We start from the raw sequence: 112452 nt of genomic DNA, 5'->3' as shown, positions 1-112452 counted from the left end.
CGATGCCGCCATAGACCGATCCGACGCCGTCCACCTCGCCGGTGAAGCCGGACCGGACCAGATCGTGGGCCATGATGCCGAGCATGTTGGAGAAGCCCGCATAGGTGTTGCGCACGGTCGCGCCCTCGAGCATCGTCCGGCGGCTGGTGGTCAGGCCGAGCGACGAGGCGACGTTGATCGTCTCGGCGATCTCGGTCGCGCTCGCGCCGCGCAGGCGCGCCACCGCCAGCGCCGCCCCGACCGTGCCCCAGGTCCCGTGCGGATGCATGGTGACCCGCAGCTTCGAGGCGATGCCGATCCGTGCGCCGATCTCGTAGCCGAGTGCCGTCGCCAGGATCGCGGTCGCACCCGTCACCTTGCGGTCGGCGGCCAGCGCCAGGACGGCAGGCACGACATGGATGCCGGGGTGGCCGCGGGCATATTGATTGCCCTCGTCGATCTCCAGCATGGTCCCGGCCGTGCCGCCGAGAAACGCACGCAACAGCTTCGAGCCCGACCGGCCGGTTCGGCCCAGCCGACGCTCCGCCTCGGCGACCTCCGGCTCCCGGCGTCCGGCCAGCATCGCGCCGATGCAGTCGAGAATGACCAGCCGGGTCCGCGCGACGACCTCCTCGGGCAGGTCCTCGTAGCGCGTGCGGCGGGCAAAGCGGGCGAAGGTGGTCAGCCAGCCGGGCGTCAGCCCGGTGACCAGGACGGAAGCCGGGACAACCCCCGGCGTGGTGATGGCCATCGGCGTCAGAGCCCCAGATAGGTGGTCATGAGGGTCGGGTCGCGCTTCAGCGTGTCGGCGGCGCCCGCCATGGCGATGGCGCCGTTCTCCAGCACATAGGCGCGCGCGGCGAGATCGAGCGACTGGACGACGTTCTGCTCGACCAGCATCACCGCCAGGCCGTCGGCGGCGATGCGGGCGACGAGCGCGAACATCTCCTCGACCAGCAGCGGCGACAGGCCGAGCGAGGGTTCGTCCATGATCAGGAGCTTCGGTTCGGCCATCAGGCCGCGGCCGATGGCGAGCATCTGCTGCTCGCCGCCCGACAACGTCCCGGCCGACTGGCCGGTGCGTTCCTTCAGCCGCGGAAAGATCGCAAAGACGCGCTCCAGATTGGCCGCACGATTCGGCTTGGCCCGGCGATAGCTGCCGAGTTCGAGATTTTCCCGCACGCTCATATTGGGGAATATCTTTCGGCCCTCGGGCACATGGATGAGGCCGAGCGCGACGATGTCGGGCGCCGAAAGCCCTGTCAGTTCGCGGCCCTCGAAGCCGATCGAGCCGCCGTCGGGCCGGATCAGGCCCGAGATGGCCCGGTTAAGCGTGGTCTTGCCGGCCCCGTTCGCGCCGAGCACGGCGACGATCTCGCCGGCACGGACATCGAGCGAGACGCCGCGCAGCACGGGCACGCCGCCATAGCCGGCGACCAGATCGCGGATCTCAAGCATGGTCGGGCGCCCCCGTATTGCGGGCGGACGCGGCGATGCGCGCGGCCGCGCCATGACCGAGATAGGCCTCCATCACGGCCGGGTCGCGGGCGACGGAGAGCGGCGGACCCGATGCGATCATGCGGCCCTGCGCCAGGACATGGACCTCGTCGCACAGGCTCATCACCGCCTGCATGACGTGCTCGACGATCAGGATGGTCACGCCGGCCTCGCGAATGCGGCGGATGACCGGGATCATGTCGCGGATCTCCGACGGATTGAGCCCGGCCAGGACCTCGTCGAGCAGCAGGAGCTTCGGGTCGGTGGCGAGCGCGCGGGCGAGTTCGAGCCGCTTGCGGCCGGCGACGGTCATCTCGCCGGCCGGCCGGTCGAGCTGCGGGCCGAGCCCGACGGCGCGGCCGACCGCATCGGCATGGGCCAGCGCGGCGTCGCGGCCGGCACGACGCAGATAGGCGCCGACGGCGATGTTCTCGCGCACCGATAGCCCCGCGAAGGGCTGCACGATCTGGAAGGTCCGGGCGATCCCGGCGGCGGTGCGCTGATGCGCCGGCAGCGCGGTCACGTCGCGGCCTTCGAAGCGGATCGCGCCCGAGGTCGGCGTCTCGAAGCCGGAGATCATCGCGAAAAGCGTGGTCTTGCCGGCGCCGTTGGGACCGATCAGGCCGGCGATCGTGCCCTCCCGAACGGTCAGCGCGGCCCGATCGACGGCAGTCAGCCCGCCGAAACGCTTGGTCAGGTCCTCGACGACAAGGAGCGGCGCGGTCATGGCGTCGCCTCCCCGCCCTGCGCGGGTTTCGCGCGCCGCACAAGACCGTCGAACAGGCCGAGCAGGCCGCGCGGCGCGAAGGCGACGGCCAGGATCAGGAGGATGCCGAAGACGATCAGGTCGATGCCCGGCAACGCGCCACCGAACAGGTTGCCGAGCGCCATCTTGCTGATCTCGCCGAGCCCGAGCAGGGCGAGCGCACCGATCAGCGGCCCGAAGACGGTGCCGAGCCCGCCGACGATCGGCGCCAGCAGGGCGTCGACAGAGATCCAGGGACCGTAGGCGATGGCGGCGTCGAGATAGAGCGACTTTTGCGCATAGAGACCGCCGGCCGCTGCCGTGACCCCGGCGGACAGCGTGATGGCGGCGAGCTTGACGCGCAGCGTGTCGACGCCGAGCGCACGGGCGGCATCCTCGTTCTCGCGCAGGGCGACGAGGCGCGCGCCGAAGCGCGATCGGGCAAGTTCGGCGGTCAGCACCAGGGCGCTGGCGACGAAGGCGAGCACCAGCCAGTAGAACAGGCGCTTGTCCTCGAACTGCATGTTGGCGGCTTGCAGTCTGAGCGGCACCAGCAGGCCGGCGGCCGCGCCCGTGAAGGCCCAGGCATTGGCCAGGATGCGGAACACCTCGGCGAAGGCGAGCGTCACCAGCGCGAAATAGGCCCCGCGCAGCCGGGCCCGGAAGGCGAGGAAGCCGATCGCCCAGCCGACCGCCGCGCCGAGCAGCATCGCGACCGGCATGGCGGCCCAGGGATTGAGGCCGAAGCGCACCTGCAGCAGCCCCATCGCATAGGCGCCGGTACCGAAGAAGGCGGCATGGCCGAAGCTGAACTGGCCGCCATAGCCGCCGAGCAGGTTCCAGCCCTGCGCGGCGAGCGCGACGATCAGCGCGAAGGTCATGAAATTCAGCAGCGTATTCGAGGTCGCGCCGAGCGGCAGCAGCGCCAGGACGATCACGGCGAGAAGGATCGGAAGCCGCACCGAACCGGTCATGCGCGCGCCCCGAACAGGCCGGCCGGCCGGACCAGCAACACCAGGATGAAGATCAGGAAGATGCCGATCTGGCCCAGACTCTCGCCGAAATAGAGGCCCGACAGGCTCTCGACGACGCCGATGATCAGCCCGCCGATCAGCGCGCCGGGAACCGACCCCATGCCGCCGAGCACCACAATGGTGAAGGCGACCAGCACGAAGGCGTTGCCGACCCGTGGATTGACCAGGAAGGTCGGCATCAGGAGACAGGCCGCGACCGCCAGGCAGGCGGCGCCGAGACCGAAGGTGACCGCATAGACATGCTCGACCGGAATGCCCGACAGCGCCGCGCCGGTCTTCTCGCGCGACACGGCGCGGATCGCCTTGCCGATGTCGGTATGGGCCATCAGCCCCCACAGGAGCGCGGCAACCAGGAAGGATGCGAAGAAGGCGATCACCTTGGGCAGCGGCAGGAACAGGTTTCCGAGCTCGATCACCGAGAAGCCGTAGGGCACGTCGATCGAGCGCGTGTCCGACCGGAAGGCGGCCAGCAGAGCATTCTCGATCACGATCGAAAGGCCGAGCGTGACCAAGAGGATGTTGCTGTCCGAACCGTGGCTGGCCGGGCCGATGACGAAGCGCTGCAGCGCGTAGCCGAGCGCGAAGAAGAGCGGCGTCAGGAACAGGATCGCCACATAGGGGTCGATGCCGAGCCCGTCATGGGCCGCCCAGACGGCGAACATGGCGGCCGTCAGCGTCGCGCCATGGGCGAAGTTGATGACGTGCAGCACGCCGTAGACCAGCGTCAGCCCGAGCGCGATCAGCGCATAGACGGCCCCGGTCATCAGGCCGTTGGCGAGGGCCGACAGGAGGATGTCGATCTGGAGCATCAGGCGGCGGCAGTCCGGTTGGAACGGCATGCGGGGGGGCCGCCCGCCGCGCAAGGCCTGGCGGCCAGGGCGCGGCGGGCGGACGGGTTCGTCCGGCGGGGTCGATCAGACCGCCGGGAAGACCGGCTTGGCGTCCGAGAAGGCGTCCGGGAAGATCACCTTGATGTCGCCGTTCTGGACCTGGGTGTTGACCGGGGCGGCGCCCTGGTTCTGGCCGTTGACGAACTTGGTCGGGCCGTAGGGCATGATGTGATCGGCGAAGGTCGAGTTCGCCAGCGCCTCGGTGATCTTGGCCCGGTCGCTCGATCCGGCACGCTCGATCGCGTCGGCGAGGAGCTTCACGCAGGAATAGTTGAGCGGCGTGTTGTAGAGCCAGAAGCGGCCGCCGGCCTCGGCGAGCCGGCGCACCTCGGCGGTCTTCGCCTTGCGCGGATCGGCCCAGTGGTTGCAGTCCATGACCAGATTGGCCGCGTCCGGGAATTCCTTGACGAAGCGGAAGTTCGAGGCCGCGCCGTTGAGGATCGCGTAGATGCCCTTCGGGCGGATGCGCTGCTGCTGCATGGTGCGGGCGAGCAGCACGAATTCGGCGTAGTAGCTCGACGGGATGACCAGATCCGGGTTCAGCGCCCGGATGCGCAGCGCCACGTTGGACATGTCGCGCGACGGGGTCGGATGCGCGATGGTCTCCAGGATCTCGAAGCCGCGGCCGGGCAGCTGCGCCTGCAGAAGCTTGGCCATGCCGGAACCGAACAGGCCGTCCTCATGCACCACCACAACGGTCTTGGCCGGCTTGCCGGCCGCCTCGTTGAGCTTGACGAGGTTTTCGAGCGCCGTCGACGTGACGATGCCGAAGCCGGGACCGAAGCGGAAGGTGTTGGTCAGGCCGCGGTTGACGATCTGATCGGAGACGCCGACATCGCAGATATAGGGGATGTTGTAGCGGCTGGCGGCCTGCGAGGCGGCGAGCACGATCGGCGACGCAAAGCCGCCGACGATGGCCGAGACCTTCTCGGCCTCCATCCGCTCGACCTCCTGGGTGCCGCCTTCCGGGTTCGAGCGGGCGTCGCCGAACACGACCTCGAGCTTGGCCCCACCCAGCGCCTTGATGCCGCCGGCGGCATTGATCTCGTCGAGGGCGATCTGGGCGCCGAGGCGACCATATTCGCCGTCCTGGGCGAGCGCCCCGGTGACCGGCTGCAGGATGCCGATGCGGACCGGAGCGGCCTGCGCCCTCAGGATCGCCGGCATGGAGACCAGGGCACCAACGGCGGCACCGGTCTGGAGCAGGGTACGGCGCGTAAGCTCGGTCATGGCTTTCTCCTCTGTCGTGTCTTCGGGCGTTCGTTTGCTTCGGAACCGGTGGCGTTCGGATGGGCCGCGGGTCCCTTCACGCGCGTAGTCGGCCGCCAGTGGCGGTCCTCGCCGTCGCCGGCGCGCACGAGTTCCATCCGGAAGGCGTGCTGATCCGGGCGATAGAGCGCGGAAAGATGTTCGATGCCCCGGCCCTCGCCGTCGCGCACCACGCGGGTCAGCGCGATCAGCGCCGAGCCGATCTCGACGCCCAGCGCGGCGGCCGCATCCGGGCCGGCCAGCGTCGCCGAGATGGTCTGCTCAGCACGGTCGGCGACGACGCCGGAGCGTTCGAGAAGTTCGAGCAGCGGGCGGTTGGCGAGATCGCCTTCCGAATAGGTCACGCCGATTCGTTCGGGCACATGGGTGGCCAGATAGGAGAAGGGCACGTCGTCGAAGGAGCGCACGCGCAGCGATGCCTGCGTCCGCTCGCCCGGCCCCAGTCCAAGCGCCGCCGCGATGGCCGGCGGCGGCACCACATAGGCGAAGGACAGGAGACGCACCTTGGTCGCTCGCCCCATGGCGACCAGATGGGCGAACATGTTGGCGAGATCGGCAACGACGGGCGGACGCCCGTTCGGCTCAGAGACGAAGGTCCCGGCACCGGGCAGCCGCGTGACCAGGCCGTCGCGCGACAGGCCGTCGAGCGCGCGCCGTACGGTGACGCGCGACAGGCCGTGCGTCGCCGCCAGGCTCGGCTCGCCGGGCAGACGGTCGCCGGGTGCCAGCACACCGGTCTGGATCCGCTCCTTCAGGAGCAGATAGAGCCGATGGGTCTTCGAAGATTCGACGGCGTCCAAGAGCCGCGCCTCCGCCGCTGGCCGTCGGGATGTCAGGGTTCGGATTCACGGAAGGTAGGCGGACCGCCTGCCCCGACCGAACCGCCGGACTTGCCCGACCGCTCAAGATGTCGGTATTAAAAATGGGACATCTGCCTGTCGTCAAGATCAGACAGGCTAAGATTCCAGGAGGCGGCGGTGGCGGGGATCGAGGCGGTGGACGGGTCGGGCTTCGAGGCCGGCTGCGACGTGCTGGTGATCGGCGCCGGCGCGGCTGGCCTGATCGCGGCCCTGAAGGCGCAGGAGGCCGGGGCGGCGGTGCTGGTCGTCGAACGCGATCCGGTCGCGCGCGGCTCGACGGCGCTGTCGGCCGGTCTCGTTCCCGCGGCGGAGACGCGTTTCCAGCGCGAGGCCGGCATTGCCGACAGCAAGGCCGCCTTTGCGGCCGATATCCTGGCCAAGGCCCATGACGAGCCGGACCCGCAGGCCGTGGCGCGGGTGGTCGACGAGGTCGGCGGCGTCCTCGAATGGCTCGCGGACCGGCACGGACTGCCCTTCTCGGTGATCGACAACTTCACCTATCCGGGCCATTCCGCGCGGCGGATGCACGGGTTGCCGAGCCGGTCGGGTGCGGAACTGATGGACCGGCTGCGCGCCGCGGCCGAGGCGGCCGGCATCGACATCGTCACCGAGGCGACCGCCACCACGCTCTACCGGGACGGCGACCGGATCGTCGGCGCCGGCCTCGTGCGGCCGGACGGCAGCACGGACCGGATCGGCTGCAGGGCGCTGGTGCTCGCCTGCAACGGCTATGGCGGCAACCCGGACCTGGTCGCGGCCCATATCCCGGAACTGAAGGATGCGCTCTATTTCGGCCATCCCGGCAATCGCGGCGACGCACTGCTTTGGGGCGAGGCGCTCGGTGCGGCGACCCGCCATCTCTCAGGCCACCAGGGCCACGGATCGGTCGCCCATCCGCACGGCATCCTGATCACCTGGGCGACGATCACCGAGGGCGGCGTCCAGGTGAACCGGGATGGCGTCCGCTTCGCCAACGAGGCGCGCGGCTACTCGGAATCGGCAGCCGCCGTCATCGCCGAGCCGGACGGGATCGCCTTCACAATCTTCGACGGCCGCATCGCCGCGATCGCCCGGCAGTTCGAGGATTTCCGCGCCGCGGAGATCGCCGGCGCCGTGCTGACGGCCGATTGCATCGCCGGGCTGGCGGGCCGGCTCCATGTCCCCGAGGCCGCCCTCGCCGCGACGCTCGGCGAGATCGACGCACTGAAGACCGCCGGTGCGACGGATCGATTCGGTCGCGACTTCGCCGGCGTGCCGCAACTCGCCCCGCCCTATGCGGCCGTGAAGGTCACCGGCGCGCTGTTCCACACCCAGGGCGGACTGGTGGTCGACGATCAAGCCCGGGTGGTCAGCCGGGACGGAAGACCGTTCGAGACGCTTTTCGCCGCCGGCGGCGCGGCTTGCGGCGTGTCCGGAGCCGATGCCGGCGGCTATCTGTCCGGCAACGGCCTGCTGACCGCCTTTGCCTACGGAGCCCTTGCCGGTCTCGGTGCCGCACGCGCTTCCGGCGCGTCGGCGCCGGCCTGAGCGGACAGGACGGCGGATCGGTCAAGGCAGGCCGACGATCCGGACTCCGGACGCGTCGGGCCGTCGAAGCAGCGCGGACGTGGCATGTCCGACCGCCGGGCTGGAATTCCGCGTCGGATGTCGACGAGCCTTTGCCGCGGTCGTCACGATCACTCGGCACGATAGTTCACCGCCGTCGTCACGGAGACCGTAGCGAAACCGGGCGCGAAATAGTCGTTGGCATTGGTGATCGCGACGCGGCTCTGGGCCTGAAATCCGGCACCGACCGAGAGACCGGCGAACTGGCCGTCCGTCACCCGGTAGGTGCCCCACAGCCGGCCGGACTCCCGCGGAACGCCCTCCACGACATTGCCCTCCGCGATGACGGTGTTGCGGGTGTAGCGCGCGTCGACGCGGGCATAGCTGCCGAGGTCGGACCAGTTCGCGTTCGGCTGCCAGACCATGTCGGCCTCGAAGCCGCGCGAGCACTGCTCGCCGGATTGGATCTGCTGGCCCGGCACGGCCGGATTGGCGGTCGGCACGTTGGTCAGACGCAGGTCGAACAGCGCGAAGCCGGCGCTGAAACCGTAGGGCAGATCGAGCTTGACGCCGGCCTGGCTCTGACGGCTCTGCTCGGGACGCGGAGCGGTCGGACCGTTGAAGAACGGCACGGCCCGCAGACCCTCGGTGTAGTCGGCGAAGACAGAGACGCCCTTGACGAGTTCGACCGACGCGCCGATCCGCGGCAGCACCTTGCTTTCCTGGGTGTGGAAGCTCGATGCGGTGGTCAGCTCGCGTGAGCGGATATCGACGTCGGCGAGGCGCAGCGCGGTCAGGAGATGCACCCGCTCCCAAAGGCTGGCCTGCCATTGCGCGGTCAGACCGCTCTGGACATAGACGTTGTCGATGTCCGTGAAGGTCGTGAACGGTCCCGGGACCGGCTTCACATAGGGCGGGAAGCTCGGATTGGTGAAGTCGACGAAGGCCGCCGGCGTTCCGTCGAGCCGACCGACATCGGTGACGCGGTTGATGTCGGCCGAGAACAGGACCCGGTTCCGGATCGGCCCGAAATCGAACTTGCCGGCCAGATTGGCATTGGCCGGCACTTCCGTGTTGCGTTCGCCGAGGAAGCCGTTCCAGACCACGAAGGTCGACGGCGGCAGGCTCGGCGCCAGTTCGGGAAGCGCAACGGATGGCGAGACCGGCCGGAGAGCCGGTTGATCGACCGTGAAACGCGAATGCGCACTCAAACAGCAGGGATGATCGCAACCGCGCCGTTCGGGGTCGGCCGGCCTGCCGGACGACGCCAGGTCGGCGATGCCGCCGTCATGGGACAGATGACGCCGAGCAGAGCGATCGCTTCGGCGGCGGCGGAACCCGGGGTCCCGAAACTCGGCCCCGACCCGGCGGCGCGGCTGCCGAGACCCGAAACGGCCAGCATCAGGCAACAGACGACCACGGCGACAAAGCGCGACAGCCGCAGACCTGACCTCCCCCCGAATATGAGGGGTAGGTTAACGGGACATATTTGCTTACGATACGTCAATCGCGGCCGTTTTCGGGTCTGCCGACCGGGAAGCGGGCAGTGTTGCAATTCGGCAAGGCCTGCGTCCTCGATGCGCCGCCGCGCCGGATCCCGGCGCTTGCGGCATGCGGCCCCAGCATCGCGCAGGCCGGCCGGAGCACCGAAACAAGGCCGCATCCCGGAGGGAAGCGGCCTTGGATCGAGACTAGGGATACTGAAAAGCCGGGTATCTCAAAGGGTCTTGCTGCTGAAACTCAGACCGCGCCGAGAAGCGCGAAATTGTCCTGGCCGGTCCGCTGCGCGACCCGATCCTCAAGGCTCTGCAGGAGCGACGGCGTCAGCGGCAGCACGAAGGCGACGACGGGTGCGCCGTCGACGGATTCGGGAATGCCGAGCGGACGCGGCATGTAGCCGACCTGCAGGAAGCGGGTGATCCAGGTCGGATGGCCCTGCAGCGACAGTTCGCGAATGCCGGACTGCATCGCATACTGGGCGACCGTGTGCAGCATCGCCCCGCCCTCGAAGGACCAAAGCCCCTGGCGGCGATACGGCCAGGCGGTCGTCCAGCGGGTCCATTCCCAGACATGGTCGCCCTTCGGATAGCCGCGCGGCGCCAAGTGCGGATAGATGTCCGAGAGCAGATGCGGACGCGTCGTCGGCAGCAGGCGGCTGTAGGACGCCAGCTTGCCGCCATCGAGCATCATGAAATGCACGGCGTCTTCGTGATCGAACTGGTCTCTTTCTCTGCCATCCGGCTTGCGGACGGCTTCCCAGCCCATTTCGTCGACGAAAGTCTTGTGCCGGAGACGAAAGGCCTCATCGAACAGTTCAGGATACTTCCATTCATCCTTGCCCTTGAGCGTGAGCACCTTCATCTGCACCCTCCTACCTTGCGGTAGGAGGATGACCAGGAGCTCTATCCAGGCATATCCCGCAGCCCTCAGGGGTTGCCTAGTTGATCAAACCTTCTCTCATGCAGCGGGCGATCAGTTGCGGCCGTGTCCGCGTGTTCAGTCGACGCGCCGCCGCATAGAGATATTCGTTCACGGTCGCCTCGGAGACACCGATGATCTGGCCGATCTCCCAGGAGGTCTTGCCGGCCGCAGTCCATTGAATGCACTCGCGTTCCCGGCGCGAGAGATGGATCGGCTTCTGCCCGCCGGAGCGGTCCGGCGCCTGCCGCCGCAGGCACTCGTAGGCGTAGATGCTGATCAGATGCAACGCCGCCTGGGCGCGCGAATCGATCAGGAGGCGGTCGGTCCCGAAGGACACACCGGCTTCCAACCCGTTCAGATCGTGAATTGGTACCGCAATACCGTCATTCAGGCCAAACTCGGTCGCCTCGTCGAGAATCTTCTTCTCGACGGCGCTCAATGTCTGCTCGCGCACGTCGCTCCAGCGAAAAGGTTGCAGAGACATTCGCACCCGTTTTACGGTCGGATCGACCTGATCGTACTTCTTGGCCAAATATCGCTCGCCCCACGCCTCCGGCCAATTCGCCGACAGGAGCAGCGTGTCGAGCATTTCACCGGGTCGAGGCAACCCGGTTACGACGACGGAATTGAATCCGAAGTCGGACATGACCTTGGAAAGCTCCCCGATCACCGAGGAATAGTCCTTGCTTATCCGTAATCGCTCAACTACGTCGAGCGCATATTGTTCCGCACTCATGCTGCACCCGGATCGCCGATCTCGCGGCTTCGATTCAAACTCTTTGCATGAAATATGCAAGACCCAGAAGGCTGGGAAAGACCGACCAAAGTCGTTTTACGAACCCGAAACAAAGCCCCGCGGTTTCGGCCAGGGTTCCGGCGTCCGGCGATCGACACCGCCGGCAGCGCGTCCCTTGCCGATCTCACCGTGAGATCGACGGTCTTGGGTGGATTGCTCCCGAACGCGCCGACCGGAGCGCGGCAAGACTCCCGCGAATCTAAAATATCAGACAGGGGCACCGGACATCATCCATGGACGGCAAACTTGACAGGGCTAGGTCAATTGTCCTAATCCACGTCTAGGACGATTGACCTAAGCCGTCGCGTCGTGCTGCTCCCGTCGGCCGACAGCAGGCGGGACGAGGACTGGGGATCAGGCACCTTGACGGCTGGAACCACGCGCGACCAGATCACCGCCGCGGCGGACAGGCTCTTCTACGAGCGTGGTTTCGAGGCGACTTCGTTCGCCGACATCGCCGCGGCCGTGAAGCTGTCGCGCGGCAATTTCTACTATCATTTCAAAAGCAAGGACGAGATCCTCGCGGCCGTGATCGCGCGCCGGGTCGACACCACGCGGGCCGCGCTCGACACCTGGGCGGCGGCCGCAGCGAGCCCGGCGGATGGCATTCGCAGCTTCATCGGCATGCTGATCGCGAACCGGGCGAAGATCATGCGGCACGGCTGTCCGGTCGGGACCCTGTGCGCCGAACTGGCCAAGCTCGATCATCCCGCGCAAGGCGGCGCCGCGGCACTCTTCACCCTGTTCCGGACCTGGCTGGCCGACCGCTTTGCAGCCCTCGGCCACGGCGCCGACGCGGACGCCCTGGCGCTCCATGCCCTGATGCGCAGCCAGGGCATCGCCGCTCTGGCGACGGCGCTGCACGACGAGGCCTTCATCGACCGCGAAGTCGAGGCCCTGGAGGCTTGGCTCGACGCCCTGCCGCACCCCCTGCCCGCGCGTGAACCGACACCCCATCTCGATGAGGAGACCGCTCGATGTTCGTCGTCACACTGAGCTTCGCCGCCAACAAGGCCGCGGCGCCGCGGCATATGGACGGTCACAATGCCTGGATCCGGCGCGGCTTCGATGACGGCATCTTCCTGATGACCGGCAGCCTTCAGCCGGCCGCCGGCGGGGTGGTGATCGCCCACAACATCACCCGCCCGGCCTTGGAAGCCCGGCTCGGCGAGGACCCGTTCGTCGCCGAGAACGTCGTCAGCCCCGCCATCCTCGAAATCGCGCCCGGGCGCACGGACGCCCGGCTCGACTTCCTGAAAGCCTGACGCCGGCCCGCTTGCGCCTCCGCCGGACCGGCGCCGATCGAAGCGATGGAGCGCGCCCGCCTGCGCGCCCCTCCGCCGGCCGGGTCATGCGGCAGCGGAAGACCCGTGCCTTGCTGCGCGGAGCTGGCGCATCCATTCGCCCATGACCGGCCCGTGGTCGTGCCAGGTGCGGCCGCTGACCAGGTTGCCGTCGACGACCAGCGGCGCGTCGACGAAGATGCCGCCGCAAATCTCGAGGTCGAAGCGGCATTTGCGCACGCAGGACATCCGGCGCCCGGTCACACAGCCCGCCCGCGCGGGGATTTCCACGCCGTGGCAGACGCTGGCGATCGGCTTGCCGGTCTCGAAAAAATGCCGGGTGATGCGGATCAGATCCTCGTCGTCGCGGATATATTCGGGTGCCCGCCCCCCGGAGAAGAAGATGCCGGCATAGTCGGCCGGGTCGACATCGCGGAAGGCGGTATCGGCCTCGATGATGTAGCCCTCCCACTCGCGCGTGATCGTCCAGCCCGGCCGGACCTCGTGCAGCACCATCTGGAAGGGCCGCTTTTCGGGACCGGCCACGACCGGCCGGAAGCCGTCCTCCTGCAGACGGAGATAGGGGTAGAGCGTGTCGAGCGTCTCGGACGCATCGCCGACGATGATGAGCGCCTTGTCGGACTGCACGGAAATCTCCTTCGAACTTCAAGCGCGGGGCGCTGGCGGACTCAAAGCGCCAGACGCTGCTCGTCGAGCACGCCGCGCGAGAGAAAGATGCGGGTGATGGCGTCGGTCAGCGCGGCGAAGCGCGGATCGTTGCGGGCGGCCAGGCCGCGTGGACGCGGCAGATCGACGTCGAAGACGTGATCGACCGTCCCCGGCCGCTGGCTCATGACGATGACCCGGTCGGCGAGCAGCACGGCCTCGTCGATCGAGTGGGTGATGAAGAAGACGGTCATCCGCTCGCGCAGCCACAGCGCCTCCAGGTCGAGCCGCATCTGCTCGCGCGTCAGCGCATCGAGCGCGCCGAACGGTTCGTCCATCAGCAGCATGCCGGGCTGGTGGACGAGGCCGCGGGCGATCGCCGCCCGCTGCTGCATGCCGCCGGACAGTTCGTGCGGATAGCGGTTCTCGAAGCCGCCGAGCCCGACGGCCGCAAGGAGCGTGCGCGCACGCTCGCGGGCTTCGGGACTGTCGATGCCGCGCATCTCCAGTTGCAGCAGCACGTTGCCGAGAATGTCGCGCCAGTCGACCAAGGTCGCCTTTTGGAACACGATGCCGGTGTCGGCGCGCGGGCCGACGACTGGCTCGCCGGCGACCCGCACGCTGCCCTCGCTCGGCATGACCAGCCCGGAGACCAGCCGCAGAAGCGTGCTCTTGCCGCAGCCGGACGGCCCGACCACCGCCACGAAGGCCCCGCGCGCGATCTCGATGTCGACGCCGGCGAGGGCCGTCGTGCGCTGCAGCCCGCGCACGAAGGTCTTGCCGACGCCCTTCAGGACGATCTGAGCCTCAGCCATCGCCGCCTACTTGGCGAAGTCGTTGGTGAAGAAGGCCGAGCCCGGCTTGTCGGTGGCGAGCGACTGGTAGGTCTTGAGGAGCGTGACCGTATTGTCCCAGTCCGACGCGGCGCCGATGCCGAGCGGCAGGCCGGCGGTGGCGGCCGAGGTCAGCTTGGCCAGCGACACGTCCATCTGCTGGCGCAGCACCTTGCCGTCCAGTTCGGGCTTGGCGGCGACCGTCGCGGCGATCGCGCCGTCCGGATCCTTCTGCGCCTCGACGAAGGCCTTGCGCGTCGCACGCACGAAGCGGCGGATCAGATCGGGGTTCCCCGCGATCGTCTTCTCGTTGGCGACGACGGTCAGGCCGACCAGCTTGACGCCGAGATCGTCGTAGCTGAGGACCGAGGCCGCGACGCCGCGTGCCTCCATGACGAAGGACTGCGCATCGACGCTGCCGAGCGTGGCGTCGGCACGCTTTTCGAGGACGGCCACCACCTTGCTGGCGGCATCGACATTGACGAAGCGGATCTTCTTCTCGTCGAGCTTGTTGGCGGAGACCACGGCCGGAAAGAGCTGCGTCAGCGCGTCGCCGGCGGTGACCGCGATGGTCTTGCCTTCGAGATCGGCGGCGCGGACGATATTGGCGTCCTTGCGCGCGACGACGGCGAAGATGCCGCTGTTCATCACCGACATGACCGTGCGGATCGGGATGCCGCGGGTGACGCTGACGATCACCGTGCCGGCATCGACGACGCCGAAGGTATCGCTGCTGGCACCGATCGCCTGCGCGGTCGCAGCGCCGCCGCGGCCCTCGTTGACGGTCAGGTCGATGCCCTCCTCCTTGTAGAAGCCTTTCTTGACGCCGTAGTAGAACGGCGCGTGAAAGCCGAGGATCTGCCAGTTCAGCCGCAGGCTGACGGTATCGTCGGCGCGCGCCGCCGCGGCCGAGACCAGCATCGCGGCCAGACCGGCGATCAGGCCGAACTTTCCAAACCTTGCCATTGTCATTCCTCCCTAAGCGTTTTTGTTTTGATCCGTAGCTATGCGCCCGCCTGATCGCCGCGCATGGAGACGTGCCAGGGCACGACCAGCCGTTCGACGAATTCGATCAGGAAGTAGAAGACCAGCCCGATGACGCCGAGCACGATGATGGTGGCGAAGACCATCGGGGTGGCCAGCTGGCCGTTATAGGTGATGATCAGGTAACCGAGCCCGCTGTCGGAGGCGACGAACTCGGCCACCACCGCCGCCGTCGAGGCGAGCGCGGCGGCGATCTTCAGGCCGACGAAGATCGACGGCAGCGCGCTCGGAAAGCGGATCTTGTAGAAGGTGCGCAGCGCGCCCGCGCCGGTCGAGCGGGCCAGTTCCATCACGCCCGGATCGACCGATTTGAAGCCGACCACGGTGTTGACCACGATCGGGAAGAAGGTCAGCAGGAAGACCAGCAGAACCTTCGGCATGGTGCCGAAGCCGAACCAGACGATGAACAGCGGCGCGATGGCGATCTTGGGCAGGATCTGCAGGAAGACCACGATCGGATAGATCGAACGCTCGACCTGCGGCGAGTAGGCAAGCGCCATCGCCAGCGGGATGCCGACCAGGACGCTGAGCACGAAGCCGGCGACCATGTTCAGCGTGGTGATCCACGAACTGTCGGCGATCCGCGGCCAGTTCCGGGCGAAATCGGATGCGATCACCGAGGGCGCCGGCAGCAGATAGGTCGGGATGCCAAGAAGGCGCGTCGCGCCTTCCCAGACGACCAGCAGGGCGATCGCCGTCGCGAGTGACGACAGGGCACCGCCATTCTTCTCGAACATCTCACAATCCCTTGCTGTTGGCGGGCCGGCGCAGCACCTGCGCGCCCTTCCGGCAATAGGGCGCGACGACCGCCTTGCCGGCGATGTCCCTGGCCGCTTCGCGCAGATCCGGCACCAGCCCGGCAAGCGCCTCGCGGGTCCAGCGCGCGGTCGGGACCACCACCGCAATGGCACCCAGGAAGGCGCCGCCATCGGCGGCCGTGATCGGTACCGCCACGGCGCCGGTGCCCGGATCGGCCTCGTTATAGGCGAGCGCGAAGCCGCAGCGACGGACCCGGTCCAGTTCGGCGAGCAGGTCCGCCTCGGTCCGGATCGGCGTCGAGCCGCCTCCGGCCGCGCCGAGCAGCCCCTGGGCGCGAACCCGGGCCAGCGCATCGGCATCGGTCAGGCTGGCCAGATACGCCTTGCCGACCGCCATGCTGTGCAGGACCACCGGCCGGCCCAGATTGGCATCGAAGCGCAGGCCCGGCTTGGCGCCCTGGGATTCGGCGACGATCGCGAGCCGCTCGCCGTCGAGCCAGGACAGCCGGATCAACTCGCCCGCCTTGCCGGCGAGCCGGTCGAGTTCCGGCTGGCAGATGTCGAGAAAGCCCGTGCCGGCGAGATGCCGGAAGCCGAGCAGCGCGATCTCCAGGGTCAGCGAGTAGTCGCCGTTGGGCCCGTCCTGGCGCACCAGGCCGCGCGCGATCAGATCGGCGAGGAGGCGATGGGCGGTCGGCTTGGCCAACTGCGCGGCAACCGCCAGTTCGTTCAGCGCCGCGCCCGCCGGTCGGGTCGCGATCGCTTCCAGGAGATCGAAGATGCGGTCGACGGCAGAGCGCATGAAATTTTCCGGAACGCCATTTCGTTTTTATACTCGATGGCGCCCTGCCCGCTGTCAAGCCTCGATGGCGGTCGCACTTCCAGGCCCTCCGCACGGCCTCGCAGGCTCGCAGGCTCGAGGGCTCGCGGCCTCGCAGGCTCGCGGGGCCGTCTGGGACCCGCGTGCCGGCGCGGGCGCCATGCCGGATGGACGGCTTTACCGGCCGACGGGTTTGCATGAGGATCGGGTGATGCGGGCCGGCGGAGATCCGGCGCGCATTTCGCGCCGCCGCCTTGCGACGATCGGGCTTTCAGCCGATCCCACCGGCAGGCGGTGTCGCATCGACACCGGTACAGGGAGCCCGAACGCCTGATGACCCCCGCAACCGTCCCCGACGTCGTCTTTCACACCCGCGTGCGCAATCCGGCGCTCGGCGGCGACAATCCGTTCGAATGGAAGGACGTGACCACGGCGGAGCTGTTCGGCGGGCGCAATGTGGTCGTGTTCGGGGTGCCGGGCGCTTTCACGCCGGCCTGCTCGGACAGCCACCTGCCCGGCTTCGAGCGCAATCACGATGCCTTCGTGGCGCTCGGCATCGATCTGGTCGCCTGCGTCTCGGTCAATGACGCCTTCGTCATGTTCCAATGGGCGAAGAGCCGGGCGATCGAAAAGGTCGTCATGCTGCCCGACGGCAACGGCGACTTCGCGCGGCTGATGGGCATGCTGGTGCGCCGCACCGCCCAGGGCATGGGCTATCGCAGCTGGCGATATGCCATGCATGTGGAGGATCGCGTCATCCGCAGGATGTTCGTCGAGCCGGGCTTCGGCGACGACCCGGCGGGCGTCGGCGTCACGGTCTCGAATGCGGAGACCATGCTGGACTATCTGCGCGCACGCTGAAGGGCGCTGCCGTACCGACCGGTCGGATCGCGCGATGCGGCGCGAACCGCGGGGTGGATCGGAACGGATTTCAGTGCGTGCGGATCCATTCGCGCGCCTGGCGCTGCGCCTCGGCGACTTCTGCGCCGCTCATCTCGCCGGCGATCTCGTGCCGGTGCCGGGCGGCTTCGCGGTTGCCGCGGGCGGCGGCGAGATTGAACCACTTGTGCGCCGCGACCATGTCGGGCTTCACGCCGCGGCCGACCGAATAGGTGATGCCGAGCTGGAAGAAGACATCGCCCGAGACGTTCTGCTGTCCCATCGCGGCGATTTCACTGTCGCGGACTTCAAATCGGGCCATGTTGCTCTCCTATACTTTCTGAGCCTTGGAATGTCCTGGCGGGATTGCACCGCCCTTGAGGAGAAATTTGACGGAGCCGGCTGAACCGAAGGTGAATCAGCAGGCTTAAGAAGCTCACAACACGGTGAAAACCACTCGTTAACTTCATGAAGGATTCACCCTCCTGTGGCGAAAACCACAGTCGAATCAAGGCCTCCCGCAAAATCCTGCCGGTATCGCCGTAACCATCCGTTCACCGTGAAACGAGGAGGCGCGGAAAGGTTCGTCCGCCACGGCCGCCCGCCCGCGAAGCCTGACCCGCCGCCATCCGATCCGGCGCGCGCAGGCAATGGCAGCCGACTGGCGGATCGGCCGCGCCCGCGATCGGGCGGACGGGCGGACGGGCGGGTACCGGAGTGCCGTTTATGCTGCGCGGACGCATAATATCAGCGGCCCGGGCAGATCGATTCGTCACGAGTTCGACACCTTCTGCTCGCGGTAATGACGGACCGTAGGCTGGACGGGAGGCGTTCCGGTCCGGACCGGATAGAACGGGGTAGGACACATGACCGATCGCATCCTTGCCGCATTGATCGCCGCCGCCCTCGCCTTCACTCCGGCCGCGGCCATCGCCCAGGCCACGACCACGAAGCCGGCCGCGACCACCGAGACGAAGCCCGCAGCCAAGCCGGCCGCCTCCAAGGCCGCCGCGAAGGCGGACGACGAGGACGAGCCGTCGTCGGCCGAGCAGAAGAAGGCCTGCGACGCCAAGTGGAAGACCGAGAAGGAAAAGACCGGCGCCAAGGGCTGGAAGGCCTATTTCACCTATATGGCCAAGTGCATGTAACGGCCTTGGCTGTTGGCGCTTGCGTCCCGTGCGGCGCAGGCGCCGCAGTCAGACCGGTTGTGGCTCGGAAACGGCGCTGCCCGATCGTCGGCCATGCCCGATGGTCGGCCCGTGCCGTTCGGCGGAGCCCCGACGAACCAAGCCTTTCCGGCCCGGACGTCGGACCGGGAGCCAGACAAGAATTGAGGGGCACCTGTTGCCCAAGGGAGTGTCGAGAATGATCCGTCGTTTCGCTCCGGCCCTGGCGGTCGCGTTTCTGCTTGCTCCGGTTGCAGCCGAAGCCCAGACCGTGAAGTTCAAGGCGACGCCGGCCATGTACATCATCGGCGGCGAATGTCGCGCCGAGACCATTTCCCGTGGCGTCACCGCCGACCAGATCCCGGTTCAGACCCGGATCTGCATCAAGGCGCGCACCAAGCCGTTCCGCAAGGCTTGCAACAAGGACGCCAAGTCTCGCGGCTATGTGAAGCGGACCGCCGAATTCAAGGATTTCGTCCATGCCTGCGTCGGCGCCCAGCTCGCCGCGCTCTATCCCGCCGCCCCGGCCTCGCCGCCGCGCCCGCCGGCGAATTACAGCCAGACGTCACCCTCGCCGATCTACCAGCCGTCGGACGAAGACGAGGACATGTTCTTCGGCGAGGAGGAATGAATCCGGCCCGGAGCCTTCCCGGCGAAGGCTCCGCCGCCACAGTGCGGGCATCGACCCGGAGCGAGCGTGACGGCCGAACGGCTTGCTCCCGGCCCGGACCCGGCCCGATCAGGTGAGCGAGACGCCCCCCCGGGAGGGCCGCTCGCGGTTCCCGCAGGATTGAGCGATGCGTTCGCAACGCGAGCGCATCGCGGCGCCGGGTCACGGCGTGTCGGCGTCGAGGTCCATCTTGAAGCCTTCATGGCTCTTGGCGAAGCCGAGCCGCTCGTAGAAACGGTGGGCGTCGAGGCGTTTCTTGTTCGATGTCAGTTGCAGGATGCCGGCCCCGCCGGCCCGCGCGGCCGCCTCGGCGTGGCGCATCATGGCCGCCCCGATGCCGTGGCTGCGCAGGCGGGAATCGACATGGACCGATTCCACCATCGCCCGCAGCCGGCCGCGATGGACGATGGTCGGCACGAAGGTCAGCTGGTAGGTGCCGACAATGCGCGCGCCCAGCAGCGCCACGAAGACGGTGTCGTTCGGGCTCGCCGCGATCCGCGCGAAGGCCGCCTCATAGAGCGGCCGGAAGGCCGGGTCCAGGGTGTCGCCATGGCCGCCGGTCTCGTCATCGACGAACAGCGACACGATCCCCATCAGATCGGCGGCCTCGGCCGGGCGGATGACGAGGGGTTCGGATTCGGCGGCGGCGGTCGGCGTCGGCATGGCGGATCTCCCGGATCGGCCCCGGATAGACCCCGCCCGGCCCGCCCGCAAGGGCACCACCCGCGCGGCAGCCCGGCGCCGGAGGCGACCGGTCCCAATGCCGGGCGTCGGCGCGGCGCGACCCCGCCGATGCAAGGTGCGTCCGGAGGCCGGCCGGCGGTTCCCAACCCGGCGGGCCGTTCACTTCAGCGGGGAATTCGGCAGCGGCGGCGCCTGATGGGCGAGCAGGATGTCGACGCGCCGGTTGGCGGCGAGGAACGGCTCGGTCGGGAACAGCGGCTCGGCATCGGCCTTGCCGACCACCGATTCAAACCGGTCGTAGCCGACGCCGAAGCTGGCCAGGACCTCCTGCACGGTGGCGGCGCGCCCGGCGGACAATTCCCAGGGCGAGCCCGAGGTGCCGGACCAGCGCCGCCCGCCGGCGGTGTGGCCGGTGACGCGGATGCGATGCGGCATGCGCGCGATCACCGGCGCGATGCGCATCAGGATCTGGCGGGTATGCTCGTAGGGGGTGCGCGAGCCTTCCGCGAACATCGAGCGGCCGTCCTGGTCGACGAGGCGGATGTTGAGGCCTTCGTCGGTCTCCTCGAAGATCACGTTCTTGGAGATTTCGGCGATCTCGGGCATGTCGGCGAGCGCTTGGCGCAGCGAGGCGGCGGCGGTCAGGAACTGCTTCGGCTTCTCCTCGGCGGCGCGCTCGAAATTGTGGGTGTTCGCCTCCGGTCCCTGCTTCTCGAAGCGGTCGTTGCGCTCGGCGGAATGGGAGGCGTCGAGCTTCTTCTCGACGACGTTGGATTCCTTCAGGAACTGGCGCACCGGCAGGCCGTCGCGCTCGATCATGCCGGCGCGACGGAATTCCGGCTGCACGCCGAAGGCCTCGCGCAGGCTGCCGGCGGCGTCGGCAAGCTTCTGCTTGTCCTGGTTGGCCGAGGCGACCAGCATGACGAAGAAGGCCATCAGCAGGGCCATCAGGTCGGCGAAGGTGATGACCCACGCGCCGCCATGCCCGCCGCCGCCATGTCCCTTTTTCCTGGCCATCGGGCGCTCCTCAGGCCGCTTCCATCATGGCCGCACGGGTCTTCTGCGGCAGGTAGCTCAGCAGCATGTCGCGGATCACGGCCGGGCTCTTGTTCTCGCGGATCATCAGGACGCCGTCGATGACCAGCGTCATGTTGATGCCTTCCTCGGCGGCGCGCAGTTGCAACTTGTCGGCGATCGGCAGCGCCACGACGTTGGCGAGCACGGCGCCGTAAAGCGTCGTCAGCAGCGCGACCGCCATGCCGGGGCCGATCTTCTTCGGATCGTCCATGTGGCTGAACATCGAGATCAGGCCGATGATGGTGCCGACCATGCCCATGCCCGGGGCCGCATCGCCCAGAAACTTGAACAGCTTGTGGGCATCCTCCAGGCGCTCGACATGCAGATCGCGCTCGCGCTCGAGGCTCTCGCGGATGATGGCGAGATCGAAGCCGTCGGCGACCATGCGCATGCCCTTGGCGAGAAACTCGTCCTCGATCTCAACCGCCTCCAGGCCGAGCGCGCCCTGCTTGCGCACGATGTCGCTGAGTTCGGCGATCTTGTCGATCATGTCGCGCGCCGAGCCGTGGTGCGAGAAGGTGACCGCCTTCAGGCCGGTCGTGAAGGCCGCGAAGAAGTGCCCCATCGTGAACCGCGCCATGGTGGTGGTCAGCGCGCCGCCTATGACCACGTTGGTGGCGAGCAGGTCCATGAACTGGCTGAGCTTCGAGCCCTCCATGAAAATGGCGATGACCAGCACGCCGAAACCGCCGCCGATGCCGATGAAAGTCGCAATATCCATGTGAACGGCACCCGACGCGGTACGAAAAGGGTTCTTCGCGACCGTCAGAATGCAGCAAACTCGGAAAGGAAGCGTTACCCCTGCGAACCTTCGCGGTCACGACGGTCGCCAAACGCCGCACCGAAGCTGCGACGGAGCCGAGGCGGCGAGGAATCCGGTGGCCGGCGGAAGCCAGTCGTGAAGTGCGCGACCGTCAAGCCGCGAGAAATGCCCAGGCCCCCGCCGCACGGCCTCCTTCGTCTCTCTCGGTTCCTTCCCCTTCTCCACCCTCAGGGAGCGAAGGGGAAGGAGACCCGGGATCGGCGCATTGGACGCCACCGGCGCCGGATGCTTCCGCTACGGTCGGAGCGGACCTTCGTGACCGCCGCGCCGCTCGGGCCGCTCGGGCCGCTCGGCCGGGCCGATGACCTCCGCGGACGCCCGCGCAATGCCCGTCTGCTCGGCCCCACCGCGTCGCGCAACCGCTCCCGCAACGGCCGCGTGACCCAGTCCTTACCGCGACGACCGGATCACCTGGATATCGAGATCGCGGATCTTCTTGCGCAACGTGTTGCGGTTGAGGCCGAGCAGTTCGGCGGCCTTGATCTGGTTGCCCCTCGTGGCGGCGAGGGCCGCGCCGATCAGCGGATATTCGACCTCGCGCAGGATGCGATGGTAGAGGCCGGGCGGCGGCAGGTTGTCGCCGAAGCCGGAGAAATAGCCGGTCAGGTGCTTCTCCATCGAGGCCGAAATGCCCTCGTCGGAGGCCTTCTCCTCCGGTGCCGAGACCAGCGCGGGCTGGCTCAGTTCCTGGTCGATGACGTTGGCGGTGATCACGTCCTGCGGATAGAGCGCGGCCAGACGCCGGATCAGGTTCTCCAGCTCGCGGATGTTGCCCGGCCAGCGGTAGCGGCGCAGCCGGTCGAGCGCCGCCTGCTCGATCTGTTTGGTCGGCAGGCCCTCCTTCTCGGCCAGTGCGAAGAAATGCCGGACGAGATCGGGAATGTCCTCCGAACGCTCGCGCAAGGGCGGCAGGCGCAGCGGCACGACGTTCAGGCGAAAGAACAGGTCCTCGCGGAACAGGCCCTGATTGATCAGTTGGCGCAGGTCCTTGTTGGTCGCCGCGACGATGCGCACGTCGGTCTTGATCGGCGTGCGGCCGCCGACGGTGGTGTATTCGCCCTGCTGCAGGACGCGCAGCAGCCGCGTCTGGGCGTCCATCGGCATGTCGCCGATCTCGTCCAGGAACAGCGTGCCGCCCTCGGCCTGCTCGAAGCGGCCGGCCGAGCGGCTTGCCGCGCCGGTGAAGGCACCCTTCTCGTGACCGAACAGTTCGGATTCGATCAGGTCGCGCGGGATCGCCGCCATGTTGATGGCGACGAAGGGCCCGTTGCGGCGCTTGCCGTAGTCGTGCAGGGCGCGGGCGACCAGTTCCTTGCCGGTACCGGACTCGCCCGTGATCATCACGGTCAGGTCGGTCTGCATCAGCCGCGCAAGCACGCGGTAGATGTCCTGCATGGCCGGCGAGCGGCCGACCAGCGGGATCGCCTCGGCGTCGGGCTCCGGCTCCTGGACGCGCTTGTGTTTCGGCTCGGCCAGGGCGCGGCCGACGATCGAGATCAGCTCCTTCAGGTCGAAGGGCTTGGGCAGATATTCGTAGGCGCCGCGCTCGGAGGCGCGGATGGCGGTCATGAAGGTGTTCTGCGCGCTCATCACGATGACCGGCAGTTCCGGCCTGAGCTTCTTGATGCGCGGCAGGAGGTCGAAGGCGTTCTCGTCGGGCATGACCACGTCGGTGATGACGAGGTCGCCCTCCCCTTGCGCGACCCAGCGCCAGAGCGTGGCCGCATTCGAGGTCAGGCGCACTTCGTAGCCGGCCCGCGAGAGGGCCTGGTTGAGCACCGTTCGGATCGCTGCGTCGTCGTCGGCGACGAGGATGTTTCCGGTCGGCATGACGTATCCTTGCTGGTCGGGTCCGCTGCGGGGTCAGGCGCCGCAGCCGGGCACTCAGGCGTTGCGCGGGTCCTTCGGGCCGGCGACGAAGGCCGGCATCAGGATGCGGAAGACGGTGCGGCGGGGCTGGCTCTCGCATTCGACCACGCCGCCGTGATCGCGCACGATCTTTGCGACGAGCGCGAGCCCCAGCCCGGAGCCATTGGTCTTGGTAGTCACGAAGGGATCGAACAAATGTGGCAGCAGGTCCTCCGGCACGCCGGGGCCGTTGTCGCGCACGCAGAATTCCATCGGCAGCGTGACCTTGTCGCGCGAGCCCGGCACCGACAGCCGCACGCCCGGCCGGTAGGCCGTCGACAGGGCGATCTCCGCATCCGCCTGCCCGCTGGTCGCCTCGGCGGCGTTCTTGACCAGGTTCAGGAACACCTGGACCAGCTGGTCGCGATTGGCCAGCACCGGCGGCAGCGACGGGTCGTATTCCTCGACGATCTTGACGTTGCGGGCGAAGCCCGACAGCGCCAGCCGCTTCACGTGGTCGAGCACGGTATGGATGTTGACCGCCGTGCGCTCGATCGGCCGCTCGTCGGAAAACACCTCCATGCGGTCGACCAGCTTCACGATCCGGTCGGCCTCGTCGCAGATCAGCCGGGTCAAGGCGCGGTCCTGGTCGTCACAGGACTGTTCCAGCAACTGGGCGGCGCCACGGATGCCGGAGAGCGGGTTCTTGATCTCGTGCGCCAGCATGGCGGCGAGGCCGGTGACCGTGCGGGCGGCGCCGCGATGGGTCAGTTGGCGGTCGATCTTGTCGGCCATGGTCCGCTCCTGCAGCATGACCACCACCGCACCGGGATCGTCGAGCACCGGGCCGGCATAGATGTCGACGATCTTCTCTGTGCCGATGCGCGGGCTCGACACGTCGACCCGGTATTCGGAGACCGGCGCCTGGCGCTCGCGCACCTGGTTGATCAGTTCCAAGAGCGGGCTGCCGAAGGGCACGAAATAGCCGAGCGAGTGGCGGGCCATGAAGGCCGCGCTCGCCTGGAAGAAGTTCTGGGCGGCGTCGTTCGCCTCCTGGATGACGCCGTTGGCGCCGATCATGATGACCGGATTCGGCAGGGCGTTGAGCACCGCCGCAGCGGGGCCGTCCGTGGCCGGTTCCATGTCGCGTCTCCTCAGCGGGATCGGGGTCATGCGGCTCTCCTGGGAGCTCGGTCGTCGAAGGCCTCGCGCAACATGCGCCCGACGGCCTCGACGTCGAAGGAGGTCAGGATGGCGGTCCGGAGCCCTGCCGGAACGGCGAGATGGGCTTCGGCCGCCTCGAAATACCAGGCGATGTGCTTGCGCGCGGCACGGATGCCGCGCTGGGGACCATAGTGGTCGATCATCGCCGCGTGGTGTTCGGCGACGAGGTCGCCGAGTGCCGCCCCGCGGGGGCCTTCCTCCCGTGTCCCGGTCGCCAGATAGCGTTGGACGGCGGCCGGGAACCAGGGGCGCCCCTGGGCTCCGCGCCCGATCATCACGCCGGCGGCGCCGGATTGTGCGAGGATCGCATCCGCGTCCTCGAAGCTCTGCACGTCGCCGTTGGCGACGACCGGAACCGTCACCGCCTCGACCACCGCCCGGATGGCCGGCCAGTCGGCGCGGCCCTCGTAGAACTGGTCGCGGGTGCGGCCATGCACGGTGATCAGCCGGATACCCTCGGCCTCCGCCCGCCGCGCCAGTTCCGGCGCATTGATCGAGGCGCGGTCCCAACCGAGCCGCATCTTCAGCGTGACCGGCACCGCGACCGCACCGACGGTCGCCCGGATCAGGTCGATCGCGAGATCGAGATCGCGCATCAGCGCCGCGCCGGACCAGCCGGTCGTCACCCGCTTGGCCGGGCAACCCATGTTGATGTCGATCACGTCGGCGCCGTTGGCCTCGGCCATGCGGGCCGCCTCGGCCATCCAGTGGGCCTCGCGGCCGGCCAGTTGCACGATATGCGGTGCCATGCCGGCCCCGGCCAGACGCAGCGCCATGTCGGCATCGCCGGTCGCCAGCGTCTCGCTCGCCACCATCTCGGTCACCACGCGCGCCGCGCCGAGCCGCGCGACGATCCGGCGAAACGGAAGATCCGTGACACCGGACATCGGAGCGAGGTAAACGAGAGGGGTGGAGGCGTCGGTGGACAGGGCGCAGGTTTCCGAACCGCCGCTCGGTGCTGCGGCGGACTGGGTGAAATCAGGGGCGATCGCTTTGCTCATCGAATGTGCATTCGTGGCGTTTGATTATATATGTGGCATAATCTGGCCGAAGAGCAAGCGTCATCCCGCATTGCAACACGGGTTTTCCCGAATATCGGTGAATGCACCGGCGTCTCGGCGGCCTGAACGACAGGCATGACAGCAGGAATGCAACCCCTGGATCAAAAGATTGCCGTCATTGTGGTCGCCGCCGGCTCCGGAACCCGCGCCGGCCGGGCAGACGGTCCACCCAAGCAGTATCGATCGATCGGACGCCGGCCGATCCTGGCGCGCAGCCTGGGCGCCTTCATGGCATTGCCTGCGGTCGGCCGCATCGTCTGCGTGATCGATCCGGCCTTCGTGGCCGAATACCGCACGGCGATCGACGGTCTGGCCGCCGATCCGCGTCTCGCCGAACCGGTCGCCGGGGGGGCGACCCGGCAGGCGAGCGTGCTGGCGGGCCTGGAGGCGCTCGCCCCCTTCGCTCCGGACCTCGTGCTGATCCACGATGCGGCGAGGCCATTCGTCGCACCCGTCGCCATCACCCGCCTGATCGACCGGCTCGCCGACATACCGGCCGCCCTGCTCGCCCATCCGGTCGTCGACACACTGAAGCAGGCCGATGCCGACGGCCGGGTGATCGGCACGCGGGCGCGCGACGGGCTGTGGGCGGCGGAAACCCCACAGGGCTTCCGGTTCGCGCCGCTGCTCGACGCGCATCGCCGGGCCGCCGCCGAAGGCCGCACCGACTTCACCGACGATGCCGCGGTCGCGGAATGGGCCGGATTGCCTGTCGCCGTGGTGGCGAGCGAGCCGGGCAATCTGAAGATCACCTCGCTGGCCGATCTCGAAGCGGCCGACCGGAGGCTCCGCATGGAGGAATTCCTGGCGCTCGGCGATATCCGCGTCGGCACCGGCTACGATGTGCACCGCTTCACGGAGGGCGATGCGGTCGTGCTCGGCAATGTGCGCATCCCACATGTGGCGAAGCTCGACGGCCATTCGGATGCCGACGTGGCGTTGCACGCACTGACCGACGCGATCCTGGGCGTGCTCGGCGAGGGCGACATCGGCACGCATTTTCCGCCCTCCGACATGCGCTGGCTCGGCGCCGATTCGGCGGTGTTCCTGGCCGAGGCGGCGCGGCGGGTCGCGGCCCGCGGCGGCGTCATCGCCCATGCCGACATCTCGATCATCGCCGAGGCGCCCAAGATCGGGCCGCATCGCGAGGCCATGCGGGCGCGCGTCGCCGCGATCCTGGGCATCGGGATCGACCGGGTCGGCGTCAAGGCGACCACCAACGAGAAGCTCGGCTTCGTCGGCCGGCGCGAGGGCATCGCCGCCATCGCCACCGCGACGATCCGCTTGCCCTTTCCGACCTGACATAGCCCGGGATTGAACGGAACCCGCGACGCGACGGAGCCAGCCATGACCGATCTCACCCCCCTGCTGCCCGCCGCCGAGGCGCTGATCCGGCGCGCGAGCGCCGCCGGCCTGATGATCGCGACGGCGGAATCCTGCACCGGCGGCCTGATCGCCGGGCTCCTGACCGAGATCGCCGGCTCCTCCGCGGTGGTCGAGCGCGGCTTCGTGACCTATTCGAACGAGGCCAAGATGGAGCTGATCGACGTGCCGGCCGGGCTCCTCGCCCAGTTCGGCGCCGTCAGCCGCGAGACCGCCCTCGCCATGGCCGAAGGCGCCCTGGCGCATGCGCGCGCCGATCTGGTCGTCGCCGTCACCGGCATCGCCGGCCCAGGCGGCGGCTCGGCCGCCAAGCCGGTCGGCCTCGTCCATCTCGCCGCCGGGCGCCGGGGCGGGCCCCTGCAGCATCGCGAGATGCACTACGGCGCGATCGGCCGCTCGGCGGTGCGCCTCGCCACGATCCGCACCGCCCTGGAGATGCTCGAAGCCGCCTTCTGACCCGTGCGGGCGGCGGGATCAGGACCGAGACCCGCCCGTCAGCGGCTCCCGGCCCAGTCGGCCAGCGTGCGGCCTTGCTGGACCAGATCGACCAGCAGTCGGGCGGGCTCGAAGCCGGGGCCGCCGGCGGCGTGGGCCTCCTCGATCCAGCCGAGCACGGTCGGCAGGCCGATCGCGTCGGCCTCGAACATCGGACCGCCGCGCCAGGCCGGATAGCCGTAGCCGTGGATCATGACCATGTCGACATCGAGCGGGCGCAGCGCGATGCCCTCTTCCAGGATGCGCGCGCCCTCGTTGGCCATGACGGCGAGCGCCCGGCGCTGGATCGACTCGGCATCGACCGACCGCGGCACGACGCCCTTGCGCGCCCGCTCCTCGGCGATCAGCGCCTCCACGACCGGGTCGACCTCAGCCTTGCCGGAGGCGTAGTCGTACCAACCGGCGCCGGTCTTGCGGCCGAGCCGGCCTTGCTCGCAGAGCCGGTCGGGGATGTCGACATAGCGCACGTCCGGCGCGCGGTTGGCCATGTTGCGCTTGCGCCAGGACCAGGAGATGTCGAGGCCGGACAGGTCGTAGACCGCGAAGGGTCCCATCGGGAAACCGTAGGCGGTCATGGCCGCGTCGATCTCCGCGGGGCCGGCGCCGTCTTCGACCAGGAACTCGTAGTGCCGGCGCACGGTCGCCCAGATGCGGTTGCCGATGAAGCCGTCGCAGACCCGGGCGAAGACCGGCAGCTTGCCGAGCTTCAGCGCCACCGCGAAGGCGGTCGCCAGCACGTCCGGCGCCGTATCGGCGGTCTCGATCACCTCGACCAGGCGCATGACGTTGGCCGGGGCGAAGAAGTGCAGGCCGCACATCTCGGCCGGCCGGCCGGTCGCCGCCGCGATCAGGTTGGGATCGAGATAGGAGGTGTTGGTCGCCATGACGGCGCCGGGCCGGACGACCTTGTCGAGCCGGCGGAACAGGTCGCGCTTGACCTCGGCGTCCTCGAAAACCGCCTCCACCACCAGATCGGCGGCGCCGAGATCGCCGATCTCGGTGGTGATGTCGATGGCCGCGGCCTTGACGCCGACCGCGTCGGCCGGAATGCGCTTGCGGTCCGCATAGCCCTGATAGATGCCGTGAATGCGCTCGGCCGCGCGTTTGGCGGCGGCCGCATCGGTCTCCAGCACCGTGACCGTATAGCCGGCATCGGCGGTCGCAACCGCGATGCCCGCCCCCATAGTGCCGCCGCCGACCACCGCGATCGTCGAAACGGCGCGCGGCTTGACGCCGTCGAGCATCGGCAGCTTGGAGAGTTCCCGCTCGCCGAAGAAGGCGTGGCGCAAGGCCTTGGCCTGCGGATGGCCGACGAGCTTCAGGAAGCGGGCCCGCTCGGCCGCCAGTCCGGCAGCGAAGTCGAGCGTCAGCGAATCGGCGACGGCGCGGGCGGCCTCGCCGGGCGAAAGCTGTCCGCGCGCCCGATCGGTTGCGCGGGCGACCAGCTTCTCGGCCTCGGCCGCGTCGATGGCCGGAACCGCGCGCGCGGAGACCGGCGGCGGCACGGTGCCGGCCGCGACCCGCGCCTCGAGCACCGCAAGGGCGCGCTCGGCAAAATCCTCGCCCGGCTCCAGTTCGACGACCGCATCCGCGATGCCGAGTTTCAGGGCCTCCCGGGCGCCGAAGCGCCGGCCCGACGTGACCGCCTCGATGGCGGTCGCGATGCCGGTCAGGCGCGGCAGCCTCTGGGTGCCGCCGGCGCCCGGAATGATGCCGAGCTTGACCTCCGGCAATCCGACCTCGGCGCGCGATTCCATGATCCGCCAGCGGCAGCCGAGTGCGACCTCGAAGCCGCCGCCGAGCGCAGTGCCGTGGATCGCCGCGGCCCAGGGCTTCGGCGATGCCTCGATCCGGGCGATCACGTCGGTCAACAGCGGCTCAAGCGGCCCCTTGCCGAATTCGCGAATGTCGGCGCCCGCGATGAAGGTGCGGCCGCGGCACAGGATCAGGGCGGCGGCGACCCGTTCGTCCGCCTCCACGGCCGCGACGGCATCGAGCAGCCCCTGGCGCACGGCCTGCGACAGTGCATTCACGGGCGGGTTGTCGACCCAAACGACGGCGATCTTCCCCCGAACCTCGATCACGATCGGCCCCGACGCCATGCCTGCTTCTCCCGCGTTCAACTCGCAACGGGTCGTAGCCGAGGACGCCGCCGACGACAACGCAGAGGATTGCGCAGCAGCCGCCAGACCTGCGGGGCAGGCGCATAAGGTCTGCGTCCAGAGGGGTCTCGTGGGGCCCGGTGCCGTAGTTTCCCTTATGGCAGTCCCCCATGGCCCGCATGCTACTGTCCGCTTTTCTCGGACAAATCACCTGCGCGAAAGCCGAGCCATGACCGATTCCGCCTTGCGTCCGCCCCGCCCCCATCAGGACAGTTTCGCGGAATTGTTCACGCCGAAACTCATCACCAGCCTGCGCGAGGGCTACGACGGCAAGCGCTTCGTCGCCGACGTGGTCGCCGGGCTGACGGTCGCCATCGTGGCGCTGCCGCTGGCCATGGGCATCGCCATCGCATCGGGCACCACGCCGGACCGCGGCCTGTTCACCGCCATCGTGGCCGGCTTCATCATCTCGGCCTTCGGCGGCAGCCGCTTCCAGATCGGCGGCCCGACGGCGGCCTTCATCGTCGTCGTCTACCGGACGATCGAGACGCACGGCTATGACGGGCTGATCGTCGCCACCCTGCTGGCCGGACTGATCCTGATCGCGATCGGCTACCTGCGCCTCGGCACCTATATCAAATACATCCCCTACCCGGTCACGATCGGCTTCACGGCCGGCATCGGCATCACCATCTTTGTCAGCCAGGTCGCCGACCTGTTCGGCCTGACCACCGCGAAGCTGCCGGGCGAGTTCATCGCCAAGGTCGAGGCGCTGTGGGCGGCCCTGCCGACGCTCAATCCCTTCGCCGTCGCCCTGTCGGCGATCTCGCTGGGGCTAATTCTCGGGCTGCGCCGCTACCGGCCGAAATGGCCGGGCTTCCTGATCGCCGTCGTGCTCGCCTCCGTCGCGACCGCCGTCTTCACCCTCGACGTGGTCACGATCGGCTCCAAGTTCGGCGGCATACCGCGCGTGCCGCCGACGCCGCAATTCCCGGCCCTGTCGCTCGCCGGCGTCAAGGCGGTGCTGCCCGACGCGATCACCATCGCGATCCTGGCCGGCATCGAATCGCTCCTGTCGGCGGTGGTCGCCGACGGCATGACCGGGCGGCGGCATCGTTCCAACTGCGAACTGGTCGCCCAGGGCCTCGCCAATGTCGGCTCCGCCCTGATCGGCGGCCTGCCGGCGACCGGCGCCATCGCGCGGACCGCGACCAACATCCGCTCCGGCTCGACCGGGCCGATTTCCGGGGTCCTGCACGCCGTCTTCCTGCTCGCCTTCGTGCTGGTCGCCGCCCCGCTCGCCTCCTATGTGCCGCTCGCCGTACTGGCCGCCATCCTGGCCATCGTCGCCTGGAACATGAGCGAGGTGCATGTCGTCTGGCGGCTCCTGCAGAATTCCGGCTGGGGCGACCGCGTCGTGCTGACCGCCACCATGCTGCTGACGGTGTTCTACGATCTGACTGTCGGCATCGAGGTCGGCGTGGTGCTCTCCGCCATTCTGTTCATGCACCACATGGCCGAGGCCGTGGCGGTCGAGGCGCACGGGCAGGCCGGCAGTCTGATCGGCCGCGATCAGGCCGACGACGACGGCCGGCCCTACGATCCGAGCCAGCAGACGCGCGAGGATGTCGTCGTCTACCGGATCAGCGGTCCGTTCTTCTTCGGCGCCGCCAACCAACTGTCGACCACGCTGTCGCGCATCGGCACCCGGCCGAAGCGGCTGGTGCTGGACTTCTCGGCCGTGCCGCTGGTCGACACCACCGGCGCGGCAACCCTGCGCAGCGTCATCGAGGACATGCGCAAGCGCGGCGCCGACGTGGTGCTGACCGGCATGTCGCGCCCCGTGCGCCGGTCCCTGGTCCGCTTCGGCATCCGCCGGCCCGAGGTCAGCGTGCTGACCGCCCCGACCGTCGAGATCGCGCTGGCCCAGATGGACCACCAGGAACTCGCCGCCGAGTGACCGGGTCCGGACCGGATCGCCGGTCCGGCCTTCGGTCGGCCCGGCGCGCCGGTTCACCCCCCTGCCCCGGGCTTGAGCGGCAGCGCGCCGCCGCTCTTCAGCGTCTCGATCACGATGCGCGACGTGACATGGGCGACGGTCTCGTGCGCGAGCAGGACCGAGTTGACGAAATCCGCGAAGCTCTTCAGGTCGCGAACCGCGATCTTGATCAGGTAGTCCATGTCGCCGGTCAGCGCATGGGCCTCCAACACCTCGTCGCAATCGGCGATGACATCGCGGAATCGGCGCGCATTCTGCTCGGAATGGCGCGACAGCTGCACATTGACGAAGGCGGTCACGCCGAGACCGAGCCGCTCGCCGTCGAGCTCCGCCCGGTAGCGGCGGATCACGCCCGCTTCCTCCAGCGCCTGCCGGCGCCTCGAACATTGCGAGGCGGACAGATGCACCCGCTCGGCCAGTTCCTGGTTGGTCAGCCGGCCGTCCGTCTGCAGCGCGGCGAGCAGGCGCAGGTCGTAGCCATCCAGTGCGATCATGTGCGGGCATCCGGTCGACTACGCATGAAACATGCATAATCTAATCGGTTCGCCCGCAATTCGCACGCCTCTTGCGCCCGCTTCCCGCGACACTGGTGCATCGCCGTTTCACGAGGAGGAATGCCGCGATGGGTCCCTTTCCGCACGATGCCGCCGCTGCCGTGATCGATGCCGCCAACCCGATGGGCACGGACGGCTTCGAGTTCATCGAATTCGCCCACCCGAGCCCGGACGAACTGGCTGCGCTGTTCGCCCGCATGGGCTTCGCGCCGGTCGCCCGGCATCGCTCCAAGCAGGTCACGCTCTGGCGCCAGGGCGACGTGAACTACGTGATCAACGCCGAGCCGGACAGCTTCGCGGCCGACTTCGCCCGCCGCCACGGCCCCTGCGTCTGCGCCATGGGCTTCCGGGTGGTCGATGCCGCCCATGCCCTCAACAGGGCCGTCGAACTGGGTGCGACACCGGTCGAAGCCCGTGTCGGACCGGGCGAACTGGCCATTCCGGCGATCGAGGGCATCGGCGGCTCGCTGATCTATTTCGTCGACCGCTACGGCGCCAAGGGCTCGATCTGGGAGATCGATTTCGAGTGGACCGGCGCACGCGACCCCGCCCCCGAGGGCGCCGGCCTCTACTATCTCGACCACCTGACCCACAACGTCCATCGCGGCCGCATGGACCATTGGGCAGACTGGTACGCTAGGCTCTTCAACTTCCGCCAGATCCGCTACTTCGACATCGAGGGCAAGCTGACCGGTCTGACCAGCCGGGCCATGACCAGCCCCTGCGGCAAGATCCGCATCCCGATCAACCAGTCGGCCGACGATCGCAGCCAGATCGAGGAATACTTGAAGGAATACAAGGGCGAGGGCATTCAGCACATCGCCTGCGGCTGCCGCGACATCTACGCCTCGGTCGAAGCCCTGCGCGCCAACGGCCTACCCTTCATGCCGGCCCCACCGGCGACCTACTACGAAAAGGTCGACGGCCGCCTGCCCGGCCACGGCGAATCGATCGACCGGCTGGCCGCCAACGGCATCCTGATCGACGGCGAGGGCGTGGTCGACGGCGGCACCACCAAGGTGCTGTTGCAGATCTTCTCCGGCACCGTGGTCGGCCCGATCTTCTTCGAGTTCATCGAGCGCAAGGGCGACGACGGCTTCGGCGAGGGCAATTTCCGCGCCCTGTTCGAATCGATCGAGGAGGATCAGATCCGGCGCGGGGTGCTGTCGGCCGCCGAGTGAAGCGACCGACATCAAGATCGGTCCGGCGCCGCCCCGACCCTCCCGGCCGGGGCGGCGCGACCGCTCACTTCAGCGTGCGCAGATAGGCAACGATCGAGTCGAGGTCAGCGGCCGCCATGTTCTTGTAGTAGCCGAAGCCCATCGGCGGGGTCAGGTGACGGCCGTCCTTGGAGACGCCGGTGGTGATCGCCCGCTTGATCTCGTCGTCCGACCAGGAGCCGAGATGCGAGGCGTTGAGCGCCGGCGCGACGCTGGCGCCCCACGGCCCCTTGAACACGGCGCCGCCCTGGAACGGCCGGCCCTCGGTATCCGGGCCCTGGGCACCCATCGGCGAATGGCATTCGATACAGTGGCCGAGTGCGGTCACCAGATAGCGGCCATAGGCGACCTTGTCGGATCGGCTCGGCGCCTCGACCTTGCCGACCGGCGGACCATAGGCGGGCGGCAACGGGAACTTGTACTCGGAGGCCGCCACCTTGCCGGCGACCGGCTTGGTCTGTTGCAGATAGGCGACGATCGCCTTCACGTCGTCGTCGGCCATCTTGCGGTACTGGCCGATCGGCATCGGCGGGCCGATGATGCTGCCGTCGGGGCGCTTGCCTTCGCGAATGGCCAGGATGAGTTGCGCCTCGGTCCACTTGCCGATGCCCGTCTCCTTGTCGGAGGTGATGTTCGGCACCCGGGCGACCATGCCCTCGTCGGGTATCTCCATGCCGCCGGCGAGATCCCGGTCGGCCAGCGGCCCCTTCGGGGTCTGCACCGTATGGCAGTTGCCGCAGGCGACGATGGACTTCATCAGATAGGCGCCGCGCTCGACCGGCGTCTCCGCCACGGCCGACGCGCTGCCGGCCACGACCATCGCGGCCGCAAGGGCCAGATTCCGTTTCATGCTGTTCTCCCGTCCAGGTCCGTCACCCCCGACAGACGGTGGGAGATTGCATGCATAAGCAGAAAAACGGAAGAGCCGACGCAGGCCGACGGGCGCTGGTCAGCGATCGGGCGGCAGTTCCACGCGGCCGTCGTCGACGCGGTATTCGAAGATGCGCCGGAAGATGCCCGGTGCTATGGCCGAGATCGGATTGAACTGCAGCACCGGATTGTCGACCGAGCCGACCACCTTGAAGGTCACGCCGACCAGGCCTTCGTTGCGGCCGGCCCCGACGATCTCACCGAAGAGCGGAATGCGGCTGACCAGATTGTTCAGGCCATAGAGCGGGATGAAGGTGCCGGCGACGTTCAGCCGCTGGTTCACCAGGTCGATCTGGCCGCTCATGGTGGCGCCCGTCGCCTGGCCCTTGGCGATGCCGTCCGAGACCGTGATGACGCCCTTGCGCATGGCGAAGTTGACCTGGAAGCGATCGAAGCTCGCATCCTCGGTCACGGGCACGTCGCGCACGGCGACCTCGCGCAGGCCGTCATTGGTGGTGCGCAATGAGGCGACGCGTTCGTTCTTCGGCGGCAGCAGACCGAAGCCGACGATCTTGACGACGCCGTCGGCCGAGCCCGGTCCGGACAGGACCGCCGACATGCGCAGCGTGCCGCCGCGCAGCCGCTCGTAGACATCCAGGAAGCCGAGCACCGCGCCGGCATCGTCGGAATTGACCGTCAGCACGCGACGGCTTCCGTCCGGGCGGATGCTGATCTCGACCGAACGGCCGCCCGGAGCGCGCGCCGTCATCTGCAGGCGGATGACCGTCTGGTTGCGGATCTGCGCGTCGATCAGCACGTCGGTCAGCGCCACATCGTTGAAGCCGACCAGACGGGCCGCGCGCGCCTTGACGATCAGGTCGCTCAGCTTCTTCGGGTCGACCTCGTTCGGTTCGCCCTGCTTCTTCAGCGAAGCCAGCAGACTGCGCAGGTCGAAGCTGCCGGCCTCGAAATTGACCGTCAGCGCCTGATCGGCGCCACGCTGCAGGCGGATGCGCGCATCGTCGCCCCGGCGCAAGGCAAAACGCTGGAAGTCGGCCGTCGCCAGGCGCTTGTCCTTGTCGACCGTCATCGAGCCCTTGACCTGCAGGCCCTCCGACTCGATCGAGAAATTGTCGACCCGCGTACCGCCGCGCTCGTCGTCGACGAGATCGAGATTGGCGCGCGCCGGCACGCCCGCCCCCTTGGTCCACCCGAACTGCGGCACGAACAACCGCGCACCGGTCATATCGGCGACGATCCGCTTGACCTGCTCGTTGGCGCCCGGCTGCCCGATCTCGATCTTGAGCGGGCCGGCGACCATGCCGGCGAGGTCGAGGCCCATGCGGGCGCGCGCCGCGTCGTCGAGCGTCATGGCAAAATCGCGACGCTCCTGCGCGCTCGAACTCTCGCTCGGTTCGAACATGTTCACGTCGGTCGGCACGCCCTCGATCTTGGCCTTGCCGGTGATGGTCGTACCGCGACGGTCGACCGCAACCTTCAGGGCCCCCTCGGAGAACCGGCGGCCAAGAATCGGCGAAGGGCTGCCGAACTTGTCGAGCGTGCCCTCGAACTTGTAGTCGAGCGAGGTTGGATCGAACGGCTTGTGGAAGGTCAGGTCGACCCGGCCGCGCACGTCGCCGGTCCCGGCGAGGCCGTCGAGCTTGATGCCCGCCCCGGACAGCAGAGCCAGCGGTTCGGCTTCGATGATCTCGCCGAGGGCGAGATTGTCGCCGGCCACGCGCATTTCCATCGAGGCACGCGGGCTCTTGCGGACGGCGTCGGGGATGTCGAGCTTGAAGGAGACCACCGTCGGCCGGCGCGGATGCCGCGTCAGGACCGATGACTTGTCGATGGTCACCTCGAAGCGCTTCTTCTCCATCGCGATGCGGCCTTCGGCGCCGATCAGATCCGGCAGATCCCCGAAGGTCTTGGATTGCGTCGCATCGAAGCGGGCCGACAGACGGACGGCCTCGGGCGGCCAGAGCGGCGGATCGACCAGCAGCGGGATCTGGAGCTGCGCGATCGCGTCGTGCAGCCGACCCGACTTGACATTGGTGATGAACCACTCGCGCGCGCCGGTTGCCGCGAAATGGGGCCAGAGCTTCGCCACCGTGGCGGCTTCGACCGAGGTGAAGACCACATTGACGACGACCAGCGGCTTCGGCTGGGCAAAATCGAGATGGCCCACGGCCCGGGCCGCGCCGCCGGCGAAGTGAATCTGCAGGTCGTCGACATGGAACACCTGCCGACCGGTCTCGTAGCCTCCGACCAGCGTCACGGCTTTCAGCTCGACCGGCTTGCCCGGGACGTCGCGCGGCGCGATCTGCCCGCGATCGAGCGAGATCGCCGTCTCCCAGCGTTCCGATTTGCCGGGTACCGGCGGTGTCACAGACCCCTTCAGGGCAATCAGCGTCGGCCCGACCTGCAGCGAGGCCGCCTCGATGGCGATGCTGTCCTTGCCGCGTGCCCATGAGACGCCGACCTGGCCCTCGTCGACGATGATCTCGTCCTCCGGCTCCTTGCCGAACCGGAACAGGCCGGCGCCGATGCGCAGGTCGAGCCGCGCGCCGAGCAGCCGATCGGCCGCGTCGTAGTCGACCCGTGCGTGAGGATAGATCGGCATCTCGACCTTCAGGTCCGGGTCGCCGGCCCCGAAGAGATCCTTCAAGGTCACGTCGCGGGCACTGAATTCCAGGCTGTGACTGGCGCCGTCCGCCGCCGTCAGATGACGCAGCCGCATCGACCAGCGGCCGACCTCGCCGCGCGCCGAGAAGCCGAGATCGACATCGCCCTCGGCGGTCCGGAACAGGCTGGTCGCCTCAACGTCGGGAATGACCACCTTGCGGGTCTTGCCGTCGCCGTCCGCCCGGATCAGGACGATGGAGCCGCGCCGCGTCGTGATGGACTCCAGCCCCTGGGCTCGGACCAGCGTCAGGTTCCGGGTCAGAGCGCGCCCGAGAGCCTCGAGCCGCGTCAGCAGCAAGGAGGAGCCGACCACCTGACGATCGGCCCGCGGGGCGACGGTGGTGGTCCCCTCGACCGCCGCGACGCCGGGCTTGGGTTGACCGGGGGCGGGAACGAAGGTCTCTTCCAATTCCGGGGGGCGCGACTGGCGCTCGCGATCGAGCGCGGGCAGATCGAACACCACCTGGGCGTCGTCGAGGTCGAGCGACACCGGCTTGAACTGACCGAGCAGGATCGGCAGGCTCTGCAGACGGATTTCGGCCTTCGGGACGACCGCAGTCAGACCGGTGCCCGGCTCGCCGACCGTCACGTCCTGCAGCCGGATGGAGAGCCCGCCGCTGAAGCTGCCGGCGAGCTCGGCCTTGCCGATCACCGTCTTGCGACCGGATCCGAGCGCGTCCGAGACGACGCCTTCGGCGATGCGCGCAATCGTGGCGACTTCGAGCGGACCGCTGGCGAGACGGACTGCAAATGCTCCGAAGGCTAGGACCAAAACAAGAACGACAAGGGCACCCGTGCCGAAACAGATGCGAAGCATCCGCGGTCCGCGTCGGCGAGCCCCCTCACCTGTCCTTCGTTCGCGCGCCATCATGAGCCGAAAATTCGAAGTCCCCGTCTCGGCATAACTGTAAGGTCCTCCGCTTGCGACTCGATTTCATCCGCCCAACGATCGGCAGCGTACACTGCGAGACCCTGGCTGTGACGATGAAACGCGACGAAAGGAAGGCGATCCATGGCGCTCTCGATCGGTGACACCATCCCCCCCTTCGACCTGCCCGGCGACGGCGGCGAGCCGGTCCGGTCTGCCGACCTCGCCGGTCGGCCGTTCGTGGTCTATTTCTACCCGAAGGACGATACGTCGGGCTGCACCAAGGAGGCGATCTCCTTTTCGTGCCTGGCCGATGAGTTCGCCAATGCCCAGGTGCCGGTGATCGGCGTCTCGCCCGACAGCGCCAAGAGCCACGACAAGTTCCGCGCCAAACACGATCTCAAGGTCCGCCTGGCTTCCGACGAATCACACGCGATGCTGGAGGCCTGGGGCGTCTGGGCCGAAAAGAGCATGTACGGACGCAAGTATATGGGTGTGGAGCGGACCACCGTCCTGGTCGGCGCCGACGGCAAGGTCGCGCGCATCTGGCCCAAGGTGAAGGTCGAAGGTCACGCCGAAGAGGTTCTGGCCGCCGTCAAAGCGCTTTGAACGGCGCGGCGGTGCCGGCGATGTCTACCGCGTGACGAGCGACGGCGCCGGTTTTGGTGTGTCGTCCGAAGTCGGGGCCGACGTAACGGCACTGAGGCTTTGTTAACCCTAACCATGTGTAATCGACCCCAGCGATCGGTGCGGATCGCGCGTCAGTTGGGGTCGGTCGCATGACGACGCGTTCACGAGTTCATCAAGATTTCGGCAAGCGTCGCGAGCCACCCCGCATTTCCTATACGTCGAACGGCAAGGTCCGCGCCCTGACCTTGAACCCGGCCCTGGTCGTCTCGCTGATCGGCGGTTTTGCCCTGTTCACCGTGATCTATCTGGGTGCGACGGCCTATCTTCTGTTCCGCGACGATCTGGTCGGTGCCGCCATTGCCCGCCAGATCGACATGCGCCATGGCTATGAGGATCGGATCGCCGCGTTGCGCGCGCAGATCGATCGGATCCAGTCCCGGCAGGTGCTCGACCAGAGCGCCTTCGAGGCGCGGATCGACCGGCTGACGGCCCGGCAGGACGGGTTGCGCGAATTCGAATCCCGCATCGGCGCGGTGCTCGACAAGGCCCGCCAGCAGGGCATGAAGCTGCCGCTTCCGGCCAGTGCCGCCACCGAAGGCGATGCCGGCCCGTCCAAGCCGCTGAAAGCCTCGACCTGGTTCGCCCCGGCGGGCGGCCGGACGGACGGCACGGATGGGCGCGTCACCGCCCGGATCGATCGGGCGGAAGCCTCGATCGACCGGATGTCCCAGCGCCAGACCCTCGCCCTTGCCGCCCTTGCCGAAATGGCCGAGCGCGATGCCGGCCGCATCGAGGCGGTCGTCGCCAAGCTCGGCCTGCGCTTCGGCTCGCTGGCATCCGCCGACAAGCCGGCAGCACCCAAGCCGCGCCTCGCGGATGGCGGCGTCGGCGGCCCGCTGGTCCCGATGATCGACCCCGCCGTCGCGGCGTGGCGCGCCGAGACCGCTCTCGACCGCCTGGCCGATCTGCGCCGCAATGCAGCGGCCCTGCCGCTCGGCGTGCCGGTGCGCGGCGATGCCCAGGTGACCTCGGGCTTCGGCGGCCGTAGCGATCCCTTCCTGGGCGTGCTGGCCATGCATACCGGCATCGATTTTCGGGCCGACACGGGCGAACCGGTCATCGCAACCGGTCCCGGCCAGGTCGAAGAGGCCGGGCGGCAGGGCGGCTACGGCCTGATGGTCGAGATCGACCATGGCAACGGCATCTCGACCCGGTTCGGCCATCTCTCGCGCATCGCCGTCGAGGCCGGACAGACCATCCGCGCCGGCCAGGTGATCGGCTATGCGGGTTCGACCGGCCGCTCGACCGGCCCGCACGTCCACTACGAGACCCGGGTCAACGGCGACGCCGTCAATCCTGCGGCCTGGCTCGACGCCGGCGAGAAACTGCGCCCGGTCCTGCACTGACGAACCCGGCCGACGGGCCTGCGGACGGGGATCCGTTCCGGCCCGCACCCGCGCAGGTGCGGCGACCGCCCCGGACCTTTCGGCTCAGTGCGGCTCCAGCCATTTCTGCATCATGACCACGTCGCCGGTCTCGAAGCCCAGCGCATCATAGAATCCGCGAACGGCCCCGTTCTCGCGCCGGACGAGCAGTTGCACCTTCCAGATGCCGCGCGCCCGCAGCCACGCTTCGGCCGCCGCCATCATGCGCCGGCCGAACCCCCGCCCCTGCCCCGAAGGATCGACCGCCAGATAGTAGACCCAACCGCGGTGGCCGTCCTCGCCGACCATGACGCTGGCGACGACCGGCCGCCCGTCGACATCTGCGACCAGCAGCGCGCAATGCGGCGAGCGGCGCGCAAAGGCGATGTCGCGTTCGGGCGGGTTCCAGGGCCGGTAGAGACCGGCGCGGTGCCAGAGGTCGATCACCGCCGCCACGTCGCCGTCCTCGGCCGGACGGATGGCGATGCGCACCGCATCGGCCGAATCCGGATGTGATTCAGACACCGTAGACCTCGTCGGCGCGGCTCTCGAAGGCACCGGCAAACTTGTGGAAGGCGCGTTCGAAGACGGCCCCCATCAAGGCTCCGAGCGTGCGGCTCTTGAACTCGTAGGCGATGAAGAAGCCGACCTCGCAGGCCTTCTCGGTCAGCGGCGCAAAGGTCCAGCGGTTTTCCATCTGCCGGAAGGGGCCGTCGAGATATTCGACCAGGATCCGGTTCTCGGCCGGGATCAGCGTGACCCGGCTGGTGAAGGTCTCCCGGAAGACCTTGTAGGAGACGGTCATGTCGGCGATCAGGACGCTGCTGCCGTCCGGACGCGACTGCCGGCCGCGCACTTTCAGCGCCTCGCAGAGCGGCACGAATTTCGGATAGGCCTCGACATCGGCGACCAGCGCGAACATGTCGGCCGCCGCATGCCTCACCTTGTGCCGGGTCTCGAACTTGGGCATCGCCTCCCGCCGTGCTCCCTGTCAGCGCCCGGCCGCGGCCCGCGCCGCGCGCAGGCGGGCGAAATCCTCGCCCGCATGATGCGAGGACCGGGTCAGCGGGCTCGACGACACCATCAGGAAGCCTTTGGCATACGCGATGGTCTCGTAGGCCTTGAAAGCCTCCGGCGTCACGAAGCTCATGACCTCGTGATGCTTGCGGGTCGGCTGCAGATACTGGCCGATGGTCAGGAAGTCGACCTCGGCCGAGCGCAGGTCGTCCATCAGCTGCAGCACCTCGTTCCGCTCCTCGCCGAGTCCGACCATGATGCCCGACTTGGTGAACATGCCCGGATCCAGTTCCTTGACCTTCTGCAGGAGCCGGATCGAATGGAAATAGCGCGCGCCGGGGCGGACCTTCAGGTATTTCGACGGCACGGTCTCGAGATTGTGGTTGAACACGTCCGGCTTCGCCGCCACCACCGTTTCGAGCGCGCCCGGCTTGCGCAGGAAGTCCGGCGTCAGGATCTCGATCGTGGTCCGCGGCGAGCGCGCCCGGATCGCGCCGATGACGCGGGCGAAATGCTCGGCACCGCCGTCGTCGAGATCGTCGCGATCGACCGAGGTGATGACCACATGACTGAGGCCGAGCTTCTCGACCGCGATCGCGACGCTTTCGGGCTCGCCGGCATCGAGCGCGCCCGGCACGCCGGTCTTGACGTTGCAGAAGGCGCAGGCCCGCGTGCAGGTGTCGCCCATGATCATGAAGGTGGCGTGCTTCTTCGACCAGCACTCGCCAATATTCGGGCAGCCGGCCTCCTCGCACACCGTGACCAGCTTGTTCTCGCGGACGATGCCGCGGGTCTCGTTATAGACCGGCGAGCCCGGCGCCTTGACGCGAATCCAATCCGGCTTGCGGGCGATCGGCTGGTCCGGCCGATGCGCCTTCTCCGGATGGCGCGGCTTCACGCCGCCGACGGTATCGAGCACCGTGACCATGACCTGCTCCCGGTGGCGGCGATCGCTCCGGGCACCATGCCCATGACGATTTCGGCCACGCCATCAAACCCTTGGCGGCTCGCATTCACGACACGGACGAGCCCCGCCCGGATCGATCGACCCACCGTCCTGTTCATTCGCCGCCTGACGCGGCAGCAGCGCCGACGCTGCATCCCCTTGGCGACGCAAGTAGCGACGGATCGACAGCCCGGCAAGCGCCGCGTTGTCCATGGCGCCCCCGACCTTCGCATCAGTCGGCGCGCCTGCCGCCGGAAAAGCGCACCGGCGCGACCGGGCGACCGCGCTCGTCGAGCTTGATCCCGACCGAACGCTCCGTCTGCCCCGGCGGCGCGGCGGCAAGCAGGATCGTCCCCTCGAAGCCTTTCTGCTCGTAGCCGACCGGCTCGGGACCGCCGCCGCGCGCCTCGAAGGCGAGATTGGAGACGCCCTTGGTCGGAATGATCCGGACCTGCCAGACGACGCCGATTTCTCCCCCGCAATCCGAGCGGGCCACCTCCCAGTCGGTGCCCGCAGACCGCCCCTTGGCCTTGATCTCGGCCGGGCAGAAGTCGCGCGCGTTCCACTGGATCCAGACGATCGGCCCGGCGATGAACACCGCTGCCGCGATCGCAAAGGCTGCCAGCGTCAGACGCGTGCCCCAGCGCAGCTTCGGCGGTTCGCGCCCCGCCGCCGGGTCCGGCGTCCCCCGTGCGGCGGACGGGGTCTGGACGGACGGCGCGGACGCTGGATCGGGACTCAAGTGCACATTCCTTGTTCTGGCCTCGCATCCACATATACGGCGCGAGGCCGGAAAGTCGATCACGCCAGCGCGCGCGCGATCAACACCACCACGATCGCGCCAACGGTGGCGACCAGGATCTGCTCGACCAGCGCATTGCCGATGCCGAGATGGATGCCGAGCTTGGAGAACAGGAAACTGCCGACCACCGAGCCGATCACGCCGGTCAGGAGATAACGCAGGATGTTGCCGCCGCCGACGACGAAGCTGGCCAGCCAGCCGGCGACGAGGCCGATGGCGAGGGTGATGAGAAGTGCGCGGGTATCCATGATTGCCTCATAGGTTGGTCAGCCAGTTCCAAGCCAGCAGGATGACGGCCGCGATCAGGCCCAGGGCGATGACGATAGTGCGGACGCTTTCGTTGAAATAGGCCACGGCGGCCACAACGGCCACCAAAAGAGCGAACAGGAACCACCACTTGCCCGCCTGCAGCATGACTGCCCCGCCTCCCCAGTGATGGCTGCCGCGGGGCCGGCCGACGCCGGCCCGGCTCCGAAGGCGCCGCGTTGAGATATGGCCGCGTTCAGATGTGGATGGCGCGTCCCTCGGAATCCAGCACACTCTCGTGCATGATCTCCGAAAGGGTCGGATGCGGGAAGACCGTATGGATCAGGTCTTCCTCGGTGGTCTCCAGGTTCATGGCGATCACGAAGCCCTGGATCAGTTCGGTCACCTCGGCGCCGACCATATGGGCACCAAGCAGGCGGCCGGTCTTCTTGTCGAAGATCGTCTTGACGAGGCCGTCCGGCTCGCCGAGCGCGATCGCCTTGCCGTTGCCGATGAACGGGAACCGCCCGACCTTCACCTCGTAGCCGGCCGCCTTGGCCTTGGCCTCGGTCAGCCCGACCGAGGCGACCTGCGGATGGCAATAGGTGCAGCCCGGAATCTTCGCCTTGTCCATCGGATGGACATGCTTGCCGGCGATCGCCTCGACGCAGATGACGCCCTCATGCTCGGCCTTGTGGGCGAGCATCGGCGGGCCGGCCACGTCGCCGATCGCATAGATGCCCGGGACCGCCGTCCGGCCGATGCCGTCGGTGACCACGGTGCCGCGGTCGAGCTTGACGCCGAGCGCCTCCAGGCCGAGGCCCTCGACATTGCCGACCACGCCGACCGCGGAGATGACCCGTTCGACGGTCAGGGTCTGGGTCTTGCCGTCCTTGAATTCGAGCGTGGCGGTGACGCTGTCGGCGCCGCGGTCGAGCTTCACGACCTTGGTCTCGGTGTGGATCTTGAGACCCTGCTTCTCGAACTGCTTGCGGGCGGCCTTGGCGATCTCCTCGTCCTCGACCGGCATGACCTGGGCCATCACCTCGACCACCGTCACATCGACGCCCATGGTGCGGTAGAAGCTCGCGAATTCGATGCCGATCGCCCCGGAGCCGACGACCAGCAGGGATTTCGGCATGGCGGGCGGCACCATGGCCTCGAAATAGGTCCAGACCAGCTTGCCGTCCGGCTCCAGGCCCGGCAGCACGCGCGGCCGCGCGCCGGTGGCGACGATGATGTGCTTGGCCTTGTAGTCGCCCGCACCGAGCGCACCGCGCGGGGCCGGGTTGGGCTTGCCGTATTCGGTCTCGCGCGCCGCCTCGACCTTGACGGTGCCGGGCGCGGGGATCGAGCCGCGGCCCCAGATCACGTCGACCTTGTTCTTCTTCAGGAGCCCGGTCACGCCCATGTTGAGCTGGCCGGAGACGCCGCGCGACCGCTTGACGATCGCCGCCGCATCGAAGCCGACGCCTTGCGCAGACAGGCCGTAATTCTGGGCATGAGTCATGTAGTGGTAGATTTCGGCCGAGCGCAGCAGCGCCTTGGTCGGGATGCAGCCCCAGTTGAGGCAGATGCCGCCGAGATGCTTGCCCTCGACCACGGCCGTCTTCAAGCCGAGCTGGGCGGAGCGGATCGCCGCGACGTAGCCGCCGGGGCCGCCGCCGATCACGATGACATCATACTGGGACATGGGTCCTCCGCTCCTCTTGCCTTATTGTTCGTCAGGTCTGCCGTGCCGAGCGCGCGCAGTCCTCGTTCATCCCGTAGAAGAGGCCGTCTGCGGCCTCAAACAGGGCTTCCATCCCGCTCGGGCTCGACGCCGTCCGGGCGAGGCCCATCACGCGCTCCAATTCGCGGGTCAGGGCCGTGTAGCGGCTGCGTGCCTCCTCGCCCTGGAAATTGGCGAGATAGGTCCCGAGCGCGCCGAAACGGCTGACCGCCATTCTGGCCTGCACCGCCGGATCGGGCAGACCGGGCACCGAACCGGATGCGCTGTCGGCCATCAGGCCGATACGGAGCTTCGCGTCGAAATAGGTTTCGATCACATCCTTGCAGCTTCGAACCTGTTCCCGCCGGGCCAGATCCCGCTGCATGATCTCCAGATTCCGCGTCTGCACCCATCCCTGGTAGATCGCCGTCGACAGCGAGGCGACCGCGATCGTGAGCGTCACCAGACTGAGGAGCGGCGGTCGACCCGATGGATGCCCCGACATGGTCGACTTGCCCCCTCGATCCCCCGGATCAGCCGTCAGACGGCTGCGGGCGGCGGCGACAGCTTCGCCTCGACCGCCTTCAGCCGCTTCCTGATCTCGTCGACATCGATCTCATGGCGACTGACATAGCCGAACATCACAGTGAAATACCGCGAGAGGTCATCCAGCTTTTCACTCTGCTCGACCTGCGTCACGCGCACCTCGTTCAGCGAGGCGCGCATTGACGAAATTTCGGCCTGGATCTTCTGCAGGACCGGCAGAACCACGTCCGTTACTTCGCTCATTGGCACAACTCCCGTTAGGCCTCACGAGACCATAACGTGAACAAGCGCACTCACACAAGCATGGACATCGGCTTCTCGACCAAGTCCTTGAAGGCGGACAGGAGTTCGGCGCCGAGCGCACCGTCGATGGCGCGATGGTCGCAGGACAGCGTCACGGTCATCTGCTGGACGACCTTGACCTCGCCGCCGCGCACCACCGCGCGGGCCTCGCCGGCGCCGACCGCCAGGATGGTGGCGTGCGGCGGGTTGATCACCGCGGTGAAGTGCTTCATCCCGAACATGCCGAGATTAGACACCGCCGTGGTGCCGCCCTGATACTCGTTCGGCAGCAGCTTGCGCGACCGGGCCCGGGCGGCGAAGTCCTTGGTCTCGTTGGAGATCGCCGAGATGGTCTTCATCTGCGCCTTGCGGATGATCGGTGTGATCAGCCCGCCCGGCATGGCGACCGCGACGCCCACGTCGGAATCCTTGTGCCGCAGCATGCCGGCCTCGGTCCAGGAGACGTTGGCGGTCGGCACCCGCTGCAGGGCGACGGCCAGCGCCTTGATGACGAAGTCGTTGACCGAGACCTTGAAGGCCGGCTTGCCGTCCTTGACCGGGGCCGAGGCGTTGATCTGCTCGCGCAGCGCCAGCAGCGCATCGATGTCGCAATCGACCGTCAGGTAGAAATGCGGGATGGTCTGGGTCGATTCCGCCAGCCGGCGCGCGATCGTCCGGCGCATGCCGTCATGGGGCACCAGTTCGTAGCTGCCCGGCTCGAACAGCTTGAGGATCGCCTCGTCGGAGAGGCCCGACGGCGCGGCGGCGGGCTTCGGCGCGGGCGCAGGGGCTGCAGCCGCTGCGGCCACCGGGGCCGGCGCGGCGGCGGAGGCAGCCGGGGCAGAGCCGGCCTTGCCGGTGCCGGCTGCGATGGCGGCCTCCACGTCGCGCTGGATGACGCGGCCGCGCGGGCCCGTGCCGGCGACGAGCGCAATGTCGATGCCGCCGTCGCGGGCGATGCGGCGGGCGAGCGGCGACGAGAAGACGCGGTTGGCGCCGGTGGCCGCGGCCGGGGCGATCGCAGGAGCCGAGGCCGCCACAGGTGCGGCGGGCGTCGGGGCAGCGGCCGCGACCGGAGCCGGCGTAGCGGCCGACGGGGCCGCGGGAGCTGGTTGAGCCGCCGGGGCCGGCTTGGCGCCGCCGCCGGCCGCCGCGGCGGCGAGATCCTCGCCCTCCCCGGCCAGGATGGCGATCGGCGTGTTCACGGCCACGTCGGCCGTGCCCTCGGCGATCAGGATCTTGGCGATGCGGCCTTCGTCAACCGCCTCGACCTCCATCGTCGCCTTGTCGGTCTCGATCTCGGCGATCACGTCGCCGGCCTTGACCGTATCGCCTTCCTTCTTCAGCCACTTGGCGAGGTTGCCCTTCTCCATCGTGGGCGACAGGGCCGGCATCAGAATGTTCACGGGCATTGCTTCCCCCTCGGGTTTTCTCTCTGGCTGGCACGCAGCCGGCTCTGCGAGCCGGTTGCGTCACGAGGGCCGCGGATCGGCCGCGGCGGGGGATTTCAGCGGTAGGTCACCGCGCGGACGGCGTCGATGACCTCCTGCACGTTCGGCAGGGCGAGCTTCTCGAGATTGGCCGCGTAGGGCATCGGCACGTCCTTGCCGGTGACCTTGAGCACCGGCGCATCGAGATAGTCGAAGGCCTCGGAGACCAGCCGCGAGGCGATCTCGGAGCCGATCGAGCACTGCGGCCAGCCCTCTTCGACGGTCACGCAGCGGCCGGTCTTCTGGACCGACTTGATCACCGTCGCCATGTCGAGCGGACGCAGGGTGCGCAGGTCGACGACCTCGCAATAGATATGCTTCTTGGTCAGTTCCTCGGCCGCCTTCATCGCATAGGTCATGCCGATGCCGAAGGAGACGATGGTGCAGTCGTGACCCGGGCGGGCGACCTTGGCCTTGCCGATCGGGACAATGAAATCGCCCTTCGGCACCGGGAAGGTCTGGCCGTAGAGAATCTCGTTCTCCAGGAACACGACCGGGTTCGGATCGCGGATCGCCGCCTTGAGCAGGCCCTTGAAGTCGGCCGCCGTATAGGGCTGGACCACCTTCAGGCCGGGGATCTGGCTGTACCAGGCGGCATAGTCCTGGCTGTGCTGCGCGCCGACGCGGGCGGCGGCGCCGTTCGGGCCGCGGAACACGATCGGGCAGCCCATCTGGCCGCCGGACATGTAGAGCGTCTTGGCGGCGGAGTTGATGATGTGGTCGATCGCCTGCATGGCGAAGTTGAAGGTCATGAACTCGACGATCGGCCGGAGTCCGGTCAGCGCCGCGCCGACGCCCATGCCGGCAAAACCGTGCTCGGTGATCGGGGTGTCGATGACGCGCTCGGGCCCGAATTCCTGCAGGAGCCCTTGGGTGATCTTGTAGGCGCCCTGATACTCGGCGACCTCCTCGCCCATCACGAAGACGCTCGGATCGGCGCGCATCTCCTCGGCCATCGCGTCGCGCAAGGCCTCGCGCACGGTCTGATTGGCCATCTCGGTGCCGGCCGGATACTCGTCCTCCTCCGGTGCTTCGGGCGGCGGGCTCGCCGGGGCGGTCATCACGGCCGGCGCGGCAAGGGCCGGCTGCGGCGCGGGTGCCGGGGCTGCCGGAGCCGGAGTGGCGGCAGGCGCCGGGCTCGACGCGGCCGCGGATACGTCCTCACCCTCCGCCGCGATCACGGCGATCGGGGTGTTGACCTTCACGCCCTCGGTGCCGGCCTCGACCAGGATGGCGGCGAGCCGCCCCTCGTCGACCGCCTCGACCTCCATGGTCGCCTTGTCGGTCTCGATCTCGGCGATCACGTCGCCGGACTTGATCGTGTCCCCGACGGCCTTCAGCCATTTCGAGAGCTTGCCCTCCTCCATGGTCGGGGAGAGCGCGGGCATCAGAATCTGGGTCGCCATCTCGGAATTCTCCCCCCTCACTTGACGATGTCGGTCCACAGCTCGGACACATCCGGCTCCGGATCGGTCTGGGCGAACTCGGCGGCGTCCTGGACGATGTCGCGCACTTCGGCGTCGATCTTCTTGAGGTCGTCCTCGGTGACGAGACCGCCGCCGAGAAGACGCTGGCGCACCTGCTCGATCGGGTCGTGCTCGGTGCGCATCTTCTGGACCTCCTCCTTCGACCGGTACTTGGCCGGGTCGGACATGGAGTGGCCGCGATAGCGGTAGGTCTGCATTTCGAGGATGTAGGGCCCCTTGCCGGAGCGGGCATGCTCCAGGGCGCGGGCGCCGGCCTCGCGCACGGCGCGGACATCCATGCCGTCGACCTGTTCGCCCGGAATGTTGAACGAGACGCCGCGCTTGGAGAAGTCGGTCTGCGCCGAGGCGCGGCTGACCGCGGTGCCCATGGCGTATTTGTTGTTCTCGATCACGTAGACGACCGGCAGGCTCCACAGCTCCGCCATGTTGAAGCTCTCGTAGACCTGGCCCTGGTTGGCCGCGCCGTCGCCGAAATAGGTCACCGAGACCTTGCCGTTCTTGCGATAGCGGTTGGCGAAGCCGAGGCCGGTGCCGAGCGAGACCTGCCCGCCGACGATGCCGTGCCCGCCGAAGAACTGCTTCTCGACGGAGAACATGTGCATCGAGCCGCCCTTGCCCTTCGAGTAGCCGCCGCGGCGCCCCGTGAGCTCGGCCATGACGCCGCGCGATTCCATTCCGCAGGCGAGCATGTGGCCATGGTCGCGATAGCCGGTGATGGTCTGGTCGCCCTCGACCATGGCCATCTGCATGCCGACCACCACGGCCTCCTGGCCGATATAGAGATGGCAGAAGCCGCCGATCAGGCCCATGCCGTACATCTGGCCGGCCTTCTCCTCGAAGCGCCGGATCAGCAGCATCATCCGGTAGGCGGTCAGTTCCTCATCGGCCGTGAAGGGCGCCGGCCCCGCTTCGACCTTGGACTTGGTGGCGGATTTGGCCATGCTCTCCTCCCATCCCGTTGGGCCGCCCCGGCTGTGGGGCCGATCCCGTGGGGTCGCTCCGGCTCGGACCGCGTCTTCGGGCGCGGCGTGATGGGCGAGAGGATAGCGGAGCCGCAACCGAGATCAAGCCGGGGGCGCGGAGGCGAGCGCCGGCCGCAAGCTATTGCTGCACCGCGAAGATTTTTGTGTTCACTGAATTACGGTTAAACTTCGCAATTCAACTCATTTCTTGTTAACGGCCGCTTGTGCGGCGGTTTTGTAGATCACGATTTCGTTGGGCTGGGCGAAGCCGAGGATGTTGCGGGCCCGCTCGTCGAGCATATCGCTTTCCAGGCTCTGCGGGCGCAGCAATGCGACGCGCTTCTCGATCTCGCTCCGTTCGGCCTTCAGCTCGGACTTGATCGTCTCCAGCCGGGCCGCCTCGGTGTCGAGCACCCGCCGCGCCTCGATGCCGAAGGCGCCGTGCCAGCCATGCCAGGCAAAATAGGCCGAAAACAGCAACGCCACCAGGGGCAGCAGAAGGGGACGGATCAGCGACTTCCTGCGGTGACGCGTGGACATGGATTTGACGCAACTTATACTGGAACAAGGGACGCATCCCGACCGGGACGCCGTCATTCAAGCATCCCAGGGTTAACAAGAGATTCAGCATGCCGCCCGCTCTCGGCGGCGAACCCGCCCGGTCCGCGGACGAGCCCCGCAAAATCCGTCGAGACGGCCGCCAAGCCCGGCGTCCGGAGCGCTGCCGCCCACCGGGGCGACGGTGTAAAATGGACGCGGCGCGGAGATAAGCCTCGCGACTGAAAAGAAAATCGGCGGAGACCCCACCCCATGGACCTATCCCAATCCCTACGCGGCCGCAGCGTGCTGATCACCGGCGCGTCGTCCGGCTTCGGCGCCCATTTTGCCGGCCTGACGGCCCGAGCGGGCGCGCGGATCGCCATCGCGGCACGGCGGATCGGCGAGTTGGAGGCGATGACGGCCGATCTGACGGCCGCCGGCGCATCCGATGTCCTGGCCGTGCGCATGGACGTGTCGGACGCGGCCTCGATCGAAGCCGGTTTCGCCGCGATCGACGACCGTTTCGGCGGCCTCGACATTCTGGTCAACAATGCCGGCATCGGCGTCCAGGCACCGGCGATCGACCAGCCGGTCGACAGCTACGATCAGGTCATGGCGGTCAATCTGCGCGGCCCCTGGCTGGCCGCCCAGGCGGCGGCCCGGCGCTGGCGGGCGGCGAAGCGCGGCGGCGTGATCCTCAACATCGCCTCGATCACCGGGCTCCGCGCCATGAACGGCCTCGCCGCCTATTCGGTCTCCAAGGCGGCGCTGATCCACATGACCGAGAGCCTCGCCATGGAGTGGGCCCGCTTCGGCATCCGCGTCAACGCTCTGGCACCGGGCTATTTCGAAACGCCGATCAATGCCGACCACTTCCAAACCGAGGCCGGCAAGGCGCTGATCCAGCGCATGCCGATGCGCCGCCTCGGCCGGTATGAGGATCTCGACGGCCCGTTCCTGCTCCTGGTCTCCGACGCTTCGCGCTACATGACCGGCAGCGTCGTTACCGTCGACGGCGGCCACACCATCGCGTCGCTCTGACGGCACTGACGGTCTGCCCCGGCCCACCGGCCGGGGCACTCCGAATCTCGGCCGGTCACAGATTGGCGACCGACATGTCCGGATCGAGCCCGCACAGCACCCAGCCGCGATTGAGGTCCTCGATATGTCGCGCCATCCAGATGCGCGCCTCGTCGGCGTCGCGCGCGCGGATCGCCTCGACGATATGCCGATGCGCGGTCATCAGCCGGCCGGCCGACTGCGGCAGATGCGGGCGGATCGCCACATAGGCCGGGTAGAGCAGTTGGCCGATCGGTTCCCGCGCCAGGATCAGCGCCCGATTGCCGGAGCCCGCGGCGATCAGCGAATGGAATTCCATGTCGAGCGGCACCGGTGATTGGCCGGCCGCGATCGCCGCCTCGGTACGGGCGAGGTTGTCGTCGAGTTCGGCCAGCACGGCGTCGGTGCGCCGCGCCGCGGTCAGCGCCGCGGACAGCGGCTCCATGACCATCGCCGCCTCCCACAATTCGCGGAAGGTGATCTGCTGCAGCGTCATAGCCCGACTGGCGCGCGGCGCGAGATCGGCGCTGTCCGGTGCGGCCACGACCAGCCGCTTGCGCGTCTCCCGCCGCACCAGACCTTCCGTCTCAAGCTGCCGGATGCCCTCCCGCACCGTCGAACGATGAACCCCGAAGCGGCCCGCAAGATCGGTCTCGCTCGGCAGCGCATCCCCGGGCTTCAGCGTGCCGTCGAGAATCAGGCGCTCGATTTCCAGGGAGACGGCACGGTAGGCGGGCGGCAGTTCGAGTTTCGTGAAGGCGACCATCAGGGATGTGCATCCGGCGGGGTGAAATAGGGATCGAGCGTTCCGGTCCGCGCCTTGGCCTTGGCGATCTCGTCGCGCGCGACGACGCGCAGATGCACTTCATCCGGCCCGTCGATGAAACGCAAGGCCCGGCCCCAGGTCCACAGATAGGCGAGCGGCGTGTCGTTGGAGAGCCCCATCGCGCCGAACACCTGCATGGCGCGATCGAGCACCCGGGTCTGCATCCTGGCGGCGATGATCTTGATCGCCGACACGTCGACCCGCGCCGACTGGTTGCCGAAGGTGTCCATGGCCCAGGCGGTCCTCAGGCACAGAAGCCGGGCCTGGTCGATCTCCAGACGGCATTCCGCAATGGCATCCTGGTTGTTGGCATAGTCGGCGATCGCCTTGCCGAATACCTTGCGCTCGAGCGCACGCGCCGCCATCAGCTCCAGCGCCAATTCGCACTGCCCGATCGTGCGCATGCAATGGTGGATGCGGCCCGGTCCGAGCCGTGCCTGCGCGATGGCGAAGCCCTTGTTCTCCTCGCCGAGCAGATTGGCGACCGGGACGCGCACATTCCGGAACACCACCTCGCAATGCCCCTCGGGCGAATGGTGGTTCATGATCGGCACGTTGCGCACCACTTCGAAGCCCGGCGCGTCCATCGGCACCAGCACGAAGGAATGCCGCTCGTGGCGCGCCGCGTCGGGCGCGAAATTCGAGACGCCGAGCACGATCAGCACCTTGGCGAGCGGGTGCAGGGCGCCGGTGTTGAACCACTTGCGGCCGTTGATGACGTAGTGGTCGCCGTCGCGGCGGATCTCGGTCTGCAGGTTGGTCGGGTCGGAGGACGCCACGTCCGGCTCGGTGATCGAGACGACGGAGCGGATGTCGCCGTTCATCAGCGGGTCCAGCCACAGCTCGCGCTGCTCGGGCGTGCCGAAGAGATGCAGGATCTCCATGTTGCCGGTATCGGGGGCGCTGCAATTGAACACCTCCGAGGCCCAGGGCAACCGGCCCATGATCTCGGCGAGCGGCGCATATTCGAGATTGGTCAGCCGCGTGCCCGGTTCGCCCGGCTTCAGGCCGGGCAGGAACAGGTTCCACAGCCCCTCGGCCTTGGCCTGGTCCTTCAGCGGCTCGATCACCTCGAGCGGATAGGTGCCGGCCTCGGCCAGCGCATGCCAGCGCCGATTGGCCGGCAGCACGCGCGTCTCCATGAAGGCGGCGAGGCGCTGGCGGAGGTCCTCGACCTTGGGGCTGTAGGCGAAATCCATGGCGGCTCCTCCGCGATTGGTCGATTTTGATTGAGACGTGTTCAGATGCCGACGCGCCCCTCGGCCACGGCGAGGGCGCGGCGGGCGAAATTGACGGCGAGATGGCCGATCTCGGCGGCATCCGCCCCGGCCGCCGAGCCCGCCCGCGCCCGATCGGCGATGCCGACGAAGATCACCGCAAAGCGGAACAGCGCGAAGGCGACGTGGAAGGGCTGCAGCACCCCGGCCGGCCGGGCCTTGGCCTGATAGGCGGCCACGAACCCGGCCGCGGTCGGGATGCCGAGGGCGGCGAGGTCGCGGCCGAGCAGGCCGGCATATTCGTCGGGCCGGGAATGCCAGGCGATGGTGAAGAAGGCGAGATCGGCCAGCGGATGACCGAGCGTCGACAATTCCCAGTCCAGGATGCCGATCACGCGCGGTTCGCTCGGATGGAACATCAGATTGCCGACCCTGAAATCGCCGTGCGCAATGGCGGTGACGCCATCGTCGGGCGGCCGGTTCTCGGCCAGCCAGTCGCAGAGCGCATCGAGTTCCGGCACCGATCCGAAGGAGGACTCGCGCCACTGCCGCGACCAGCGCGCGATCTGGCGCTCGAAATAGTTGCCTGCCTTGCCGAAGTCGGCGAGGCCGACCGTGGCCGGATCGACCGCGTGCAGGCGGGCCATGGTCTCGGCCATGGCCCGGTAGAGCGGTTCGCGCTCCTCGCGTGCCGCTTCGGGAAGGGCGCAATCGTGGAAGACGCGGCCTTCGAGCCGCTCCATCAGATAGAAGGGCGTGCCGATCACCGCCGGGTCGGGCTCATAGAGCACCGGCCGCGGCACCGGCACGTCGGTGCCGGCCAACGCCGAGAGGACCCGATATTCGCGGTCGACGGCGTGCGCGGACGGCAGGATCGGGCCGGACGGCTTCTTGCGCAGCACCAGGCGGGTACCGCCGGCGGTGACGAAATAGGTCGGATTGGATTGCCCGCCGGAGATCCGCTCGATCGCCAAGGCGCCGTCGCCACCGGGCACCCGTCCGGCCAGATAGCCGGAGAGCCGGTCCGCGCTAAAGTCGATCTGTCCCTGCCCGGCCGCGCTCATGACCTCTCCGCCGTTCGATTTGTCCGACAGACCAGCAAATCCGTCGCCTGTCAAGCAACCCGACGCGACGCGCCGGACGGAATGCACAAGCGCGGTCCGGCCCCTGATGGCATGCGGTCGGGACGGATCCCGGCCGTTCGGCCGCAGGCGGCCGCCCCCTCGCCACGCCTCCGGGCTCTGGCAATCCGGGCCCGGATGCGGCATGCCCTGGGATGCGCTTCGGCTGTGCCGCCGGCAGCGCCGGGGAGCCGTCATGATCCTCAAGCAACTGGTCTATCTGGTCGCGCTCGCCCGCGAGGAGCATTTCGGCCGCGCCGCCGAAGCCTGCGCGATCTCCCAGCCGACCCTCTCGGCCGCCATCCGGCAGTTGGAGGAGGAACTCGGCATCACCATCGTCGAGCGTGGCCAGCGCTTCCGCGGCTTCACACCCGAAGGCCGCAGCATCCTGGATCACGCCCGCCGGGTTCTGTCGGATTGCGAGGCGTTGCGCCAGGAGGCCGGGGCGCTGCGCGGCGAACTGGCCGGACGCCTGCGGCTCGGCGTCATCCCGACCGCACTGCCGGTCGTCGCCTCGCTGACCAGCCTGTTCCGGAACAGCCATCCGGCGGTGGCGATCGTGGTGCAGTCGCTGACCTCGGGCGAGATCCAGCGCCGCATCGACGCCTTCGAACTCGACGGCGGCATCACCTATCTCGATTTCGAGCCGCTGGACCGCGTGCGCAAGGTCCCGCTCTACCGGGAGGACTATGTCCTGCTCTGCCCCGACGACGGCCGCTTCGGTCGCGACCGGATCAGCGCGACATGGCGCGAGGCCGCCGAACTGCCGCTCTGCCTGCTGACGCCCGACATGCAGAACCGCCGGATCGTCGACGCCATGTTCCGATCGGTCGGCTGCATCCCCCGAGTCGAGGTCGAGACCAACGCGATCTCCAATCTCTGGGCCCATGCCGGCGTCGGCGCCTGGGCGAGCGTCGTACCGCGCCTCCTGGTCAGCCAGTATGGCGCGCCACCCGGCGCCCGCGCCCTGACCCTCACCGAACCTCATGGCTCGCAACGCGTCGGCGCGATCATTCCCGACCGAGTCCCGGCCAGTCCGCTGTCCACGGCCTTCCATGCCGCCGCCGAGAAGGCAGGCCAGACCGTCCTGTCCGAACATCAAGGCAAGTCATAGCCTATCACTATGACCTGCATTGATAGATTTTACCGATCACTCATTCGGAACAAACGATTTGCCTCAAGGCATGACCTGCCTGCATCACTGAAGGTGCGGGTCCCCGAACCCGCGAACAACAGGGTGGAAGCGGGACGAGGCCGATGCACAGAGGTCAGGTTTCGGGTTGGGATGCGGCGGTCGCGAGCCGGATCATCGAGGCGCGGCGGCAGGAGCCGGGCGCCATGCTGCCGATCCTGCACGACCTGCAGGAGACCTTCGGCTATGTCGACCGCGCGGCCCTGCCGCTGATCGCCGACGCGCTGAACCTGTCGCGCGCGGAGGTCCATGGCGTCGTCTCCTTCTATCACGACTTCCGGTCCGAACCGGCCGGCCGGACCCAGGTCAAGATCTGCCGCGGCGAGGCCTGCCAGGCCGTCGGCTGCCGCGAACTCGCCGCCGCGGCCGAGCGCCGCCACGGCCTCACGCTCGGCGAGACCTCTCCGGCCGGCGACCTGACGCTCGAAGAGGTGTTCTGCCTCGGCAATTGCGCACTCGGCCCCGCCGTCCAGGTCGACGGCGAATCGCACGGCCGGGTGACGCCCGACGTCCTCGACGCCCTGATCGCCACGAGCCGTTCCCGGGGGCACGCATGACCGTCCGCATCCACGTCCCCGCCGACAGCGCCGCCGCCTCGGTCGGCGCCGATCAGGTCGCCGCCCGCCTGGCGATTGAGATCGAGCGCGCCGGGCTCGATGCCCGCATCGTGCGCACCGGTTCGCGCGGCCTGTTCTGGCTCGAACCGATGATCGAGATCGAGACCGCCGCCGGTCCGATCGCCTACGGACCGGTGGCGCCGGCCGACATTCCCGGCCTCCTCGCCGCCGGCCTCATCGACGGCGGTGCCCATCCGCTGCGCCTCGGCCCGACCGCCGCGATCCCCTATCTCGCCCGCCAGGAGCGGCTGACCTTCGCCCGCTGCGGCGCCATTGACCCGGTCTCGGTCGACGACTATCGCGCCCGCGGCGGCTTCAAGGGGCTCGAACGCGCGCTGGCCATGAAGCCGATCGAGATCGTCGAGGAGGTCACCGCCTCGGGCCTGCGCGGCCGCGGCGGCGCCGGCTTCCCGACCGGCATCAAGTGGCGCACCGTGCTCGGCGCGACCGCCGACCAGAAGCACATCGTCTGCAACGCGGACGAGGGCGACAGCGGTACCTTCGCCGACCGCATGCTGATGGAAGGCGACCCCATGCTCCTGATCGAGGGCATGGCGATTGCCGGCCTCGCGGTCGGGGCGACCCAGGGCTGGATCTATATTCGTTCCGAATATCCCCGCGCGGTGACGACCTTCACCCGCGCCGTCGAGGCCTGCCGGCGCGCCGGCATCCTCGGCGCCAAGGTCGGCGGCACCGGCCCGGCCTTCGACATCACGGTGCGGATGGGCGCCGGCGCCTATGTCTGCGGCGAGGAGACCTCGCTGCTCGAAAGTCTCGAAGGAAAGCGCGCGCTGGTCCGCTTCAAGCCGCCGCTGCCGGCCCTGAAGGGCCTGTTCGGCAAGCCGACCGTGATCAACAACGTGCTCTCCTTCGCGGCCGTGCCGACCATCCTGGCCGACGGCGCCAAGGCCTATGCCGACTACGGCATGGGCCGCTCGCGCGGCACCCTGCCCTTCCAACTCGCCGGCAACATCAAGTTCGGCGGCCTGGTCGAGAAGGCCTTCGGGATGACGCTCGGCGAGGCGATCCACGATTTCGGCGGCGGTACCCGCTCCGGCCGGCCGGTCCGGGCCGTCCAGGTCGGCGGCCCGCTCGGTGCCTATTTCCCGGCCGACCATCTCGACACCCCGCTCGACTACGAGGCCTTCGCGGCCCGCAAGGGCATGCTCGGCCATGGCGGCATCGTGGTCTTCGACGACAGCGTCGACATGGCCGAACAGGCCCGCTTCGCCTTCGAATTCTGCGCCAAGGAAAGCTGCGGCAAGTGCACGCCCTGCCGCATCGGTTCGACGCGCGGCCGCGAGACGATCGAGAAGGTGATCCGCGGCGAGGCCGTCGAGCGCAACCTGGCGCTGGTCGACGATCTCTGCCGGACCATGACGGACGCCTCGCTCTGCGCCCTGGGCGGCCTGACGCCCTATCCGGTCTTGAGCGCGATCGAGCATTTCCCGGAGGATTTCGACCGGGCTCCGGCCCGCGTCGCCGCCGAATAGCGGGCCCGGCGGGGCGCCGCTCCCGCCCCGGCGCGACGGACCTTCACCGCTCGCGCCTCGCCGCTCGCGGCCGGGCGGTCCCGGCCATCCGGCCCGACCCGACGGAGGGAGAGGCCGGATCTCCGGACCCGGTCCGGAGGCGGCAGCGGACGGGCGACGCCCCGGGCGCGACGACCTGAACGAAGCGGATCGGCAGCCCGGCCCGGGCGCCGCCGGCAACGAGAAGAGCAGCGGGAGAGACCCCATGGCGCTCATCAAGGAAATCGACTTCGGTACCCCGATCCGGGTTGCGGACAAGACCGTCACGCTGGAGATCGACGGCATCGGCGTGACCGTGCCGGAGGGCACCTCGGTGATGGCCGCCGCCATGCAGCTCGGCACCAAGATCCCGAAGCTCTGCGCCACCGACAGCCTGGAGCCGTTCGGCTCGTGCCGGCTCTGCCTGGTCGAGATCGAGGGCCGCCGCGGCACGCCGGCCTCCTGCACCACGCCGGCCGAAAACGGCATGAAGGTCAGGACGCAGTCGGCGCGCCTGGCCGGCCTGCGCAAGGGCGTGATGGAGCTCTACATCTCCGACCATCCGCTCGACTGCCTGACCTGTGCGGCCAATGGCGACTGCGAATTGCAGACACAAGCCGGCGCGGTCGGCCTGCGCGACGTGCGCTACGGCATGGACGGCGAGAACCACCACGCCCCGGCGGTCGCCAAGGCGAAGGACGAGTCCAATCCCTACTTCACCTTCGATCCGGCCAAGTGCATCGTCTGCTCGCGTTGCGTGCGTGCCTGCGAGGAGACCCAGGGCACCTTCGCGCTGACCATCGACGGGCGCGGCTTCGCCAGCTTCGTCTCGCCGGGCGGCACCGATTTTCTGGACTCCGAATGCGTCTCCTGCGGCGCCTGCGTGCAGGCCTGCCCGACCGCAACGCTGATCGAGAAGAGCGTCATCGAGAAGGGCCAGCCGGAACATTCCGCCGTCACCACCTGCGCCTATTGCGGCGTCGGCTGCGCGTTCAAGGCCGAGATGCAAGGCTCCGAGATCGTCCGCATGGTGCCCTACAAGGACGGCAAGGCCAACGAGGGCCATTCCTGCGTCAAGGGCCGCTTCGCCTTCGGCTACGCCACCCACAAGGACCGCATCACCAAGCCGATGATCCGCGCCAGGATCACAGACCCGTGGCGCGAGGTCTCCTGGGACGAGGCGATCGGCCATGCGGCGGCCGAGTTCAAGCGCATCCAGGCGCAATACGGCACCGAATCGGTCGGCGCGATCACGTCGTCGCGCTGCACCAACGAGGAGGTCTTCGTCGTCCAAAAGCTGGTCCGCGCCGCCTTCCGCAACAACAATGTCGATACCTGCGCGCGCGTCTGCCATTCCCCGACCGGCTACGGCCTGAGCCAGACCTACGGCACCTCGGCCGGCACGCAGGACTTGAAGTCGGTCGAGAAGGCCGACGTGATCCTGGTCATCGGCGCCAACCCGACCGACGGCCATCCGGTCTTCGCCAGCCGCATGAAGAAGCGCCTGCGCGCCGGGGCCCGCCTGATCGTCGCCGATCCGCGCCGCATCGACCTGGTCAAGTCGCCGCATATCGCGGCCGACCATCACCTGCCCCTCCTCCCCGGCACCAACGTGGCGCTGGTCAACGCACTCGCCCATGTCATCGTCACCGAAGGCCTGGTCGACGAGACCTTCGTGCGCGAGCGCTGCGAGTGGGACAATTTCGAAGCCTGGGCGCGCTTCGTCGCGCAGGACCTGAACAGCCCGGAGGCGATGGAATCGATCACCGGCGTGCCGGCCGGCGACCTGCGCGCCGCCGCCCGGCTCTACGCGACCGGCGGCAATGCGGCCATCTATTACGGCCTCGGCGTCACCGAGCACAGCCAGGGCTCGACCATGGTCATGGGCATGGCCAACCTCGCCATGGCGACCGGCAATATCGGCCGCGAGGGCGTCGGCGTGAATCCGCTGCGCGGGCAGAACAATGTCCAGGGCTCCTGCGACATGGGCTCCTTCCCGCACGAATTCTCCGGCTACCGGCACGTCTCCGACGACGCCACCCGGGCGATGTTCGAGACCTTCTGGGGCGTGCCGCTGTCCGGCGAGCAGGGCTTGCGCATCCCCAACATGTTCGAGGAATCGATCAACGGCAGCTTCCGCGGGCTCTATGTCCACGGCGAGGACATCGCCCAGTCGGACCCGAACACCCAGCATGTCCAGGCTGCGCTCGAAGCCATGGAATGCATCGTCGTGCAGGACCTGTTCCTGAACGAGACCGCCAAATACGCCCATGTCTTCCTGCCCGGCTCCTCCTTCCTGGAGAAGGACGGCACCTTCACCAATGCCGAGCGGCGCATCAGCCGCGTGCGCAAGGTGATGCCCGAGATGTCCGGCAAGGCCGAATGGCAGGTGACGGTCGAGCTCGCCCGCGCGCTCGGCTACGAGATGGCCTACCGCCATCCGTCGGAGATCATGGACGAGATCGCGCAGCTGACGCCGACCTTCGCGGGCGTCTCCTTCGCCCGGCTCGACGAACTTGGCTCGATCCAGTGGCCGTGCAACGAGAAGGCCCCGACCGGCACGCCGCTGATGCATGTCGACCGCTTCGTGCGCGGCAAGGGGCGCTTCATGATGACCGAATATGTCGCCACCGACGAGAAGGTGACGGCGCGCTTCCCGCTGATCCTGACCACCGGCCGCATCCTCAGCCAGTACAATGTCGGCGCCCAGACCCGGCGCACCGACAACACCGCCTGGCACCCGGAGGACATCCTGGAAATCCACGCCCATGACGCCGAGAGCCGCGGCATCCGCGATGGCGACATGGTGGCGATCCAGAGCCGCGCCGGCGAGACGGTGCTGCGCGCCACCGTCAGCGAGCGCATGCAGCCGGGCGTCGTCTACACGACCTTCCACCATCCGGTGTCGGGCGCCAATGTGATCACCACCGACAATTCGGACTGGGCGACCAACTGCCCGGAATACAAGGTCACCGCCGTCGAGGTGCGCCGGACCAACCACTATTCCGGTTGGCAGGAGCGCAACGCCCAGTCGGATGTCGACCTGCGCCGGATCGCCCGCCCCCTGCCCGAAGCCGCCGAGTGAGCCCCGCCATGCCGCACGCGCCCCTCTCTCACGCACCCGCCGCCCAAGCCCCGGGCGCTCCTGCCCCCCGGTCCGGCGCCCTTGCCGCGGGCGCCCCCGCGCCCGGCGGCCCCGGACACGCCGCCCCGCCATCGGCCGCCTCGGGAATGGCCCACATGCCCGGCATCGCGCATGACGATGCCGCGACGCTGATCCGCATGGCCAACCAGATCGCCACCGCCTTCCGGCTCGAACCGGAGGACAGGGCCGTACCGGCGATGCGCGAGCATATCGGCAAGTTCTGGACCCGCGCCATGCGCACCCGCCTCAAGACGCTCGCCGCCGCCGACACCCCCGATCTCGACGCCCGCATCCGCCGCGCCTTCGGATGATCGGGCGGATCGGGACGGACGACGGCGACACCGCGACCGGCGCGGACCGCCCACGAGTTCGCGCCGGTCGGGCTTCGTGATGGCGCAGCCGGCGTATGTCCGGTTCGAACAGCCATTTCGAGCGGCCGTGCCGGCCATGCCGCCGTGCCCAACGCCTGGCCCGTCGGACACTTCCGCTCGGGCCGGTGGTCCGGTGATCGAGGGTCGCGTCGGCATGTCGGAAGGCAGAACGCCGGACCATTGTACGGCTGCGGGCAGCGGGCAGCGGGCAGCGGGCAGCGGGCAGCGGGCAGCGGGCAGCGGGCAGCGGGCAGCGGGCAGCGGGCAGCGGGCGAGGAAACGCCGGCTTCCGCGGTTCCGCAAGCGCATCCCGGCATCGGCGGCAGCAAAGCGCTTGCGTTTTCGCGGGATAGACCTTCATCCGGCCGGCTTCCGCGCCGATCCGCATATTGACCCCGCGGGCGCCTCCCCCTATGGTCCGCCCGCTTCGCCGGAGGGCCCGCCCCTCCAGCGGAGACGCGTTCGGCCACCACGAAGCGGTCGGTCCCGAGGCCCACTCATGCCTCGCGCCACCCCACCCGAACCCGTCTTCCCAGCATCGGCTGGGCCGGTAGCTCAGTGGTAGAGCACGTGACTTTTAATCATGTGGTCGCGGGTTCGATCCCCGCCCGGCTCACCAATAAAATCAACAACTTTATACAAACGACACTGAATGGATGACCCCATAAATCGATCTGTGGGGTCTGTATGGGGTCATGTAAAAGGATGGCTACTGTGCTTGGCAGTCTTCGCCTATTACCCCTTCATTGCTAGCTGCTTCACGGGCTCGGCGACGCCGTAACCCCCGCTTCGAATGGGAGAGGCTGCTGAGCGGGCTGAGGCGGGAGCGGAAGGTCTGCGATCTTCCGAACAGCAATGTTCGTTCCATCCACCCACTTACCGTAACCGCGATCGTCGGTACAGATTGCGTCAGCCCCCAGAACGCGCGCGGTCGCGGCGATCATCGCGTCATATTTGAACGCGTTCCGGCTATCTACCGGCGGCGTCTCGGATCGACGACGGAATGTGGCATCGATAATAATCCCGGTCTCGATCGCAATCGGCTGATCAAAGTCCTGAATTTTAAAGCACCTCTGACGCCTGATCTCTGTGATTATCTCGTTAAGACGCGGCAAGCGTCCAACCACGAGCTCGGAAATTGCAGGTGTTGGAATGACGATTGTTTGTCGATCACTCGTTAGAATGTCTATGTAATGTCGAATTCGATCTGCGCCCCGGGGGATATGAGGCATAGCGTCATGGTCGAACATTAGTACGAGGAAATTGGCATCTACGACGATCATGGCGTCTTCCAATCGCTAATGATCCGCGCCGTCTCTGCGGCCGCATCGTCGGGAAGCAATTCACGAATTCGCCCGAGCACTCCCGCAAGGGGATCATCGTCGAGCGGTTCAAAGCTCTCTGCGTCCAGTCGATCAAGGCTCCACCGGCCCGCACTGTCGCGGCGCCAAGTTCCCTCTCCGACGAAACGCACATAGCGGTGGAAGTTGCGGCCTACCTCTTGAGCGCATGCCGCAGACATTGAAATCCGCCCACCGACGTTGGTGTCGTCCTCAATGCCGAGCCAGATCACTTCGCCGGCGCCTTCAATGCGCACCAGGCGGCCCTGCAGTGTGGTGCGCTGCCGGATCGGCCCAATCGTCGGCTCTGGAAGCGGCGATCCTGGGAATGGAATTACCTGCCCACCCGGCAAGCGCATTTCGCCTGTTGTGCCGTCTTCGGCAAGCTTGTCGTTGAGCTTGCGGAAGGCGTTGAGGACCGCTGGCGATCCCTCCCCGACCGCGGCACCACGAATGCGCGGCGAAACGCTCGGCTTTGCTTGCTGTTCGACACGCGCCTTTAAACACGCACTGCCTTCGGATACGCGGTCAAAGTGTACCGCGTCTTTCGAACCGAAGAGGCTGGCAAGGTCGGCCAGATAATCAGCAAGCCGCGTCATTGGAAGGGTTTCGGGGCTTGATCCATGGATCACGAATTCATATTCGGCGAAATCATCGATTGGCATGGACGGCCCTCCCCGCATCGACCAGCCGCACCGTCACTCGCAATGGTTTAACTGCCCCTTAACAACAACGCAACAAGGCCCGACGGATGGCTCGACCGAGAGATGCCGCACGCTGCCAGGCTTCCCCCCGGCCGTTCTTGCCGCCTATGGTGGCGCGCGGGCCGGCGGCTTGTGACCGGCATCTCTTCAAGCGTGCGGCATGGGGCCTGGCGGAATGGCATCGGACTCGCGTTCATCACGATCGGCCGGGGAGCCGTGGCGCATCGGGTTGCTGTTTTCGCGCTCCGGGATCATGGAACTGGTCGAGACCGAGCATTTTCGCGGCAGCGCGCTGGCGGTGGAGGAGATCAACCTGGCCGGCGGCGTGCTCGGGCGCGACATCGAGCCGGTCTGCTACGATCCGGCCACCAGCCCCGACCTCTACCGGCGCTTCGCCGAACGGCTGATCGTCGAGGACGGCGTCTCGACCATCTTCGGCTGCTGCCTGTCCTCCGAGCGCAAGGCCATCCTGCCGATCGTCGAGCGGCGCAACGCCCTGCTCTGGTATCCGTCGCTCTACGAGGGCTTCGAATACTCGCCCAACGTCATCTATACGGGTGCGACACCGAACCAGAATTCGATCCAGCTGGCGCAGTATCTCTTCGCCCATTACGGCAAGACGATCTATCTGGTCGGCTCGGATTACATCTACCCGCGCGAATCGAACCGGGTCATGCGCGAGTTCATCGAGCGCGAGGGCGGCACCATCGCGGCCGAGCGCTACCTGCCGATGGAGCCGGGCGAAGAGCAGCTGCGCCGGGTCGTCGATGACATCCGCCGGACCAAACCGTCGGCAGTCTTCTCGACCGTGGTCGGCCACGGCAGCCGAACCTTCTACCGCCTGTTCCATGCCGCCGGGCTCGATCCCGCAACCATGCCGATCGCCAGCCTGACCATGGCGGAGGGCGAGATCCAGGCGATCGGGCCGGAACTCTGCGTCGGGCACCTGACCTCGGCGCCCTATTTCTCCAGCCTCGACACGCCCGCGAGCCGGCGTTTCGTCGCCGCCTATCGCAGCCGCTTCGGCGCCGGATCGGCCGTAACCATGTATGCCGAGGCCGCTTATTTCCAGATCCACCTGTTCGCCCGCGCCCTCGCCCGCGCCGGCTCGCTCGACACCCAGCGCCTGGTCGATGCCGCGCTCGGACTGGAGATCGAGGCCCCGCAGGGCGCCGTGATGATCGACGCCGACAACCAGCATGCCTGGGTCCGCCCGCGCATCGGCAAGGCCACGGCCGAGGGCGAATTCGCCGTCGTCTGGGAGGCGCGCCAGCCGATCAAGCCGGATCCCTATCTGGTCAACCACGCCTATGACGACGCCTGGACGGAGTGAGCGGGTCATGAGCACCAACGCCCTCATCCAGAACCTGCGCAATACGCGCGTCGTCGTGATCCATCCGCCCGACCGCGACGGCGAGGATCTCGTGCGCCAATTGCGCCGTATCGGCGTCCAGACCACGACCCAATGGCCGCCGGCCGCGCAATTGCCGGGGCCGGTCGACGCGATCTTCTTCGTGCTCGACGGCGATCTGAAGAAGTCGATGCCCTGGCGCACCGGCGACCAGCCGGCCGCCATCGCCATCGTCGAATACGAGAACCCGACCATCCTCAAGGCGCTGATCGATTCCAACGCCCATGCGGTGCTGGTCCGGCCGATCCGCCCGTCCGGCGTGCTGTCGACGCTCCTCCTGGCGCTGTCCCAGAAGGGCTACGAGACCCGCCTCAACGCCAAGGTCGCCAAGCTCGAGGAGACGCTGAAGACCCGGCGCGAGATCGAGAAGGCGACCCGCATCCTGATGGGCCTGAAGAACATTTCGGAGAACGACGCCTACCAGCTGATCCGCCGCCAGGCGACCGCCAAGCGCGTCTCGATCAGCGTCATCGCCTCCTCGATCATCCGCGCCACCGAGATGCTCGACGGCCTGCGCCTCGACGGGGACGGCTGAGGCCCCAGATTGCTGCCGAGATGGGCAGTTGCTGCCGAAGATTACGGCAGATTATTTTCCGCCCATCTCCGTATTGACAGCGACGGCGTCCTGTTGTTCCATCGTTGCCGACCCGCTCAGTCGGGCCACGCGGCAGCGTTGCCGCTCCACATAAAAGCTATGCAGCTCTCGCAGCGCACCTGACGGTGCCGGCGGGAGCTTTTTTGTTTTCCGGTTCCGCGTCTTCGTGACGACGGGCCAAGGAGAAGGCTTGTCTCATGGACAAGAGCAGCGCGATTACGATCGCCTGTATTCAGATGGAACCGTCCTTCGGCGACACCGCGGCCAATGTCGAGGCGTCGGTCCGGCGCATCGGCGAGGCGGCCGACAACGGCGCGCGGCTGATCGTGCTGCCGGAACTCGCCAATACCGGCTATGTCTTCGCCACCCGCGAGGAGGCCTTCGCGCTGGCCGAGGCGGTGCCGGACGGGCCGAGCAGCCGGCGCTGGATGGAGGTCGCCGCCGCGCGCAACCTCTACATCGTCGCCGGCATCACCGAGCGCGATGGCCAGTCGCTCTACAATTCCGCTGTGGTGATCGGCCCGTCGGGCCATATCGGCACCTACCGCAAGATGCATCTCTGGGGCCAAGAGAACCTGTTCTTCGAGCCCGGCGACCGCGGCTTCCCGGTCTTCGCCACGCCGATCGGCCGGATCGGCGTCGCCATCTGTTATGACGGCTGGTTCCCGGAAACCTTCCGCCTGCAGGCGCTGCAAGGCGCCGACATCGTCTGCGTGCCGACCAACTGGGTCCCGATCCCCGGCCAGGCGCCGGACCGGGAGGCGATGGCCAACATCCTGGTCATGGCGGCCGCCCATTCCAACTCGATCTTCATCGCCGCCGCCGACCGGGTCGGCACCGAACGCGGTCAGCCCTTCGTCGGGCAGAGCCTGATCGCCAGCTACACCGGCTGGCCGGCGGCCGGTCCGGCGAGCCGCGACCGCGAGGAGATCATCTATGCCGAGGTCGACCTCGGCGAGGCCCGCCGCAAGCGGAACTGGAACGATTTCAACCAGATCCTGCGAGATCGCCGCACGGATGTCTATGCCGAGATGCTCGGCTCGACGGTTCCGCGCGGCTGGTACTGAGACCCCGAGACGCAGAATGGAGACCTTCCGATGACCCATCCCCATCCCCGGACGATCGGCGGCCTCGCGCTCGCCGCCTGCCTGCTCGCCTCGCCGGCGCTCGCCGCCGACACCATCACGATTGGCATCCCGGTCGGCCTGTCCGGCGCCAACAGCGTCGTCGCGCCGTCGGTCGTGCAGTCCGCCGAACTGGCGGTCGAGGAGATCAACGCCAAGGGCGGCATCCTCGGCAAGAAGGTCAAGCTCGAGGTCGCCGATGACGGCTCGGGCGCGGCCGGCGCGCAGAAGGCCTTCGACAGCCTGATCTTCCAGAAGAAGGTCGACGTGCTGATCTCGATGGAGACCTCGGCCGCCCGCAATGCCGGCCTGCCGATCGTCGCCCGCGGCAAGACCCCCTACATCTACACGTCCTTCTACGAAGGCCGCTCCTGCAGCCCGTATCTGTTCGTCAATGCCTGGGTGCCCGACCAGCAGGTCGCGCCGATCATCGACTATTTCATGAAGGAGAAGAGCGCCAAGACCTTCTTCCTGGTCGGCAGCGACTATGCCTTCGGCCGCGGCATGCTCGCCTTCACCAAGAGCTATATCGAGAAGAAGGGCGGCAAGGTGATCGGCGACGAATATGCGCCGATGGATGCCACCGACTGGACCGCGATCATCAGCAAGATCAAGGCGACCAACCCGGACGCGCTGGTCACCTCCACGGCCGGCGGCGCGCCGAACGTGACCCTGACCAAGCAGCTGCGCGCGGCCGGCATCAAGGCGCCCTACGGCAATCTCGCCGTCGACGAGGGTACCGCCAAGGCGATGGGACCGGATGCCGAGGGCATCTACATCTCCGGTTCCTACCTGACCAACATCGACAGCCCGGCCAACAAGACCTTCCTGGCGTCGATGGACAAGAAGTTCGGTTCGAACCTGAAGACCCCGAACGACCTGTCGGTGCCGCAGTATGAGGCGGTCTACGCCTACAAGGCCGCCGTCGAAAAGGCGGGTTCGACCGAGGCCGGCGCCGTGCTGAAGGCGCTGGCGGAAGTGGCGGTCGACGGCCCGCGCGGCAAGATCACCATGAGCAAGCAGCGCCATGCGCCGCTGACCATGTATCTCGGCCAGGTCCAGGCCGACGGCGGCATCAAGCTGCTGTCGACCTTCAAGGATGTCGACCCCGGCGAACAGTGCCCGAACCTGAAGTGAGGGCCTGACAGGTTCGCGCGCCGCAGGTCCCGCCGCGGCGCGCGAATCTTGCTGCCGGCCCTCCCCCGGATCAGGCTGGGGCCGGATCAGGCCGGGGAGCGGCAAGGCTCCAAAGAGAAGGCAGACCGACCGGATGACCGCACTTCTGCTCGATGTCGTGACCACCGCCGCGATCCTGTTCGCGGTCGCCTCAGGGCTCCTGCTGGTCTTCGGCGTCATGAAGATCATCAACTTCGCCCATGGCGGCCTGATCACGCTCGGCGGCTACGCGGCGCTGATCACCACTCAGCTCGGCCTCAATCCGTGGTTCGGCATCCCGATGGCCGCCCTGTTCGGCGCCGTCGCCGGCACGCTGATCGAGCGCATCGTGGTGCGCCCGCTCTATGCCCGGCCGCTCGACGCGATCCTGGCCACCTGGGGCCTCGGCATCATCATCGGCCAGACCATCGTGCTGGTCTTCGGCCGCGAGGTGCAGTTCGCCGCCGCTCCCGTCAACGGCACGATCGATCTCCTCGGCGAGACCTATTCGCTCTACCGCATCGTCATGGTGCCGATCGCGATCCTGCTCGGCCTCGCCATCGCGCTGCTTCTCAACGGCACCCGACTCGGGCTGGCCACGCGCGCGGTGATCATGAACGAGGACCTGGCGCGCGGCCTCGGCATCGATTCGACCTGGGTTCGCTTCGTCACCTTCGCGCTCGGCTCGGCGCTCGCGGCAGTCGCCGGCGCGCTGATCACGCCACTGTCGAGCGTCGATCCGAACATGGGCGTGCCCTGGCTCGTCAACGCCTTCATGCTGGTCCTGGTCTCCGGCACCTCGCTCGCCAGCCTCGCCGTCGCCTGCGTGGTGCTCGGCGGCGCGCAGGTGATCGTGTCGAGCCTCTACAGCCCCGTCCTCGGCGGCATCACGATCGCGCTCCTGGCGGCGATCATCCTCCGCACCCGTCCGCAAGGCTTCGCCCGTGGCTGACCGCACCATCCTTCTCGCCGCCGGCATGGCCGCGCTGGCCATCGCCGCCTTCGCGGGCGCGAGCCAGGTGCTCGACACCTATTCGATGAACGTGCTCGTGCGCTCGCTGCTCTATGCGGTCGTCGCGCTCACCGTCGACATCCTGTGGGGCTATCTCGGCATTCTGACCTTCGGCCAGTCGACCTTCTTCGGCATCGGCGCCTATGCGGCCGGACTGGTCTTCATGCATCTCGGCTTCTCGCCCGGCACGGCCGCCCTCGCCCTGGTGGCCGGCATCGTGATCGCCGTTGTGGTCGCCGCCGTCGTCGCCTGGCTCGCCTTCTGGCATGGCGCCAGCGAACTCTATGCCTCGGTCATCACCCTGGTGCTGCCGATCGTCGCCACGCAGGTGATCTTCTCCGGCGGCACCTGGACGGGATCGAGCAGCGGCCTGTCCGGCTTCGAGACCTTCGATCTCTCGATCGAGGCCTGGTTCGTCCTCGCCGGTTCGCTTCTGGCGGTGGCGACGGCGGCCGCCTGGGTGGTCATGGCGAGCGATGCCGGCAGGCTGATCGTCGCGATCCGCGAGAACGAACAGCGTTGCAAGTATCTCGGCATCGGCACGGCGCGGCTGAAGAGCCTCGCCTTCCTGGTCTCGGCCGCGATCGCCGCGATCGCCGGCTATGTCTTCGCCGGCTATGCCGCCGTCGTCGCGCCGGAACTGGTCGGCTTCGTCTTCGGCACCGAACTGGTCATTTGGGTCGCGCTCGGCGGCCGCGGCACCCTGCTCGGCCCGGTGATCGGCACCGTGCTGGTCGACTACGAGAGCGCGCAGCTGTCGGGCGACTATCCCTTCGTCTGGAAGCTGATCATCGGCCTCGTCTTCGTCGCCGTCATCGTCGCCCTGCCGCGCGGCTTCCTGCCGATCCTCGGCGACGGGCTGAAGCGGCTCGGCCGCCTGGCAGGGCTCGGCCGCACCACGACGGCCCGAACGGCCACCATCGTGGCGGCCGCCCGCCGCACCGCCGCCGCGGCCGCCGACGACAGCCCTGCCATCCGCATCCGGGGCGTGGCCAAGCATTTCGGCAGCCTGCCGGTGTTGCGCGGCATCGATTTCGAGGCGCGGGCCGGCGAACTGGTCAGCCTGGTCGGCCCGAACGGCGCCGGCAAGACCACGCTGATGCGCTGCATCGCGGACGGCTCGGAGCGCTCGGGCGGCACGATCGAGATCGGCGGCGTTTCGATCGGCCGGCTGCCGCCGGAGCGCTGCGTTGCGCTCGGCATCGGCCGCAAGTTCCAGATGGCCAATGTCTTCGACAGCCTGACGGTCGCCGAATGCCTGCAGATCGCCCGCACGCGCATCGACCGGCCGTCGCTGGTCAGGCGCTCGACCGAACTCGCCCTGCCCGGCCCGGCCGCACGCGTCGTCGCCACGACCGGCCTCGACCAGCGGCTCGCCACCCCGGCCCGGCTCCTGTCGCACGGCCAGAAGCAGGCGCTCGAACTCGCCATGGTGCTCGCACTTGAGCCGAAGGTCTTGCTGCTCGACGAGCCGACCGCCGGCCTCTCCAAGGCCGAGCGGATGCTGATCGGCGGCATCCTGACCGATCTCGCCACGCAAGAGCGGCTGTGCATCCTGCTGGTCGAGCACGATCTCGACTTCGTCCGCGAAATCTCCTCGCGCGTCGTCGTGCTGCACCAGGGCCGCCTCGTGCTCGACGGCACCGTCGAGGAGGTGGTCGGCTCGGAGACCGTCAAGCAGATCTATGCCGGCGCCGGCCATCACGGCGCCCCCGCGGAGGCCGCCCGATGACGCCCGCCCTCGACATCGACGCGATCTCGGCCGGCTACGGCGAGGCGGTCGTCCTCAGGGACATCGCCCTGTCTGTCGCGCCCGGCGAGATCCTGGCCGTGCTCGGCAAGAACGGCACCGGCAAGTCGACGCTCCTGAAGAGCATCATGGGCTACCTGCCCAAGCTCGCCGGCCGGATCGCGATCGGCGGCGCGGACGTGACGCGCGAGGCCCCGCATCGGATCGCGCGGCGCGGCGTCGCCTATGTGGCGCAGGAGAAGTCGCTGTTCCAGGACCTGTCGGTGGAGGAGAACATCCGCCTCGCGCTCGCCTCCGACCGTAACTGGCCGAAGGCCCGGGCGGCCGTCGAGCGCTCCTTCCCGTTCCTGCTCGAACGCATCCGCCAGCGGGCCGGCACGCTCAGCGGCGGCGAGCAGAAGATGCTCCTGATGGCTCGTTCTCTCGCCGCCGACCCGAAGCTCCTGCTGGTCGACGAGATCACGGAAGGCCTGCAGCCCTCGGTGATCGAACGGCTCGGCGGGGTGCTGCGCGCCGAGCGCGGCCGCAGCGCGACCGGCATCCTGCTGGTCGAGCAGCATATCCCCTTCGCGCTGGCGGTTGCCGACCGCTTCGTGGTGATGGATCGCGGCGAGATCGTCGATTCCGGTTCGGCCGGCGCCCCCGGCGCGGCGGCCGAGATCGCGCGCCATCTGAGCCTGTGATACCGGCGGTCATTGAAAGTGATCGCCGGTATTCGATACGCGAATTTCTCATGCCTCTGTCGCATATGAGAAATTCGCGTTGCTTCAACGGCCCGATGCGTCAGCATCCCGGGCCGTTGGTATGAGGGAACCCGAGCGATGGAACTGAACACCTTCTCGATCGTCGCGCGCTGCGCGGCGACCGGCCATCTCGGCGTCGCGGTCGCCACCGCCGTGCCGGCGGTCGGGTCGATGTGCCCGTTCACGATGGCCGCCACCGGCGCGGTCTCGACCCAGTCCTGGGTCAATCCCTATCTGGCGCTGGCCGTGCTCGACCGGCTCGCGAATGGCGAGGAAGCCGAAGCCGCCCTCGCGGCGGTGCTGGCCGAAGACGAGGCGGCGGACCTGCGCCAGATCGGCGTGGTCGACGGAGCCGGACGCGCGAGCGCCTGGACCGGAAGCGCCTGCACGCCCTGGGCCGGGCAGATCGTCGGCACGGATTTCGCCGTCCAGGGCAACATGCTGACGGGACCGGAGGTGATCGACGCCATGGCGGCGGCCTTCCGGTACTCGGCCGCGGAGCCGCTCGACGAGCGGCTGATACGTGCGCTGGAGGCGGGCGATGCGGCCGGCGGCGACCGGCGCGGAAAGCAGTCGGCTGCGCTCAGGGTCCACGGCGCCGAGGCCTATCCGCTGCTCGACATCCGCGCCGACGAACACGCGCACCCGGTCGGCGAACTGCGCCGCATCCTCGGCATCGCGCGCCTGCAACTGATGCCCTTCGTCGCCCACATGCCGAAGCGCGGCCAGCCGGCCGGCCCGCAGCCGGCCGAAGTCACCGACGTGCTGGCCCTCGCCCCACCGGACCGCCCCGGTGGCGGCGGTGCCTATCCGGCGCGCTGACGGATCTCCCTCGTCGCACCAAGCCCTTCCGCCGACGCCCAGTGCCAGGGGCCAGTCGCGATGCGAAAAGGGGCGACCGATGGCCGCCCCTCGCCTTCAGAATGCTCGGTCAGATCGCTTCGGCCCGCGCCTTCAGACCCGCTCGCCGATCCGGATCGGCTCGGCGCCGGCGACGTTGACGATCGGCGACTGCCGGCGCACGGTCAACTTGTTGAGGGCCGACACATAGGCCTTGGCCGAGGCGACCAGCGTGTCGACATCCGCGCCGCGGCCGGTGGCGATGCGGCCGTTCTCCTCCAGGCGCACGGAAACCTCCGCCTGGGCGTCGGTGCCCTCGGTGACCGCATGGACCTGGTAGAGCGACAGCTTGGCCTGGTGCGGCCAGATCGACGTGATGGCGTTGAAGGTGGCGTCGACCGGGCCGGTGCCGTTGGCCTCCTTGGTGACGTGGGTGCCGTTCACGTCCATCGTGATGATCGCCTTCTGCGGCCCGCCGGTGCCGGCGATGACGGTCAGCGCCATCACCTTGACGGATTCGCCAGCGCTGGAGATCTCGTCCTCGACCAGCGCCTCGATGTCTTCGTCGTAGACATGCTTTTTGCGGTCGGCCAGGTCCTTGAAACGGCGGAAGGCGTCCTCGAAGGCGTTGTCGCCCAGTTCGAAACCGAGCTCCTTCATCTTCTCCTTGAAGGCATGGCGGCCGGAATGCTTGCCCATGACCAGGTTAGTCGCGCGCACGCCGACATCCTCGGGACGCATGATCTCGTAGGTCTCGTTGTTCTTGAGCATGCCGTCCTGGTGGATGCCGCTCTCATGCGCGAAGGCGTTCTTGCCGACGATCGCCTTGTTGTACTGCACGGCGAAACCGGAGACGGCCGAGACCAGCCGCGAGGCCTGCACCAGCATCGGCGTCTTGACGCCGGTGACATAGGGCAGCCGGTCGGCGCGGGTGCGGATGGCCATGACGACCTCCTCCAGCGACGCATTGCCGGCGCGCTCGCCGAGGCCGTTGACGGTGCATTCGATCTGCCGCGCGCCGCCGCGCAGGGCGGCCAGCGAGTTGGCGGTGGCCAAGCCGAGATCGTCGTGGCAATGGGCCGAGAAGATCGCCTTGTCGGCGCCCGGCACGCGCTCGATCACCTGCCGGAACATCGCCTCGTATTCCTCGGGCGTGGCATAGCCGACCGTGTCGGGCAGGTTGATGGTGGTCGCGCCGCAGCGGATGGCCGCCTCGACGCAGCGGCAGAGATCGTCGATCGGGGTGCGGGTGGCATCCATCGCCGACCACTCGACATCCTCGACCAAGCCGCGCGCCTGGGCGACGGTGGCGTTGATGATGTCGATCACCTGATCGAGCGACTTATTCATCTGGTACTTCAGATGGATCGGCGAGGTCGACACGAAGGTGTGGATGCGCGGGCGTTTGGCGTGGCGCACGGCCTCGCCGCAGCGGGCGATATCGGCCGGGATGGCGCGGGCGAGACCGGCGATGACCGCGTTCTGGGTGTTGCGGGCGATCTCGCTGACCGCCTCGAAGTCGCCGATCGAGGCGATCGGGAAGCCGGCCTCGATGATATCGACGCCCATCGCGTCGAGCAGTTCGGCGACCTGCAGCTTCTCCTCGTAGGTCATCGAGGCGCCGGCCGACTGCTCGCCGTCACGCAGCGTGGTGTCGAAGATGATGACCCGGTCCCGGGCGGGGGCGGATACGGCGTCGGCGGTGCGGTTCTCGGCGGTCATGGGCTTCCTCTCGGATGGTTCCGGGCGCTCGGGACGGGCTCTCGGCCGTCGTCCATCGGCGCCGATGGTTCGGTGCCTGGTCGGTTGCGCATCCCCTGAGTACCCGGCCACGAAGGGCCAGCCGGCGCTCAGGGGCCGGTAAGGAGAAGAAGCGAGGACAGAAGCTGAGCGGCCGGCCGCGGCGCGGGAACGCGCAGACGCACGGCAGCGGCGACCGAAGCGGTCGCATCGTGCGGTGTCGTGGCGGTCGCGATGGTCATCACGCGGTCGTTCGGTTCTGGTCCCAGTGCCGACAGCATGCCGGCGTCCCGCACGCAGTCTGCGCCGGATCGATTTCGAATAGCTTTACACAGCCCGCTTGGCAAGAGGCCGTTGCCGAATGAGCGCCACCGTCGTCGCCCTGACGGCGGCACCGGGCAACCGGCCGAGGCAAGCCGCGACCGCCCCGGGTCCGTGATCGGCCTCAGGCCGCCGGGACGGTGGCGAGATCGTCCAGATCGCCCGAATAGCGGAACTTGTCCGGGTTGTCGGGGTCGTAGACTTGGGTCGGCATGTTGATGAAGCAGGTCGTCGGCCCCGTGTTGATGACCGCATGGGCGACATGGGGCGGAATGCGCAGGCGGATCGGATTGGCCTCGCCGGCCTCGATCACCATGCGCGCACCACGGGTCGGCGAGCCGTCGCGGATATCGACCAGATGGATCTCGAAGCGGCCAAGCGTGAAGGCGAGCCGGTCGAACTGCCATTTGTGATAGACCCAGCCGCGCCGGCTGCCCGCTTCGGCAACGACCTGATAGACGTGCACGATCGGTTCGGCCAGCCCGTCGCGGGTGGTGATCAGTTCGATCAGCCGGCCGCGGCCGTCCGCATTCGGCTCCAGCCGCTCGATCACGACGCCGTCGATCGACACGCCTTCCGTCACCCGCGCCGACCGGCCGATCGGGCGCGGGGCGTCCTGTACGAATTCCAAAGCCATGTCGTCACCCTCCGTCCAGGTGCGCAGGACGGTCCGGGAGACCCGGACCGCAAAAGGGATCAAGGTTCGACGGATCCGCAAGCATCCGTCGCACCGCGACACCTAGAGCATTTTTCGCCGGGGAGGAAACAACGGTTTACCGGGACGCCCATTGGGTGTGGACGAACGGCCCCGCGGCCCCCGGAACCGACCCGCAATCCGGCATTGCGGCACGGTTCCGCAGCCCGGCCGGATGATCTAGGGTCCCGGCGCCCCGCGGAGACCGTCATGCGCTTTCTCGTCATCATTCCGACCTTCGATCACGGCCGGACCATCGAATTCGCCATCCGCAGCATCCTGCGCCAGACCTATCGCAACCTGCGCCTGGCGGTGGTCGCCGACGGGTCGCCGCCGCACACCCACGATCTCGTCCGCCATTTCGCCGCCACCGACGACCGCGTCGCCCTCCATGTCTTCCCCAAAGGCGCGGGCAACGGCGACGCCTGGCGTCACGAGGTCCTGTCCGCGGCCAAGGCGGATGCGGTCGCCTATTGCGGCGACGACGATATCTGGGGGCCGCTGCATCTGAAGGCCCTCGTCGGCCTGCTGCGCGACGCCGACTTCGCCCATACGCGGCATGTCATGATCGCCCCCAACCTGGCGATCCGGGCGATCGACGAAACGCCGGCCGATCCCGCGGTCCGCCGGCGGATGATCGACGAACTCTGGAACTGCTTCGGCCCGACCTGCGCCGGCCACCGGATGGACGCCTACCGGCGGCTGCCGGTCGGCTGGAGCCCCGGACCGCCCGGCGTCGCCTCCGATCTCAACATGTGGCGCAAGTTCCTGAGCCAGGACTGGGTGCGGGTCGCCCATTCGCCGGCGCCGACGACCCTGAAGCTGGCCAGCCCGGAGCGCAGCGGCTGGGACGAGGAGCGGCGCACGCAGGAATCGCGGCTCGTCCACGACCTGTTCCTGGATCGGGCCATGTGGCGGGCCCTCGGCGAGACCCTGCCGGCGAACCACGTGCCCGTGCCGCTGCCGACGGTGGTCAATCATGCGCTTGCAATCACCCGCAGCGAACCGCCCGCCGACAAGCCGGCCCGGCGCCGTCGCTCCGGGCGCTTGAAGCCGGCCGCCTGGTCGCCCGCCGGCCTGTGGCGCCGTCTGACCGGTCGGCGCTGAGCCCGCGGCGCGGGTCGCAGCGGGTCGGGGGGAACACAATCGGCCACGGTCCAACCGTCGGCCCGTCGCGCGCGGGATCGCCGCCGTCACGGGTCTGTCGCACGGCCCGGCTACCAGGGCGGCAGCCTCCCACCAGGATGATCCTGCCATGCGTCTCGCGCTCACCGTCGCCGCCGCCCTCACGCTCTCCACCTCCGCCATGCCGGCCCACGCCACCGAGATCGGCGGCCCGCGCGCCTTCGCCTTCATCGCGCTCGGCGACATGCCCTACAAGCTGCCCGACGACTATGCCCGCTTCGATGCGCTGATCGCCAAGATCAACAAGGCGAAGCCGGAATTCTCGGTCCATGTCGGCGACATCAAGTCCGGCTCGACGCCCTGCACGGACGAGAATTTCCAGAAGGTGAAGGACCAGTTCGCGACCTTCGAGCAGCCGCTGGTCTACGCCATCGGCGACAACGAATGGACCGACTGCCACCGCGATCGGGCCGGCAAGTTCAAGCCGACCGAGCGGCTGACCAAGGTTCGTCAAATGTTCTTCGACGGCAAGCCGCTCGCCAAGGCCGCCATCGCGGTCGAGCGCCAGGCCGATGTGATGCCGGAGATGAAGGCGACCGACGGCTCGGGCTTCGTCGAGAATGCGCGCTGGGTCAAGAACGGCGTGCTGTTCGCCGCCGTGCATGTGCCGGGCTCCAACAACAATTTCGAGCCGCGCGACCTCGACACCGTCAACGAGTATTTCGCCCGCAACAAGGCCAATGTCGCCTGGCTCGACGCCGCCTTCGCCAAGGCCAAGGCCGACAATCTCTCCGCCATGGTGATCGCCTGGCAGGCCGACGTCTGGGACATCAAGCAGAGCGAGCCGGCGGTTCCGGTCGCGTCCGGCTTCGTCGACACCATCAAGGCGGTCGAGCGCGGCGCGCGCGCCTTCGGCAAGCCGGTGCTGGTGATCAACGGCGACAACCACATCTTCCTGGTCACGCCCTTCTACGGCACCGACCTGAAGCCGGTGCCGAACGTCACCCGCCTGCAGGTGATGGGCGAGGCGATCGTCGGCGCCGTCCGGGTCGTGGTCGATCCGGACAATGCCGAGGCCCCCTTCGCCTTCCAGCCGATCAACGAGGCGCCGAAGGCCGCCAACTGAGGCCGGGTCGCCGTCGGACGCGGGGGCTCAGGCCTCCAGCGTCCCCTGCATGACGCGGACCGCATGACCGCCGATGCGGCCTGCGGTCACCTTGGAGGCGCCGACCTCGATCTCCAGATCGATCAGGCTCGGCCGGCCCATCTCGAAGCCCTGCTCGATGCGATACCGGTAGGTACCGTCGGGCAGGTCGTCGAAATGGTTGATGACGCCCGTCATCGCCGCGACCGCCGACCCGGTCGCCGGGTCTTCGACGATGCCGGCGCCGGGCGCGAACATGCGCGCGTGGAAGCTCGAATCGTGGAAGAGCGTCTCGCGGCAGTAGAGATAGACCCACGGGCAGGTTCCGAAGGCCGCCGCCCAGCCGGCCATATCCGGCTTCGCCTTGCGCATGGCGGCGACGCCTTCGACGGGCACGAAGGCGAAGGGATGGTTGCCGGCGCCCCAGACGCTCGGCACATGGTTCTCGAAGCCGACTTCGACGGGCAGGAGCCCGAGCGCGAGCGCGATCTCGGTCTTGCCGCCGAGTTCCGTTGCGTCGGCCTCGGGCAGGCGCGGCATGTCGAACTCGGCATAGGCCGGCGCGTCGGGCTTGAGCCGGACGGCGGTCCGGACCAGCCCGACCTGCTCCTCCAGCGCCAGCACCGCATCGATGCCGTCCGGCAAGCTGGCGAAGCGCTGGCTCGCCAGCAGGCAGGCGGTGCCGACGGTCGGATGGCCGGCGAAGGCCAGTTCGCGCGCCGGCGTGAAGATGCGCAGCCGCGCGCTGTGCGCGGGGTTCTCGGCCGGCAGCACGAAGACCGTCTCCGACAGATTGAACTCCGCGGCGATCCGCTGCATCGCCGCGGTATCGAGCCCGTCGGCATCGAGCACCACGGCCAGCGGATTGCCCTCCAGGGGGCGGCTGGTGAACACGTCGAGGACGGCATAGCGGCGCTCGGCCATGAGGGGGGATTCTCCTGTTTTACGGCGCGAGCCCCGATAGGGCCCGGAGCGGGGCGTGGGCGCAAGCCCGGCGGTTACGGTTGTAGACCCGCCAGATGGTCCAGCAGCCGGTTGACGTAGCGCGGCGAGACGGCGGGGTCGAGCCGCTCGCCGAAGGCCGGAAAGACCAGCCGGTCGAGTTCGCGCTCCGGATCGGCGGCCATGTGGGGGCCGGCGGCGGCCTCGATCTCCACCGCCGTCATCGGCGCCTCGATCAGCGCCACGACGGCATGGCGGCGCGGCCCGGACTCGACCACCAGCCAGCCGGGAGCGCGCGGCCAGCCGGACGCGTCGAAGCCGATCTCCTCGGCGATCTCGCGCAGGATGTTGGCGAGCGGATCGAGCCGGACGCGCCCGTCCGGACCGACGACCAGATCGTGCGGATCGAAGGATCCCGACGGGGGATAGAGGCGCCCGCCATTGGCGGTGTGCGGCGACATGCGGCCGACCACCAGGCGGCGGTCGGCGGTCAGGATCGCGCCGACCGGGAAGACATGGCGGAAACGGGGGTCCGGCGGGTCAAGGGCGCGCCAGTCCAAGTAGCTGGCGAAATCGGTCAGCGCGCCCTCGCCCGCGAAGACGGCGGCGCCGTCTCGCGTCTCGAAACCGGCCCGCTCGAACAGGAAGAACGGCCCGTTCCAGACCTCCGGCTTGGCCGCGAGGGTTTCGGCCCAGCGCGCCGCGATGCGGGCCTCGTCTTCGGGCGCGAAGCCGTGCCGGCCCGGCCGGATGACCAGGTCGACCGCCTCGACCCGAACGACGGGCGCATCCATCGCCGTACCCGTCACGCCGGGCTCCGGCCGTCGTCGGGGATTTCGAGTTCGATCACCACCGGGCAATGATCGGACGCCTTCGGCCGATCGAAACCGACGCGCGGATAGCGCTCGAACGGGGTGCCGTCCGGATTGCGCGCGCGTGCCGGCACCCGGAACGGCAGCCCGCGGCGGACGATCTCCGGCTTCGCGCGCGGATTGGCGGCGGCGAGCGCCGGCGAGGCGAAGATGTAGTCGAGCTGCGACAGTTCCTTGCCCTCGCCCCACCAATGCGTCCAGCGCTCCTCCCAGGGCAGCCGTTCGATCAGGTTGATGGCGAAGCGGTCGGCGAAGAAGGGATCGAGCCCGGACGCCTCGGCCTTGACCGGCGTCCAGTCCGGCGGCCCCTCGCGGGTTCGCTTGACGGCGATCTTCTCGCGATAGTCGTTCATGTCGCCGCAGATCATCCAGTTGCAGAAGCGGGCGCGCTGGTCGTATTTGCGCTCGACGATCCGGCGCACGGCGCGCGCCTCGGCCCGCCGGATCGCCATGGTCCGATCGCGGTCGCCGCCCATCGATTTCAGATGGCAGACGAAGATGTCGAGCACCTTGCCGGCGATCTCGACCTCGACCTCCAGGCAATCGCGCCGGAAGATGCGGTCGTCCTCGGTATGTCCGCCGCGGCGCAGGTCGTCGTTGAAGAGGTTCAGGTCGCGATAGGTCAGCGTGGCGTGGCTCTTGACCTTGATCGGATAGCCGCGCCGCGCCATCACGGCGACATCGATGCCGCGGCTGTCATTGCCCTGCAGCAGCGCGAATTCCTCGTAGGGCTCGTCGATCGCCTTCTTCAGGTAGCGGTCGTGGAAGTAGCGCAGGGCGCGCAGGTCGTCGACCTCCTGCAGGCAGACGATGTCGGCATCGAGATCGCGGATCGCCTGCGCGGTCATCTGGCGCTGGTCGTCGGAGATCCCGATCTGCACCGCCCGTTCGATCAGCCGCCCCTCGGCCTCGTTGGCATGGTCGTAGAGCCCGACCGCCGCATCCGGGATCCAGGCCCCGGTATGCCGGTCGCGCTCGGCCGTATGCCGCCGCATCAGGTTCTCGACGTTGAAGGTGGCGATGCGGATGGGCATGGATCACATCGAATGAGAGACCAAGGCTTCGGCAGCGTATGGACCGCCGGAGTGTCGTGCTGCCCTGATCTTAGGGCCAAGCCAAGCAGCCGCCAATTCCGGTTCACCCGCCGTGGCCGGCAGTCCCTCGCGACATCCGGGATCGTCCCCGCCGGGGCGGCGCCATGGCCCAACGCTTGACGAATTCGGCGAGCCCCAGATAGCCGACCACCAGCGCGGCGAGGGTCGCGAGCAAGGTCGGCGGCAGGGGAACGAAGCCGAAGGGGGCGCCGAGCGGAGTCAGCGCCAGGAGGAGCGCCACGGCCAGGGCGCCGAGCGAGGTGGCGACCAGCACCCGGTGCGGGCGGCTGGTCCAGGCCGGCGCGGCGGTGCGGATGACGAAGATGACCAGGATCTGGGTGGTCATGGATTCGGCGAACCAGGCGGTGCGGAATTCCGCCGGCTCGGCGGAGAAGACCAGAGCCAGGAGCGCAAAGGTCAGGAGATCGAACACCGAGGAAAGCGGCCCCATGACCAGCGTGAAGCGCAGGATGTCGGCCATGTCCCAGCCGTGCGGACGCGCGGTCTCCTGCGCATCGGCCCGGTCGAACGGGATGCCGACCTCGGAGAGATCGTAGAGCAGGTTGTTGATCAGTACCTGCACGGGGGTGAGCGGCAGGAACGGGATCATCAGCGAGGCGATCGCCATGGACAGCATATTGCCGAAGTTCGACGAGGTGCCCATGCGGACATATTTCATGATGTTGGCGTAGGTCCGCCGGCCCTCGTCGATGCCATCGGCGAGGACACCGAGATCGGGCGCGAGCAGGATCATATCGGCGGCCGCGCGCGCCACGTCCGTCGCCCCCTCGACCGAGAGCCCGACATCGGCCGCCTTGATGGCCGGCGCGTCGTTGATGCCGTCGCCGATGAAGCCGACCCGGTGGCCGCGCGCCTTGAGGGCCCGGATGATGCGCAGCTTCTGGTCCGGCGAGACGCGGGCGAAGAGATCGACCGATCCGACCCGATGCGCCAGCGCGCTGTCGGTCATGGCCTCGATCTCGTGGCCGGTGAGCAGGCCGTGATGCGGCAGGCCGAGAGTCGCGACCAGATGCTGGACGACCGGCGCCGCGTCGCCAGAGATCACCTTGACATGCACGCCGGCCGCCTTCAGGCGCAGGACGGCTGCGGCCGCGGAGGCCTTGGGCGGATCGACGAAGACGCACCAGCCGGCGAAGACGAGTTCCGCCTCGCCGGCCTCGTCGAGCCGCTCCAGGCCGGCCGCCGGGTGCCAGCCGACCGCCAGCAGCCGCATCCCCTCCGCAGCGCGCGCCGCCTCGAAGGCCTCCAGGCGCGCGGCGGCCGGCGCGTCGAGCGGTACGAGCGTGCCGTCCGAGAGTTCGATGCGGGTCGCACGGACGCGCACTTCCTCCGGCGCGCCCTTCACGATCACGATCCGCTCGCCGTCCCGCTCGGCGAGGACGGCGACCCGCCGGCGCTCGAAATCGAACGGGATATCCGCAATGCGCGTCCAGCCGGCTGCGGCCGCCGCCCCATCGCCGGCCAGGATCGCATCGTCGAGCGGGCTGCGGATGCCGGTACCGAGCGCCGCATTGGCGGCGGCGAGCATCAGGACGCGATTGCTCGCTTGGCCGTCGACGCCCAGATGGCCGGTCAACGCGATGCGGGCTTCCGTCAGCGTGCCGGTCTTGTCGGTCGCAAGCACGTCCATCGAGCCGAGATCGTGGATTGCCCCGAGCCGCTTCACCACCACCTTGCGCTCGGCCATGCGCAACGCGCCGCGCGACAGCGACACGGTGACGATCATCGGCAGGAGTTCCGGCGTCAGACCGACCGCCAGCGCGACGGCGAACAGGAAGGACTCGACCACCGGCCGGTGCGAGACCAGATGCGCCAAGAGGACGCCGAGCACCAGGAACACGGTCAGCCGGACGATCAGCACGCCGAGCCGATGCAACCCGACCTCAAAGGCGGTCGGCACCTCGGCAGCCTGCAGGGCCGTGGCGATGCCGCCGAAGCGGGTCGCGGCGCCGGTCCTCAGCACCAGCATCGTGGCCGAGCCGCTGACCAGGCCGGTGCCGCCGAACAGGGCGTCCGTGGCGTCCGCCGCATCCGTCGCCCCGCTCGGGCCGGGACGCTTGTCGACCGGCAGAGGTTCGCCGGTCAAGAGCGCCTCGTCGGCCCGCGCACCGTTGGCCGCCAGCACGATCCCGTCGGCCGGCACCAGGTCGCCGGCCTCCAGCCGGACCACGTCGCCGGGCACCAGCTGGTCGACCGGGAGGCGCTGCACGGCGCCGTCGCGCAGCACGTCGGCATGGATCGCGACCGACTTCTTGAGCGCATCCGCCGTCGCCTCGGCGCGATGCTCCTGGACCACGTCGAGCGCGATCGAGGCGGCGACGATGGCCAGAATGATGACGAAGCTCGGCCACTCCCCGGTCGCACCCGAAACCGCCGCCGCGGCCAGCAGGATCGCGACCATCGGCTCGGCCAGCCGCCGCAGGATCTTGCCGGCGATGCCGCGCCGGCGCTCCTGCGCGACGTCGTTGAGCCCATACCGCGCCAGCCGCTCGTCGGCCTCGCCCGAGGTCAGCCCTTCGATACGCGAGTCGACGGCCGCAAGCGCCGGTTCGGGTCCGTCCAGCCAAAAATGGTCGGTATCATGCCCGGTCGATTGGGGTTGCGGCACCTTGGTCTCCTTGGAACACGCCGCCAGCATGCCCCGCGGCTCCGGTTCCGACCTTGATATGGCGCAGTGCCCTCACCTTCGGCGGTCAGAGATGCGAGACTCTGCCGACGACATCCACCACAACGTCGAGACCTGAGCAGCTGTCCGGGACGGACTTGGCGGCGCGCTTGTCGGAAACGGCGACATAGAGCGCATAGGTGCCCGGCACACGGCCGGCTCCGACGCCGATGCCATTCACGCCGCGGACCGACGAGAGCGCATCCGCAAGCTCGCTTTGAGCCGCGATGGCTCGGTCCATTTCAGTGAGTTCGGACATGGCATCACCCTGATACGATTTCGAGATCCAGAGCGGTCAGGATTGGCTCCATCGGCGACGCATAGGCGAGACCCGTCCCGAAGGTACCACCGGATGAAGTCACCGCGAAGAGCAGGCCCGCAACCCGACAATCGTCGTCCACAATGACGCTGCCACTATCTCCGGGCAAGGCGAAAGGCGCAGCCGAGCGGCTTTCAAACTGAAATTGGCCGTCAAATCGGGCGTATTTATTGCCGTAAGGTACGTTGAGATTGCACACATTGACCTGCCTGACCCGCCCGAACGTCAAGCCGGAGCTCCGCCCGACCTTGACGACATGCATCCCGGGCAGGAGCTCGCTGACAGCGCCGTCGGGGATGGTGCCGTGGCGGCGGCCGCCGGTGTCCAACAGTGTGACCGGGTCGAAATCGGGCTGGCGCGCCAGATGCCGCGCCCAAGCGGCATCGAAGCCATTGGTCGTGTTCGCGAAGGTGATCGGGGCAAACCCGGCGAGCGTGGCTACCGTGTCGGCTTGCTGGCCGCCGTCGAAGCGGCCGGGCTGGAAGATCGGATCGCCGACTTTCGCGCGGTTCGAACTCGCGAGCACATGATTATTCGACAGAAAGCCCGCTCGCCCGCCAGCCTTCGAACGCACGAAACAGCCCAGCGTTCCCGCCGACACGTCCGGATGACCGACACTGCAACCGATCCTGAGCGGATTGCACTGCGTCAGATGCCAGCCGGTCGCGGGCCGAACCCGGCCGCCGACGACAACCTCGAATTCGCCATGACTGCGGCTGGCGATCTCGTCGATGACGGGAGATGCGAGGTCTCGGGTGGACTGCACCGTAATGCCGATGCCGTAGCTGCGCCTGCCGCCCTGATCAATAATGCCGATCCCGATCGCAAAGCCCGGCGCCAGAACGGTGTTTCGCAAGGGCGAGCGGCGATCCCCTCCGGCAACACCATGCACGCCGGCCGGCAGCGCGGTCTCGTCTGCTGCCGGGAGATAATCTGCCACCAACTCCTTGTGCAGTTCCGTCGCACTCTCCCATCGCATCCGTTCTCCCCCCGTCACCTTTCGGAAGGCAGTATGCGGCAGGGTTGCGGGCCCCTCAACATAAAATTGCCGTCCGCGCATAATGCACGGACGGCGATTGTCTTCAGTCCGAGGACCGGCTTTTGCGAACTCAGTTCCGGGTCTTGTCGACCAGGGCCTTCTGCTTGATCCAGGGCATCATGCCGCGCAGCTTGACGCCGACCTCTTCGATCGGGTGAGCGTCGTTCAGGCGGCGGGTGGCCTTGAACTTGGGCTGGCCGGCCTTGCACTCGCGGATCCACTCGGTGGTGAAGGCGCCGGACTGGATGTCCTTGAGCACGCGGCGCATTTCGGCGCGGGTCTCGTCCGTGATGATGCGTGGGCCGGTGACATACTCGCCGAACTCGGCGGTGTTCGAGATCGAGTAGTTCATGTTGGCGATGCCGCCCTCATAGATGAGGTCGACGATCAGCTTCACTTCGTGCAGGCATTCGAAATAGGCCATCTCGGGGGCGTAGCCCGCCTCGACCAGCGTCTCGAAGCCGGCGCGGATCAGTTCGACCAGGCCGCCGCAGAGCACCACCTGCTCGCCGAACAGGTCGGTCTCGCACTCTTCCTTGAAGGTCGTCTCGATGACGCCCGAGCGGCCGCCGCCGACGCCGCAGGCATAGGACAGCGCCAGATCGTGGGCGTTGCCGGAGGCGTCGTGATGAATCGCGATCAGGCAGGGCACGCCGCCGCCGCGCTGATACTCGGAGCGCACGGTGTGGCCCGGGCCCTTCGGGGCGATCATGATCACGTCGACCGTGGACTTGGCCTCGATCAGATTGAAATGCACGTTGAGGCCGTGCGCGAAGGCGATCGCGGCGCCGTCGCGGATGTTCGGGGCGATGTGGTCGTTGTAGATGTCGGCCTGCAGCTCGTCCGGAGCGCACATCATGATCAGGTCGGCCCAGGCTGCGGCATCGGCCACCGACTTCACGGTCAGGCCGTCGGCCTCGACCTTCTTCACCGTGGCCGAGCCGAGCTTCAGCGCGATCGTGACTTCCGCGACGCCGCTGTCCTTCAGGTTCAGGGCATGGGCGCGGCCCTGGCTGCCGTAGCCGACGATGGCCACCTTCTTGCCCTTGATCAGATTGATGTCGGCATCACGATCGTAATAGACGCGCATGGAAGCGTTCCCCCCGGTTCGGGTGTTGTCGGCTGGACTGATCTCGCCCGGTCGCGATGAGACGCGGGGCGCGAAAATCGTGGAGCGGTTTAGCGGGAGAGACCACGGAGGGCAACCGTCCGAACGCCTGCAAGGGCGCGGAATCCGGTCGCAGACGCCGAAAACGCCGTCGCGTGGGCCAGCCATGCCGTCCAAGCATGCTTGGGACGGCATATCGCTGCACTGCAGCAAAAAACGCAGACCTCGCCGCCGTCACGCCGGTCCGGGCCGGCACCCGGCCCGCGAGCCGCCGCAGTACCGCCCGGTCAGCGGTCAGCGCAGGATTTCGTAGAGCTGGAAGCCGTTGCCGTCATGGACCAGCGACAGGAGGTCGGGATCCGGATTGGCGCGGCCGCGCTCGGTGAACAGCACCAGGACGAAATCGTGCTTCTCCTGCCAGCGATCCCAATAGTGGCCGGTCGCCGCACCTTCGACCATCGTGGCGGCGATCAGCTGGCTGATATTCGGCGGCGTGCCGTCCTCGGTGTCGACGCGGTCCTCATAGGGCCGGCGCACGCGCAGGATCTGCTTGCCCGGCACGGTGAACTCGGTCGAGACCAGGGCCGAGCGCTCGATCACGGCGGTGCTGGCCAGATGGCTGATCGCATCCTGCTCGCGCTGGCTGAGCTGCGGTTCGTCCGCATAGGCGACGATGAACTTCTGGCCGCGGTCGAGACCCTGGACGACCGCACGGAATTCGTCATGCGCTTTGGCCAGATGCAGCCACTGCGCGGTCACGTCGCCGACCCGGATGGTCGAGATCGCCAGGACCAGCAAGATGAACGCCCGCGCCACGGCCGGCTGGCCGAGACGGATGCTGCCGAAGCCGATCAGCGTCAGCAGCATCGCCACCGGCAGGCGCTGGTCGGCCATGTAGGAGCCGAACAGAACGGTCGGCAGAGCCAGGAAGACCGCACAGCTGACGACAGCGAACACCGCCGCCGCCGGATGGAAGCTGATCAGCGAACGCCGCGCCGCCCAGGCCAGCGCGGCGGCACAAACCACCAGCACGGCAATGTCGATCGGGTCCGAATAGGCCCGAAAGATCATGGTGATCGAATCGAGCTTGCCCTGCGCGCTCCACTCGTATTCGGCCGCCAGCCCCCAGGTGGCGCTCGCCAGCAGGAGCGGAACGATCGGCAGCGCCGGCACGGCCAGCGCGGCGAAATCGAACGCCAGGCGGCGATCGACCTTCAGCCCGCGGCGATACCAGAGCCAGAGCTCATAGGAGCCGATGGCGAGGCCGTAGAGCCCGACGGCGCAGAGATGGCACAGGAAGGTCAGCGCCACGACGGCGCCCGATACCACCATGCGCAGCGCCATCGACCGCTCGCGCAGCACGATCCAGGCGGCCAGGCCCCACATGGCGAAGCCGGCGCCCATCAGGTAGTTCATCAGGCCGACCAGGAAGACCTGATTGTAGAGGATCAGGAACGCCACCAGCGGCCACGGCTCGAAGCGCCGGTTGAGCGCCCAGCTGATCGCCATCGGCCCGGAGGCGAGCATGAACATGGTCAGCGCGACGAAGATCTGGCCCGACACATAGATGTCGAAGACCCGTGCCAGCCGCGGCACGACCAGATCCATCGCCAGATTGGGCAGAAGCTGCCAGTCGACCGCGTAGAAATCCGACAGGAAACGATCCGAGGCCCCGACCGCCATCACGTGCATGCGCGCGAGATGGTTGATGTAGTCGTTGAGCGGCGCGACCTTCACGGCGAAGATCGGGACGCAGACCGTCGCGAACAGGAGAGCGAAGACGAGCCCGACACTCGGAGTGGCAGCCCGGGCGCGCGCACCGATGGCGGCTGCGCGAAGCAAAGTCGATTCGCTCATGACGGATTGGGGTCGCTTTTTCGGGAGAAACAGTTCGCAGCCGAAGCACCGCGAACGCCCCGTTTATAGCGTTTTCAGCCTGTCAGACAGCTGACCGGACGGCGACTTTTTCATGAAATCGCCAAGGGTGTAGCAAGAATGCCGAAGCCCCGGCGCAGGACCGGGGCCTCGCGTTGCGGCACTGCGGTAATGCGTCACCGGCTGGCCGGAGGGGCCACCCGGTGATGCCTGGATCAGGTCCGTTCCGGGCCGCGCCGGATGGCGGCGACGCCGGTGCGCGAGACCTCGACCAGGCCGAGCGGGACCATGATCGAGACGAACTGGTCGATCTTGTCGCCCTTGCCGGTGATCTCGAAGATGAAGCTCTCGGTGGTGGCGTCCATCACGCGGGCGTTGAAGGCCTCCGCCAGCCGCAGCGCCTCGACGCGCATCTCGCCGGTGCCGCGCACCTTGATCAGCGCCAGTTCGCGCTCCAGCGCCGGACCCGAGACGGTCAGGTCGATCACCCGGTGCACCGGAACCATGCGATCGAGCTGGTTCTTGATCTGGGTGATCACCATCGGGGTACCGGTGGTGACGATGGTGATGCGCGAGAGATGCTTCTCGTGCTCGGTCTCCGAGACCGTCAGGCTGTCGATATTGTAGCCGCGGCCCGAGAACAGGCCGATCACCCGGGCGAGGACGCCGGGCTCGTTGTCGACGAGAACCGAGAGGGTGTGCCTCTCGGTGGTCTTCGGCGCGTCATCAAGGAAATAGGCCGAATGGGACTGCCCGGGCGTGGTCATGGCGTTCATATCCGTGGCTCATTGGCTGGAGCCCGTCCCGTCCGGATTGAAGCGATCCGGACGGGTCAGGGCCGAACGAAGGAAACGGGAGCGTTGCGGGATCGACGGCCGGGCGTCAGACCAGCATCTTGCCTTCGGCGCCGATCGCCTGGCCGATGTCGTCGTCCGACACCTCCTCGCCGAGCAGCATCTCGTTATGCGCCTTGCCCGACGGGATCATCGGGAAGCAGTTGGCGAGGCTCGCCACGCGGCAGTCGAACAGGACCGGCTTCTTCACCGCGATCATCTCCTCGATCTTGTCGTCCAACTCGTCCGGCCGGTCGGCCCGGATGCCGACGCCGCCATAGGCCTCGGCGAGCTTGACGAAGTCCGGCATCGCCTCGGTGTAGCTGTGCGACAGACGATTGCCGTGCAGCAGCTGCTGCCACTGCCGGACCATGCCCATATACTGGTTGTTCAGGATGAAGATCTTGATCGGGGCCTCGTACTGCACCGCCGACGACAGTTCCTGGATGGTCATCTGCACCGAGGCATCGCCGGCGATGTCGATGACCAGCGAGTCCGGATGGGCGATCTGCACGCCGAGCGCCGCCGGCAGGCCGTAGCCCATCGTGCCGAGACCGCCCGAGGTCAGCCAGCGGTTCGGTTCGTCGAAGCCGAAATACTGCGCCGCCCACATCTGATGCTGACCGACTTCGGTGGTGATGTAGGTGTCGTGCTTGCGCGTCAACTGATAGAGCCGCTCGATCGCGTATTGCGGCATGATCACGTCGCGGTTCTTGCGGTAGGCGAGGCACTTCTTGGCGCGCCAGCGGGCGATCTCGCCCCACCAGGCGGCATGGGCGGCGGCATCGCGCACCGGCTTCGCCTCCTTCCACATGGCCACCATGGCGGCGAGCACACGCGCCACGTCGCCGATGATCGGCACGTCGACGCGGATGTTCTTGTTGATCGAGGACGGATCGATGTCGATGTGGATCTTCTTCGAGTTCGGCGAGAAGGCGTCGGTGCGGCCGGTGATGCGGTCGTCGAAGCGGGCGCCGATGCAGACCATCACGTCGCAGTCGTGCATGGCCAGATTGGCCTCGTAGGTGCCGTGCATGCCCAGCATGCCGAGCCAGTTCTTGCCCGAGGCCGGATAGGCGCCGAGGCCCATCAGGGTCGAGGTGATCGGGAAGCCGGTCAGCTCGACCAGCTCGCGCAGCAGCCGGGTCGCCTCCGGGCCGGAATTGATCACACCGCCGCCGGTATAGAGGATCGGCTTCTTGGCGCCGGCCATCAGCCGCACCGCCTCGCGCATGGCGCGCTCGTCGCCGTCGACGCGCGGCTGGTACTGGGTCAGCCGGGCGCCCTTCAGGTTCTCGTAGAGGCCGGTCTTGAACTGGATGTCCTTCGGGATGTCGACCACGACCGGACCGGGACGGCCGGTCGCGGCAATGCGGAAGGCCTCGTGCAGGATGCGCGGCAGGTCCTCGATGCGCTTGACCAGCCAGTTGTGCTTGGTGCAGGGCCGGGTGATGCCGACGGTGTCGCATTCCTGGAAGGCGTCGTTGCCGATCAGGTGCGTCGGCACCTGGCCGGTGATGCAGACCATCGGGATGGAATCCATCAGCGCGTCGGCGAGCGGGGTGACCATATTGGTCGCGCCGGGCCCGGAGGTGACCAGCGCCACGCCGACCTTGCCGGTCGAGCGGGCATAGCCCTCGGCAGCATGGCCGGCGCCCTGCTCGTGGCGGACCAGGATGTGCTGAACCTTGTCCTGCTGGAACAGCTCGTCATAGATCGGGAGTACGGCGCCGCCGGGATAGCCGAAGATGTGCTCGACGCCCTGGTCGATCAGGGCCTGAACCACCATTTCCGCACCGGTCATTTCCCGTGTCATCGGTCTTCCCTTTCACGTCTCGGGCCTCTCTCGGGCCTTCGTTCGAGTGTCCTTCGGGCATGAAAAAAGGGGCCTTGAAGGGGCCCCTTGCTGCGCGCGAACCTGTCGTGACGGATCAGAGACCCGTCCCGCTCGCGCGCTCCCTAAGTACGATAATGGTCCGCAGCGACATGACGCGCGTTTCCCAGCTCTGTTCGATGGGCGCGGACCCTACGCCTCGTTGGCTGTCCGGTCAAGCGGCCAGCCGCCGACTTTCTCGCCAGACAGCGGAAGCCCCGCAACGGCAGACACCGTTGCGGGGCCTCGATCATGAACCGTCCGATCAGCCGGCGATGCCGCGGAGCGGGTCGGTGAGGCTTGCCATCGGGAAACGCTGGCGGCCCTGCATCTGGGTGAAGGCAGTGGTCAGCGCGTCGAAGCGTTCCTGGCCGGTCTTGGTCGGGTCGGCGAAGGTGTCGCGCACCATGCCGGTTTCGGCGAACTGAGGTTCCAGATTGAGCTCGAACGGCGACCCCATCGCGAAATAGCGGTCGAAGACCAGTTGGCTGAGCATCTTCATGCGCTCGTCGGAGGCGGTGCCGATGAGGTTGACCGGCAGCTGCGCCAACGGCTTGACGTTATCGTCCGGCGGGCTCAGGGCCTTGCGCAGGTCTTCCAGATCCTGCGGCGTCACTTCGCCATTACCGGCAATCTTCGACAGACAGGCCAGCGCCATGGCGGACCCGAAATTGTCCTGGTTGGTCTTGGCGCCGAAATGCGACCAGAATTCCGGGCTGCTGCACACGTCGAAGTGCTTGCCGAAGAAATCGATCATCTTCTCGCCATCGATCCCGGTGCCCTTGTAGGGATCGTCGAAGAACGGATCTTCGAGCGCCGTCGTGGCGTCCCGCGGCCGGCCGTGGCTGCGCTGGATGCCGGACTGTTCGTCGCGCAGACCCGCCACTTCCAGTGAACCGACGATGACGCGGCTCTTCTCGGCCTCGTTCTGCAGCACCGTATCCCGGAGCGCCGCGACCAGATCGCCGGAGTTCATGACGGCGTTTTCCGTGAACCGATCCATGAACGGGGTCGGGCCGGTGCCGTTGATGTGCGGCGTCTCGTAGCCGCGGCCCTCCAGGCGATCCTTGACCATGGCGGCCAGTTCGGTGACCACGCCGCCCATATCGTTGACCTTGCCGCAGGCCTGCATGATTCCCATCGCGCCCGGGTCGTTCATGTCGTCGACCTTGGACATCACATAGGCGGAGCCGTTCTGGCCAAGGTCCTGGACCAGGGAGGGATTGTTCTGCAGGGTCCGGTACAGGCGGAACAGCTGCATGTCGGACATGTCGTCCAGCTTGTCGCCGAACTGCGCCTGGACTTCCTGACGCAGGCCGTCGCGGGACGCATCCTGCGGGAAGGGGTTGTGACCGATCCATTCGGCGAGCGCCAGATAGATCAACGGCTCGCTCGGCTTGCTCCGGGTCAGTTCATGCAGGGCGTTGTCGGTCGCCTGCGGTCCATTGGTCACCGCCAGCGGCGACGGCGTGCTGACGCGGCTGCCGAGCAGCGACGTGAAGAAGTGCTTCACGTCCATCCAGACGGTCTTCAGCGAGCTGGTCGCGCGCGGCTGGGCCTGACCGCCCTCGACCTGATGACCGCCCATCTCGCCGACACCCTGCTGGCCGACGCCCTGCTGACCGACAACGTGCTGGTCCTGCGGGACCACGCCGACGCCGACACCGATCGGCTGATGCACGGGGGGCTGGTTCTGTACTGGGCCGGCCATGGTCGTCTCCTGACTGTCGTCTTCGGTGGCGGCGGTCGGCCGCATCATCTGCTGTCCGGATACTGCATTCGACCTGCCGGTTCGGATGATCTCGCGATCGAATGCAGTGCTCTATGACCGTGATACTAGCCGCAGGTGGCGCCGTGCCTGTGCCAAACGAGACAAAATCGTACGATCGCCCCATCGCCCATCGGCAGGCCGGTTTGCCCGCGGCGCCCCGACACGGCGGGGGATCGCGCACCCGCCCCCCGACCGATACCGCCTACAAAGATGCGGTCGTCGTCAGACGCGCAGAAAGGTCTCGCCCGTACCGAAGTCCGGCGCGGCCTCGGCGGAGCCCGACGTCTTGCGGCTGAGCCGATCGATCCAGGCCTTGGCATGGGTCACGAAATCCTCGATCGCCGCGGCGAATTCGGCATAGTCCGTTTTGTTCATGTCGAGACGGCGCGTGAGCAGGATTTCGCCGAGATGGCTGTCGATGCCGATCACCGAGGCGCCCGTGCCGCGGCCGAACAGATTGCCTTCCAGCAGGCTGCGCATCAGCGCCTCTGCGCCGCTGGTCGGCAGGATGCCGATGGCCGTGTGCAGATAGGCGACCGACCCCTCGACCGCCTCGATATCGACCGGCAGCGTGCCGTCGAAGACGAGCCGGCAGCCCCCGGCACTGTCGAGCTTCAAGGTCAAGCCGATCTGTCGGCCGAGCTGTTGTACGGCATCCGCAAGCTGCATGGTTTCCTCCCCTGGACGACGCTCCGTCCTGCATTCCGTCTCCGTCCGGTGCCGTCGCGCTGGCGTCAGCGTGCGGCGGGACGACAGGCCGCGAAGCCCGATCGGTCCCGGACGTGGGCCGACACTCCCGGTCGATGCGCCCTTCGCGGTCTGCGACCGCGAGGCACACGCGCCGCCCCAATCTCCACTCTATGCGTCCGTGGAATGGGCCGGTGTGACGAAGGCGACACCAGCGGCGCGCGGCCCCTCACCGGCAGCCAGCCGATCAAGCCGGCGCCGACACGGCACGCCGCGGCCAGTCGGCCATCTGATTGCGGAACCAGGTTTCCTGGCGCTTGGCATATTGCCGGCTTTCGGCTTGGCCGCGCCGGATCGCCTCCTCGAGCGTGATCTCGCCGCGCACCGACATGATCAGCGGCTTGACGCCGATCGCCCGCATCGCCGGCAGGTTCGGATCGAGCCCGAGCGCATCGAGCGCCGCCACCTCGTCGAGGGCGCCGGCCGCCACCATGGCCTCGAAACGTCGATCGATCCGACGATGCAGTTCCGCGCGATCGATGGCGAGCACGATCCGCTCCACGCCCGGCCCGTCCAGAAGCGGCGGCAGCCCGGGGGCGGCCTGCCAGTCGGCGAGCGAGCGGCCGGTGGCGTCGATCACCTCCAAGGCGCGCAGGATGCGCTGCGCGTCACTCGACCTGAGGCGGGCCGCCATGTCGGGATCGCGCCGGTCCAGTTCGGCATGGAGCGCCGCCGCCGGCTCGCTCAGCCCGCGCTGCCGCCAGGCCGTGCGGACTTCATCCGGAATCTCCGGAACGGCCGACAGGCCCTCCGTTAGGCAACGGAAATAGAGCCCGGTGCCACCGACCACCACGGCCGGCTGGCCAGCGGCTTCGAGCGCGGCAAGCGTGTGTTGCATGTCGGCGCGCCAGGACGCGACCGAATACGCGGTCGCGGCCGGAACATGGCCGTAGAGCCGGTGCGGCACGCGCGCCGCGTCCTCGGCCGTCGGACGCGCAGTCACGATGGCGAGTTCGCGATAGACCTGCATGGAATCGGCATTGACCACGGCGCCGCCGATCCGCTCGGCCACCGTCATGGCCAGGGCCGACTTGCCGCTGGCGGTCGGGCCTGCGATAAGAACCGCGCGCGGCCGGACTTGCCTCATGCCGCCCATTCCGCCTTCCGTTCCCCGAGGCCGGCCGGGGTGCCCGCCCGTCGGGCCGCTCGATGCCGGCCCCTGCTTATCCCCGGACGATGACCCACGTTGCAACCCTGATCTCGTCGCCCGCCGCGCCGGCCCTCACCCCGGAGGCGATCGCCGCCGCGCGCCGTCGGCTCGGCTCCGGCGACACCGTCCCGTTGGACCCGGGCGTCGCCGCCGACCTGCATTTCGTGCCCGCGGCCGGGACCGATCCGGAAACGGACCTGCGCATCACGCTCGCCGGGCTGCCGCTCGACATCGTCGTGCAACCGGTCGAGGGCCGGCGCAAGCGCCTGCTGATCGCCGACATGGATTCGACCATGATCGGCCAGGAATGCATCGACGAACTGGCCGCCGAGATCGGCATCAAGGATCATGTCGCGGCGATCACCGAGCGGGCCATGCGCGGCGAACTCGCCTTCGAGCCGGCCTTGCGCGAGCGCGTCGGCCTGCTCGCCGGGATCGATGCCGGCGTGGTCGACCGGATCATCGCGGCGCGCATCACGCTGACGCCGGGCGGCCCCGAACTCGTGCGCACCATGCGGGCGAACGGCGCCTATACGGCGCTGGTCTCGGGCGGCTTCACGGTCTTCACCGGGCCGATCGCCGGCCGGATCGGCTTCGACGAGAATCGCGCCAACACGCTGCTGGCCGAGGACGGCCGTCTGGTCGGGCGGGTCGCCGAGCCGATCCTCGGCGCCGAGGCCAAACTCGCCTCGCTGCACGAACTCGCGACGACCCGGGATATCCCGATGGCCCTGACGCTCGCCGTCGGCGACGGCGCCAATGACCTGCCGATGCTGCAGGCCGCCGGCCTCGGCGTGGCTTTCCGGGCGAAGCCCAAGGTCGCCGCCGCGGCCGCGGCCCGCATCGAGCATGCCGACCTGACCGCCCTCCTCTATCTTCAGGGCTACCGCCGGGCGGAGTTCGTCGCGGCCTGACGGCGCCTCGCGATCACGGCAGCGCGGCCAGAAAGGCCTCCAGCACGCGGCTCGAATTGCCGGCCGCAAGCCCCAGGAAGGTCATGATCTCGTTCTCGCCGGGCCCGCCGCCGGCAAGGTCCGACAGCGAGCGGATCGCGATGAAGCCGACCCCGTTGGCGCGGGCGACATGGGCGACGGCCGCGCTCTCCATGTCGAGCACGGAGGCCTGGAAGCTCTTTTCGACCCAGGCACGGAAGGCGGCATTGTCGACGAAGGCCTGACCGGAGACGCCGTTGCCGCCGATCACCAGCCGCGGCGCGCGGTCGAGGCAGGCCGCCGCCGCCGTGCAGCGTTCCAGCGCGAGCCCGGCCGCGGCGCGGCGCATCACCGCCAGGGCCTCGGCATCGACCGGGAACCACAGGCGCGTCTCGGCGGTGCCGTCCGGCAGGACGACGCCGACCGGGTGCGGGAAGATCATGCCGAAATTCGGCAGGTCGTTGGAGAAAAGCGGCGGCGGGGCGTAGCCACCGGCCTTCTCCCGGGCGAAGGACGCCTCCAGATACTGCGCCCATTGCGCCGCCACGACCACGTCACCGATGCCCAGCGCCGGATCGACCCCGCCGGCGATGCCGGAGAAGACGACGAGGCGCGGCGCATAGCGGTCGATGGCGCGCTGCGCGTTCATGGCGGCATTGACCATGCTGATGCCGGTCGTCACCACCACCACGGACTTGCCGCCGAGCCACCCTTCCAGCACCGGCAGGCCGCCGAGCCGACTTTCGCGCGGCTCCACCACGCGCGCTCGGATCGCCGCCACCTCCGGCGCATAGGCCGACAGCACCAGCACCGGCGCCGGCTCGGCCGCCAGGACCGGCTCGGCGGCCAGGGCCGTCCCGATCGCCGCCGCCATCATCACAAAGGCCGCCAGAATGCGCCGCATCGCGCCGTCGCTCCCCAATTGGCCCGCCCCCGCCTTCGGCAGAACGCAGGACCGTCGATTCCCTGGACACAAGGATTGGCGCGAGGTCGTAGTGTGTCGAGCGGATTTGCGCAGCGGATCCAGGGCAATGCCCAACAAGGGTGCGCAACAATAAGAATGCAATTTCAGGACGCAGGGCTTCAACGTCGCTGTGGTATCCTTTTACGTGCCGTCAGGCACCGCACGGGAGGACATCATGGCGTTCAATCCGCTCACATCCGCCTTCACCGCCGACAATGCCGCCGCGCTCTTCGAGGCCAGCGCGCTGGCTTATGAGGACAATGCCGGCTTCAAGGCCGGCATCGTCAAGACGTTCGGCCAGATCGACGATCATCGGCTGATCGAAAGTGCCTTCGATACCCAGGCACATCTGTTCAAGGTGCCGGACGCGACGGTGATCGCCTTTCGCGGCTCCCAGGAATTTCTCGACTGGCTGGTCGATCTCGATGCGCTCGCGGTCCGCTTCGTACCGGAAGGCGCCGCCCATCAGGGCTTCATGAACTCGATATGGCGCGCATACCCTGCCATCCACGATGCGATCGCCCAGTCCCAGGGTGAACGCCGCAGCCTCTGGCTGACCGGGCACAGCCTCGGCGGCGCCCTGGCGCAGCTTTGTGCGGCGCTTTTCACCATCCCCCAATCGCCCAATGTCAGTCCGTCCGGCGTCGCCGGGGTCTATACCTTCGGCCAGCCGCGTGTCGGCGACCGCCTGATGGCCGGATTGTGCGACGAAGCCTTCGGCAAGGTCCATTTCCGGGTGGTCAACGGCGCCGATATCGTGACGCGTCTGCCGCCCAGGCAACCGCCGGTCGGCACCCTCTGGCCGATCCCGTCCTACCAGCATGCCGGGCGCGAGGTGCGAATCGGCGCAGGGGGCATTGCGGACCCGCGTATCGCCTCGCTGCTCGATCAGAGCGAGTTCCCGGTCGGAAAGATCTTCGCCGAAATCCTGCGCAACCCGTTTGCGCTGCGCACGCGCGCCAAAGAACTCGGCGAACTCTTCAATGCCGGGACCGCGAAGGCGCGCCGGCTCGATCTTTTGAAGACCCTCGGGTTCGATTTCGGTCCCGAGCCGATCCTCGACCACCTGATCACGAGCTATCGGGCTGCCCTCGCAGAGGCGATCCGATCGGGCACGCTCAAGGTCGCGACCTGACGCCGGCGGCCATCGGCGGCCCGGCCCGCGATCACGGCCGGCCCGCCGCGTCGTCCTTGTCGAGGCAACGCAGCCGGACCCGGCCGTTCTCGGTCTTCAGATCGATGGTCGCCGGGCCCTTGCCGATCAGCTTGCGGGCGCGTCGGAGGACGGGGGCGAGCTTCTCACGCACGGTCGCCTCCGGCTCGGCGAAGACGACCGTGTCGTCGGCGAGGAAATAGCCGGTCGAGCGGCGCAGTTCGAGAGCGACGACGCGCAGCCCCTTGTAGGTGCCGTCGGCGACCGGAACGACGAGGCGGGCGAGATCGGAGGCTTTCTCGCGCTGCACCGTCAGACCGGGCCTGCCGAAGGCGCCGGCGAGTTCGGGCGGCACCTCGCCACCGGCCGTCACCGTCCAGCGGCCGGCCTTGTCGTTGGTCATGACGGTGTCGGCCCACAGGCCGAAATCGTGGCCCTCGCGGCAGCCGTCCTCGAAGCCGATCAGGAAGGCGTCGAGCACGGCCGGCGCTGCCGCCGCGGAGTTCGCCGAGAGTGCGGTCGCCGACAGGACCGTCAACCAAAGCGCGCTCGCGGCTCGTGGGGCGATGCCCGACATCGCAGCGGCCGAAGGGCCGATCACCGATACCGCCGCTGCGGCGCGTGCGACGACGGCGGAAAGCACCCGGCCGAGCGGCCGGAACGGGACGGGCGCGACGGCAGGCCTGCCGGACCGCGCCGTGCCCATTGCGTCAGTCCACCTGCACGGTGACGAAGCGCATCTCGCCGTCCGGGTTGGACAGCAGGAACAGCGCCCGCTTGCGGCCGTCCTTCTTCAAGGTCTCGATCCGCTTGACCACGTCGTCGGCCGACTTGACCTCCTCCTGGCCGACTTCGAGGATCACGTCGCCGGCGACGATGCGCTTCTCGGCGGCCGGCGAATCCGGGGTCACTTCGGTGACCACGACGCCCTTGGTGACCTTGTCCTTGTTCAGCTTGAAGCGGTCGCGATTGGCCGCATCGAGATCGGCGAGGCCAAGGCCGAGGGCGCGCGAGATGACCGGCTGCACGGTCGGCGCAGTCGTGCCCTTGCCGGCGGCCGCCTTCTCACGCTCGATCTTCTCGCCCTCTTCGAGCCGGCCGAGCCGGACCTTGAGGGTCTCCTCCTTGCCCTTCCGCAGCACGACCACGTCGACCTCCTTGGAGATCGCCGAATCCGCCACCATGCGCGGCAGTTCGCGCACGCCCGGAACCGTGCGGCCGTCGAATTTCAGGATCACGTCGCCGGCCTGGATGCCGGCCGCCTCGGCGGGGCCCTTCTCGGTCACGCCGGCGACCAGTGCGCCCTTGACGTCCTTCAGCCCGAGGCTTTCGGCGATGTCCTCGGTCACGCCCTGGATGCGCACGCCGAGCCAGCCGCGCCGGGTCTCGCGATAGGTGCGCAGCTGCTCGACGACCGCGGCGGCGCCGTTCGACGGGATCGAGAAGCCGATGCCGATCGAGCCGCCCGAAGGCGAAATGATCGCCGTGTTGATGCCGATCACCTCGCCGTCCATGTTGAACAGCGGGCCGCCCGAATTGCCGCGGTTGATGGCCGCGTCGGTCTGGATGAAGTTGTCGTAGGGACCGGAATTGATGTCGCGGTTGCGCGCCGAGACGATGCCGACCGTCACGGTGCCGCCGAGGCCGAACGGATTGCCGATCGCCATCACCCAGTCGCCGACGCGAGCCTTGTCGCTGTTGCCGAACTTGACCGCCTTCAGCGGCTTGGTCGGCTTGACGCGCAGGACTGCGATGTCGGTCTTCTGATCCTTGCCGATCAGTTCCGCCTTGAGCTTGGTGCCGTCGGGAAAATTGGCGGTGATCTCGTCGGCCCCGTCGATGACGTGGTTGTTGGTGACGATGATGCCCTCGGCGTCGATGACGAAGCCGGAGCCCAGCGATTGGACCTTGCGCGGCTCGCGTTCGCGGTTCTTCTGCTGCTTGTTGAAGAACTCGTCGAAGAACTCCTGGAAGGGCGAGCCTTCCGGCGCCTTCGGGGTCGGCACCGGCGGGGTCGCGCGCTCGGCACTGGCGGTCTGCGAGGTCGAGATGTTGACGACCGCGTCGAGCAGGCCCTCCGCCAGGTCGGCGACCGAATCGGGCCCCTTGCCGGAGGCTGCCGCGACCGGTCCGGTGGAGACCACAAGCGGGGCCAGGACGAGCGGGGCGAAAACGAGACCCACTGCCGCGGTGGCAGCGAAGGCCCTCTTGAGGACGCCCAGACGTTGAGTTCCGTTCAGCATGGATCGCCTACTGTTGAGTGGTCCCCGGGCACCGGCGCCGCAGGACAGGGCTCCGCCGCCGGCTACCGACCGATCGATCAGCATCAAATCTCAATTGGGGCGGAAAATCGACCGCTCCGGACAGATAGCGATCATACGCCGCCGCCGGCAAGACGGACCAGGGCCACGATCACAACCCCGAGAGCGAGCGCGCCGACGCCCATCATCCGGAAGGCAGGGTCCGGCAGACCGAGGGCACGCGCCATCATGGCCTTCGCGACCCGGGGAAAGGCCGCATAGAGCGTGCCTTCGATCGCGAGACCGAGGCCGAGGGCGATCAGGAAGAGGCTCATGGCGCTGTTCGATCCGGCCGGGGGGACATGCAAGGGTGGGATCTGCAAGGGCGGGCCATGCAGGCGACAGGCCGACGGCGGAGCGCGCCGGCGCCGTCGAAAACAGCGAGGGCCCGTCTCAGACGGGCCCTCCTGTCATGCGGGACCGAAGGCCAGCCGTGGGATGCGGCGGCCGCCGGCGATCACTGCGCCGCAGCCGGGGCGGCGGACGGCGCGGGGGCGGTCCCGACGGGCCGGCCCTTCGGATCCGCGAAGTAGCGGAAGAAGTCCGAATTGGGCGAGATGACCAGCCGGGTGTCGCCCGCCTTCAGGCCCTGCTCGTAGGCCTGCATCGAGCGGTAGAAGGCGAAGAATTCCGGATCGCGGCCGAAGGCTTCGGCGAACACCCGGTTGCGCTGGGCGTCGCCCTCGCCACGCAGGCGTTCCGAATCGCGCCGCGCCTCGGCCAGGATGATCTCCTTGTCGGCATCGGACTTGGACCGGATGCGCTGGCTTTCTTCCGCGCCGCGCGCCCGCAGTTCCGTCGCCTCGCGCTGGCGCTCGGTCTTCATGCGCTGGAAGATCGCCTGGCTGTTCTGGGCCGGCAGGTCGGCACGCTTCATGCGAACGTCGATGATGTCGACGCCGATCGTCTTGGCCTGGATGTCGACCGCCTGCCTGATCTTGTCCATCAGTTGGGCGCGTTCGTCGCGCACCACAGACGAGAAGGTCGCATCGGCGAGCACTGCGCGCAGCGCCGACGAGGTGAAGGTGTTGAGCCTTTGCGAGCCCCCCTGCACCGTACGCACCGACTGGTAGAACTGCACCGGATCGGCGATCCGGTAGCGCGCGAAGGCGTCGACGATCAGACGCTTCTGGTCGGACGCGATGACCTCCTGGCTCTCCAGGTCGAGATCCAGGATGCGGCGGTCGAGATACTCGACATTTTGGATGAAGGGCACCTTGAAGTAGAGGCCCGACTCCGTGATGGCGCGCTTGACCTGACCGAACTGCAGCACGAGCGCCTGCCGCGTCGGGTCGACCACGAAGGCGGACGTGCCGGCGGCGATGGCCGCACCCACCGCGACCGCGATGGCGATACCGAACAATCCGTTCTTCACGGCTGGCCTCCCGTGCGCGGGTTGCCGCCGGGGGCGGCGCGGTTGACGCGGTCGAGCGGCAGGTAGGGCACGACGCCCTGCGCATTGCCGGACTGGTCGAGAATGACCTTGTCCATGCCGCCGAACACCCGCTCCATGGTTTCGAGATAGAGACGCTCGCGGGTGATCTGCGGCGCCTTGGCATATTCGTCATAGACCTTGACGAAGCGATCGGCCTGGCCGCGCGCGTCCTCGACGGTCTGGCGCAGATAGGCCTGGGCGGCGTTGAGGATCTTGGCGCCCTCGCCGCGTGCCTCCGGCACGATCCGGTTGGCGTAGGAATGCGCCTCGTTCTGCAGCCGCTCGGCATCGATGCGCGCCGCCTGCACGTCGCGGAAGGCGTCGATCACGTCGGAGGGCGGGTCGACCTTCTGCATCTGCACGAGCCGGATCTCGACGCCCGACTTGTAGTCGTCCAGCGTCTTCTGCATCAGTTCGCGCACCGAAATTTCGATGCGGCGCCGGTCCTCGGTCAGGATCGGCTGGATGTTGCTGCGGCCGATCACCTCGCGCATCGCGCTTTCAGCAACCGCCTTGACGGTTTCCTCGGGCTTCTGGATCGCGAACAGGAAGGCCGCCGCGTCCTTGACCACCCACTGCACCTTGAAGTCGACATCGACGAGATTCTCGTCGCCGGTCAGCATCAGGCTTTCTTCCGGAACGTCGCGGACCGTGATGCCGCGACCGGTGTCGGTCTCCCGCATGCCGACGGTCAGTTCGCGCACGCTCAGCACGCGCGGCGTGTAGACCGACCCGATCGGATAGGGGAAATTATAGTTCAGACCCGGGCTGGTGCGCGAGGTGACCTTGCCGAGCACCAGTTCGACGCCGGTCTCGTCCGGCTCGACCCGATAGAACCCGGTCACCAGCCATAGAACGAGGGCCCCGGCCGCCACCAGGGCGATGCCCTTGCCGCCGAACCCGCCGCCGCCACCGCCACCCGGGAGAATGCTCTTCAGCCGATCCTGGCTCTTGCGCAGCAGATCCTCCAGGTCCGGCGGCTGTCCGCCGCCACCGCCCGAGGGGCCGCGTGGCGGCGAGCCCCAGGGACCGCCGCCCCCGCCGCCGCCGCCGCCTCGCCAACCGCCACCACCGCTCTGGTTACTCCAAGGCATGTGTCGTCCTGTCTCTTCGATCGCCCGCCACGACGGATCATCCGTCGCGGCGCGGGCCGTTCAGTCGGCGAAGCCGCCGGTTCGAGACCGGCTTGCGGGTTATAGGGGTGCAAGACCGCTCTTTCAACGAAACCGCTCACCATCCCTAACGCCCGGCTTGCGCCGCCGGGAACGCCGCGCGTCGGAACCACTCCTAAGATGGCGCTCAGGCCCACTGATACCAGGGCATCGACGCCGCATTCGGATGGGTCCGCCGCATCCCGCGATGCCCTGACGGCACGACAGGTGGGGTGCCGGACCAAACCTGTCAACCTTGTCATGTTCAGAACATGGGTTTGGATTCACGCCGGTTCGGCGCGCGCGGTCCGATCGCGGCGACGGTAGGTCACGAAGGCAAAGCCGGCTTCGTCGCGCGGTCCGCGCTCGCCCGGCACCCGTGCCGTCTCCTGCCAGATCAGCGGATCGATCGCCGGAAAGCGCACCGTCCCCGCCGGCGCAAGGTCGACCTCGGTCAGATGCAGCACATCGGCGTGCGGCATCGCCTCGGCATAGATCTCGCCGCCACCGGTCACCATCACGGCATCGGCGCCGTCCCGGATCGCGATCTCCCGTCCGAGCCGCAGCGCCGCCTCGAGCGAGGCGGCGACCACAACGCCGTCGACGGCAAAGGCCGGGTCGCGCGTGATGACGATATTGGTCCGCCCGTCGAGCGGTTTGCCGATGGATTGAAAGGTGCGCCGACCCATCAGGATCGGCCGCCCCATGGTCAGACGACGGAAATGCCGGAGGTCGGAGGAGAGCCGCCAGGGCAGGTCGTTGTCGCGCCCGATCACGCCATTGCGGGCGACCGCCGCGACCAGGGCGATTTCCGGCGCGCGCGGCTCCGGGTCAGGCTGGTGCGTCGCGCTCACCGGCCCCCGCCCCCGAGCCGCGCCAAGGCTGCATCGCTGACCTGGAACATCGTCCATTCGTCCTTCGGCACGGCACCGAGCGAACGGTAGAAGGCGATCGACGGCGCGTTCCAGTCGAGCACCGACCATTCGAACCGGGCCAGCCCCTCCGCCACGCAGCGCGCGGCGAGGCGTTCGAGGAGCGCGCGCCCGATGCCGAGACCGCGGAACTTCGGTTCGACGAACAGATCCTCCAGATAGATGCCGTGCCGGCCGCGGAAGGTCGAGAAATTGTAGAACCAAAGCGCGAAGCCGGCCGGTTCGCCATCCCGAAAGGCCAGATCGCAGAAGGCCTTCGGATCCGGCCGGAACAGGGCGTCGGCAATGCCCTCCGCCGTGGCGTCGACCTCGTGCGTCAGGTTCTCGTATTCGGCGAGTTTCATGACGAAGTCGAAGACAAGGCCGGCATCGTCGGGCGTCGCGGGGCGGATCAGGGTCGGCATCGGGTGGTCTCTCCGGAACGGGTCCTCCGGATAGGCCTAACGCGCAGCCTCCGCAAGGATCGCCATGACGCGGGCATGGACCGCCTCGCGCTGCGCCTCCGGGAGGGCCGATCCGGCCAGGAACACGGCGATCGCGAATTTGGCGCCGCCCGACAGCGTGACGATGCCGATATCGTTGGTCGCCGCGTTGAGGCCGAGCACGTCCGGACCTGTGCCGGTCTTGTGCGCCAGCCGCGCGCCGGCGGGCAGACCGGCCTTCAGCCGCGCGGCGCCGGTCGGGCTTTCCGTCATGGCGCGCAGCATCAGGCTGGTCGTATCCACCCCCAGGAGTTCGCCGCGCTCGAGCTTGGCCAGGAAGGTCACGGCCCCCTTCGGGGTGGCGGTGTCGCGCTCGTCGGTCGACAGGTAGGTCTGCAGCGCCGCCGCCTTGCGCTCCTCCGGCACGGCCGCCACGGCGCTCTTCCACGCCGCCGGATCGATCGGCACCCCGGGGGCATAGGGCGGCAGGCCGACGACCTCGGGCTGCAGTTCGCGCTCGTAGCGGTCGACGCGCAGGCCGGCAATGTCGCTTTCCATCAACGCGGCGGTGACCGCGGCCGGCCCGCCGATCAGGCGCATGAGCACGTCGGCGGCGGTATTGTCGCTGAGGGAGACGGCGCCGCGCACCAGATCGCGCACAGAGACGCTCTTGCGGTCGCCGGCCATCTCCTTGGCGATCGGGCTCCAGCCCATGGCGATGTCGCGCCGCGTGACGGTGACGGTCTGCTCGAGGCCGAGCTTCTTGCGGTCGACTTGGCGCAGGACCGCCACCCCGAGCGGCGCCTTAAACACGCTCTGCATCGGGAAGCGCTCGTCGCCGGCCAGATACCAATCCTGTCCGCTCTTCAGATCGAGGATGCCGACGCCGAGCCGGCCGCCACCGATATCGGCCGCAACCTCGCCCATCTTGCGCTCGACCAGACCCGCGTCGAACTCGGCCCGCGCCGGCACGGCGATCAGGAACAGGATGGCGGCGGCGAGAAATCGCATGGACGGCCTCAAATCTGTGGAGCGACCGTCAGGCTATCCCGTCACGGCGGGCAGAAATGTGACGCCCCCCTGCCCCTACCCGGCGCCCCCCGGGCGAGCGCCCTTGGATCGTCAGGCGCTGATGCCCGCCCCCGTCACACCGCGACGGCGGCGGCGATATGCGGGTGCGGATCGTAGCCCTCGAGCCGGAAGTCCTCGAAGCGGAAATCGCTCATCGACCGGACGTCGGGATTGACGTTCATGACCGGCAGCGGCCGGAGGTCCCGGGTCAATTGCAGGCGCGCCTGGTCAAGATGGTTCAGGTAGAGATGGGCGTCGCCGAGGGTATGGACGAACTCGCCCGGCTTGAGGCCGGTCACCTGCGCCATCATCAGGGTCAGAAGCGCATAGCTGGCGATGTTGAACGGCACGCCGAGGAAGACATCGGCCGAGCGCTGCATCATCTGGCAGGAGAGCCGGCCGTCGGCGACATAGAACTGGAACATCAGATGGCAGGGCGGCAGCTTCATGCGCGGCAGGTCGGCCGGGTTCCAGGCGGTGACGATCAGCCGGCGCGAATCGGGGTTGCGCCGGATTTCCGCCTCGACCCAGGCGATCTGGTCGATGGTGCCGCCCTCCGCGGTCGGCCAGGAGCGCCACTGATGGCCATAGACCGGGCCGAGATTGCCGTCGGCATCGGCCCATTCGTCCCAGATGGTCACCCCGTGCCGGTTGAGCCAGCCGATATTGGTGTCGCCGCGCAGGAACCAGATCAGTTCGTAGAGGATCGACTTCAGGTGCAGCTTCTTGGTCGTCAAGAGCGGGAAGCCCGCGGCCAGATCGAAGCGCATCTGGTGGCCGAACACCGACAGCGTGCCGGTCCCGGTCCGGTCGTGCTTGGTCACGCCGGTCTCCAGGATGCGCCGCATCAGGTCGTGGTACTGCTGCATGATCGGTCCTGCCCTTGCCGCCCCGGATCGGCGCAGACTTGCGGCGCGGTACCGCAAATCGGCCCGGACTCGCGAACGGGTTTGCAGGATATCCCCAGAAAACGGGTCGCGCCGCCAAAATGCGACGCGACCGTGCCGCGGGACGCTCAGGCGGCGGAGGCCAGCGCCTCGGCCTCGAAACTCTGGCGGATGTGGTTGGCCAGCGCCTCCACGGCCGCGCCGGAAGCCAGCGGCGAGGTGCGGATCTGGATCTCGTAATAGCCGGGTGCCGGCAGCAGGCGGTCGTCGATGGCGACCAGGTCGCCGTCGAGCACGCTCTTGGGCAGCGGCGCCACGGCCAGATCGGCCAGCACAGCGGCGACCTGGCCGACATAATGGGCGCTCGAATAGGCGATCCGATACGGGATGCCGGCACGGTCGAGCTTCTCGGTCGCCATGGCGCGCCAGCAGCAGCTGCGTCCCGAGGCGGCGATCGGCAGCGGGCGCCGGGTATGGACCTGGCCATGACGCAGCCCGGCCCAGACCAGTCGTTCGCGGTGGATGATGTCGCCGGTATTCGGCACGCCGCAGGTCGCCCCGACGCTCATCAGGCCGACATCGATCTCGCCCTGGTCGACCATGTCGACCAGTTCGGACGAGGGCTTGCAGGTCACGTCGACCTGGACCAGCGGGTGGGTCGCGGCGAAGCGCGCCAGGATGCGCGGCAGGAAGCCCGTGGCGTAGTCGTCCGGCGTGCCGAGGCGGACAACCCCCTCGGTCGACTGGCAGCGGAAGCGGGCCAGCGCCTCGTCGTTCAGCTGCAGCATGCGCCGCGCGAAGCCGAGCAGTTCCTCGCCGTCGCCGGTCAGCGCGACGCCGCGTCCGTCCTTGGCGAAGATCGGCTTGCCGACGATGTCCTCGAGCTTCTTCATCTGCATGGAGACGGCCGAGGGCGTCCGGAACACGGCCCGCGCCGCGCGGTTGAAGCTGCCCGTCGAGACGATCGCCAGCAGGGTGCGCAGGAGGTCGATTTCGAGCACCGGGCCGGGGGAGAAATCCCGCTCGCCGCCGAGCCGCTCCGCGATTGCCATATCGTCCACCAGGGCCATGTCCGCCTCCTCGCGTCGATCAATTTCACTGAAGCAATCCATTACTCCTTTTCGTTTGATTGATCAATCGGGGTGCTTCATGGTGTCCCCATCGGCCGACGCAACCAGATCAGGGACGCCTCGGTCGCCCCATACGGAACCACTTTTGAAACCGCGAAAGGGCCGCAAACGGGCCGTTTCGCGTCAAGGAGGACTTTGTCATGCGTGACGCTGCCCACATGATCGCTTCCCAGCAGGACGGGTTCGCCCCCTCCCTGATCGGCCGGCTCCTGTCCGGCCTCGCGGCCCTGGCCGCACGGGCGATGACCTATCGCCGCCGCCGCAGGGCGCTGGCCGAGATCGAGCAGCTCGACGACTACCTGCTGTCCGACATCGGCCTGCATCGCGACGACCTCGACGAGGCGATCCGCAACCGGTCCTGGCCGGTGGCCCGCCGCCGGGAGGAGCGCTGGCATTGAGCGGGTCGCAACACACCCTCGCGTCGCGGGTGGCGCCGCCCCATGCGCCGCCCGCGACGCCGACGATCCCGAATGGCCCGGCATCGCCGGACCGAATGCCAAAATTGCCGAAACGTCATTCTCACGTTACAGCCCAGGACTAGCCGGTTCCCATCGCGTTGAAGGCGCAGAGTGGGGGCATCCGATGCGGCATTTTCTTGCAGCAGCCATTGCATTGTCGATCGCGTCTCCGGCCGAGGCCAGCGAGCTACCGAACGGCGTAGCCTCCGGCGACGTGACCGCCACCAGCGCGATGATCTGGGCGCGCGCCGCCGTTCCCGGTCTCCTGAAATTCGAGATCGCCACCGGCAAGAACTTCAAGTCCTATATGGGCGGCGGTTCGATGGTTTCCGATCCGGCCGTGCCGCGCAAGTTCCACGCCACCGGCCTCCAGCCCGACCAGGTCTACGAGTATCGCGCCACCGACGCCGCCGGCAACCGCAGCGCCGGCCGCTTCCGGACCCTGCCGCAGACCTGCGCCAAGTCCGACGTGCGCTTCGGCGTCAGCGGCGACTGGCGCGGCGAGATCGCGCCCTATCCGTCGATCCGCAACGTGCCGGACCGCGGACTTCAGTTCTTCGTCGAGCTCGGCGATACCATCTATGCCGAGCGCTATTCCGGTCCCGAAACCGGCGAAGTCGCCTCGACCCTCGGCGACTACCGCGCCCGTCATACCGAGGTGCTGACCGCACGCTACGGCCTCAACACCTGGAAGGACCTGCGTGCGACCACGCCGGTCTTCGCCATGATCGACGACCACGAGGTGGTGAACGATTTCGCCGGCGGCGCCGCGCCGAGCACGGACGCGACGCGCTTCGATCAGACCGGCAACTTCATCAACGAAACCAATCGCTACAAGGCAGGGCTCCAGGCCTTCTCGGAATTCATGCCGATCGTCGACCAGACCTGGTCCTCGTCGGATCCGCGCTTCAACGGCAAGCCGCAGCTCTACCGGTCGCGGATCCTCGGCAAGACCGCGATGTTCGCCATGGTCGACGCCCGTTCGTTCCGCGATACCGGACTGCCGGGCGTGACCGATCTGACCAACCCGACCGAGATCGCCAACTTCCTGATCGCCAGCGCGACGCAGGCGCGCACCATGCTCGGCGGCGACCAGTTGGCCCGGCTCAAGACCGATCTGCTCGACGCCAAGGCGCGCGGCATCCTGTGGAAGTTCGTGATGCTGCCGGAGCCGGTCCAGAATCTCGGCGTGCTGGCCGCCTCCGACCGCTACGAGGGCTACGCCCGGGAACGCAACGACCTGCTCAAGTTCGTCGCCGACAACGCGATCGAGAACGTGGTCTTCGTGACCGCCGACCTGCACGGCACCATGGTCAACAACCTGACCTACGACGTCGGCAATACCCGCCTCGCCTCCAAGGCCTGGGAAATCGTCACGGGCGCGGTCGCCTTCGAGGAGCCGTTCGGCCCGACCATCGTCGACCTCGCCAAACAGGTCGGCCTGATCGACAACAACCAGTACAACTACTACCTCTCGCTGCCGATCGCGCCGGATGCGGACGCCTCCGTCAACGACAAGGACGACTTCGTCGCCTCGGTGATCAATTCGTCCATGGCCGGCCTGTCCTACGACCCGCTCGGCCTGGCCGGCTCGAACGTGCCGGCGAAGCTCACCAAGGGCGGTTACGAGGCCATGCACAGCTACGGCTGGACCGAGTTCTCCGTCAACGCCAAGTCGGGCAAGCTGACCGTCACGACCTGGGGCATCGCCCCGTATAGCTACGAAGACCTGCAGTCGAACGACCGCAGCCAGATTGTAGCCCGCAAGCCGGCCGTGGTCAGCCAGTTCGAGGTCAATGCGGCGGCGGTGCCTGCCGGGAACTGCCGCGGCAGCAACTAGGATCGGCTCCGCCCGCATCGACAGGCCCGGCCGCTCCGGACCGGGTCAAGACCGCGGCCTTTCGCGACGTCCTGCCCGAACGGACGCTCCCGTCCGATCGGGAGACGCCGTTCCGGTCGGCGGCGGCTACCCCGCACCACCGGGCATGTTTGGCCGCCCCTCTTCCCTTCCAGCCCCCCGCCTCCTATATTCACGACGTCGTCGCAAGGCGACTATGGCGATAAACGGCCGTTGTAATAAGCCTTTCGGACCCGGGGGCGGTACCCGGCGCCTCCACCCGAACCCGTCCGGCACGATGCAGGGGCGGGTTCCGGCGGGGGCGAACTAGGATCGACGAGGGCCTAAAGAGCGTTCTTTCGCCCGGCATGATACCGCCGTTATCGGGTCAATTTTATAGTTGCCAACGACAACTATGCTCCGGTTGCGGTTGCCGCGTGAGCGGTAACTAATCCGGTACCAAGTCCTGGCGGGTAGCACCGTCAGGCGGGGTTCGGAGGTACCTGGCAACAGAAACCTCCACTTCCCTTTCCAGTCCGCCGATGGCGGGCCGTACCGACCGCGGACCAGAATGACCGAGCCGACCCAGGATTTGATCCGCTACGACGTCCTGGTGCAGGAGGCCCTGCGCGGCGTGGTCCGGAAGGTGCTGCAGGAAGTCGTCAAGACCGGCCTGCCCGGCCAGCATCATTTCTATATTTCCTTCGATACGCGCCATCCCGGCGTGCGCCTGTCGACGCGCATGCGCCAGCGCTATCCGGAGGAGATGACCATCGTCCTGCAGCACCAGTTCTGGGATCTGGTCGTCACCGACCATGCGGTCGAGGTCGGTCTGTCCTTCGGCGGCATTCCGGAACGGCTGCTGGTCCCGTTCACGGCGGTGAAGGGCTTCTTCGATCCGTCCGTGCAGTTCGGCCTGCAGTTCGAGGTGCGCGACGAAGCTGAAGCTGAGGACGACGACGACATCGTCGCGGAGGATGCCGAGAGCGCTCCGGACGCGGCCGCCAAGGCGGCCGGCCCGCGCATCGTGCCGACCGAGCCGTCGCGCATCCCGGAGATCAAGCCGGAACCCAAGCCTGCGGTCGCCGCGGCCCCCGAATCGCCGGCATCGGACCGCAAGACCGAAGAGCCGCCGCCCTCGGCGACGGTCATCTCGATGGACAGCTTTCGCAAGAAGACCTGATTGCGGCGCCGACGCCCCGCCGATCGCGCGGACCCGAGGCGCCGGCGCACGCCCTGTCCGGCGGTCTGCCCTGGTTTGATCGCGCCCCCCGGTGCGCCGATCGCTGCCCCTCGGGTGCTGCCCCGCAGTTCGCAGATTGCGTCGACCTCGTCGACGGCGCCGCCCGAAGTACGCGCTGCCCCTCGCCATCTATGCGTTAACGGAATACCGTCATACCCGGAACGGGGACGGAACGGGTTGCCGTTTGTCGATGTCCGTGTCAGAAAGGTTATTGTCAGGTTCAAGGGACGGAGATCCAGGCGATGGGCGAAATCGTCAGCCTCGGCAAGGCGCGCAAGGCGAAAGCCCTGGCCGAACGGCGCGAAACAGCGGCGGAAAACCGCGTTCGCTTCGGGCGCACCAAGGCCGAACGGAGCGCCCTGGCAGCCGAGGCGGACCGGACCGAGCGCCGGCTCGAAGGCCATCGGCGGGAGGGAGACGAATCGTGATGGAGCAGCGTGCGTTGAAGACCCGGGTCCTGCCGCCTGAGACCTCGCCGGCTCCGGGCATGGACAAGCGTTCGCTGACCATTGCCGGCCACCGGACCAGCCTCGCCCTTGAGGCGGAATTCTGGGATGGCCTCGAAGAGATCGCTTCGCAACGCGGCCTGACCTTGCCGCGCCTGATCGCCGAGATCGACCGCAATCGCAAGGCTACCAATCTCGCCTCCGCCGTGCGTCTCTCCGTCCTCGACCACTATCGCACCCGCGCAGGCCGCACCGACCTAGTCGCCTGATTGGGCTTGTCCGCCTCGGCGGACCGATCGTCCGAAGGACAGCGAGGGTCTTCGGCGGCAGGGTCGTGGATGGTCCTCGGCCTGCGGGCGGGCCGGAGGCACTGCGGGCGGGCCGGAGGCACTGCGGGCGGGCCGGAGGCACTGCGGGCGGGCCGGAGGCACTGCGGGCGGGCCGGAATCACAGCAGGCGCGGGACGCGCAGGGACGGCTCCGCCGGAGCGCTGTCCGTCGAGGGCAGGTGTCCCCTTGCGCTGTCGGCAGATTGACGCCTGTCGGCAGATTGAACCCTTTTGGCAGATCGCCCTGTCGACAGATCGGCCGATTGCGCCTGCGTCACGGCTGCCGAACGCGGCGGACCGTGCCGAACGCTGCGGGCCGTGCGCACAAGTCGGCGCAGGACGCTGCGACGGCGATGCCGATCGCGCCGGCAGCGCCGCGACGGCAATCGAATCGGCGCTCCGTAACGACATGGCGACGCCGGCGGCATTCCACCATCACGTCGGCCGTTCCACCGCCTCGGCCGTATCGGCACCACCTCTTGGACCGAACCACCTCCCGGCCCGGCCGCTTCCCGGACCGGCCTTCACGGCCGGACCGGGCCACGCGGTCGGCGATTACTCGCCCAGTTCGCCCATATGCTTCTGGGCATAGAGGGCGACGCCGATCGACTTGATCAGGTCGCGCTGCGTCTCCAGGAAGTCGATATGGCCTTCCTCGTCGGTCATCAGGGCGATGAACAGGTCGCGCGACGGGTAGTCCTTCACGCTTTCGCAGTGGGACGCCGCCTCCTGGTAGAGCAACCGGGCCTCGTTCTCGGCGGCGAGGTCGGCCAGGATGACCTCTTCGATCGTCTCCCCGATGCGCAGCGGATCGAGCAGCTGCAGATTCGGATGGCCCTCCAGGAACAGGATGCGCTCGATGAACCGGTCCGCGTGGTTCATCTCCTCGATCGATTCCTTGCGCCAGAACTTGGCGAGATCCTTGTAGCCCCAATTGTCGAGCACGCGATAGTGCAGCCAGTACTGGCTAACCGCGGTCAACTCGCTGCGCAGGCCGCGATTGAGATACTCGATGACTTTCTGATCACCTTTCATGGGCAACTCCACAGCGCTTTCAAGAACTCGGGAAACGGTACATGGGCTCTTCCGCAGCGACGGCAAGACCCGATCCAGCCGATCGGCCGCCGGACATTCCGGGCTCGTCGAACCGATCCGGAACCGACAGCCGACGATTGGGCGGCGGTCATGTCCGGCCTATTCGTGACGCCGCCATCTCGACAGCGGCGACCGACCGCGCCGGCGACGCGGTCCGTCGGCCGCAGACCCGACATCATCTAATCACGGATAGCCGAGGCGATTAAGGGGCACGAAGACGAGAACTCGTCCAATTCACAAACATTCGCCCAATATTCCATTTTCATCAAATATATAGCAACCGGGACCACACGCTGCGGACACCGGCGGGGTCCGGCCGGGGCCCGTCCAAGCCCTGTCGTGCCGTGCGCGCGTTCCATCCGGAACGACGTCTTGTCGGCAGAATGCGCAAGGAACGCGCGAGGAGAACACCGCGGCGGCCGGCCCCGCACGGGTCAGAGCGCGGCCCGCATCGTAAGTCCCATTGCGAGTCCGACAGCGGTCTCACCGACCGCGACTGGTCGTCCCGCGTCTATTCGGCCGCGACCGCGTAGACCTCATCGAACCGATAGGTCTCGTCGCGCCCTTCGATCCCGAGGCTCTCCTGCACGTCCTGAAGGGCTTCGATCATCGCGCCGGCCGGGCAGACCGCACAGCCGACCTGGCAGGCGGCGCCATGCTCGACCAGCATGCGCTGGATCGTCGGCAGGCAGCGGCCGCATTCCGGCCGGCAGTTCATGCACTTGTAGACCTGTCCGGCGGTACGCGGCCGCGGTGTCCGCTCGATGGCCAGCACATCGCGGATCTGTCGGTCGTTGATAACGTTGCAGTGACAGACGATCATGACTACCGACAATCCAGAAGCCTGATCTTCAGGTAGAGGAGGCTCTGGTTCCGGTCAATAGGTAGTCTGCCGTGCCCCGATACATCGGAATTATAGTCATTCTAAGGTAGTATCGGCCGATGGCGGATCGACTCCGCAGGATCGACATCCTGAAGCCTGAGCGATACCGCATCGGCCGCACCCGCAGGCGACGCCGCCGTCGACGGCCGGCGACCGGGCCGGCCCGGTCCGACGCCGCAACCCGGGCCGTCACTCCGGCACTGCGGCTCGATCCCCGCGCGGGCGGCAGACCGGTGCCGCCCGCGTCCCGCCGGCCGTCGGACCTTGCGCGCCGCGTCGCCGGCCTGTCCTCGCCGGGCCGGGCGGCGGCGGTCGCCTGTGGACGGCAGGCACGGATGTCGGCTCTATGGACGGCCGATCGGCATGGGGGGCACCGGTGGCGGACCGGGCGAGAAGAGATCGAGCGGCGCGCGGTCGGCATTGGCCGACGGCACCGGCCGGGCGCCGGGTGCCGGCCCGATCGGGATCGGCGGCGGCAGCGGCGGCAGTCCGGGGGCCTGGCCGCCGGCATTGGAGCCGCCACCGCCCTGCGTCGACGAGCGTCGCTTCTCCTCCTCGATCCGGCGGGCCGCTTCGGCGGGGGGCGCC

At 68.2% G+C, this 112452-nt stretch carries 107 protein-coding genes, 1 tRNA gene, 1 other RNA gene and 1 pseudogene (1 of these 110 cut by a window edge); 37 read left to right on the top strand and 73 right to left on the bottom strand.

Going from position 1 to position 112452, the window contains the following annotated elements; translation table 11 throughout:
• The 7 genes from KL771_RS18780 to KL771_RS18750 form a co-directional block, all read right to left on the bottom strand.
• Positions 1-730: the 5' portion of an MmgE/PrpD family protein gene (locus tag KL771_RS18780; protein WP_261970051.1), read on the bottom strand. 644 nt of this gene lie to the left of the window's left edge; 730 of the gene's 1374 nt are visible here — the first part of the coding sequence; it begins with the start codon at positions 728-730; the stop codon falls past the left edge of the window.
• 5 nt (positions 731-735) lie between these two features.
• On the bottom strand, positions 736-1437 hold the full coding sequence (locus KL771_RS18775) for an ABC transporter ATP-binding protein (protein WP_261970050.1): 702 nt from the start codon (positions 1435-1437) through the stop codon (positions 736-738).
• Positions 1430-2203 carry an ABC transporter ATP-binding protein gene (locus KL771_RS18770; RefSeq protein WP_261970049.1) on the bottom strand — a complete coding sequence of 258 codons (774 nt, stop codon included), beginning with the start codon at positions 2201-2203 and terminating at the stop codon, positions 1430-1432. Before KL771_RS18770 ends, KL771_RS18775 begins: the two co-directional genes overlap by 8 nt.
• Positions 2200-3195, bottom strand: coding sequence for a branched-chain amino acid ABC transporter permease (locus tag KL771_RS18765; protein WP_261970048.1), 996 nt, complete (start codon positions 3193-3195; stop codon positions 2200-2202). Before KL771_RS18765 ends, KL771_RS18770 begins: the two co-directional genes overlap by 4 nt.
• Positions 3192-4064, bottom strand: coding sequence for a branched-chain amino acid ABC transporter permease (locus KL771_RS18760; RefSeq protein WP_261970047.1), 873 nt, complete (start codon positions 4062-4064; stop codon positions 3192-3194). Before KL771_RS18760 ends, KL771_RS18765 begins: the two co-directional genes overlap by 4 nt.
• A 105-nt stretch (positions 4065-4169) precedes the next feature.
• Positions 4170-5375, bottom strand: coding sequence for an ABC transporter substrate-binding protein (locus KL771_RS18755; protein ID WP_261970046.1), 1206 nt, complete (start codon positions 5373-5375; stop codon positions 4170-4172).
• Positions 5372-6214, bottom strand: a complete 843-nt coding sequence (locus tag KL771_RS18750) for a GntR family transcriptional regulator (RefSeq protein WP_261970045.1) — start codon at positions 6212-6214, stop codon at positions 5372-5374. Before KL771_RS18750 ends, KL771_RS18755 begins: the two co-directional genes overlap by 4 nt.
• 177 nt (positions 6215-6391) lie before the next feature.
• Here KL771_RS18750 and KL771_RS18745 point away from each other — a divergent pair, with 177 nt between their 5' ends.
• The gene (locus KL771_RS18745) at positions 6392-7801 is read left to right on the top strand and encodes an FAD-dependent oxidoreductase (RefSeq protein WP_261970044.1); all 1410 of its coding nucleotides are present in this window, start codon (positions 6392-6394) and stop codon (positions 7799-7801) included.
• 149 nt (positions 7802-7950) lie between these two features.
• Here the strand turns inward: KL771_RS18745 and KL771_RS18740 are convergent, their stop codons facing one another.
• The 3 genes from KL771_RS18740 to KL771_RS18730 all read right to left on the bottom strand — a co-directional run bounded on the left by KL771_RS18740 (position 7951) and on the right by KL771_RS18730 (position 10976).
• Positions 7951-9030, bottom strand: a complete 1080-nt coding sequence (locus KL771_RS18740; RefSeq protein ID WP_261970043.1) for a TonB-dependent siderophore receptor — start codon at positions 9028-9030, stop codon at positions 7951-7953.
• 529 nt (positions 9031-9559) lie between these two features.
• Positions 9560-10180: an acyl-homoserine-lactone synthase gene (locus tag KL771_RS18735; RefSeq protein WP_261970042.1), complete on the bottom strand. Its 621-nt coding sequence runs from the start codon at positions 10178-10180 to the stop codon at positions 9560-9562.
• Between the two features lie 76 nt (positions 10181-10256).
• Entirely contained in the window at positions 10257-10976 is a 720-nt protein-coding gene (locus tag KL771_RS18730) for a LuxR family transcriptional regulator (protein WP_261970041.1), read from the bottom strand.
• A 423-nt stretch (positions 10977-11399) separates the two neighbouring features.
• Here KL771_RS18730 and KL771_RS18725 point away from each other — a divergent pair, with 423 nt between their 5' ends.
• Positions 11400-12032 carry a TetR/AcrR family transcriptional regulator gene (locus tag KL771_RS18725; protein WP_261970040.1) on the top strand — a complete coding sequence of 211 codons (633 nt, stop codon included), beginning with the start codon at positions 11400-11402 and terminating at the stop codon, positions 12030-12032.
• On the top strand, positions 12014-12301 hold the full coding sequence (locus KL771_RS18720) for a YciI family protein (protein ID WP_261970039.1): 288 nt from the start codon (positions 12014-12016) through the stop codon (positions 12299-12301). The genes KL771_RS18725 and KL771_RS18720 overlap by 19 nt, the downstream gene beginning before the upstream one ends.
• An 84-nt stretch (positions 12302-12385) precedes the next feature.
• On the opposite strand, the gene KL771_RS18715 is transcribed toward KL771_RS18720, so the two are convergent.
• Genes KL771_RS18715 through KL771_RS18695 form a run of 5 tightly spaced genes read right to left on the bottom strand, consistent with a single transcriptional unit; the run spans position 12386 to position 16422 of the window.
• Positions 12386-12967 (bottom strand): DJ-1/PfpI family protein, encoded by a 582-nt coding sequence (locus KL771_RS18715; RefSeq protein ID WP_261970038.1) that lies wholly within the window; start codon positions 12965-12967, stop codon positions 12386-12388.
• Between the two features lie 41 nt (positions 12968-13008).
• Complete coding sequence (locus KL771_RS18710; RefSeq protein ID WP_261970037.1) at positions 13009-13800, bottom strand: ABC transporter ATP-binding protein; 792 nt, start codon at positions 13798-13800, stop codon at positions 13009-13011.
• A 6-nt stretch (positions 13801-13806) separates the two neighbouring features.
• Positions 13807-14784, bottom strand: a complete 978-nt coding sequence (locus KL771_RS18705; protein WP_261970036.1) for an ABC transporter substrate-binding protein — start codon at positions 14782-14784, stop codon at positions 13807-13809.
• A gap of 38 nt (positions 14785-14822) precedes the next feature.
• Positions 14823-15599 (bottom strand): ABC transporter permease, encoded by a 777-nt coding sequence (locus KL771_RS18700; protein ID WP_261970035.1) that lies wholly within the window; start codon positions 15597-15599, stop codon positions 14823-14825.
• 1 nt (position 15600) lies between these two features.
• Entirely contained in the window at positions 15601-16422 is an 822-nt protein-coding gene (locus tag KL771_RS18695) for an IclR family transcriptional regulator (RefSeq protein WP_261970034.1), read from the bottom strand.
• Positions 16423-16773: 351 nt separating this feature from the next.
• Between KL771_RS18695 and KL771_RS18690 the strand changes: the two genes are divergently transcribed.
• Entirely contained in the window at positions 16774-17301 is a 528-nt protein-coding gene (locus tag KL771_RS18690; protein ID WP_261970033.1) for a peroxiredoxin, read from the top strand.
• Positions 17302-17371: 70 nt separating this feature from the next.
• Here KL771_RS18690 and KL771_RS18685 read toward each other — a convergent pair whose 3' ends face one another.
• The gene (locus KL771_RS18685) at positions 17372-17641 is read right to left on the bottom strand and encodes a hypothetical protein (RefSeq protein WP_261970032.1); all 270 of its coding nucleotides are present in this window, start codon (positions 17639-17641) and stop codon (positions 17372-17374) included.
• 544 nt (positions 17642-18185) lie between these two features.
• Between KL771_RS18685 and KL771_RS18680 the strand changes: the two genes are divergently transcribed.
• Positions 18186-18467 (top strand): hypothetical protein, encoded by a 282-nt coding sequence (locus tag KL771_RS18680; RefSeq protein WP_261970031.1) that lies wholly within the window; start codon positions 18186-18188, stop codon positions 18465-18467.
• 217 nt (positions 18468-18684) lie between these two features.
• Positions 18685-19116: a hypothetical protein gene (locus KL771_RS18675; protein ID WP_054357482.1), complete on the top strand. Its 432-nt coding sequence runs from the start codon at positions 18685-18687 to the stop codon at positions 19114-19116.
• 201 nt (positions 19117-19317) lie between these two features.
• Here KL771_RS18675 and KL771_RS18670 read toward each other — a convergent pair whose 3' ends face one another.
• The 6 genes from KL771_RS18670 to dusB form a co-directional block, all read right to left on the bottom strand.
• Positions 19318-19818, bottom strand: coding sequence for a GNAT family N-acetyltransferase (locus KL771_RS18670; RefSeq protein ID WP_261970030.1), 501 nt, complete (start codon positions 19816-19818; stop codon positions 19318-19320).
• Positions 19819-19998: 180 nt separating this feature from the next.
• Complete coding sequence (locus KL771_RS18665; RefSeq protein ID WP_261970029.1) at positions 19999-20856, bottom strand: OmpA/MotB family protein; 858 nt, start codon at positions 20854-20856, stop codon at positions 19999-20001.
• A gap of 10 nt (positions 20857-20866) precedes the next feature.
• Positions 20867-21637: a motility protein A gene (locus KL771_RS18660; protein WP_261970028.1), complete on the bottom strand. Its 771-nt coding sequence runs from the start codon at positions 21635-21637 to the stop codon at positions 20867-20869.
• 492 nt (positions 21638-22129) lie between these two features.
• A complete protein-coding gene (gene ntrC, locus KL771_RS18655) occupies positions 22130-23569 on the bottom strand; it encodes a nitrogen regulation protein NR(I) (protein WP_261970027.1) in 1440 nt (479 codons plus the stop codon).
• A 54-nt stretch (positions 23570-23623) separates the two neighbouring features.
• Entirely contained in the window at positions 23624-24760 is a 1137-nt protein-coding gene (locus tag KL771_RS18650) for a two-component system sensor histidine kinase NtrB (protein WP_261970026.1), read from the bottom strand.
• The gene (dusB, locus tag KL771_RS18645; protein ID WP_261970025.1) at positions 24757-25812 is read right to left on the bottom strand and encodes a tRNA dihydrouridine synthase DusB; all 1056 of its coding nucleotides are present in this window, start codon (positions 25810-25812) and stop codon (positions 24757-24759) included. Before dusB ends, KL771_RS18650 begins: the two co-directional genes overlap by 4 nt.
• A gap of 147 nt (positions 25813-25959) precedes the next feature.
• Between dusB and KL771_RS18640 the strand changes: the two genes are divergently transcribed.
• Positions 25960-27174 (top strand): bifunctional 2-C-methyl-D-erythritol 4-phosphate cytidylyltransferase/2-C-methyl-D-erythritol 2,4-cyclodiphosphate synthase, encoded by a 1215-nt coding sequence (locus KL771_RS18640; protein ID WP_261970024.1) that lies wholly within the window; start codon positions 25960-25962, stop codon positions 27172-27174.
• Positions 27175-27219: 45 nt separating this feature from the next.
• Positions 27220-27711, top strand: a complete 492-nt coding sequence (locus KL771_RS18635) for a CinA family protein (RefSeq protein ID WP_261970023.1) — start codon at positions 27220-27222, stop codon at positions 27709-27711.
• A gap of 38 nt (positions 27712-27749) precedes the next feature.
• Here KL771_RS18635 and KL771_RS18630 read toward each other — a convergent pair whose 3' ends face one another.
• Positions 27750-29852 carry a 3-hydroxyacyl-CoA dehydrogenase NAD-binding domain-containing protein gene (locus tag KL771_RS18630; protein ID WP_261970022.1) on the bottom strand — a complete coding sequence of 701 codons (2103 nt, stop codon included), beginning with the start codon at positions 29850-29852 and terminating at the stop codon, positions 27750-27752.
• 229 nt (positions 29853-30081) lie between these two features.
• Here KL771_RS18630 and KL771_RS18625 point away from each other — a divergent pair, with 229 nt between their 5' ends.
• Positions 30082-31812, top strand: coding sequence for a SulP family inorganic anion transporter (locus KL771_RS18625; protein WP_261970021.1), 1731 nt, complete (start codon positions 30082-30084; stop codon positions 31810-31812).
• 53 nt (positions 31813-31865) lie between these two features.
• On the opposite strand, the gene KL771_RS18620 is transcribed toward KL771_RS18625, so the two are convergent.
• Positions 31866-32345 (bottom strand): Lrp/AsnC family transcriptional regulator, encoded by a 480-nt coding sequence (locus KL771_RS18620; RefSeq protein ID WP_261970020.1) that lies wholly within the window; start codon positions 32343-32345, stop codon positions 31866-31868.
• Between the two features lie 128 nt (positions 32346-32473).
• On the opposite strand from KL771_RS18620, the gene hppD reads away from it, so the two are divergent.
• On the top strand, positions 32474-33586 hold the full coding sequence (gene hppD / locus KL771_RS18615; protein ID WP_261970019.1) for a 4-hydroxyphenylpyruvate dioxygenase: 1113 nt from the start codon (positions 32474-32476) through the stop codon (positions 33584-33586).
• Between the two features lie 64 nt (positions 33587-33650).
• Here the strand turns inward: hppD and KL771_RS18610 are convergent, their stop codons facing one another.
• Together KL771_RS18610 and KL771_RS18605 are read right to left on the bottom strand one after the other, a co-directional pair.
• Positions 33651-34475 carry a cytochrome c gene (locus KL771_RS18610; RefSeq protein WP_261970018.1) on the bottom strand — a complete coding sequence of 275 codons (825 nt, stop codon included), beginning with the start codon at positions 34473-34475 and terminating at the stop codon, positions 33651-33653.
• Between the two features lie 99 nt (positions 34476-34574).
• On the bottom strand, positions 34575-37997 hold the full coding sequence (locus KL771_RS18605; protein ID WP_261970017.1) for an AsmA-like C-terminal domain-containing protein: 3423 nt from the start codon (positions 37995-37997) through the stop codon (positions 34575-34577).
• A gap of 195 nt (positions 37998-38192) precedes the next feature.
• Between KL771_RS18605 and KL771_RS18600 the strand changes: the two genes are divergently transcribed.
• Both KL771_RS18600 and KL771_RS18595 read left to right on the top strand, forming a co-directional pair.
• Complete coding sequence (locus tag KL771_RS18600) at positions 38193-38657, top strand: peroxiredoxin (RefSeq protein ID WP_261970016.1); 465 nt, start codon at positions 38193-38195, stop codon at positions 38655-38657.
• Between the two features lie 170 nt (positions 38658-38827).
• Positions 38828-40084, top strand: coding sequence for a M23 family metallopeptidase (locus KL771_RS18595; RefSeq protein WP_261970015.1), 1257 nt, complete (start codon positions 38828-38830; stop codon positions 40082-40084).
• An 84-nt stretch (positions 40085-40168) separates the two neighbouring features.
• On the opposite strand, the gene KL771_RS18590 is transcribed toward KL771_RS18595, so the two are convergent.
• The 13 genes from KL771_RS18590 to KL771_RS18530 form a co-directional block, all read right to left on the bottom strand.
• Positions 40169-40627, bottom strand: coding sequence for a GNAT family acetyltransferase (locus KL771_RS18590; RefSeq protein WP_261970014.1), 459 nt, complete (start codon positions 40625-40627; stop codon positions 40169-40171).
• Positions 40620-41072 carry a type II toxin-antitoxin system RatA family toxin gene (locus KL771_RS18585; RefSeq protein WP_261970013.1) on the bottom strand — a complete coding sequence of 151 codons (453 nt, stop codon included), beginning with the start codon at positions 41070-41072 and terminating at the stop codon, positions 40620-40622. The genes KL771_RS18590 and KL771_RS18585 overlap by 8 nt, the downstream gene beginning before the upstream one ends.
• Positions 41073-41093: 21 nt before the next feature.
• Positions 41094-42047: a lipoyl synthase gene (gene lipA, locus KL771_RS18580; RefSeq protein WP_261970012.1), complete on the bottom strand. Its 954-nt coding sequence runs from the start codon at positions 42045-42047 to the stop codon at positions 41094-41096.
• A 250-nt stretch (positions 42048-42297) separates the two neighbouring features.
• Complete coding sequence (locus KL771_RS18575; protein ID WP_261970011.1) at positions 42298-42807, bottom strand: hypothetical protein; 510 nt, start codon at positions 42805-42807, stop codon at positions 42298-42300.
• A gap of 59 nt (positions 42808-42866) precedes the next feature.
• Positions 42867-43115, bottom strand: a complete 249-nt coding sequence (locus tag KL771_RS18570; protein WP_261970010.1) for a GlsB/YeaQ/YmgE family stress response membrane protein — start codon at positions 43113-43115, stop codon at positions 42867-42869.
• A gap of 7 nt (positions 43116-43122) precedes the next feature.
• Positions 43123-43281, bottom strand: a complete 159-nt coding sequence (locus tag KL771_RS18565) for a hypothetical protein (RefSeq protein WP_261970009.1) — start codon at positions 43279-43281, stop codon at positions 43123-43125.
• Between the two features lie 88 nt (positions 43282-43369).
• The gene (gene lpdA, locus KL771_RS18560; protein WP_261970008.1) at positions 43370-44806 is read right to left on the bottom strand and encodes a dihydrolipoyl dehydrogenase; all 1437 of its coding nucleotides are present in this window, start codon (positions 44804-44806) and stop codon (positions 43370-43372) included.
• Between the two features lie 31 nt (positions 44807-44837).
• Positions 44838-45329 carry a hypothetical protein gene (locus KL771_RS18555; RefSeq protein WP_261970007.1) on the bottom strand — a complete coding sequence of 164 codons (492 nt, stop codon included), beginning with the start codon at positions 45327-45329 and terminating at the stop codon, positions 44838-44840.
• A gap of 35 nt (positions 45330-45364) precedes the next feature.
• Positions 45365-45613, bottom strand: coding sequence for a hypothetical protein (locus KL771_RS18550; protein ID WP_261970006.1), 249 nt, complete (start codon positions 45611-45613; stop codon positions 45365-45367).
• A 50-nt stretch (positions 45614-45663) separates the two neighbouring features.
• Positions 45664-47064, bottom strand: a complete 1401-nt coding sequence (locus KL771_RS18545; protein WP_261970005.1) for a pyruvate dehydrogenase complex dihydrolipoamide acetyltransferase — start codon at positions 47062-47064, stop codon at positions 45664-45666.
• 95 nt (positions 47065-47159) lie between these two features.
• The gene (locus KL771_RS18540) at positions 47160-48548 is read right to left on the bottom strand and encodes a pyruvate dehydrogenase complex E1 component subunit beta (RefSeq protein WP_261970004.1); all 1389 of its coding nucleotides are present in this window, start codon (positions 48546-48548) and stop codon (positions 47160-47162) included.
• Between the two features lie 17 nt (positions 48549-48565).
• Positions 48566-49570 carry a pyruvate dehydrogenase (acetyl-transferring) E1 component subunit alpha gene (pdhA, locus tag KL771_RS18535; protein ID WP_261970003.1) on the bottom strand — a complete coding sequence of 335 codons (1005 nt, stop codon included), beginning with the start codon at positions 49568-49570 and terminating at the stop codon, positions 48566-48568.
• Between the two features lie 222 nt (positions 49571-49792).
• A complete protein-coding gene (locus KL771_RS18530; protein ID WP_261970002.1) occupies positions 49793-50188 on the bottom strand; it encodes an FtsB family cell division protein in 396 nt (131 codons plus the stop codon).
• 213 nt (positions 50189-50401) lie between these two features.
• Here KL771_RS18530 and KL771_RS18525 point away from each other — a divergent pair, with 213 nt between their 5' ends.
• Positions 50402-51172, top strand: coding sequence for an SDR family NAD(P)-dependent oxidoreductase (locus tag KL771_RS18525; protein ID WP_261970001.1), 771 nt, complete (start codon positions 50402-50404; stop codon positions 51170-51172).
• A 55-nt stretch (positions 51173-51227) separates the two neighbouring features.
• Here the strand turns inward: KL771_RS18525 and KL771_RS18520 are convergent, their stop codons facing one another.
• From KL771_RS18520 to KL771_RS18510, 3 genes are read right to left on the bottom strand one after another with little or no spacing between them, the layout of a single operon-like run.
• Positions 51228-51956, bottom strand: coding sequence for a FadR/GntR family transcriptional regulator (locus tag KL771_RS18520; RefSeq protein WP_261970000.1), 729 nt, complete (start codon positions 51954-51956; stop codon positions 51228-51230).
• A complete protein-coding gene (locus KL771_RS18515; RefSeq protein ID WP_261969999.1) occupies positions 51956-53215 on the bottom strand; it encodes an acyl-CoA dehydrogenase family protein in 1260 nt (419 codons plus the stop codon). The genes KL771_RS18520 and KL771_RS18515 overlap by 1 nt, the downstream gene beginning before the upstream one ends.
• Before the next feature lie 41 nt (positions 53216-53256).
• Positions 53257-54297, bottom strand: coding sequence for a phosphotransferase family protein (locus KL771_RS18510; protein WP_261969998.1), 1041 nt, complete (start codon positions 54295-54297; stop codon positions 53257-53259).
• A 253-nt stretch (positions 54298-54550) separates the two neighbouring features.
• Here KL771_RS18510 and KL771_RS18505 point away from each other — a divergent pair, with 253 nt between their 5' ends.
• The 6 genes from KL771_RS18505 to KL771_RS18480 all read left to right on the top strand — a co-directional run bounded on the left by KL771_RS18505 (position 54551) and on the right by KL771_RS18480 (position 61809).
• Positions 54551-55468: a LysR family transcriptional regulator gene (locus KL771_RS18505; RefSeq protein WP_261969997.1), complete on the top strand. Its 918-nt coding sequence runs from the start codon at positions 54551-54553 to the stop codon at positions 55466-55468.
• Positions 55469-55611: 143 nt separating this feature from the next.
• Positions 55612-56103 (top strand): formate dehydrogenase subunit gamma, encoded by a 492-nt coding sequence (locus KL771_RS18500; RefSeq protein ID WP_261969996.1) that lies wholly within the window; start codon positions 55612-55614, stop codon positions 56101-56103.
• Entirely contained in the window at positions 56100-57656 is a 1557-nt protein-coding gene (locus tag KL771_RS18495) for a formate dehydrogenase beta subunit (RefSeq protein ID WP_261969995.1), read from the top strand. Before KL771_RS18500 ends, KL771_RS18495 begins: the two co-directional genes overlap by 4 nt.
• A 244-nt stretch (positions 57657-57900) precedes the next feature.
• Positions 57901-60759 (top strand): formate dehydrogenase subunit alpha, encoded by a 2859-nt coding sequence (gene fdhF, locus KL771_RS18490; RefSeq protein WP_261969994.1) that lies wholly within the window; start codon positions 57901-57903, stop codon positions 60757-60759.
• A 155-nt stretch (positions 60760-60914) separates the two neighbouring features.
• Entirely contained in the window at positions 60915-61130 is a 216-nt protein-coding gene (locus KL771_RS18485) for a formate dehydrogenase subunit delta (RefSeq protein WP_261969993.1), read from the top strand.
• Positions 61131-61734: 604 nt separating this feature from the next.
• A tRNA-Lys gene (locus tag KL771_RS18480) sits at positions 61735-61809 on the top strand.
• A 139-nt stretch (positions 61810-61948) separates the two neighbouring features.
• On the opposite strand, the gene KL771_RS18475 is transcribed toward KL771_RS18480, so the two are convergent.
• Positions 61949-62473, bottom strand: coding sequence for a type II toxin-antitoxin system VapC family toxin (locus KL771_RS18475; RefSeq protein ID WP_261969992.1), 525 nt, complete (start codon positions 62471-62473; stop codon positions 61949-61951).
• On the bottom strand, positions 62470-63195 hold the full coding sequence (locus KL771_RS18470) for a hypothetical protein (RefSeq protein WP_261969991.1): 726 nt from the start codon (positions 63193-63195) through the stop codon (positions 62470-62472). Before KL771_RS18470 ends, KL771_RS18475 begins: the two co-directional genes overlap by 4 nt.
• 214 nt (positions 63196-63409) lie before the next feature.
• Here KL771_RS18470 and KL771_RS18465 point away from each other — a divergent pair, with 214 nt between their 5' ends.
• The 8 genes from KL771_RS18465 (at position 63410) to KL771_RS18430 (ending at position 71846) form a co-directional block, all read left to right on the top strand.
• Positions 63410-64567: a transporter substrate-binding domain-containing protein gene (locus tag KL771_RS18465; protein WP_261969990.1), complete on the top strand. Its 1158-nt coding sequence runs from the start codon at positions 63410-63412 to the stop codon at positions 64565-64567.
• 7 nt (positions 64568-64574) lie between these two features.
• Positions 64575-65180 carry an ANTAR domain-containing response regulator gene (locus KL771_RS18460; protein WP_261969989.1) on the top strand — a complete coding sequence of 202 codons (606 nt, stop codon included), beginning with the start codon at positions 64575-64577 and terminating at the stop codon, positions 65178-65180.
• A gap of 257 nt (positions 65181-65437) precedes the next feature.
• Positions 65438-66307, top strand: a complete 870-nt coding sequence (locus KL771_RS18455; protein WP_054357545.1) for a nitrilase family protein — start codon at positions 65438-65440, stop codon at positions 66305-66307.
• 30 nt (positions 66308-66337) lie between these two features.
• Entirely contained in the window at positions 66338-67501 is a 1164-nt protein-coding gene (locus KL771_RS18450; protein WP_261969988.1) for a substrate-binding protein, read from the top strand.
• A 133-nt stretch (positions 67502-67634) separates the two neighbouring features.
• Positions 67635-68471 (top strand): branched-chain amino acid ABC transporter permease, encoded by an 837-nt coding sequence (locus KL771_RS18445; RefSeq protein ID WP_261969987.1) that lies wholly within the window; start codon positions 67635-67637, stop codon positions 68469-68471.
• Between the two features lie 25 nt (positions 68472-68496).
• On the top strand, positions 68497-70263 hold the full coding sequence (locus KL771_RS18440) for a branched-chain amino acid ABC transporter ATP-binding protein/permease (RefSeq protein WP_261970159.1): 1767 nt from the start codon (positions 68497-68499) through the stop codon (positions 70261-70263).
• Complete coding sequence (locus tag KL771_RS18435; RefSeq protein WP_261969986.1) at positions 70260-70964, top strand: ABC transporter ATP-binding protein; 705 nt, start codon at positions 70260-70262, stop codon at positions 70962-70964. Before KL771_RS18440 ends, KL771_RS18435 begins: the two co-directional genes overlap by 4 nt.
• 138 nt (positions 70965-71102) lie before the next feature.
• A complete protein-coding gene (locus tag KL771_RS18430) occupies positions 71103-71846 on the top strand; it encodes a DUF1028 domain-containing protein (RefSeq protein WP_261969985.1) in 744 nt (247 codons plus the stop codon).
• Positions 71847-71978: 132 nt separating this feature from the next.
• Here the strand turns inward: KL771_RS18430 and KL771_RS18425 are convergent, their stop codons facing one another.
• Together KL771_RS18425 and KL771_RS18420 are read right to left on the bottom strand one after the other, a co-directional pair.
• Positions 71979-73586 (bottom strand): 2-isopropylmalate synthase, encoded by a 1608-nt coding sequence (locus tag KL771_RS18425; RefSeq protein ID WP_261969984.1) that lies wholly within the window; start codon positions 73584-73586, stop codon positions 71979-71981.
• 463 nt (positions 73587-74049) lie between these two features.
• Positions 74050-74562, bottom strand: coding sequence for a dTDP-4-dehydrorhamnose 3,5-epimerase family protein (locus KL771_RS18420; RefSeq protein ID WP_261969983.1), 513 nt, complete (start codon positions 74560-74562; stop codon positions 74050-74052).
• Positions 74563-74829: 267 nt separating this feature from the next.
• On the opposite strand from KL771_RS18420, the gene KL771_RS18415 reads away from it, so the two are divergent.
• On the top strand, positions 74830-75726 hold the full coding sequence (locus tag KL771_RS18415; RefSeq protein ID WP_261969982.1) for a glycosyltransferase family 2 protein: 897 nt from the start codon (positions 74830-74832) through the stop codon (positions 75724-75726).
• 148 nt (positions 75727-75874) lie between these two features.
• Positions 75875-76870, top strand: coding sequence for a hypothetical protein (locus KL771_RS18410; RefSeq protein WP_261969981.1), 996 nt, complete (start codon positions 75875-75877; stop codon positions 76868-76870).
• 27 nt (positions 76871-76897) lie between these two features.
• Here the strand turns inward: KL771_RS18410 and KL771_RS18405 are convergent, their stop codons facing one another.
• From KL771_RS18405 to miaA, 13 genes are all read right to left on the bottom strand, one after another.
• A complete protein-coding gene (locus KL771_RS18405; RefSeq protein ID WP_261969980.1) occupies positions 76898-77812 on the bottom strand; it encodes a PhzF family phenazine biosynthesis protein in 915 nt (304 codons plus the stop codon).
• A 74-nt stretch (positions 77813-77886) separates the two neighbouring features.
• On the bottom strand, positions 77887-78639 hold the full coding sequence (locus KL771_RS18400) for a hypothetical protein (RefSeq protein ID WP_261969979.1): 753 nt from the start codon (positions 78637-78639) through the stop codon (positions 77887-77889).
• A complete protein-coding gene (locus KL771_RS18395; protein WP_261969978.1) occupies positions 78636-79736 on the bottom strand; it encodes an endonuclease/exonuclease/phosphatase family protein in 1101 nt (366 codons plus the stop codon). The genes KL771_RS18400 and KL771_RS18395 overlap by 4 nt, the downstream gene beginning before the upstream one ends.
• A 103-nt stretch (positions 79737-79839) precedes the next feature.
• Entirely contained in the window at positions 79840-82455 is a 2616-nt protein-coding gene (gene mgtA, locus KL771_RS18390) for a magnesium-translocating P-type ATPase (RefSeq protein ID WP_261969977.1), read from the bottom strand.
• 55 nt (positions 82456-82510) lie between these two features.
• Positions 82511-82741: a hypothetical protein gene (locus tag KL771_RS18385; RefSeq protein ID WP_261969976.1), complete on the bottom strand. Its 231-nt coding sequence runs from the start codon at positions 82739-82741 to the stop codon at positions 82511-82513.
• A 4-nt stretch (positions 82742-82745) separates the two neighbouring features.
• Positions 82746-83780 carry a S1 family peptidase gene (locus tag KL771_RS18380; RefSeq protein WP_261969975.1) on the bottom strand — a complete coding sequence of 345 codons (1035 nt, stop codon included), beginning with the start codon at positions 83778-83780 and terminating at the stop codon, positions 82746-82748.
• A gap of 130 nt (positions 83781-83910) precedes the next feature.
• Positions 83911-84930, bottom strand: a complete 1020-nt coding sequence (ilvC, locus tag KL771_RS18375) for a ketol-acid reductoisomerase (protein ID WP_261969974.1) — start codon at positions 84928-84930, stop codon at positions 83911-83913.
• A gap of 312 nt (positions 84931-85242) precedes the next feature.
• On the bottom strand, positions 85243-86805 hold the full coding sequence (locus KL771_RS18370) for a hypothetical protein (RefSeq protein ID WP_261969973.1): 1563 nt from the start codon (positions 86803-86805) through the stop codon (positions 85243-85245).
• Between the two features lie 233 nt (positions 86806-87038).
• Positions 87039-87590, bottom strand: a complete 552-nt coding sequence (gene ilvN, locus KL771_RS18365) for an acetolactate synthase small subunit (protein WP_261969972.1) — start codon at positions 87588-87590, stop codon at positions 87039-87041.
• Between the two features lie 115 nt (positions 87591-87705).
• Positions 87706-89472, bottom strand: a complete 1767-nt coding sequence (locus tag KL771_RS18360; protein ID WP_315901511.1) for an acetolactate synthase 3 large subunit — start codon at positions 89470-89472, stop codon at positions 87706-87708.
• 322 nt (positions 89473-89794) lie between these two features.
• Positions 89795-91288 carry a hypothetical protein gene (locus tag KL771_RS18355; protein WP_261969970.1) on the bottom strand — a complete coding sequence of 498 codons (1494 nt, stop codon included), beginning with the start codon at positions 91286-91288 and terminating at the stop codon, positions 89795-89797.
• Positions 91289-91522: 234 nt separating this feature from the next.
• On the bottom strand, positions 91523-91969 hold the full coding sequence (locus tag KL771_RS18350) for a type III secretion system chaperone (protein ID WP_261969969.1): 447 nt from the start codon (positions 91967-91969) through the stop codon (positions 91523-91525).
• 265 nt (positions 91970-92234) lie between these two features.
• Positions 92235-93134, bottom strand: coding sequence for a tRNA (adenosine(37)-N6)-dimethylallyltransferase MiaA (miaA, locus tag KL771_RS18345; protein ID WP_261969968.1), 900 nt, complete (start codon positions 93132-93134; stop codon positions 92235-92237).
• 89 nt (positions 93135-93223) lie between these two features.
• Here miaA and serB point away from each other — a divergent pair, with 89 nt between their 5' ends.
• Positions 93224-94111, top strand: a complete 888-nt coding sequence (gene serB / locus KL771_RS18340) for a phosphoserine phosphatase SerB (protein WP_261969967.1) — start codon at positions 93224-93226, stop codon at positions 94109-94111.
• A 13-nt stretch (positions 94112-94124) separates the two neighbouring features.
• Here the strand turns inward: serB and KL771_RS18335 are convergent, their stop codons facing one another.
• Positions 94125-95033, bottom strand: a complete 909-nt coding sequence (locus tag KL771_RS18335; RefSeq protein WP_261969966.1) for a 5'-methylthioadenosine/S-adenosylhomocysteine nucleosidase — start codon at positions 95031-95033, stop codon at positions 94125-94127.
• A 235-nt stretch (positions 95034-95268) separates the two neighbouring features.
• Here KL771_RS18335 and KL771_RS18330 point away from each other — a divergent pair, with 235 nt between their 5' ends.
• Complete coding sequence (locus KL771_RS18330; protein WP_261969965.1) at positions 95269-96228, top strand: lipase family protein; 960 nt, start codon at positions 95269-95271, stop codon at positions 96226-96228.
• A 31-nt stretch (positions 96229-96259) separates the two neighbouring features.
• On the opposite strand, the gene KL771_RS18325 is transcribed toward KL771_RS18330, so the two are convergent.
• The 10 genes from KL771_RS18325 to KL771_RS18280 all read right to left on the bottom strand — a co-directional run bounded on the left by KL771_RS18325 (position 96260) and on the right by KL771_RS18280 (position 105514).
• On the bottom strand, positions 96260-96784 hold the full coding sequence (locus KL771_RS18325) for a hypothetical protein (RefSeq protein WP_261969964.1): 525 nt from the start codon (positions 96782-96784) through the stop codon (positions 96260-96262).
• Positions 96785-96956: 172 nt separating this feature from the next.
• A complete protein-coding gene (locus tag KL771_RS18320; protein WP_261969963.1) occupies positions 96957-98489 on the bottom strand; it encodes a DegQ family serine endoprotease in 1533 nt (510 codons plus the stop codon).
• 131 nt (positions 98490-98620) lie between these two features.
• The gene (locus tag KL771_RS18315) at positions 98621-98821 is read right to left on the bottom strand and encodes a DUF2065 domain-containing protein (RefSeq protein WP_261969962.1); all 201 of its coding nucleotides are present in this window, start codon (positions 98819-98821) and stop codon (positions 98621-98623) included.
• 182 nt (positions 98822-99003) lie between these two features.
• The gene (gene hflC, locus KL771_RS18310) at positions 99004-99921 is read right to left on the bottom strand and encodes a protease modulator HflC (RefSeq protein ID WP_261969961.1); all 918 of its coding nucleotides are present in this window, start codon (positions 99919-99921) and stop codon (positions 99004-99006) included.
• Positions 99918-101075: an FtsH protease activity modulator HflK gene (hflK, locus tag KL771_RS18305; RefSeq protein WP_261969960.1), complete on the bottom strand. Its 1158-nt coding sequence runs from the start codon at positions 101073-101075 to the stop codon at positions 99918-99920. Before hflK ends, hflC begins: the two co-directional genes overlap by 4 nt.
• Before the next feature lie 341 nt (positions 101076-101416).
• Positions 101417-101986 (bottom strand): dihydrofolate reductase, encoded by a 570-nt coding sequence (locus KL771_RS18300; RefSeq protein WP_261969959.1) that lies wholly within the window; start codon positions 101984-101986, stop codon positions 101417-101419.
• A complete protein-coding gene (locus KL771_RS18295) occupies positions 101983-102468 on the bottom strand; it encodes a GNAT family N-acetyltransferase (RefSeq protein ID WP_261969958.1) in 486 nt (161 codons plus the stop codon). The genes KL771_RS18300 and KL771_RS18295 overlap by 4 nt, the downstream gene beginning before the upstream one ends.
• 36 nt (positions 102469-102504) lie before the next feature.
• Positions 102505-103497 carry a class A beta-lactamase gene (bla, locus tag KL771_RS18290; protein ID WP_261969957.1) on the bottom strand — a complete coding sequence of 331 codons (993 nt, stop codon included), beginning with the start codon at positions 103495-103497 and terminating at the stop codon, positions 102505-102507.
• Positions 103498-103631: 134 nt separating this feature from the next.
• Positions 103632-104426, bottom strand: a complete 795-nt coding sequence (locus tag KL771_RS18285) for a thymidylate synthase (RefSeq protein WP_261969956.1) — start codon at positions 104424-104426, stop codon at positions 103632-103634.
• Between the two features lie 146 nt (positions 104427-104572).
• Positions 104573-105514: a LysR substrate-binding domain-containing protein gene (locus KL771_RS18280; RefSeq protein ID WP_261969955.1), complete on the bottom strand. Its 942-nt coding sequence runs from the start codon at positions 105512-105514 to the stop codon at positions 104573-104575.
• Positions 105515-105714: 200 nt separating this feature from the next.
• On the opposite strand from KL771_RS18280, the gene KL771_RS18275 reads away from it, so the two are divergent.
• From KL771_RS18275 to KL771_RS18250, 6 genes are all read left to right on the top strand, one after another.
• Entirely contained in the window at positions 105715-105972 is a 258-nt protein-coding gene (locus tag KL771_RS18275; protein ID WP_261969954.1) for a DUF1127 domain-containing protein, read from the top strand.
• 184 nt (positions 105973-106156) lie between these two features.
• Positions 106157-107872 carry an alkaline phosphatase D family protein gene (locus KL771_RS18270; protein WP_261969953.1) on the top strand — a complete coding sequence of 572 codons (1716 nt, stop codon included), beginning with the start codon at positions 106157-106159 and terminating at the stop codon, positions 107870-107872.
• A 158-nt stretch (positions 107873-108030) separates the two neighbouring features.
• Positions 108031-108393, top strand: a transfer-messenger RNA (tmRNA) gene (ssrA, locus tag KL771_RS18265).
• A gap of 47 nt (positions 108394-108440) precedes the next feature.
• On the top strand, positions 108441-109052 hold the full coding sequence (locus KL771_RS18260) for an SspB family protein (RefSeq protein WP_261969952.1): 612 nt from the start codon (positions 108441-108443) through the stop codon (positions 109050-109052).
• A 302-nt stretch (positions 109053-109354) separates the two neighbouring features.
• Positions 109355-109540 (top strand): DUF4169 family protein, encoded by a 186-nt coding sequence (locus tag KL771_RS18255; RefSeq protein WP_261969951.1) that lies wholly within the window; start codon positions 109355-109357, stop codon positions 109538-109540.
• Complete coding sequence (locus KL771_RS18250; protein ID WP_261970158.1) at positions 109540-109827, top strand: ribbon-helix-helix domain-containing protein; 288 nt, start codon at positions 109540-109542, stop codon at positions 109825-109827. Before KL771_RS18255 ends, KL771_RS18250 begins: the two co-directional genes overlap by 1 nt.
• A 614-nt stretch (positions 109828-110441) precedes the next feature.
• On the opposite strand, the gene bfr is transcribed toward KL771_RS18250, so the two are convergent.
• The 3 genes and pseudogenes from bfr to KL771_RS18235 form a co-directional block, all read right to left on the bottom strand.
• On the bottom strand, positions 110442-110921 hold the full coding sequence (gene bfr, locus KL771_RS18245) for a bacterioferritin (protein WP_261969950.1): 480 nt from the start codon (positions 110919-110921) through the stop codon (positions 110442-110444).
• Positions 110922-111492: 571 nt separating this feature from the next.
• Positions 111493-111804 (bottom strand): (2Fe-2S)-binding protein, encoded by a 312-nt coding sequence (locus KL771_RS18240; protein ID WP_261969949.1) that lies wholly within the window; start codon positions 111802-111804, stop codon positions 111493-111495.
• 404 nt (positions 111805-112208) lie between these two features.
• Positions 112209-112452: pseudogene (locus tag KL771_RS18235) on the bottom strand (hypothetical protein); the annotation flags it as partial.

This window comes from Prosthecodimorpha staleyi (assembly GCF_018729455.1).
Classification (GTDB): Bacteria; Pseudomonadota; Alphaproteobacteria; order Rhizobiales; family Ancalomicrobiaceae; genus Prosthecodimorpha; species Prosthecodimorpha staleyi.
Note: the sequence above shows the minus strand (reverse complement) of the source record. Positions and strands in the feature narration are given on the sequence as shown.

What these genes read in the sequence shown, in the direction of transcription:
- KL771_RS18440 (WP_261970159.1), top strand. Translation starts at nt 68,497, where the DNA reads ATGGCCGCGCTGGCCATCGCCGCCTTCGCGGGCGCGAGCCAGGTGCTC.
- KL771_RS18705 (WP_261970036.1), bottom strand. Translation starts at nt 14,784, where the DNA reads ATGGCAAGGTTTGGAAAGTTCGGCCTGATCGCCGGTCTGGCCGCGATG.
- KL771_RS18240 (WP_261969949.1), bottom strand. Translation starts at nt 111,804, where the DNA reads ATGATCGTCTGTCACTGCAACGTTATCAACGACCGACAGATCCGCGAT.
- KL771_RS18660 (WP_261970028.1), bottom strand. Translation starts at nt 21,637, where the DNA reads ATGGATATTGCGACTTTCATCGGCATCGGCGGCGGTTTCGGCGTGCTG.
- KL771_RS18430 (WP_261969985.1), top strand. Translation starts at nt 71,103, where the DNA reads ATGGAACTGAACACCTTCTCGATCGTCGCGCGCTGCGCGGCGACCGGC.
- KL771_RS18620 (WP_261970020.1), bottom strand. Translation starts at nt 32,345, where the DNA reads ATGATCGCACTGGATGGCTACGACCTGCGCCTGCTCGCCGCGCTGCAG.
- KL771_RS18690 (WP_261970033.1), top strand. Translation starts at nt 16,774, where the DNA reads ATGACCCCCGCAACCGTCCCCGACGTCGTCTTTCACACCCGCGTGCGC.
- KL771_RS18370 (WP_261969973.1), bottom strand. Translation starts at nt 86,805, where the DNA reads ATGAGCGAATCGACTTTGCTTCGCGCAGCCGCCATCGGTGCGCGCGCC.
- KL771_RS18665 (WP_261970029.1), bottom strand. Translation starts at nt 20,856, where the DNA reads ATGGCCAGGAAAAAGGGACATGGCGGCGGCGGGCATGGCGGCGCGTGG.
- KL771_RS18295 (WP_261969958.1), bottom strand. Translation starts at nt 102,468, where the DNA reads ATGCCGACCCTGATCCGCCCCGCGACGCCCGACGATGCCGGCCTTGTC.
- KL771_RS18455 (WP_054357545.1), top strand. Translation starts at nt 65,438, where the DNA reads ATGGACAAGAGCAGCGCGATTACGATCGCCTGTATTCAGATGGAACCG.
- ilvC (WP_261969974.1), bottom strand. Translation starts at nt 84,930, where the DNA reads ATGCGCGTCTATTACGATCGTGATGCCGACATCAATCTGATCAAGGGC.
- KL771_RS18565 (WP_261970009.1), bottom strand. Translation starts at nt 43,281, where the DNA reads ATGCTGCAGGCGGGCAAGTGGTGGTTCCTGTTCGCTCTTTTGGTGGCC.
- hppD (WP_261970019.1), top strand. Translation starts at nt 32,474, where the DNA reads ATGGGTCCCTTTCCGCACGATGCCGCCGCTGCCGTGATCGATGCCGCC.
- KL771_RS18570 (WP_261970010.1), bottom strand. Translation starts at nt 43,115, where the DNA reads ATGGATACCCGCGCACTTCTCATCACCCTCGCCATCGGCCTCGTCGCC.
- KL771_RS18595 (WP_261970015.1), top strand. Translation starts at nt 38,828, where the DNA reads ATGACGACGCGTTCACGAGTTCATCAAGATTTCGGCAAGCGTCGCGAG.
- KL771_RS18260 (WP_261969952.1), top strand. Translation starts at nt 108,441, where the DNA reads ATGACCGAGCCGACCCAGGATTTGATCCGCTACGACGTCCTGGTGCAG.
- KL771_RS18640 (WP_261970024.1), top strand. Translation starts at nt 25,960, where the DNA reads ATGCAACCCCTGGATCAAAAGATTGCCGTCATTGTGGTCGCCGCCGGC.
- KL771_RS18775 (WP_261970050.1), bottom strand. Translation starts at nt 1,437, where the DNA reads ATGCTTGAGATCCGCGATCTGGTCGCCGGCTATGGCGGCGTGCCCGTG.
- KL771_RS18510 (WP_261969998.1), bottom strand. Translation starts at nt 54,297, where the DNA reads ATGAGCGCGGCCGGGCAGGGACAGATCGACTTTAGCGCGGACCGGCTC.
- KL771_RS18760 (WP_261970047.1), bottom strand. Translation starts at nt 4,064, where the DNA reads ATGCTCCAGATCGACATCCTCCTGTCGGCCCTCGCCAACGGCCTGATG.
- dusB (WP_261970025.1), bottom strand. Translation starts at nt 25,812, where the DNA reads ATGAGCAAAGCGATCGCCCCTGATTTCACCCAGTCCGCCGCAGCACCG.
- KL771_RS18445 (WP_261969987.1), top strand. Translation starts at nt 67,635, where the DNA reads ATGACCGCACTTCTGCTCGATGTCGTGACCACCGCCGCGATCCTGTTC.
- KL771_RS18625 (WP_261970021.1), top strand. Translation starts at nt 30,082, where the DNA reads ATGACCGATTCCGCCTTGCGTCCGCCCCGCCCCCATCAGGACAGTTTC.
- KL771_RS18335 (WP_261969966.1), bottom strand. Translation starts at nt 95,033, where the DNA reads ATGCGGCGCATTCTGGCGGCCTTTGTGATGATGGCGGCGGCGATCGGG.
- bfr (WP_261969950.1), bottom strand. Translation starts at nt 110,921, where the DNA reads ATGAAAGGTGATCAGAAAGTCATCGAGTATCTCAATCGCGGCCTGCGC.
- KL771_RS18635 (WP_261970023.1), top strand. Translation starts at nt 27,220, where the DNA reads ATGACCGATCTCACCCCCCTGCTGCCCGCCGCCGAGGCGCTGATCCGG.
- KL771_RS18730 (WP_261970041.1), bottom strand. Translation starts at nt 10,976, where the DNA reads ATGAGTGCGGAACAATATGCGCTCGACGTAGTTGAGCGATTACGGATA.
- KL771_RS18415 (WP_261969982.1), top strand. Translation starts at nt 74,830, where the DNA reads ATGCGCTTTCTCGTCATCATTCCGACCTTCGATCACGGCCGGACCATC.
- KL771_RS18540 (WP_261970004.1), bottom strand. Translation starts at nt 48,548, where the DNA reads ATGGCGACCCAGATTCTGATGCCCGCGCTCTCCCCGACCATGGAGGAG.
- fdhF (WP_261969994.1), top strand. Translation starts at nt 57,901, where the DNA reads ATGGCGCTCATCAAGGAAATCGACTTCGGTACCCCGATCCGGGTTGCG.
- KL771_RS18275 (WP_261969954.1), top strand. Translation starts at nt 105,715, where the DNA reads ATGCGTGACGCTGCCCACATGATCGCTTCCCAGCAGGACGGGTTCGCC.
- KL771_RS18755 (WP_261970046.1), bottom strand. Translation starts at nt 5,375, where the DNA reads ATGACCGAGCTTACGCGCCGTACCCTGCTCCAGACCGGTGCCGCCGTT.
- KL771_RS18650 (WP_261970026.1), bottom strand. Translation starts at nt 24,760, where the DNA reads ATGACCCCGATCCCGCTGAGGAGACGCGACATGGAACCGGCCACGGAC.
- KL771_RS18355 (WP_261969970.1), bottom strand. Translation starts at nt 91,288, where the DNA reads ATGATGCGGCCGACCGCCGCCACCGAAGACGACAGTCAGGAGACGACC.
- KL771_RS18250 (WP_261970158.1), top strand. Translation starts at nt 109,540, where the DNA reads ATGGAGCAGCGTGCGTTGAAGACCCGGGTCCTGCCGCCTGAGACCTCG.
- KL771_RS18500 (WP_261969996.1), top strand. Translation starts at nt 55,612, where the DNA reads ATGCACAGAGGTCAGGTTTCGGGTTGGGATGCGGCGGTCGCGAGCCGG.
- KL771_RS18585 (WP_261970013.1), bottom strand. Translation starts at nt 41,072, where the DNA reads ATGCCCAAGTTCGAGACCCGGCACAAGGTGAGGCATGCGGCGGCCGAC.
- KL771_RS18470 (WP_261969991.1), bottom strand. Translation starts at nt 63,195, where the DNA reads ATGCCAATCGATGATTTCGCCGAATATGAATTCGTGATCCATGGATCA.
- KL771_RS18425 (WP_261969984.1), bottom strand. Translation starts at nt 73,586, where the DNA reads ATGACCGCCGAGAACCGCACCGCCGACGCCGTATCCGCCCCCGCCCGG.
- KL771_RS18495 (WP_261969995.1), top strand. Translation starts at nt 56,100, where the DNA reads ATGACCGTCCGCATCCACGTCCCCGCCGACAGCGCCGCCGCCTCGGTC.
- KL771_RS18670 (WP_261970030.1), bottom strand. Translation starts at nt 19,818, where the DNA reads ATGCCGACGCCGACCGCCGCCGCCGAATCCGAACCCCTCGTCATCCGC.
- pdhA (WP_261970003.1), bottom strand. Translation starts at nt 49,570, where the DNA reads ATGGCCAAATCCGCCACCAAGTCCAAGGTCGAAGCGGGGCCGGCGCCC.
- KL771_RS18685 (WP_261970032.1), bottom strand. Translation starts at nt 17,641, where the DNA reads ATGGCCCGATTTGAAGTCCGCGACAGTGAAATCGCCGCGATGGGACAG.
- KL771_RS18525 (WP_261970001.1), top strand. Translation starts at nt 50,402, where the DNA reads ATGGACCTATCCCAATCCCTACGCGGCCGCAGCGTGCTGATCACCGGC.
- KL771_RS18410 (WP_261969981.1), top strand. Translation starts at nt 75,875, where the DNA reads ATGCGTCTCGCGCTCACCGTCGCCGCCGCCCTCACGCTCTCCACCTCC.
- KL771_RS18770 (WP_261970049.1), bottom strand. Translation starts at nt 2,203, where the DNA reads ATGACCGCGCCGCTCCTTGTCGTCGAGGACCTGACCAAGCGTTTCGGC.
- KL771_RS18280 (WP_261969955.1), bottom strand. Translation starts at nt 105,514, where the DNA reads ATGGCCCTGGTGGACGATATGGCAATCGCGGAGCGGCTCGGCGGCGAG.
- KL771_RS18735 (WP_261970042.1), bottom strand. Translation starts at nt 10,180, where the DNA reads ATGAAGGTGCTCACGCTCAAGGGCAAGGATGAATGGAAGTATCCTGAA.
- KL771_RS18460 (WP_261969989.1), top strand. Translation starts at nt 64,575, where the DNA reads ATGAGCACCAACGCCCTCATCCAGAACCTGCGCAATACGCGCGTCGTC.
- miaA (WP_261969968.1), bottom strand. Translation starts at nt 93,134, where the DNA reads ATGAGGCAAGTCCGGCCGCGCGCGGTTCTTATCGCAGGCCCGACCGCC.
- KL771_RS18385 (WP_261969976.1), bottom strand. Translation starts at nt 82,741, where the DNA reads ATGTCCGAACTCACTGAAATGGACCGAGCCATCGCGGCTCAAAGCGAG.
- KL771_RS18765 (WP_261970048.1), bottom strand. Translation starts at nt 3,195, where the DNA reads ATGACCGGTTCGGTGCGGCTTCCGATCCTTCTCGCCGTGATCGTCCTG.
- ntrC (WP_261970027.1), bottom strand. Translation starts at nt 23,569, where the DNA reads ATGCCGACCGGAAACATCCTCGTCGCCGACGACGACGCAGCGATCCGA.
- KL771_RS18605 (WP_261970017.1), bottom strand. Translation starts at nt 37,997, where the DNA reads ATGCTTCGCATCTGTTTCGGCACGGGTGCCCTTGTCGTTCTTGTTTTG.
- mgtA (WP_261969977.1), bottom strand. Translation starts at nt 82,455, where the DNA reads ATGCTGGCGGCGTGTTCCAAGGAGACCAAGGTGCCGCAACCCCAATCG.
- KL771_RS18630 (WP_261970022.1), bottom strand. Translation starts at nt 29,852, where the DNA reads ATGGCGTCGGGGCCGATCGTGATCGAGGTTCGGGGGAAGATCGCCGTC.
- bla (WP_261969957.1), bottom strand. Translation starts at nt 103,497, where the DNA reads ATGCGATTTCTCGCCGCCGCCATCCTGTTCCTGATCGCCGTGCCGGCG.
- lipA (WP_261970012.1), bottom strand. Translation starts at nt 42,047, where the DNA reads ATGGTCACGGTGCTCGATACCGTCGGCGGCGTGAAGCCGCGCCATCCG.
- KL771_RS18675 (WP_054357482.1), top strand. Translation starts at nt 18,685, where the DNA reads ATGATCCGTCGTTTCGCTCCGGCCCTGGCGGTCGCGTTTCTGCTTGCT.
- KL771_RS18320 (WP_261969963.1), bottom strand. Translation starts at nt 98,489, where the DNA reads ATGCTGAACGGAACTCAACGTCTGGGCGTCCTCAAGAGGGCCTTCGCT.
- KL771_RS18380 (WP_261969975.1), bottom strand. Translation starts at nt 83,780, where the DNA reads ATGCGATGGGAGAGTGCGACGGAACTGCACAAGGAGTTGGTGGCAGAT.
- KL771_RS18395 (WP_261969978.1), bottom strand. Translation starts at nt 79,736, where the DNA reads ATGCCCATCCGCATCGCCACCTTCAACGTCGAGAACCTGATGCGGCGG.
- KL771_RS18255 (WP_261969951.1), top strand. Translation starts at nt 109,355, where the DNA reads ATGGGCGAAATCGTCAGCCTCGGCAAGGCGCGCAAGGCGAAAGCCCTG.
- KL771_RS18680 (WP_261970031.1), top strand. Translation starts at nt 18,186, where the DNA reads ATGACCGATCGCATCCTTGCCGCATTGATCGCCGCCGCCCTCGCCTTC.
- KL771_RS18545 (WP_261970005.1), bottom strand. Translation starts at nt 47,064, where the DNA reads ATGCCCGTGAACATTCTGATGCCGGCCCTGTCGCCCACGATGGAGAAG.
- KL771_RS18485 (WP_261969993.1), top strand. Translation starts at nt 60,915, where the DNA reads ATGCCCGGCATCGCGCATGACGATGCCGCGACGCTGATCCGCATGGCC.
- KL771_RS18555 (WP_261970007.1), bottom strand. Translation starts at nt 45,329, where the DNA reads ATGTCGGGGCATCCATCGGGTCGACCGCCGCTCCTCAGTCTGGTGACG.
- KL771_RS18405 (WP_261969980.1), bottom strand. Translation starts at nt 77,812, where the DNA reads ATGGCCGAGCGCCGCTATGCCGTCCTCGACGTGTTCACCAGCCGCCCC.
- KL771_RS18350 (WP_261969969.1), bottom strand. Translation starts at nt 91,969, where the DNA reads ATGCAGCTTGCGGATGCCGTACAACAGCTCGGCCGACAGATCGGCTTG.
- KL771_RS18435 (WP_261969986.1), top strand. Translation starts at nt 70,260, where the DNA reads ATGACGCCCGCCCTCGACATCGACGCGATCTCGGCCGGCTACGGCGAG.
- KL771_RS18270 (WP_261969953.1), top strand. Translation starts at nt 106,157, where the DNA reads ATGCGGCATTTTCTTGCAGCAGCCATTGCATTGTCGATCGCGTCTCCG.
- hflK (WP_261969960.1), bottom strand. Translation starts at nt 101,075, where the DNA reads ATGCCTTGGAGTAACCAGAGCGGTGGTGGCGGTTGGCGAGGCGGCGGC.
- KL771_RS18515 (WP_261969999.1), bottom strand. Translation starts at nt 53,215, where the DNA reads ATGGATTTCGCCTACAGCCCCAAGGTCGAGGACCTCCGCCAGCGCCTC.
- KL771_RS18465 (WP_261969990.1), top strand. Translation starts at nt 63,410, where the DNA reads ATGGCATCGGACTCGCGTTCATCACGATCGGCCGGGGAGCCGTGGCGC.
- KL771_RS18475 (WP_261969992.1), bottom strand. Translation starts at nt 62,473, where the DNA reads ATGATCGTCGTAGATGCCAATTTCCTCGTACTAATGTTCGACCATGAC.
- KL771_RS18315 (WP_261969962.1), bottom strand. Translation starts at nt 98,821, where the DNA reads ATGAGCCTCTTCCTGATCGCCCTCGGCCTCGGTCTCGCGATCGAAGGC.
- KL771_RS18520 (WP_261970000.1), bottom strand. Translation starts at nt 51,956, where the DNA reads ATGGTCGCCTTCACGAAACTCGAACTGCCGCCCGCCTACCGTGCCGTC.
- ilvN (WP_261969972.1), bottom strand. Translation starts at nt 87,590, where the DNA reads ATGACCACGCCCGGGCAGTCCCATTCGGCCTATTTCCTTGATGACGCG.
- KL771_RS18420 (WP_261969983.1), bottom strand. Translation starts at nt 74,562, where the DNA reads ATGGCTTTGGAATTCGTACAGGACGCCCCGCGCCCGATCGGCCGGTCG.
- KL771_RS18695 (WP_261970034.1), bottom strand. Translation starts at nt 16,422, where the DNA reads ATGCGCTCTGCCGTCGACCGCATCTTCGATCTCCTGGAAGCGATCGCG.
- serB (WP_261969967.1), top strand. Translation starts at nt 93,224, where the DNA reads ATGACCCACGTTGCAACCCTGATCTCGTCGCCCGCCGCGCCGGCCCTC.
- KL771_RS18530 (WP_261970002.1), bottom strand. Translation starts at nt 50,188, where the DNA reads ATGACGGCGTCCCGGTCGGGATGCGTCCCTTGTTCCAGTATAAGTTGC.
- KL771_RS18720 (WP_261970039.1), top strand. Translation starts at nt 12,014, where the DNA reads ATGTTCGTCGTCACACTGAGCTTCGCCGCCAACAAGGCCGCGGCGCCG.
- KL771_RS18600 (WP_261970016.1), top strand. Translation starts at nt 38,193, where the DNA reads ATGGCGCTCTCGATCGGTGACACCATCCCCCCCTTCGACCTGCCCGGC.
- KL771_RS18700 (WP_261970035.1), bottom strand. Translation starts at nt 15,599, where the DNA reads ATGTTCGAGAAGAATGGCGGTGCCCTGTCGTCACTCGCGACGGCGATC.
- KL771_RS18450 (WP_261969988.1), top strand. Translation starts at nt 66,338, where the DNA reads ATGACCCATCCCCATCCCCGGACGATCGGCGGCCTCGCGCTCGCCGCC.
- KL771_RS18550 (WP_261970006.1), bottom strand. Translation starts at nt 45,613, where the DNA reads ATGAGCGAAGTAACGGACGTGGTTCTGCCGGTCCTGCAGAAGATCCAG.
- KL771_RS18610 (WP_261970018.1), bottom strand. Translation starts at nt 34,475, where the DNA reads ATGAAACGGAATCTGGCCCTTGCGGCCGCGATGGTCGTGGCCGGCAGC.
- KL771_RS18330 (WP_261969965.1), top strand. Translation starts at nt 95,269, where the DNA reads ATGGCGTTCAATCCGCTCACATCCGCCTTCACCGCCGACAATGCCGCC.
- KL771_RS18505 (WP_261969997.1), top strand. Translation starts at nt 54,551, where the DNA reads ATGATCCTCAAGCAACTGGTCTATCTGGTCGCGCTCGCCCGCGAGGAG.
- KL771_RS18710 (WP_261970037.1), bottom strand. Translation starts at nt 13,800, where the DNA reads ATGGCTGAGGCTCAGATCGTCCTGAAGGGCGTCGGCAAGACCTTCGTG.
- lpdA (WP_261970008.1), bottom strand. Translation starts at nt 44,806, where the DNA reads ATGTCCCAGTATGATGTCATCGTGATCGGCGGCGGCCCCGGCGGCTAC.
- KL771_RS18360 (WP_315901511.1), bottom strand. Translation starts at nt 89,472, where the DNA reads ATGACACGGGAAATGACCGGTGCGGAAATGGTGGTTCAGGCCCTGATC.
- KL771_RS18285 (WP_261969956.1), bottom strand. Translation starts at nt 104,426, where the DNA reads ATGCAGCAGTACCACGACCTGATGCGGCGCATCCTGGAGACCGGCGTG.